This window comes from Epibacterium ulvae (genome assembly GCF_018678075.1).
Classification (GTDB): domain Bacteria; phylum Pseudomonadota; class Alphaproteobacteria; order Rhodobacterales; family Rhodobacteraceae; genus Epibacterium; species Epibacterium ulvae_A.
Map to the genome: position 1 here is coordinate 1 of NZ_JAHHIR010000013.1, position 114449 is coordinate 114449.

At 57.6% G+C, this 114449-nt stretch carries 108 protein-coding genes, 1 tRNA gene and 4 pseudogenes (1 of these 113 running past the window's edge); 66 read left to right on the plus strand and 47 right to left on the minus strand.

Annotated elements, in window-relative coordinates:
- Positions 1-346: 346 nt before the first annotated feature.
- Complete coding sequence (locus KMP13_RS02760; RefSeq protein ID WP_215264034.1) at positions 347-1825, minus strand: DUF6880 family protein; 1479 nt, start codon at positions 1823-1825, stop codon at positions 347-349.
- A gap of 705 nt (positions 1826-2530) precedes the next feature.
- Here KMP13_RS02760 and KMP13_RS02765 point away from each other — a divergent pair.
- From KMP13_RS02765 to KMP13_RS02785, 5 genes and pseudogenes are all read left to right on the plus strand, one after another.
- Positions 2531-2893 (plus strand): hypothetical protein, encoded by a 363-nt coding sequence (locus KMP13_RS02765; protein WP_215264035.1) that lies wholly within the window; start codon positions 2531-2533, stop codon positions 2891-2893.
- Positions 2894-2999: 106 nt separating this feature from the next.
- Positions 3000-3569 (plus strand): hypothetical protein, encoded by a 570-nt coding sequence (locus tag KMP13_RS02770; protein ID WP_215264036.1) that lies wholly within the window; start codon positions 3000-3002, stop codon positions 3567-3569.
- A 45-nt stretch (positions 3570-3614) separates the two neighbouring features.
- Positions 3615-4150, plus strand: a pseudogene (locus KMP13_RS02775) (IS3 family transposase); the annotation flags it as partial.
- Between the two features lie 124 nt (positions 4151-4274).
- Positions 4275-5365 (plus strand): IS3 family transposase gene (locus tag KMP13_RS02780; RefSeq protein WP_353055673.1). Its coding sequence is split into 2 segments (ribosomal slippage): positions 4275-4479 and positions 4479-5365, totalling 1092 coding nucleotides; the frame shifts between segments, so codons are not numbered across the junction.
- A 571-nt stretch (positions 5366-5936) separates the two neighbouring features.
- Positions 5937-6239: a transposase gene (locus KMP13_RS02785; RefSeq protein ID WP_435370333.1), complete on the plus strand. Its 303-nt coding sequence runs from the start codon at positions 5937-5939 to the stop codon at positions 6237-6239.
- Here KMP13_RS02785 and KMP13_RS02790 read toward each other — a convergent pair.
- Together KMP13_RS02790 and KMP13_RS02795 are read right to left on the minus strand one after the other, a co-directional pair.
- Positions 6129-6374: pseudogene (locus KMP13_RS02790) on the minus strand (DUF2312 domain-containing protein); the annotation flags it as partial. The gene KMP13_RS02785 and the pseudogene KMP13_RS02790 overlap by 111 nt on opposite strands.
- 101 nt (positions 6375-6475) lie before the next feature.
- Complete coding sequence (locus KMP13_RS02795) at positions 6476-6646, minus strand: DUF2312 domain-containing protein (protein WP_435370334.1); 171 nt, start codon at positions 6644-6646, stop codon at positions 6476-6478.
- Between the two features lie 214 nt (positions 6647-6860).
- Between KMP13_RS02795 and KMP13_RS02800 the strand changes: the two genes are divergently transcribed.
- On the plus strand, positions 6861-7076 hold the full coding sequence (locus tag KMP13_RS02800; protein ID WP_215264038.1) for a hypothetical protein: 216 nt from the start codon (positions 6861-6863) through the stop codon (positions 7074-7076).
- 51 nt (positions 7077-7127) lie between these two features.
- On the opposite strand, the gene KMP13_RS02805 is transcribed toward KMP13_RS02800, so the two are convergent.
- Positions 7128-7343: a hypothetical protein gene (locus tag KMP13_RS02805; protein ID WP_215264039.1), complete on the minus strand. Its 216-nt coding sequence runs from the start codon at positions 7341-7343 to the stop codon at positions 7128-7130.
- 245 nt (positions 7344-7588) lie between these two features.
- Here KMP13_RS02805 and KMP13_RS02810 point away from each other — a divergent pair, with 245 nt between their 5' ends.
- The 4 genes and pseudogenes from KMP13_RS02810 (at position 7589) to KMP13_RS02825 (ending at position 9775) form a co-directional block, all read left to right on the plus strand.
- Entirely contained in the window at positions 7589-8452 is an 864-nt protein-coding gene (locus tag KMP13_RS02810; protein WP_215264040.1) for an MBL fold metallo-hydrolase, read from the plus strand.
- Positions 8453-8479: 27 nt separating this feature from the next.
- Positions 8480-8914, plus strand: coding sequence for a YeeE/YedE family protein (locus tag KMP13_RS02815; RefSeq protein WP_215264041.1), 435 nt, complete (start codon positions 8480-8482; stop codon positions 8912-8914).
- Positions 8911-9345, plus strand: a pseudogene (locus KMP13_RS02820) (DUF6691 family protein). The gene KMP13_RS02815 and the pseudogene KMP13_RS02820 overlap by 4 nt, the downstream one beginning before the upstream one ends.
- 10 nt (positions 9346-9355) lie before the next feature.
- Entirely contained in the window at positions 9356-9775 is a 420-nt protein-coding gene (locus KMP13_RS02825; protein ID WP_215264042.1) for a TIGR01244 family sulfur transferase, read from the plus strand.
- 155 nt (positions 9776-9930) lie between these two features.
- Here the strand turns inward: KMP13_RS02825 and KMP13_RS02830 are convergent, their stop codons facing one another.
- The 5 genes from KMP13_RS02830 to KMP13_RS02850 form a co-directional block, all read right to left on the minus strand.
- Positions 9931-11175, minus strand: coding sequence for a flagellar motor switch protein FliM (locus tag KMP13_RS02830; protein WP_215264043.1), 1245 nt, complete (start codon positions 11173-11175; stop codon positions 9931-9933).
- An 81-nt stretch (positions 11176-11256) separates the two neighbouring features.
- Positions 11257-13935 (minus strand): sensor histidine kinase, encoded by a 2679-nt coding sequence (locus tag KMP13_RS02835; RefSeq protein WP_215264044.1) that lies wholly within the window; start codon positions 13933-13935, stop codon positions 11257-11259.
- Positions 13935-14279 carry a hypothetical protein gene (locus tag KMP13_RS02840; RefSeq protein WP_251363656.1) on the minus strand — a complete coding sequence of 115 codons (345 nt, stop codon included), beginning with the start codon at positions 14277-14279 and terminating at the stop codon, positions 13935-13937. The genes KMP13_RS02835 and KMP13_RS02840 overlap by 1 nt, the downstream gene beginning before the upstream one ends.
- Positions 14255-14635, minus strand: a complete 381-nt coding sequence (locus KMP13_RS02845; RefSeq protein ID WP_215264045.1) for a response regulator transcription factor — start codon at positions 14633-14635, stop codon at positions 14255-14257. The genes KMP13_RS02840 and KMP13_RS02845 overlap by 25 nt, the downstream gene beginning before the upstream one ends.
- A 91-nt stretch (positions 14636-14726) precedes the next feature.
- Entirely contained in the window at positions 14727-16025 is a 1299-nt protein-coding gene (locus KMP13_RS02850; RefSeq protein ID WP_215264046.1) for a helix-turn-helix transcriptional regulator, read from the minus strand.
- A 227-nt stretch (positions 16026-16252) separates the two neighbouring features.
- Here KMP13_RS02850 and KMP13_RS02855 point away from each other — a divergent pair, with 227 nt between their 5' ends.
- The 9 genes from KMP13_RS02855 to aat all read left to right on the plus strand — a co-directional run bounded on the left by KMP13_RS02855 (position 16253) and on the right by aat (position 24867).
- Positions 16253-17599, plus strand: a complete 1347-nt coding sequence (locus KMP13_RS02855) for a substrate-binding protein (protein WP_215264047.1) — start codon at positions 16253-16255, stop codon at positions 17597-17599.
- 145 nt (positions 17600-17744) lie between these two features.
- A complete protein-coding gene (locus tag KMP13_RS02860) occupies positions 17745-18767 on the plus strand; it encodes a branched-chain amino acid ABC transporter permease (protein WP_215264048.1) in 1023 nt (340 codons plus the stop codon).
- 4 nt (positions 18768-18771) lie between these two features.
- Positions 18772-19974 carry a branched-chain amino acid ABC transporter permease gene (locus KMP13_RS02865; RefSeq protein WP_215264049.1) on the plus strand — a complete coding sequence of 401 codons (1203 nt, stop codon included), beginning with the start codon at positions 18772-18774 and terminating at the stop codon, positions 19972-19974.
- A gap of 12 nt (positions 19975-19986) precedes the next feature.
- Positions 19987-20742 (plus strand): ABC transporter ATP-binding protein, encoded by a 756-nt coding sequence (locus KMP13_RS02870; RefSeq protein ID WP_215264050.1) that lies wholly within the window; start codon positions 19987-19989, stop codon positions 20740-20742.
- A 15-nt stretch (positions 20743-20757) separates the two neighbouring features.
- A complete protein-coding gene (locus KMP13_RS02875; protein ID WP_215264051.1) occupies positions 20758-21513 on the plus strand; it encodes an ABC transporter ATP-binding protein in 756 nt (251 codons plus the stop codon).
- A gap of 122 nt (positions 21514-21635) precedes the next feature.
- Positions 21636-22172, plus strand: a complete 537-nt coding sequence (locus tag KMP13_RS02880) for a PAS and helix-turn-helix domain-containing protein (RefSeq protein WP_215264052.1) — start codon at positions 21636-21638, stop codon at positions 22170-22172.
- A gap of 146 nt (positions 22173-22318) precedes the next feature.
- Positions 22319-22810 carry an acetyl-CoA carboxylase biotin carboxyl carrier protein gene (accB, locus tag KMP13_RS02885; RefSeq protein WP_215264053.1) on the plus strand — a complete coding sequence of 164 codons (492 nt, stop codon included), beginning with the start codon at positions 22319-22321 and terminating at the stop codon, positions 22808-22810.
- Between the two features lie 9 nt (positions 22811-22819).
- Positions 22820-24169: an acetyl-CoA carboxylase biotin carboxylase subunit gene (accC, locus tag KMP13_RS02890; RefSeq protein WP_215264054.1), complete on the plus strand. Its 1350-nt coding sequence runs from the start codon at positions 22820-22822 to the stop codon at positions 24167-24169.
- 65 nt (positions 24170-24234) lie between these two features.
- Complete coding sequence (gene aat, locus KMP13_RS02895) at positions 24235-24867, plus strand: leucyl/phenylalanyl-tRNA--protein transferase (RefSeq protein WP_215264055.1); 633 nt, start codon at positions 24235-24237, stop codon at positions 24865-24867.
- On the opposite strand, the gene KMP13_RS02900 is transcribed toward aat, so the two are convergent.
- Genes KMP13_RS02900 through KMP13_RS02910 form a run of 3 tightly spaced genes read right to left on the minus strand, consistent with a single transcriptional unit; the run spans position 24831 to position 26052 of the window.
- On the minus strand, positions 24831-25160 hold the full coding sequence (locus KMP13_RS02900) for a DUF2155 domain-containing protein (protein ID WP_215264192.1): 330 nt from the start codon (positions 25158-25160) through the stop codon (positions 24831-24833). The two genes, aat and KMP13_RS02900, sit on opposite strands and share 37 nt — an antisense overlap.
- Before the next feature lie 38 nt (positions 25161-25198).
- The gene (mlaD, locus tag KMP13_RS02905; RefSeq protein WP_215264056.1) at positions 25199-25648 is read right to left on the minus strand and encodes an outer membrane lipid asymmetry maintenance protein MlaD; all 450 of its coding nucleotides are present in this window, start codon (positions 25646-25648) and stop codon (positions 25199-25201) included.
- Positions 25649-25665: 17 nt separating this feature from the next.
- Entirely contained in the window at positions 25666-26052 is a 387-nt protein-coding gene (locus KMP13_RS02910; protein WP_215264057.1) for an NADH:ubiquinone oxidoreductase subunit NDUFA12, read from the minus strand.
- A gap of 294 nt (positions 26053-26346) precedes the next feature.
- Here KMP13_RS02910 and KMP13_RS02915 point away from each other — a divergent pair, with 294 nt between their 5' ends.
- Positions 26347-27078 carry a DUF4760 domain-containing protein gene (locus tag KMP13_RS02915; RefSeq protein ID WP_215264058.1) on the plus strand — a complete coding sequence of 244 codons (732 nt, stop codon included), beginning with the start codon at positions 26347-26349 and terminating at the stop codon, positions 27076-27078.
- Here the strand turns inward: KMP13_RS02915 and KMP13_RS02920 are convergent.
- From KMP13_RS02920 to KMP13_RS02930, 3 genes are all read right to left on the minus strand, one after another.
- Entirely contained in the window at positions 27052-27417 is a 366-nt protein-coding gene (locus tag KMP13_RS02920) for a RidA family protein (protein ID WP_215264059.1), read from the minus strand. The two genes, KMP13_RS02915 and KMP13_RS02920, sit on opposite strands and share 27 nt — an antisense overlap.
- A 141-nt stretch (positions 27418-27558) precedes the next feature.
- The gene (clpX, locus tag KMP13_RS02925; protein WP_215264060.1) at positions 27559-28827 is read right to left on the minus strand and encodes an ATP-dependent Clp protease ATP-binding subunit ClpX; all 1269 of its coding nucleotides are present in this window, start codon (positions 28825-28827) and stop codon (positions 27559-27561) included.
- 154 nt (positions 28828-28981) lie between these two features.
- Positions 28982-29617 carry an ATP-dependent Clp protease proteolytic subunit gene (locus tag KMP13_RS02930; protein ID WP_215264061.1) on the minus strand — a complete coding sequence of 212 codons (636 nt, stop codon included), beginning with the start codon at positions 29615-29617 and terminating at the stop codon, positions 28982-28984.
- 268 nt (positions 29618-29885) lie between these two features.
- On the opposite strand from KMP13_RS02930, the gene KMP13_RS02935 reads away from it, so the two are divergent.
- From KMP13_RS02935 to mdoH, 8 genes are all read left to right on the plus strand, one after another.
- Positions 29886-30893 (plus strand): GlxA family transcriptional regulator, encoded by a 1008-nt coding sequence (locus KMP13_RS02935; protein WP_215264062.1) that lies wholly within the window; start codon positions 29886-29888, stop codon positions 30891-30893.
- 92 nt (positions 30894-30985) lie between these two features.
- On the plus strand, positions 30986-31471 hold the full coding sequence (locus KMP13_RS02940; RefSeq protein ID WP_215264063.1) for a DUF302 domain-containing protein: 486 nt from the start codon (positions 30986-30988) through the stop codon (positions 31469-31471).
- A 98-nt stretch (positions 31472-31569) separates the two neighbouring features.
- Positions 31570-33183: a thiamine pyrophosphate-binding protein gene (locus KMP13_RS02945; protein ID WP_215264064.1), complete on the plus strand. Its 1614-nt coding sequence runs from the start codon at positions 31570-31572 to the stop codon at positions 33181-33183.
- Entirely contained in the window at positions 33170-34384 is a 1215-nt protein-coding gene (locus KMP13_RS02950) for a CaiB/BaiF CoA transferase family protein (RefSeq protein WP_215264065.1), read from the plus strand. Before KMP13_RS02945 ends, KMP13_RS02950 begins: the two co-directional genes overlap by 14 nt.
- Before the next feature lie 241 nt (positions 34385-34625).
- The gene (locus KMP13_RS02955; protein ID WP_215264066.1) at positions 34626-35990 is read left to right on the plus strand and encodes a tetratricopeptide repeat protein; all 1365 of its coding nucleotides are present in this window, start codon (positions 34626-34628) and stop codon (positions 35988-35990) included.
- Positions 35991-36023: 33 nt separating this feature from the next.
- Complete coding sequence (locus KMP13_RS02960) at positions 36024-37283, plus strand: OpgC family protein (RefSeq protein ID WP_215264067.1); 1260 nt, start codon at positions 36024-36026, stop codon at positions 37281-37283.
- Positions 37280-38794, plus strand: coding sequence for a glucan biosynthesis protein (locus tag KMP13_RS02965; RefSeq protein WP_215264068.1), 1515 nt, complete (start codon positions 37280-37282; stop codon positions 38792-38794). The genes KMP13_RS02960 and KMP13_RS02965 overlap by 4 nt, the downstream gene beginning before the upstream one ends.
- Positions 38791-40662 carry a glucans biosynthesis glucosyltransferase MdoH gene (gene mdoH / locus KMP13_RS02970; protein ID WP_215264069.1) on the plus strand — a complete coding sequence of 624 codons (1872 nt, stop codon included), beginning with the start codon at positions 38791-38793 and terminating at the stop codon, positions 40660-40662. Before KMP13_RS02965 ends, mdoH begins: the two co-directional genes overlap by 4 nt.
- Before the next feature lie 39 nt (positions 40663-40701).
- On the opposite strand, the gene KMP13_RS02975 is transcribed toward mdoH, so the two are convergent.
- Together KMP13_RS02975 and KMP13_RS02980 are read right to left on the minus strand one after the other, a co-directional pair.
- Positions 40702-41577 (minus strand): alpha/beta hydrolase family esterase, encoded by an 876-nt coding sequence (locus KMP13_RS02975; protein WP_251363657.1) that lies wholly within the window; start codon positions 41575-41577, stop codon positions 40702-40704.
- Entirely contained in the window at positions 41535-42008 is a 474-nt protein-coding gene (locus tag KMP13_RS02980) for a rhodanese-like domain-containing protein (protein ID WP_353055674.1), read from the minus strand. The genes KMP13_RS02975 and KMP13_RS02980 overlap by 43 nt, the downstream gene beginning before the upstream one ends.
- A gap of 278 nt (positions 42009-42286) precedes the next feature.
- Between KMP13_RS02980 and KMP13_RS02985 the strand changes: the two genes are divergently transcribed.
- The 8 genes from KMP13_RS02985 to KMP13_RS03020 all read left to right on the plus strand — a co-directional run bounded on the left by KMP13_RS02985 (position 42287) and on the right by KMP13_RS03020 (position 50199).
- Positions 42287-45142, plus strand: a complete 2856-nt coding sequence (locus KMP13_RS02985; RefSeq protein ID WP_215264071.1) for a monovalent cation/H+ antiporter subunit A — start codon at positions 42287-42289, stop codon at positions 45140-45142.
- Between the two features lie 3 nt (positions 45143-45145).
- Entirely contained in the window at positions 45146-45496 is a 351-nt protein-coding gene (locus tag KMP13_RS02990) for a Na+/H+ antiporter subunit C (protein ID WP_215264072.1), read from the plus strand.
- The gene (locus KMP13_RS02995; protein WP_215264073.1) at positions 45493-47019 is read left to right on the plus strand and encodes a monovalent cation/H+ antiporter subunit D; all 1527 of its coding nucleotides are present in this window, start codon (positions 45493-45495) and stop codon (positions 47017-47019) included. The genes KMP13_RS02990 and KMP13_RS02995 overlap by 4 nt, the downstream gene beginning before the upstream one ends.
- The gene (locus KMP13_RS03000) at positions 47016-47513 is read left to right on the plus strand and encodes a Na+/H+ antiporter subunit E (RefSeq protein ID WP_215264074.1); all 498 of its coding nucleotides are present in this window, start codon (positions 47016-47018) and stop codon (positions 47511-47513) included. Before KMP13_RS02995 ends, KMP13_RS03000 begins: the two co-directional genes overlap by 4 nt.
- Positions 47510-47779: a K+/H+ antiporter subunit F gene (locus KMP13_RS03005; protein ID WP_215264075.1), complete on the plus strand. Its 270-nt coding sequence runs from the start codon at positions 47510-47512 to the stop codon at positions 47777-47779. The genes KMP13_RS03000 and KMP13_RS03005 overlap by 4 nt, the downstream gene beginning before the upstream one ends.
- A 10-nt stretch (positions 47780-47789) precedes the next feature.
- Positions 47790-48158 (plus strand): Na+/H+ antiporter subunit G, encoded by a 369-nt coding sequence (locus KMP13_RS03010; RefSeq protein ID WP_215264076.1) that lies wholly within the window; start codon positions 47790-47792, stop codon positions 48156-48158.
- 28 nt (positions 48159-48186) lie between these two features.
- Positions 48187-49326: an FAD-dependent oxidoreductase gene (locus KMP13_RS03015; RefSeq protein ID WP_215264077.1), complete on the plus strand. Its 1140-nt coding sequence runs from the start codon at positions 48187-48189 to the stop codon at positions 49324-49326.
- A 393-nt stretch (positions 49327-49719) separates the two neighbouring features.
- Positions 49720-50199, plus strand: a complete 480-nt coding sequence (locus KMP13_RS03020) for a MarR family winged helix-turn-helix transcriptional regulator (protein ID WP_215264078.1) — start codon at positions 49720-49722, stop codon at positions 50197-50199.
- A 34-nt stretch (positions 50200-50233) separates the two neighbouring features.
- Here KMP13_RS03020 and KMP13_RS03025 read toward each other — a convergent pair whose 3' ends face one another.
- From KMP13_RS03025 to KMP13_RS03035, 3 genes are all read right to left on the minus strand, one after another.
- Positions 50234-50971 (minus strand): SOS response-associated peptidase, encoded by a 738-nt coding sequence (locus KMP13_RS03025; protein WP_215264079.1) that lies wholly within the window; start codon positions 50969-50971, stop codon positions 50234-50236.
- A 3-nt stretch (positions 50972-50974) separates the two neighbouring features.
- Positions 50975-51283, minus strand: a complete 309-nt coding sequence (locus KMP13_RS03030; RefSeq protein ID WP_215264080.1) for a DUF1992 domain-containing protein — start codon at positions 51281-51283, stop codon at positions 50975-50977.
- Positions 51284-51365: 82 nt separating this feature from the next.
- Positions 51366-52946, minus strand: coding sequence for a bifunctional metallophosphatase/5'-nucleotidase (locus KMP13_RS03035; protein WP_215264194.1), 1581 nt, complete (start codon positions 52944-52946; stop codon positions 51366-51368).
- 265 nt (positions 52947-53211) lie between these two features.
- On the opposite strand from KMP13_RS03035, the gene KMP13_RS03040 reads away from it, so the two are divergent.
- Genes KMP13_RS03040 through arsC form a run of 3 tightly spaced genes read left to right on the plus strand, consistent with a single transcriptional unit; the run spans position 53212 to position 54963 of the window.
- Positions 53212-53550, plus strand: a complete 339-nt coding sequence (locus KMP13_RS03040; protein ID WP_215264081.1) for a DUF952 domain-containing protein — start codon at positions 53212-53214, stop codon at positions 53548-53550.
- 16 nt (positions 53551-53566) lie between these two features.
- Positions 53567-54625 carry a quinone-dependent dihydroorotate dehydrogenase gene (locus KMP13_RS03045; RefSeq protein ID WP_215264082.1) on the plus strand — a complete coding sequence of 353 codons (1059 nt, stop codon included), beginning with the start codon at positions 53567-53569 and terminating at the stop codon, positions 54623-54625.
- Positions 54622-54963, plus strand: coding sequence for an arsenate reductase (glutaredoxin) (arsC, locus tag KMP13_RS03050; protein WP_215264083.1), 342 nt, complete (start codon positions 54622-54624; stop codon positions 54961-54963). The genes KMP13_RS03045 and arsC overlap by 4 nt, the downstream gene beginning before the upstream one ends.
- Positions 54964-54966: 3 nt before the next feature.
- Here the strand turns inward: arsC and KMP13_RS03055 are convergent, their stop codons facing one another.
- The 3 genes from KMP13_RS03055 to KMP13_RS03065 are packed head-to-tail and all read right to left on the minus strand — an operon-like array spanning position 54967 to position 57242.
- Positions 54967-56292 carry an MATE family efflux transporter gene (locus tag KMP13_RS03055; RefSeq protein WP_215264084.1) on the minus strand — a complete coding sequence of 442 codons (1326 nt, stop codon included), beginning with the start codon at positions 56290-56292 and terminating at the stop codon, positions 54967-54969.
- Between the two features lie 6 nt (positions 56293-56298).
- Positions 56299-56811, minus strand: coding sequence for a PaaI family thioesterase (locus KMP13_RS03060; RefSeq protein ID WP_215264085.1), 513 nt, complete (start codon positions 56809-56811; stop codon positions 56299-56301).
- Complete coding sequence (locus KMP13_RS03065) at positions 56808-57242, minus strand: PaaI family thioesterase (protein WP_215264086.1); 435 nt, start codon at positions 57240-57242, stop codon at positions 56808-56810. The genes KMP13_RS03060 and KMP13_RS03065 overlap by 4 nt, the downstream gene beginning before the upstream one ends.
- A gap of 113 nt (positions 57243-57355) precedes the next feature.
- Here KMP13_RS03065 and KMP13_RS03070 point away from each other — a divergent pair, with 113 nt between their 5' ends.
- The 8 genes from KMP13_RS03070 to KMP13_RS03105 all read left to right on the plus strand — a co-directional run bounded on the left by KMP13_RS03070 (position 57356) and on the right by KMP13_RS03105 (position 65257).
- A complete protein-coding gene (locus KMP13_RS03070) occupies positions 57356-57727 on the plus strand; it encodes a MerR family transcriptional regulator (RefSeq protein ID WP_215264087.1) in 372 nt (123 codons plus the stop codon).
- 213 nt (positions 57728-57940) lie between these two features.
- Positions 57941-58339 (plus strand): MerR family transcriptional regulator, encoded by a 399-nt coding sequence (locus KMP13_RS03075; RefSeq protein ID WP_215264088.1) that lies wholly within the window; start codon positions 57941-57943, stop codon positions 58337-58339.
- A gap of 33 nt (positions 58340-58372) precedes the next feature.
- Positions 58373-60154, plus strand: a complete 1782-nt coding sequence (locus KMP13_RS03080) for an acyl-CoA dehydrogenase C-terminal domain-containing protein (RefSeq protein ID WP_215264089.1) — start codon at positions 58373-58375, stop codon at positions 60152-60154.
- 50 nt (positions 60155-60204) lie between these two features.
- Positions 60205-60417, plus strand: coding sequence for a hypothetical protein (locus KMP13_RS03085; protein ID WP_215264090.1), 213 nt, complete (start codon positions 60205-60207; stop codon positions 60415-60417).
- 288 nt (positions 60418-60705) lie between these two features.
- Positions 60706-61338 (plus strand): glutathione S-transferase family protein, encoded by a 633-nt coding sequence (locus KMP13_RS03090; RefSeq protein ID WP_215264091.1) that lies wholly within the window; start codon positions 60706-60708, stop codon positions 61336-61338.
- A gap of 27 nt (positions 61339-61365) precedes the next feature.
- Positions 61366-62577, plus strand: a complete 1212-nt coding sequence (locus tag KMP13_RS03095; protein WP_215264092.1) for an acetyl-CoA C-acetyltransferase — start codon at positions 61366-61368, stop codon at positions 62575-62577.
- Positions 62577-63062, plus strand: coding sequence for a cupin domain-containing protein (locus KMP13_RS03100; protein ID WP_215264093.1), 486 nt, complete (start codon positions 62577-62579; stop codon positions 63060-63062). The genes KMP13_RS03095 and KMP13_RS03100 overlap by 1 nt, the downstream gene beginning before the upstream one ends.
- The gene (locus KMP13_RS03105) at positions 63059-65257 is read left to right on the plus strand and encodes a 3-hydroxyacyl-CoA dehydrogenase NAD-binding domain-containing protein (protein WP_215264094.1); all 2199 of its coding nucleotides are present in this window, start codon (positions 63059-63061) and stop codon (positions 65255-65257) included. The genes KMP13_RS03100 and KMP13_RS03105 overlap by 4 nt, the downstream gene beginning before the upstream one ends.
- 192 nt (positions 65258-65449) lie before the next feature.
- Here KMP13_RS03105 and KMP13_RS03110 read toward each other — a convergent pair whose 3' ends face one another.
- Both KMP13_RS03110 and KMP13_RS03115 read right to left on the minus strand, forming a co-directional pair.
- Positions 65450-66136: a Hint domain-containing protein gene (locus tag KMP13_RS03110; RefSeq protein WP_215264095.1), complete on the minus strand. Its 687-nt coding sequence runs from the start codon at positions 66134-66136 to the stop codon at positions 65450-65452.
- 144 nt (positions 66137-66280) lie between these two features.
- Complete coding sequence (locus KMP13_RS03115) at positions 66281-66949, minus strand: sulfotransferase family 2 domain-containing protein (protein ID WP_215264096.1); 669 nt, start codon at positions 66947-66949, stop codon at positions 66281-66283.
- A 147-nt stretch (positions 66950-67096) separates the two neighbouring features.
- Here KMP13_RS03115 and KMP13_RS03120 point away from each other — a divergent pair, with 147 nt between their 5' ends.
- Positions 67097-68107 carry a hypothetical protein gene (locus tag KMP13_RS03120; protein WP_215264097.1) on the plus strand — a complete coding sequence of 337 codons (1011 nt, stop codon included), beginning with the start codon at positions 67097-67099 and terminating at the stop codon, positions 68105-68107.
- Between the two features lie 60 nt (positions 68108-68167).
- On the opposite strand, the gene KMP13_RS03125 is transcribed toward KMP13_RS03120, so the two are convergent.
- The 5 genes from KMP13_RS03125 to KMP13_RS03145 form a co-directional block, all read right to left on the minus strand.
- Positions 68168-69460 carry an SPOR domain-containing protein gene (locus KMP13_RS03125; RefSeq protein ID WP_215264098.1) on the minus strand — a complete coding sequence of 431 codons (1293 nt, stop codon included), beginning with the start codon at positions 69458-69460 and terminating at the stop codon, positions 68168-68170.
- Between the two features lie 128 nt (positions 69461-69588).
- Positions 69589-70221 (minus strand): uracil phosphoribosyltransferase, encoded by a 633-nt coding sequence (gene upp / locus KMP13_RS03130; protein ID WP_215264099.1) that lies wholly within the window; start codon positions 70219-70221, stop codon positions 69589-69591.
- 77 nt (positions 70222-70298) lie between these two features.
- Complete coding sequence (locus KMP13_RS03135; RefSeq protein ID WP_215264100.1) at positions 70299-71510, minus strand: phosphopentomutase; 1212 nt, start codon at positions 71508-71510, stop codon at positions 70299-70301.
- Positions 71510-72811 (minus strand): thymidine phosphorylase, encoded by a 1302-nt coding sequence (locus tag KMP13_RS03140; RefSeq protein WP_215264101.1) that lies wholly within the window; start codon positions 72809-72811, stop codon positions 71510-71512. The genes KMP13_RS03135 and KMP13_RS03140 overlap by 1 nt, the downstream gene beginning before the upstream one ends.
- A gap of 2 nt (positions 72812-72813) precedes the next feature.
- On the minus strand, positions 72814-73221 hold the full coding sequence (locus tag KMP13_RS03145) for a cytidine deaminase (RefSeq protein WP_215264102.1): 408 nt from the start codon (positions 73219-73221) through the stop codon (positions 72814-72816).
- 312 nt (positions 73222-73533) lie between these two features.
- Between KMP13_RS03145 and KMP13_RS03150 the strand changes: the two genes are divergently transcribed.
- Positions 73534-75804: an NADP-dependent malic enzyme gene (locus tag KMP13_RS03150; protein WP_215264103.1), complete on the plus strand. Its 2271-nt coding sequence runs from the start codon at positions 73534-73536 to the stop codon at positions 75802-75804.
- Positions 75805-75811: 7 nt separating this feature from the next.
- On the opposite strand, the gene KMP13_RS03155 is transcribed toward KMP13_RS03150, so the two are convergent.
- Positions 75812-76363, minus strand: a complete 552-nt coding sequence (locus KMP13_RS03155; RefSeq protein ID WP_215264104.1) for a YceI family protein — start codon at positions 76361-76363, stop codon at positions 75812-75814.
- A 391-nt stretch (positions 76364-76754) separates the two neighbouring features.
- Between KMP13_RS03155 and prpE the strand changes: the two genes are divergently transcribed.
- Positions 76755-78647, plus strand: coding sequence for a propionate-CoA ligase PrpE (prpE, locus tag KMP13_RS03160; RefSeq protein WP_215264105.1), 1893 nt, complete (start codon positions 76755-76757; stop codon positions 78645-78647).
- Positions 78648-78806: 159 nt separating this feature from the next.
- Positions 78807-80240: an amidase family protein gene (locus KMP13_RS03165; protein WP_215264106.1), complete on the plus strand. Its 1434-nt coding sequence runs from the start codon at positions 78807-78809 to the stop codon at positions 80238-80240.
- A gap of 20 nt (positions 80241-80260) precedes the next feature.
- On the opposite strand, the gene KMP13_RS03170 is transcribed toward KMP13_RS03165, so the two are convergent.
- From KMP13_RS03170 to KMP13_RS03185, 4 genes are all read right to left on the minus strand, one after another.
- Positions 80261-81310, minus strand: a complete 1050-nt coding sequence (locus tag KMP13_RS03170) for a quaternary amine ABC transporter ATP-binding protein (RefSeq protein ID WP_215264107.1) — start codon at positions 81308-81310, stop codon at positions 80261-80263.
- Positions 81311-81321: 11 nt separating this feature from the next.
- Positions 81322-82350, minus strand: coding sequence for an ABC transporter permease (locus tag KMP13_RS03175; protein ID WP_215264108.1), 1029 nt, complete (start codon positions 82348-82350; stop codon positions 81322-81324).
- A 74-nt stretch (positions 82351-82424) separates the two neighbouring features.
- Positions 82425-83390 carry an ABC transporter substrate-binding protein gene (locus KMP13_RS03180; RefSeq protein ID WP_215264109.1) on the minus strand — a complete coding sequence of 322 codons (966 nt, stop codon included), beginning with the start codon at positions 83388-83390 and terminating at the stop codon, positions 82425-82427.
- A gap of 362 nt (positions 83391-83752) precedes the next feature.
- Positions 83753-84508 (minus strand): NAD kinase, encoded by a 756-nt coding sequence (locus KMP13_RS03185; RefSeq protein WP_215264110.1) that lies wholly within the window; start codon positions 84506-84508, stop codon positions 83753-83755.
- Between the two features lie 187 nt (positions 84509-84695).
- Here KMP13_RS03185 and glyA point away from each other — a divergent pair, with 187 nt between their 5' ends.
- A complete protein-coding gene (gene glyA / locus KMP13_RS03190) occupies positions 84696-85988 on the plus strand; it encodes a serine hydroxymethyltransferase (protein ID WP_215264111.1) in 1293 nt (430 codons plus the stop codon).
- A 338-nt stretch (positions 85989-86326) separates the two neighbouring features.
- On the opposite strand, the gene KMP13_RS03195 is transcribed toward glyA, so the two are convergent.
- Entirely contained in the window at positions 86327-86692 is a 366-nt protein-coding gene (locus tag KMP13_RS03195) for a hypothetical protein (protein WP_215264112.1), read from the minus strand.
- A 132-nt stretch (positions 86693-86824) separates the two neighbouring features.
- Between KMP13_RS03195 and KMP13_RS03200 the strand changes: the two genes are divergently transcribed.
- From KMP13_RS03200 to KMP13_RS03210, 3 genes and pseudogenes are all read left to right on the plus strand, one after another.
- Positions 86825-87586 (plus strand): alpha/beta fold hydrolase, encoded by a 762-nt coding sequence (locus tag KMP13_RS03200; protein ID WP_215264113.1) that lies wholly within the window; start codon positions 86825-86827, stop codon positions 87584-87586.
- A gap of 52 nt (positions 87587-87638) precedes the next feature.
- Positions 87639-88544, plus strand: a complete 906-nt coding sequence (locus tag KMP13_RS03205) for an alpha/beta hydrolase family esterase (protein ID WP_353055675.1) — start codon at positions 87639-87641, stop codon at positions 88542-88544.
- Positions 88545-88847: 303 nt separating this feature from the next.
- Positions 88848-89248 (plus strand): annotated as a pseudogene (locus tag KMP13_RS03210) (IS66 family transposase zinc-finger binding domain-containing protein); the annotation flags it as partial.
- On the opposite strand, the gene KMP13_RS03215 reads toward KMP13_RS03210, so the two are convergent.
- Genes KMP13_RS03215 through KMP13_RS03220 form a run of 3 tightly spaced genes read right to left on the minus strand, consistent with a single transcriptional unit; the run spans position 89237 to position 95621 of the window.
- Positions 89237-90391 (minus strand): sialate O-acetylesterase, encoded by a 1155-nt coding sequence (locus KMP13_RS03215; RefSeq protein WP_215264114.1) that lies wholly within the window; start codon positions 90389-90391, stop codon positions 89237-89239. The pseudogene KMP13_RS03210 and the gene KMP13_RS03215 overlap by 12 nt on opposite strands.
- On the minus strand, positions 90391-90651 hold the full coding sequence (locus KMP13_RS21055) for a spike base protein, RCAP_Rcc01079 family (RefSeq protein ID WP_251363658.1): 261 nt from the start codon (positions 90649-90651) through the stop codon (positions 90391-90393). Before KMP13_RS21055 ends, KMP13_RS03215 begins: the two co-directional genes overlap by 1 nt.
- 26 nt (positions 90652-90677) lie before the next feature.
- The gene (locus tag KMP13_RS03220) at positions 90678-95621 is read right to left on the minus strand and encodes an LPD38 domain-containing protein (RefSeq protein ID WP_215264115.1); all 4944 of its coding nucleotides are present in this window, start codon (positions 95619-95621) and stop codon (positions 90678-90680) included.
- Between the two features lie 302 nt (positions 95622-95923).
- On the opposite strand from KMP13_RS03220, the gene KMP13_RS03225 reads away from it, so the two are divergent.
- From KMP13_RS03225 to KMP13_RS03235, 3 genes are read left to right on the plus strand one after another with little or no spacing between them, the layout of a single operon-like run.
- Positions 95924-96070: a hypothetical protein gene (locus tag KMP13_RS03225; RefSeq protein ID WP_215264116.1), complete on the plus strand. Its 147-nt coding sequence runs from the start codon at positions 95924-95926 to the stop codon at positions 96068-96070.
- Positions 96067-96630 carry a hypothetical protein gene (locus KMP13_RS03230; RefSeq protein ID WP_215264117.1) on the plus strand — a complete coding sequence of 188 codons (564 nt, stop codon included), beginning with the start codon at positions 96067-96069 and terminating at the stop codon, positions 96628-96630. The genes KMP13_RS03225 and KMP13_RS03230 overlap by 4 nt, the downstream gene beginning before the upstream one ends.
- An 8-nt stretch (positions 96631-96638) precedes the next feature.
- Positions 96639-97109 carry a hypothetical protein gene (locus KMP13_RS03235; RefSeq protein ID WP_215264118.1) on the plus strand — a complete coding sequence of 157 codons (471 nt, stop codon included), beginning with the start codon at positions 96639-96641 and terminating at the stop codon, positions 97107-97109.
- Positions 97110-97197: 88 nt separating this feature from the next.
- Here KMP13_RS03235 and KMP13_RS03240 read toward each other — a convergent pair.
- The 3 genes from KMP13_RS03240 to KMP13_RS03250 all read right to left on the minus strand — a co-directional run bounded on the left by KMP13_RS03240 (position 97198) and on the right by KMP13_RS03250 (position 98508).
- Positions 97198-97282 (minus strand) — tRNA-Leu (locus KMP13_RS03240).
- A gap of 143 nt (positions 97283-97425) precedes the next feature.
- Positions 97426-97983 carry a tetratricopeptide repeat protein gene (locus KMP13_RS03245; RefSeq protein ID WP_215264119.1) on the minus strand — a complete coding sequence of 186 codons (558 nt, stop codon included), beginning with the start codon at positions 97981-97983 and terminating at the stop codon, positions 97426-97428.
- Between the two features lie 54 nt (positions 97984-98037).
- Positions 98038-98508 carry an Lrp/AsnC family transcriptional regulator gene (locus KMP13_RS03250; RefSeq protein WP_215264120.1) on the minus strand — a complete coding sequence of 157 codons (471 nt, stop codon included), beginning with the start codon at positions 98506-98508 and terminating at the stop codon, positions 98038-98040.
- Positions 98509-98629: 121 nt separating this feature from the next.
- Here KMP13_RS03250 and putA point away from each other — a divergent pair, with 121 nt between their 5' ends.
- Both putA and KMP13_RS03260 read left to right on the plus strand, forming a co-directional pair.
- A complete protein-coding gene (putA, locus tag KMP13_RS03255; RefSeq protein WP_215264121.1) occupies positions 98630-102037 on the plus strand; it encodes a bifunctional proline dehydrogenase/L-glutamate gamma-semialdehyde dehydrogenase PutA in 3408 nt (1135 codons plus the stop codon).
- A gap of 59 nt (positions 102038-102096) precedes the next feature.
- A complete protein-coding gene (locus KMP13_RS03260) occupies positions 102097-102876 on the plus strand; it encodes a rhomboid family intramembrane serine protease (protein ID WP_215264122.1) in 780 nt (259 codons plus the stop codon).
- A gap of 136 nt (positions 102877-103012) precedes the next feature.
- Here KMP13_RS03260 and KMP13_RS03265 read toward each other — a convergent pair whose 3' ends face one another.
- The gene (locus tag KMP13_RS03265; RefSeq protein ID WP_215264123.1) at positions 103013-103798 is read right to left on the minus strand and encodes an inositol monophosphatase family protein; all 786 of its coding nucleotides are present in this window, start codon (positions 103796-103798) and stop codon (positions 103013-103015) included.
- A 109-nt stretch (positions 103799-103907) separates the two neighbouring features.
- A complete protein-coding gene (locus KMP13_RS03270; protein WP_215264124.1) occupies positions 103908-104810 on the minus strand; it encodes a LysR family transcriptional regulator in 903 nt (300 codons plus the stop codon).
- Between the two features lie 280 nt (positions 104811-105090).
- Here KMP13_RS03270 and metF point away from each other — a divergent pair, with 280 nt between their 5' ends.
- On the plus strand, positions 105091-105960 hold the full coding sequence (gene metF / locus KMP13_RS03275) for a methylenetetrahydrofolate reductase [NAD(P)H] (protein WP_215264125.1): 870 nt from the start codon (positions 105091-105093) through the stop codon (positions 105958-105960).
- Between the two features lie 89 nt (positions 105961-106049).
- On the opposite strand, the gene KMP13_RS03280 is transcribed toward metF, so the two are convergent.
- The 3 genes from KMP13_RS03280 to KMP13_RS03290 all read right to left on the minus strand — a co-directional run bounded on the left by KMP13_RS03280 (position 106050) and on the right by KMP13_RS03290 (position 109406).
- Positions 106050-106880 (minus strand): isocitrate lyase/PEP mutase family protein, encoded by an 831-nt coding sequence (locus KMP13_RS03280; RefSeq protein WP_215264126.1) that lies wholly within the window; start codon positions 106878-106880, stop codon positions 106050-106052.
- Between the two features lie 60 nt (positions 106881-106940).
- Positions 106941-108017, minus strand: coding sequence for a DUF2235 domain-containing protein (locus KMP13_RS03285; RefSeq protein WP_215264127.1), 1077 nt, complete (start codon positions 108015-108017; stop codon positions 106941-106943).
- A gap of 240 nt (positions 108018-108257) precedes the next feature.
- The gene (locus KMP13_RS03290) at positions 108258-109406 is read right to left on the minus strand and encodes a type III PLP-dependent enzyme (protein WP_215264128.1); all 1149 of its coding nucleotides are present in this window, start codon (positions 109404-109406) and stop codon (positions 108258-108260) included.
- 105 nt (positions 109407-109511) lie between these two features.
- Between KMP13_RS03290 and KMP13_RS03295 the strand changes: the two genes are divergently transcribed.
- From KMP13_RS03295 to KMP13_RS03315, 5 genes are all read left to right on the plus strand, one after another.
- Positions 109512-109949, plus strand: a complete 438-nt coding sequence (locus KMP13_RS03295) for an Lrp/AsnC family transcriptional regulator (protein ID WP_215264129.1) — start codon at positions 109512-109514, stop codon at positions 109947-109949.
- A gap of 239 nt (positions 109950-110188) precedes the next feature.
- Entirely contained in the window at positions 110189-113347 is a 3159-nt protein-coding gene (locus tag KMP13_RS03300) for a valine--tRNA ligase (protein WP_215264130.1), read from the plus strand.
- Between the two features lie 173 nt (positions 113348-113520).
- The gene (locus tag KMP13_RS03305) at positions 113521-113814 is read left to right on the plus strand and encodes a DUF1330 domain-containing protein (RefSeq protein WP_215264131.1); all 294 of its coding nucleotides are present in this window, start codon (positions 113521-113523) and stop codon (positions 113812-113814) included.
- Between the two features lie 37 nt (positions 113815-113851).
- Complete coding sequence (locus tag KMP13_RS03310) at positions 113852-114313, plus strand: TerB family tellurite resistance protein (protein WP_215264196.1); 462 nt, start codon at positions 113852-113854, stop codon at positions 114311-114313.
- On the plus strand, positions 114310-114449 hold the 5' portion of the coding sequence (locus tag KMP13_RS03315; protein ID WP_251363659.1) for a TerB family tellurite resistance protein. It continues 313 nt past the right edge of the window; 140 of the gene's 453 nt are visible here — the first part of the coding sequence; it begins with the start codon at positions 114310-114312; its stop codon lies beyond the right edge, outside the window. The genes KMP13_RS03310 and KMP13_RS03315 overlap by 4 nt, the downstream gene beginning before the upstream one ends.

Genomic DNA, 114449 nt, shown 5'->3' on the forward strand with positions numbered 1-114449 from the left:
ATCGACCGGATATGGGCCTTTTACGCTTTATCGCCCATCCCATGGATGCGCATGTCTTCGATCATCCGCTCACGCAGCGGGGTTGTCTTCTCATGTGTCATGGAAACTCTCCTGTCCGTTGATTGAGAAGGCTCAATCGTCAGACAGGTTCGCTAGATCTCAAAATCCACACCGCCAAAGTCAGCGCACAACAACCGCAGCAAGCGCCATTGCCGCGCCAGCGGCTTCGTCCTGGCCGCATACTACCAATTCGGTAGTTGCTTGATTTCGCGCCCGCAGCGAACGGCAGCAAAGACGGGCCGCACTGCAGCGGTTTTTTGGTACGGAGAATGGCCGATAAGGGCCGTTACCTATCATCTTTGATCCACACAGGGCGACGCGCCCCACTCGTTTGTGGCGTTTTCGGTTCGCCGTCCCCGACGCGCGCCCAGAATCCTGATTTGCGAGGATGGGTTTTCTTGAGCTTGGCAAGATAGGTTGCGTGGTCGGTCATTGTGCCGGGGCGCATGGCGTCCGCCTCTTGGGCCAATAGGGTCAGTTTCCCCAGATATTTTGCGCCGTGCCCATAGGCCTTGGATCGTGCGCGGTCGAGGATGCTGTCCAGAAGGGCCCGGTAGAGGATTGTCGCCGCCAAGGGATGATCGTGTTCCAGCAGGTCCGCGATTTTTGGCAGGTTGTGCCAATCCCCCCCGTCCCAGCGGTGCGGTTGCGTCGTGATCAGCTTTGCCGCCAAATCAAGTCGTGGCCAATCAAGGAAGAATTGCAGCGCCTCCTCGGGTTTTGCCTTTTCCAACGCAAATGCATGAGCACGGTCTTCGGCCTCGATATCCTCAAAATCCGGTAGCAGTTTCAAATACTGCCGCAGGATGTCGGCGGGCAGGCGTGCCTCAAAACAGCGCCAACGCAGAGCCTGCGCCGCCGAACTGTCGCCGGTGGCGTCCAAGATGCGCGCTTCCAGGCTGACGCGTTCTGGTGCCAGGCCATCATCGGTTTCGCCAAAAGTGCGCCGCCCGGGCTTGCGCACCCATTCCAGCGCTTCGGCGGTGCGCCCAGCCTCCAGAAGCTGCGCCGTGATCGCCAATGTATCTTGCATATGTGGCTTTTTCTTGAGCTCCAGCGCGATGAGCAGATCGAGATCCCCCCGCGCCGAGGCGAGGATCTGGCGCATCCCGGCCCATTGCGAGGTCATGGAGTAAAACCAGCCATCCGATTTGCGCGCTGCGTCTTCGGTCTGCCGTTCGGCGATGGCGTCTTTCAGATCGCCGTCCCAACGCGCCAGAGTGTCTTGCGGCAGATGCGGCGCTACGGCCTCGGTCACGTCAGCGAGATAGCCATGCGTGCTTTCGCCAAGGGCGGTCATTATCTTCTCCGGCAGCGCGTTGGCCTCAGGCACCGGCAGGCTGGCGACCAAATCGCCGGTTGCGTGGATCGCCTGATAATAGACGTCCTGAACGCAACCGGAAGAATCGTCGACTCGTTCGAACACCTGTTCATGGGTGGCGATGAAGCGCAGCAACCGGTCTATGGCCAGCGCCGGGGCGGCAGGTCCAAGCTCGGATGTGATCGTATCGGTCAGGCTGCGCAGATCGTCGGCAAAAGCGCGGGCCTTGTCCCATTCGATAAAGCTCTTTGCCCGCGCCAGCCCGGACAGCCGTCGGTCGATCAGTTTGGCAATGGCTTCGGGGCCGGACTTCCCGGCCAGCGCCGCTTTGACTTGCCGCCGGAACCCAGCATTGCGCTCGGCCTCTTCCAGCACCAGCTGCGCGAGTTTGTCTGTGCCGAGATTTTTCAGCTTGTCAGTAGGGAGGGCAGGTTTGCGGGCCATGGGCAGGTCTCGGTTGGAAACAGTTGCCCCAATAAATGCCTCGGTCAGGTTCGGGGGGCAAGCATTGGGTCTCTGATTGAACAAGCGCTGCGACTATTACGCGATTTCCCACGTGATTGACTTCCCGGCCTCACAGGTGCCGCGAATGGCTGGTCTGGTGAAACTGCATTGCAGCATTGGCGCCACCGGCGAGCGGCAGGAATGGGCCGTTCTTGCTCAGCCCAAATGGCCGCCGAGGCGGGAATCTCGGTGAGAGTGAGCGGCAAAGCCAAAGAAAAACATCCGGCAGTTTGCTGGGCATACGCACTTGAAAGCTTCGCCCCATAACGGTCCTTGATAGAAGACGGAAATGAGCCGTTAATGTCACAGACACGAAGTGCGGTGCGCATTCCATCAACGCCCAACATCGCGTCCATTTTATCGACGACATGTGGTCCACGTCACTACAGCAGCCGGTAGCTGCATCGTGCATTCCTCTTTGACTGCTAGAAGGACCCGCGAAACATAGCTTTGGCCAGAAACGCGTAGACCACAAATATCGAAGCGTTTTTGGCCAAAGCGGAAATTCAAAGAATAACGGAGACGGGCGGAGAGCGGGGATTCGCTGCGCTCAGCGCCAAGGTCTGAAATGCGGAAAACTACTCTTGATTACATTCAGAGAACAATTCTTGATAAACTTGATCCCAAATACAAAGCGAAAAAAATATGGACCAGTCCAACTACATTTTGAGTTTAACAACAGCAGCCCTGAAAGCTGAAAACATTGGTGCTGGTAAGTGCTTTCTCTGTGGGACGGAACCTTCCTCAGGTGTCGGCGAACATGTCATCCCAAAGTGGCTGCAAAGAAGGCATGATTTGTTTAATGAGAAACTCACGCTTCTAAACGGCACTCGTTTTTTCTATAGGGGCCTGACCATAACAGCATGCTCTCATTGCAACAATTCCGTTCTTAAATCGACAGAAGATTTTGTATCACGGATGGTTCCAAAAGACATAGAACGCTGGGCACCAGAACATAGCTTTGAGGTCGGGCGTTGGATGTCCAAAATTTTCTTGGAATCCTTATAAAAGGATCGGCTTTACCCTTAAACCAACGCCAATCTGATCAAGGTAAAATAGTCCCACTGAACTATTTTGACGAGCTATTTTTAATGCACTTGCTCGTTCAGTTTTGGTGAAAAAAATAACATTCAACTGCCTACACACAATACATCCCTTCACACTATATGTATATCAAGTTGATGAAGACCCTGAGTATGGAGATTTTGACATATCTACGAATGTACTCGGAAAATCTATTTGTGTTCGCTTTGGTGGTCTAGGATTCGCTTTTGTCGCTGACGGCGGCCTTCAACATCATTCTGGTGATTTGGACCCGTTTGATCTCGCTTTCAAAAAATTACATCCAATTCAATTCAGTGAAATTGTCGCTAGAATTCACTACAAAGCAGCATTGCGAGACGCCACACACAGTTACATACAAAACGAAGATCTTGAAAGCTTTACGTTCACGCAAACTTCGGTGTCGCCGTACTCGAACACGACATTACCAGGCGGAGCGATGCAGGTTTTTAAAACTTGGAGTAACCGCGAGCTAACACAAGCATTATTGACCTACAGAGTACCCGGAGCCGAGCGATTAATAGATGATAACGGTTCGGCAGTCTTCACAAGATTGGTAGACGAGAACGGCAATATCATCCAATTGTCGGCAAAGGCTTCAAAAGATGGGCAAGGTACTTAGTGCTCGACCGTGACATTCGCAGCGCGCACCATTGAGCCTCCCCCAAAGAAGTGGCCCCGCCTTCGTCGGGCTGTCTCGGATCTGACATTGGACAAGTTGATCCTGTCAGAGGCCGCACGGGGAAACTTCTGAGCCCCTCGCGTCGCCGCGCCTGTATCAACCTGGTTCGCAGCCAAATGAAGGTTTCTGAGCGTCGAGTTTGCCGTGTCCTTGGCCAGCACCGCTCCACGCAAAGGCGTGTACCGGTTGGTCGTGCTGATGAAGATCGCCTGATCGTGGACATGATCGAGCAGACACGGCAGTACGGTCGATATGGCTCTCGCCGGGTCGCGGCCTTGCTGAGAGACGCTGGCTGGCAAGTGAATGACAAACGTGTCGAACGCCTGTGGCGACTTGAGGGGCTTAAAGTGCCAATGAAGCAACCTAAAAAGGGGCGGCTGTGGCTCAATGATGGATCCTGTGTCCGGCTGCGTCCTGAGTATCGCAACCATGTCTGGTCGTTCGACGTCGTGCATCACCGGACAGACGATGGCAGGGCATTCAGGACGCTGAATATCCTGGACGAACACAGCCGGGAATGCCCCCTCTCGGCGATGCAGGCATTGGACCTGTCACGGTTTGATGTCGCTCCTTTGATAGCACTTACTGCACCAAAGGAGATGAACTATGGGACTGAAACGGACGGACTAATTCCGGCAAGATGCGGTGCGTTTAGCACTGACGAGCGGGCTAACGCGTAAGCAGGTGGCGGATGATATTGGTGTCGGGATGTCGACGCTGAACAAATGGATCACCCAGCATCGAGACACGGACGTGGTGTCACAAGAGGATTTAGACCTCGCCAAAGAGAATGACCGGCTTCGGCGTGAGATCAAGCTCCTCAAGGAGGAGAGGGATATTCTAAAAAAGGCCACCCAGTTCTTCGCGGGCCTAAAGCAATGAGATTTAGGTTTATAGAAGAACACAGAGCCAGCTTTCCAGCCACTCGCTTGTGCGACGTTGTCGGCGCCAGTGCGCGCGGTTTACGTGCCTTCCGAAGTCGTCCAGCCAGTCGCAAACAACGGTTTGATCTGGTTGCGCTGGCTCATATCAAAGAACAGTCGCGCCTCAGCCTGGGCAGCTATGGCAGACCACGCATGACCGAAGAGCTGAAGGAGATCGGCTTGGATGTGGGCCATCGTCGAGTTGGCCGTCTGATGCGGCAGAACGGCATATCCGTTGTGCGAATGCGCAAACACAAGGTCACAACCGATAGCGATCACAAGTTCAACATTGCGTCCAATCTGTTGGATCGTGACTTCATGGCAGATGCGCCAAACCAGAAATGGGCGGGTGACATCAGCTATGTTTGGACCCGTGAAGGTTGGTTGTATCTCTCTGTGATCCTGGATCTGCATTCTCGACAGGTGATCGGATGGGCCGTGAGCAATCGCATGAAACGCGATCTGGCAATCCGGACTTTGAAGATGGCCATAGCCTTCCATGCGCCTCCAAGAGGCTGCATCCATCACACGGACCGTGGCAGCCAATACTGTTCTCACGACTATCAGAAACTTCTGCGCCAGCATGGCTTCAAGGTGTCGATGGGCGGCAAAGGAAATTTCTATGATAATGCCGCCGTTGAGACCTTCTTCAAATCCATAAAGGCCGAACTGATCTGGCGGCGGTCATGGGAAACGCGGCGGCAGGCCGAGATGGCAATCTTCGAATACGTAAACGGCTTCTACAATCCGCTCCGTCGGCACTCAGCACTGGACTGGAAAAGCCCTGTCGCATTCGAACGGAAAGCGGCTTAAACGAGCACTTGGGGAGGCACTAAAGCGCGACAGGTCCACATCCTACCTACTGGTGTCATGACATAGGAGATCAACCATGGCTAACGTAATGCTCGCTGCTCGTCGCTCTGCCACAGCAACCTTTGATACTGTAGCTCATACCGCAGACGCTGTGTCTGCTGGTGCTATCGCAGTCTCTCACCTTGCACCACTCCCCTGATCGCGCCGGATGGCCAAGCGGCGAACAAGCTAACGTTTGGGCTGATATTCATGTGTTTGCAGACGGCACACCAATAAGCGCCTATCTGCGGGCCTGCCGAGATTGGGCAATCGAGGAAGCAGGTTCAGAGCAGGAGGTGTGGGCGGTTGGATACGCATACGCAGTAAGGCAATTGAAATAAGACGACACCGATAAGGAACTGGCGCGTGGAATAATAACCGCCTGTGCCGCCGCCCTCATCGGCAACGCCCCATAACCCCCAGTATTTCACTCTACCAAGCAGGACTGTCGAGACCGCTGTTTAGAACTTGACCTGCGCCGCTAAAACTCCTCCAGATTTGTGTAGAGTCCGCCCAACAAAAGGACGGACAAATGAAGGCGCGATTTACGGACGAACAGATCATTGCGATGATCAAGGAGCAGGAAGCTGGCGACAAGACCGCTGATGTGTGTCGGCGGCACGGGATCAGTTCGGCGACGTTCTATAAATACAAATCGAAGTATGGCGGCATGGAGCCGTCTAACGCGAAGCGGTCCCTCTTTGAATTAAGCCATGCCAAGCGCTTCTTTATACATCTCAAGGACAGCTTCCTCTTCCGCAATGTCGTCTTTGTCCCTTTTGCGCAGTCTAATAAGGGTGCGAACTACCTTTACGTCGTAGCCACGTCCTTTTAGTTCTGAGAATACCTCTTTTTGCTGTTCGGCGAGGTCGGACTTCTCCTGATCAAGTCTCTCAATGCGCTCGACGAACTGGCGGAGTTCGCTGGCGGTTACCTTGTACGAGTCAGTTGCTTCTTCGTAATCACTCATCGTTACCTCATTTGTATTCTTGGGATGGACTGGCCCTGTGGAACACACAATATAATACAGTGTTTCCCTCTAAGCCATTGTTTACTAACTCACACAACAAATTAGTGGTGGTATTGGTAGCCACGCGCCTTGGCCTCCGCCATGATTTCTTTTTGTTGTTCGGCGATCGACTTCTTTTCTTCGTCCAAACGCTCAAACTGTTCAATGAACTGACGCAGCTCACCTGCGGTTACACGATAGCTTTCGCTCTTTTCGTCTTCTGTGATATCCATAACGGCTCCATGCGCATCCTGCTCGGTGCATGTGCTTTGAGAATTGATTTGCCATTGGATACAAGTCTGAACTCTCTGCTGCAAGACTGGATAAAGCCGCAGCGGTTCAAGCGGCGCGATCCCTTGCGCAGGATGACCCGTTGCACTTGCGCACAAGACGCCTTATGGCTCGGCGGCGCGATTTTCCCTGCCCCACTGTGAAGGAGCCCACAATATGGAATATATGGTCTGGATCGGTGCCGCCGTGTCATTGGCAGGTTTGCTGGGACTCTTATGGTGCATTGCAAAAGTCGCGCTGGCAAAACGAAAGAACCTCAGCGACGAAGAGCTTCGCGCCGAGGTTCAAAAAGTCATTCCGTACAATCTGGGTGCATTGCTGCTGTCAGTGCTTGGTTTGATCCTTGTCATGGTCGGTCTATTTCTGTCGTAACGGCTTTGGTTCAAAGCCATCGCGCCTGAAAGACCGACAACAATAGCCCGGCTAAATCGGCATATTGTCGAACATCCGTTCAGCAGCCTGTTCTTCCAGCTGCACGTCCAGACGTCGTAAGCGTGATGGTATTTCGGATCCGCTTTGCCGGATATCCCGCAGCACCTCTCGCAATTTTGGCTGGTAACTCAATCGACCCGTGGGTGGCGTAGCCAGAATCTGTTCTTCCAACTGAGCCGCATAGGTCAGTAGTTCAGTTTTAGTCATGATGTGTCCTCCCTACACTCATGTCGCCTCCATAATACCCAACAAATTCCAAATTCAAAGTTTTCAATTTGATCCGCGAATTTGTGAGCCCTGTGGTTGAGTAAAACATGGAAACATGACAGCGGCACAACCAAAAGTTGCTCTCTTTACCAAATTTTTTTGGTTTGAATGTCGATTCATAGGCATTCACCTTGCGCCGTATTCGTGTTTTAATATATTTAAATCCGCAAATGCAGGAGATGCGTATGCCCCCTTTGGTCAAGGCGTTCTTTGACAATGCCACAAATACAGTCTCTTACGTGGTCAGTGATCAGACAGGGTCCCACTGCGCCATCATCGACTCGGTTTTGGACTATGATCCGGCGGCGGGACGCACCCGTACGGACTCGGCAGACCGCATCATCGACTGGATCAACGGTCAGGGATTGTGCGTTGATTGGATCCTCGAAAGCCATGTCCACGCGGATCACCTCTCTGCGGCGCCCCATTTGCAAGAAGAACTCGGCGGGAAAATTGGCATCGGACGTCAGATCACCGTTGTTCAGGACACATTTGGCAAGATCTTCAATGAGGGATGCGCGTTTCAGCGCGACGGTAGCCAGTTTGACCAATTGTTTGGGGAAGGCGACACCTTTCGCGTTGGTGACCTGCGCGGATCCGTGCTGCATACGCCCGGACACACGCCTGCATGTTTGACCTATGTGATCGGCGACGCGGCCTTTGTCGGGGATACGTTGTTCATGCCTGATTTCGGCACGGCACGATGTGACTTTCCCGGTGGAAGTTCCAAGGTCCTGTTCAACTCCATACAGAAAATCCTCACCCTGCCCGATACCACTCGTATTTTTGTGGGCCACGACTACAAAGCGCCGGGTCGCGATGAATACGCGTGGGAAACCACCGTCGCCGAGCAAAAAGCGCTGAACGTGCATGTCGGCGCAGGCAAATGCGTTGAGGAGTTTGTGCAGATGCGCGACCGCCGCGATGCCGCCCTTGGCACGCCGCGCCTGATCCTACCATCCCTACAGGTCAATATGCGTGCGGGCCACATGCCAGAGCCAGAGGCGGATGGCGCCGTCTATCTGAAAGTACCGGTAAACAAGCTTTAAAATCGCGAAAGACGCAGGAGCAGTGAGATGCAACAGGATTGGATATGGGGCCTGCTTGGCGGCGGGCTGATTGGTTTGGGCGGCGCGCTGTTGTTGCTGGGAAATGGGCGCATCATGGGGGCCAGCGGCATTCTGGGTGGCCTTATCGCCCGCCACAGTGACCGGGCGTTGCAATTGGAACGTCTGATTTTTGTGGCGGCGGTCATTGGGGTTCCGTTTTTCCTGCATCACATCGTCCAGATCCCGGTCGAGACGACTGTGACCCAGAACCTCCCCTTGCTGCTAACAGCCGGGGTCCTGGTAGGGATCGGAACGCGCGTGGCAAACGGGTGCACCTCTGGCCACGGGGTCTGCGGCATTTCGCGCCTGTCGGTGCGCGGGATCACGGCCACCGTCCTTTATATTGGTGCAGGCGCGCTGACCGTTTCAGTGATGCGGCATTTGTTTGGAGCCCTGTCATGATCCGGTTTATTGTCGCAGCCCTGTCCGGCGGGATGTTTGGTGCGGGATTGTTTTTGTCCGGGATGACCAACCCTGCGAAAGTTCAGGGTTTTCTGGACTTCTCCGCCGCCTGGGATCCCACGTTGATCTTTGTCATGAGCGGCGCGCTTGTCCCGATGGCTTTGGCTTGGCGGCTGGCACAGAACCGCGCACCGCTGGTCGCGGGCGCCTTCCCTGCCCCGCCCGCCGCGCACGTAGACCCATAACTGATCACCGGCTCGGTCCTCTTTGGGATTGGCTGGGGATTAGTCGGCCTATGTCCGGGGCCAGCCATCGCATCGATCAGCTATCAGGGGGCAAGTGGCGCAATTTTCTTGCTCGCGATGATTTGTGGCATGCAACTGTCGCCAATGGTGGCAATCCAACTGGACCGAGCCATGGCAAAAGCGTAAAGAAGATCACATGGACCTACGCAAGCTCACACCCCGTTATTCGGTTTCGCCGCAAATCGCGGTCGAAGATGTTCCCGCCATTGTAGACGCCGGGTTCAAAACCGTCATCTGCAACCGCCCTGATGAGGAGGTTCCCCCAAGCCATCAGGCGCAAGCGCTGCAAGCGGCTGTAGAAGCGGCCGGTTTGAAGTTCGAAATACTGCCCCTGACCCATCAGACAATGACACCGGAAAACGTTGGCACCCAGCGTGCGATGTATGAAAACAATCCCGGTCCCGTCCTGGCCTATTGCGCATCTGGCACCCGGTGTTCGGTGATCTGGGCCTTGGGCCAAGTATCCGACCTTGGCGTGGACGCTGTTCTGAGCACTGCTGCCGAAGCCGGTTACGATCTGTCAAACCTGCGGCCCGCACTGGAAACGCTTGTCTAATTGAGCTGACATTCGATTTTAAAGCACGCTCCATTTCTTGCGAAGTGGGGCGTTTGTTTTTGTGAAGATGGGTTACTTTCGCCACGGACGGCGTGGGGCATTTTCCAGCCAACCGCTGTGCAACGCGATTAAGCCCGCCCGACATCAGTTGTGAGTTAGGTGTCGTCGCCCAGACCTGCGAGCTCAGAAATCTCTGCAGCGGCAGTATCCGGGTTGAAATCACCAAGGTCGCCGCCAAGCGGTGGAAGCTCACCCAGATCGCCGCCCAAATCGTCAGCGAGATCGCCGAGCGGCGGCAGATCACCACCGAGACCGGGCAGATCACCGCCCGCATCAAAACCGCCAAGGCCTCCGTCCAGGCCACCACCAAGATCACCGCCAAATCCGCCAAGCCCACTTGGGTCATCCAGGCCTTCACCTGCGATTTCCAGATCAATCGTCGGAGGCTCCATCGTGCCTGGCGCGGGACCAACTGCGGATCCGAAGCCATCAGCGTTGCCAAGATCGTCGCCAGGCTTGGTCCCCGGTGCGACCAGGCGAATAGCGCGGGAGCCATTGATCTGACCCAAGCGGCCTTGGGCAATGTTCTGGCCACCGATTGTCAGCAGATGCGTTTCATATAGGAAGGCGTGATCAAGCGGGATACTGTCGCCGATTTTCAGCGATGCGAATTCATTGAGCGGCACTTTTACACGACACAAAACCGCGCTCAGCTCGGCGCGTAGCGAGTGCATATTGGCACCAAGAGAGCGTCCAACAACCGGCTCGTCAGAATCGGTCTCGACCTTGGGTTCAGGAAGGACCAAGACCAACTCACCTTGCATCATCCCACCTGCCAGATCGACGGTGACACGGATCACGCGATAGTCGCTTCCTTCAAGGCCAAGCACAAGGTTGCGCACATTGTCGATTTGCGCCCCGAATTTGTAGCCCGCGAATGTCTTGCTGTCGCCTTCGCCATCAAGGAGAGCGGTGACTTTTTCAAACGTCCGCTCCAGGAATTCAGCCATCATCGCGGCATCGGTGGGGGTGTAATTGCGCCCGTCCGAGCCCAGCCCCAGCACCTGCCCCATGGTCTGCTGCTGGATGAGGGCCGTTACAAGCGCCGCGTCAAGCGAGGCCGCGCCAACCCGGCCATTGGGACCATCCAGAACAATCAACAGATCGCGATCCGACAAATGTCCAGTCAGGTCTTCGGGCACGGCATTTGCCTGACGGGCTGCGATCACCCCCAAAGGCAGCTCACACAGATCCGCAGCCGCCCGCGCAAGCGATCGGCGCAAAGCCTTCAAGGTCAAAGAGCTGCCAAGCGTCTTTGTCCCTTCTTTTGTCGCTGCTAGCTTCTTGGCGAGTACATTGATCAAATCGCCAGAAGGATCTGCTTTGTTTGAATTAGCCATCGAAATCAGCCTGCACCCGTTCGTGCCCCTTTTGATTAATGTTTAAAGCGAGGTGGTTACTAAGGTCTTTACAAGACGCAACTATTCACCCGTTTCGATTGCAATTGGCAGGGATACGCGAAAAGCCGCCCCGCCCTTGTCACGCAGGTAAACGATATCGCCGCCGAGACGTTCCATAATCTCGCGACAAATGGCCAATCCCAACCCCGCACCACCTGCTTTTTCGGGGCTAACCCTCGAGAATTTCTCAAAAATCGTCTGTTGGTGCTCGGCGGGAATACCACTGCCATTATCGACAAAATCAACGTAAACACCGGTGCCGTATTTTTGCACACGGATGATCAATCTCGGTTTAACAGCGTCACAATACTTCTGCGCATTTGCGATCAGATTGATGAAAACCTGCGCGAGTCGGTCGAGATCTGATGCAACCAGAACCACCTCAGGCGTTGCGTCGCGCACCACGTTCATGGGCTGTTCTGCTCCCGTCAATGCGGTGGAGACCGCACGATCCAGAATGTCCGCGAGATCGCCCGTTTCATGGTTCAACGACACTTGCCCGTTCTCCAGAACGCTCAGATCCAGAAGATCATCCAGCAATCGGGTCAAGCGCCGTGCTTCATCATGAATGATCCCGGCGAAGCGTTTTTTATCGGGTTCTGGCATCTGCTCAGCATCACGCAAAATCTCGGAAAAGGCGCGGATTGAGGTCATCGGTGTGCGCAGCTCGTGACTGACTTGGCTGAGGAAGGAATCTTTTTGGGCCGAGATCTGTGTCAGCTTTTCGTTTGAATCCCGGAGCTTGCGCGCCGTGTCTTCCAGTTTGGCCGATTGCAATTCCAGTCGGCTTGAATACTCCAGCATCTGCGCGGTCTCATCCGCAACCGCCATCAGATCCTCAACCGAGACGGAGGATCCGCCGACAATCTGCCCGATCATCGCATGAGACGCGGCGGCACCGATGGAGCCGCTCAGCTCCCGTTCGAGACGTTCCAGAAAGCTGGGCGTCGGCTCAGGCAATGTGCCACGATCCCCCTGACGCAGGCGTTCCTTGTCGAAAAACGCTTGGGCTTCGCGCGCACCAAGGATACGCTGTGACATAACCATCAGGTCCTCGGACTGGGCGACAGAACCGCTCCAACCTCGCGGTCCGGCGGAATGTTCAAAGACATGCACAAACTGCGCGCCCTGCAGCCGCTCCAACGGGCTGGGAAAGCCCACAAGGGACACGGCGCAGAACACCAATGTGTTGAAACTTAGCGACCAAAAGACTGCGTGGACCATCGGGTCGATCCCATCCAGACCAAACATCGCATGCGGCCGCAACCAGTCGATCCTCCAGGGGCCAAATTCCATGACGCTATCGCTGAGCAGACCTGGCCCAAGTGCCGGCAACAACATGCAATAGAGCCAGATGGCAAATCCGACCGCAATCCCGGCCAAGGCCCCATTGCGGGTGGCACCGCGCCAGAACAGGCCGCCGACCAGTGCGGGCAGGATCTGGGAAATCCCGGCAAAGGCCACCAAACCAATGGTCGCCAAGGCGGTGCCTCCGCCCGTCAGACGATAATACAGATAGCCAAGCGCCATGATCACGCCGATGCAAAGCCGTCGCGAATACAGAACCACATTGCGCACATCACCCGAGACCGAGGCGCCGCGTAACTGCTGATGCAGCCAGATCGGCATGACGATGTGGTTTGACACCATCGTCGACAGCGCCATCGCCGCCACGATCACCATGGACGTCGCGGAAGAAAACCCGCCCAGGAACGACAGCATCGCCAGGTTCTCCTGTCCAAGGCTCAACGGGATGGCCAGAACGAACAGATCCGGATTGGTGCTTTCGGGCATGATCTGCAGGCCAATGGCCGCGATAGGCAGGACAAAGAGCGACATCAGCATCAAATACAGCGGAAAGGCCCAAGAGGCGGTGCGCAGGTGGCGTTCATCCTCATTCTCGACCACCATGACCTGAAACATCCGCGGCAAACAGACAAAGGCGGCGGCGGATAGGAAGATCAACGTGCTCCACCGCCCGGAATCCACCCGCCAGCTGCCAATCGGCGAGCTGTCGATCTTATCAAGCGTCGGACCAACCCCACCGCCAATCCCCCAGACGACAAAGATGCCAACTGCCAGCAGCGCCACCAGTTTGACAATCGCCTCCAGAGCGACGGCGGTGACCACGCCATGGTGGCGTTCATTCGCGTTCAGATTGCGGGTCCCAAACAAGATGGCAAAGGCTGCAAGCCCAACCGCCACACCAAAAACAGTATTGGTGTCACTGAACCGGCTATCGGGATCGGCCTCGGCAAAGATGGCAAAAGACAGCGTGATCGACTGCAGTTGCAGCGCGATATAGGGCGTAACACTGATCACGGCGAGCACCGTGACGCCAATCGCCAGCGCGTGTGATTTCCCGTAACGCGCTGATACCAAATCGGCAATCGAGGTGATGCGCTGACTGCGCCCGACCCGCACCAGTTTGCGCAAGCCCCACCACCAACCGACCATGACAAGCGTTGGCCCCAGATAGATGGTGATAAACTCCAATCCCGACCGCGCCGCATTGCCAACCGCGCCGTAAAACGTCCAGGCCGTGCAATAGATCGACAAGGACAGCGTGTAGATCAGCGGAGAGCGCATCCAACGGGCGCTTTTGCCGCGTGCGGCCAGGTGATCGGCGACAAAAGCGACAAAGAATAACAGGGCCACATAGGACAAACAGACAAGGACCAGCGTATTCAGGGACCCCATCAGTGTCCCTCGCGATCATCCGTTGGTGCATAGGGCGCGTCAATCCAGTGATAGGCCCACCGACGCACCGCCATTCCAAACACGAGAGCCAGCAGAATCAACCCAACCCAAGTGGTAAACACGTAGATTAGGACCGCCGACATGGACCACGTCGGCGCGTCCGTTCCGCTCGGCGACCACATCAATGGCAGCATGAGCAAGAGCGCGCCAAACACTGGCAACATGCGCGACAGATCCATCAGGCGCCGCCGCCGATAGGTGCGCCGATCCACAAAGGAGCTTTTGATCTCCCCCTCGCGTTCTGCCCCGTCAGAGGCGATTATCGTTGTTCGGCTTGCGCACATAGGTCTCGTACAGCGGTCAGAACCTCTGCATTGGAAAAGGGTTTGGTCATAAACCGAGTCACGCCAGCTTTTTCCGCCATTTCACGGTCTTTCAACTGGCCGCGCGCGGTCAGCATCAAAACGGGCAAATCTTCGAGCCCGTCCAGATCGCGCACTTCACGCACCACGTCCAGACCGCTCTTGCCCGGCAACATCAGATCCAGGATCACGATGTTGGGCTTTGAATTGTGAATGAAATCCGTCGCCGAGGCCCCATCCGCGTGCGATTCAACTGTCCAGCCGTCCCGTTGCAACAAGAAACGGATCGCTTCGGTTATATTTGGTTCGTCTTCGATCAGAACAACATGCCTGCTCATCAGCAGAAAATCCTCCCCTGCACCGCCTCCCAGACGTGTCCGTCACGGTGCTTTTCACAACCAGTACAATAGGCTGGTCCATTACATACTGTCAAAACCCATCCTTCAGGATTGTCGGCTCGCGGCGCGCCTCACACGCGTCACGCGTACATACACGACAACTCACACCTACCGGAATAACACCTTCCACATCATCCGTCAGCGGAAAGATCAACATAGCGGCTCGAACCATCGGATCCGAGCCAAAGCCCGCAGGACCTGCGTGCCATCCGTACGCGTAGCATAGATACCGCTGCGCGCCACGTCCCTGCTGCTGAATGACGCGGCGCAAAGGGATATGAGGCTGGCTCAGGGCTTGATACAGCGGCCACAACGGACAGGCCGCGCCATATTGCGGAATGGAGAAACTGCCGGTTGGCCGTCTGAGCAATGTGGCCCCCGAGGCATCGCAGACCACACATCCAACATCGCTGCCCAGATCTTCTTCGGTCATCATCGCAAGCCGGTGCATGACCTGTTCCAGCCGAACTTCGAACCTGGCCGCGAGCGCGCCCGGATCGGTCCCAACCTCGGCGATCGCCTGCATCAACGGGGCAAACGGCAGCGCGCGCAGATTGCGCACGTAATGTTCCAGCACCCGTGTGGCGATATCCTTGGCCGCGTCGCTTTTGAGCTGATCGGCAGCTGCCACCATAGAACGCGGGGTCTCGGTTTCCTGTTCCAGCGCAGGAAAGTGAAAGCCATGGTCCGCCAAAAACCGGTCCACCTCATCCTGGGGCATCCCCTGATTGTCGGCGACCGTGTTTTCCTCATCCAGAAAGGACACCAGAGCCCGGCTGCTGTCGGCCAATCGCTGGGCATCTTGGTTGAGGTTCTGGTGAAACCGATCCAGCCACTCGGACTCCAGGTCGTCGTTTTCAGCCAGGATCTCCGCCGTGGACCGGATCGCCGCCGCCGTCGACAACATCTCGTGGAGCGACGCCGCCAGTTGCGGATCATGTGTCAGCCGGTCTGACAGAACCTCAACCGTGCGCTCCAATGCGCCAATGCGGCGATGGGAGGCGGCCAGAACTTCGGCCCATCCGGGAAAACGGCCAGCGAATTCTTCGGTCTTGTCCAGCTCGGCCACCGGGGCTGCGCCTTCTGATCCCGCCTCCCGCAGGGCGCTCAGCAATGTTTCCTCCGCCCCTTCGGTCAGCATCGACGGCTCGACCTCCAGAGCCTGGGCGATACTGACCAGAAGTTTGCCGCCGATTCTGCGACGATTGTGCTCGATCAAATTCAGATAAGAGGCCGAGATCCCGACTTGACGGGCAAGATCCGCCTGGCGCAAACCATGCACAAGGCGCCGTTCCCGGATTCGACTCCCGGTCAGCATGTGACGCGCCATTTTGCTCCTCCCAGACAAAATTAGTAATATCAAACACTTTCTGCACTGCCGCATAAGTTAATTTACAGTATGCAACGATTCACTGTTCATTTGTTTACATAATAATCCTTTCAGGCAAAGGTTTTATTGCGAAATTTTACAGCACCCCCGCATAGTTAATTTGCACAAAAAGTGCGGGTCAACGTGGAAGTGAGGAGCTGCGTCGGCCATTTTCTGGGAGGAAAAACATGGACAAATCAAATCTATCGCGCCGCGGCGTGCTGAAGTCTGGTGCCCTAACGAGCGCTGGGTTGGCGGTGCCGACCATCTTTACAGCACAATCTGCAGCGGCGTTCACCAATGAACCCACTGGCGGCTCTGTGACCTTGGGCTTTAACGTACCCCAAACAGGTCCCTATGCCGATGAAGGTGCAGACGAACTGCGCGCCTATCAGCTGGCTGTTGAACACATCAACGGGTCAGGCGACGGTGGCATGATGAACACCTTCAGCTCCAAAGCGCTGCAAGGTAACGGCATCCTTGGTAAGGAAGTCAAATACGTTACCGGCGACACCCAAACCAAATCAGACGCCGCCCGCGCATCGGCCAAGTCGATGATCGAAAAAGACGGCGCGGTTATGATCACCGGAGGGTCGTCCTCGGGTGTGGCCATCGCGGTTCAAGGTCTGTGCCAGGAAGCTGGCGTGATCTTTATGGCCGGTCTGACCCATTCTAACGACACCACGGGTAAAGACAAAAAAGCCAATGGGTTCCGCCACTTCTTTAACGCATATATGTCCGGCGCAGCCCTGGCACCAGTGTTGAAGAGCCTTTATGGCGACGACCGCCGGGCCTATCACCTGACGGCGGATTACACTTGGGGCTGGACCCAGGAAGAGTCGATCAAAGCCGCCACCGAGGCCTTGGGCTGGGAGACTGTGAACACGGTCAAAACCCCGCTGGCTGCGACCGACTTCTCGTCCTATATCGCACCGGTTCTGAACTCTGGCGCCGATGTTCTGGTTCTGAACCACTACGGCGGCAATATGGTGAACTCGCTCACCAACGCGGTTCAGTTCGGGCTGCGTGAGAAGCAAGTGAACGGAAAGAACTTTGAGATCGTTGTGCCGCTCTACTCGCGTCTGATGGCAAAAGGTGCCGGTGAAAACGTAAAAGGCATCCACGGTTCCACCAACTGGCACTGGTCCCTGCAAGACGAAGGCAGCCAGGCCTTTGTCCGCTCCTTTGGTACCAAATACGGCTTCCCGCCCAGCCAGGCGGCGCATACCGTTTACTGCCAGACCCTGCTTTATGCCGATGCGGTTGAGCGCGCGGGCTCTTTCAACCCATGTGCGGTTGCGGGAGCCCTGGAAGGGTTTGAATTCGACGGTCTGGGCAACGGAAAGACCCTGTACCGTGCCGACGATCACCAGTGTTTCAAAGACGTTCTGGTTGTGCGCGGCAAGGAAAACCCGACCTCTGAATTCGATCTTCTGGAAGTGGTCGAAGTCACGCCAGCAGCCCAGGTCACCTATGGCGTCGATCACCCGATGTTCGCAGGCGGCGCTTTGGGCAGCTGTAACCCAGGCGCATAACACCCGCGCCTTGGACCGGACGGGAGCGCCCCCTCGCTCTCGTCCATCTCATCACAATCAGACCGCGAACCGCGACCGGGTCCCACTCTCCGGCGACGGAACCTCTGTTCCCGCAAACCCGTTCTGACCAAAAAGGTAAAGGACGATGGACGCACTCCTACTGCAAATTCTAAACGGGCTCGACAAGGGCTCGGCCTATGCGCTGATCGCGCTGGGTTTGACACTTATCTTCGGCACGCTTGGCGTTGTGAACTTTGCCCATGGCGCATTGTTCATGATCGGCGCCTTTGTCGCCGTGACCGTTCAACGGGTCCTCAGCCTCAGCTATGAGACGGTAGACCCCAGCCAAAAAGACTTTTTGGGCAATCCGCTCAAAGTCAAAACCCCATATGTCGAAAGCTGGTTTGGACCCGAGACCGGCGGCATGATCATCGACTGGTCAGTGCCGATTGCGATCGTTTTTGCCATTCCGATCATGGTCTCCGTGGGCTTCATCATGGAACGCGGGCTAATCAAGTATTTCTACAAACGCCCCCATGCGGATCAGATCCTGGTGACCTTTGGCCTGGCGATCGTGCTGCAAGAGGTTGTCAAATACTTCTACGGCGCAAACCCGATCCAGACACCTGCGCCTGATGCCTTGAACGGCGTGGCCAATGTCGGCGCGGCCTTTGGCATGGATATTGTCTACCCGGTCTGGCGCATCGTCTATTTCTTCTTCTCGGTCACCATCATTGCGGCCATCTTCAGCTTTCTGCGCTTCACCACCTTTGGCATGGTTGTCCGGGCCGGCATGGCAGACCGCGAGACCGTGGGGCTGCTCGGCATCAATATCGACCGCCGCTTTACGATCATGTTTGGTGTCGCCGCCGCTGTCGCAGGTCTGGCCGGTGTCATGTACACGCCGATCAACCCGCCGAACTATCACATGGGCATGGACTTTCTGGTGCTCAGCTTTGTGGTTGTTGTTGTGGGCGGCATGGGTTCGCTGCCCGGCGCGGTCTTGGCCGGTTTCCTGTTGGGCATTTTGGAAAGCTTTGCCTCAACAACCTGGGCGACGACCACCCTGCCCGGCATCAATCAGATCATCATTTACCTTGTCGCCATTGTCGTTTTGCTGACGCGCCCACGTGGGTTGATGGGGCTCAAAGGCGTGATGGAGGACTAAGATCATGTTTGGACTAGATAAACGCGACACTGGTGTCTTGATCATTGTCACCCTATTGGCGCTGTTTGCGCCCATCATCCTGAACCCGTTTCCAACAGATTCGGCCATGGCACAGTTCAACGCTGGCTATCCGGATCTGATGCAGAAGTTTGTGATTTTTGGCATCTTTGCCATTGGCTTCAACATCCTGTTTGGCCTGACCGGATACTTGTCCTTTGGCCATGCGGCGTTTCTTGGCATCGGCTCCTACTCCTGTGTCTGGATGTTCAAGCTGCTGGGCTACAACGTCATCCCCGGCATTGTCCTGTCGATCCTGATCTCGGGGCTGTTTGCGCTGTTGATCGGTTTTGTCAGCCTGCGCCGTTCGGGCATCTATTTCTCGATCCTGACGCTGGCCTTTGCACAGATGTGTTTCGCGCTGGCCTATTCGGTGCTGTCAAACCCACGGTTCAACCTGACCAATGGTGAGACAGGCCTGCAGGTTTACGCCAACGACCCGCAATGGTTCCACCGCGACGGGCTGCCGGATCTGCCGCATCTGTTCGGCCTGTCCATGCGGGCGACGCAAAAGATCCAGGTCGGCGCGTGGGAGTTCCAGCTGAACGCAGGCTATTACATGTGTGCGATTGTCATGCTGATCTGCTTTTACCTGGCGATCCGCATCTTCCGCTCGCCTTTTGGGATGATGCTGCGGGCGGTGAAATCCAACCAGCAACGCATGAACTACACTGGCCTGAATTCGCGCCCTTACACGCTGGCGGCCTTTGTGATCTCGGGCATGTATGCGGGTCTGGCGGGGGGCTTGCTCTCTGCGGTCGACCCTCTGGCTGGTGCGGAGCGGATGCAATGGACGGCCTCGGGTGAGGTTGTTTTGATGACCATCCTTGGTGGTGCGGGGACGTTGATTGGTCCGGTTCTTGGGGCTGGCTTCATCAAATACTTTGAAAACATCTTCTCCAAGATCAACGACAATGTGCTGCACAGCTGGTTCGCGTTTCTACCAGACGGGCTCGAAGACTTTATGGTCTTCATCATCCACCCCTTCATCGGCAAAGGCTGGCACCTGACCTTAGGCATCTTGTTCATGCTGGTGGTCATCTATCTGCCAGGCGGTTTGGTCGAAGGTGGTCAGCGTGTGCTTGGTTGGTTCCGCAAGCGCAGCGCCAAACCAGACGCCAAAGCTGGCAAAACCGAACCTGCGGAATAAGGAGACGGGCGTATGGGAATTCTCGAAGTCAAAAACGTAGGCAAACGCTTTGGTGGCTTGCAGGCGCTCTCGGATGTGAACCTCTCGGTCAAGGAAAACACGGTTCACGCCATCATCGGCCCCAACGGGGCCGGTAAATCCACCCTGCTGAACTGCCTGGTTGGCAAGCTGATCCCGGACACGGGATCGGTGATGTTTGACGGGCAATCGGTTCTGGGCCGTGCGCCTTATGAGATCAACCAGATGGGCATCAGCCGCGTCTTCCAAACGCCTGAAATCTTTGGAGATCTGACGGTTATGGAAAACATGATGATCCCTTGCTTCGCCAAACGCGACGGTGCGTTCATGTTGAATGCCATGCCGATGGTCACCAACCAGAAAGAGGTTCTGGAGCGCGCCGAACACATGCTGGAAGAGATGAATATGGCCGAAAAACGCCATATGCAATCGGCCTCGCTGTCACGCGGCGACAAGCGGCGGTTGGAGATAGGCATGTGTCTCAGCCAGGAGCCGCGTTTGTTGCTGCTGGATGAACCGACGGCCGGCATGGCGCGGGCGGATACCAACAATACCATCGACCTGCTGAAAGAGATCGCAGCAGAGCGTGACATCACCATCGCCATTATCGAACACGACATGCATGTTGTCTTTTCGCTTGCCAATCGGATCACGGTTCTGGCGCAGGGCACCCCATTGGTTGAAGACGATCCAGAAAACATTCGCGGCAACCCAAAGGTACGCGAAGCGTATCTGGGTGAGACGGCGTAAGGGAAGGAAACCGAGATGAACGTCAAACCCGACTTTTCCAAAAACGCAAATCAGGCCACCACCGCGCCGGCCTTTCTGTCGGTCTGGGACATGCATGCCTACTACGGCGAAAGCTATATCGTGCAGGGCATTAACTTTAACGTCCACGAGGGTGAAATCCTTGCGCTTTTGGGTCGCAACGGGGCGGGCAAAACTTCCACCTTGCGCTCGATCGCGCGCACCGGCTCGCCGATGGTGACCCAGGGTGAGATTTGGCTGGATCACAAACCGCTGCATCTGATGGAATCCTACGAGGCCGCGACCGCGGGTCTGGGATTGGTCCCCGAAGACCGCCGCATCATTGCTGGCCTCACCGTGGAAGAAAACCTGCAGCTGGCCCAAATCGCACCGCCCATCGGTTGGTCGCTGGAACGTCTGTATGAGCTGTTTCCCCGCCTTGGAGAGCGGCGCAAACAAGAAGGCATCACCTTGTCCGGCGGCGAGCAACAGATGCTGGCGATTGCTCGGGCGCTGGCGCGCGACATCAAGGTTCTGTTGCTGGATGAACCCTACGAAGGGCTGGCCCCGGTGATTGTGGATGAGATCGAAAAGACCCTTGTCCATATCAAGGAACAGGGCATGACCACGATCATCGTCGAACAAAATGCGGTGCGCGCGCTAGAACTGGCGGATCGCGCGGTCATTTTGGACACCGGAGGAATCGTTTTTGACGGCACCGCCGCTGAAGTTCTGGAAAATCATGAATTGCGGGCTGAGTATCTCGCCATCTAACTGCAACCTCTCCGCTCCTAGACACCGCATTGCGAGAGATTGCTGGCCGCCCTTCCCCGAGGGCGGCCTTTTTTTGAGGTAAATCCCTTTTCACAACACGCTGTTTATGCGCATAAATCCGTATGAATGAATTTGCCTTTGACCACGCCCCCGTTGGCCTCGCGGTTCTGGAAGATCGGGTTATCAAAACCTGCAATCTCCAGTTCGCGCAAACCTTTTGCGGTGATACGGCAGAGTTTCTGGACCGTACAATCGCAGAGCTCTACCCAAGCCAGGAAGATTTCCAGCGGGTGGGAAATGTGTTGCAACATCTGGATGCGCCCGAGGGCAGCTATACAGATGAACGCATCATGCGCCGACTGAACGGTGAACTGTTCTGGTGTCGTGTGCGTGGACGCTCGACCTCGCCCACACAGCCCTTTGCCGCCGGTGTCTGGTCCTTTGTCGATATCTCACAGGACCGTCCTGTGGTCAGCCTGACCCCGCGCGAGCGCGAAGTGGCCATTTTGACTTGTCACGGGCTGTCGGCCAAGGAAATCGGCAAGGAACTCGATCTGTCCTATCGCACGATCGAGACTCATCGCGCCCATCTGTTGGCAAAATTTGGCGCCCGCAAACTTCCCGAATTGGTGGCGAAACTCTCTGGCATGCCCCTTTAACGCGCAAGATGTTGCAATCTTCCCAAAGGATAGCCATTTATCACAACACTCAAGAGTGCTTTCCATAGGGCAAAGCTTGCCTTATAACCGCCCTGATTTCCAACCCGCCCCGCATGGCGGGCCTGTCGGAACCGGCTGAGGACAAAATGACAAACAAAAATCATGAAGCAGACGTAGCATTCATCAAGGCACTGGCCGAACTGCTGCGGGACAACGATCTGACTGAACTGCAAGTGAAACGGGATTATGGTGAAGACGACAGCCTGAATGTGCGCGTATCGCGCCAGATGGCCGTAGCAGCACAGGTTCAAATGCCTGTCGCCGCAGCACCTGCACCATTTGCAGCCGCGGCCCCCGCCGCAGCAGCGCTTGCAGCAGACGCCAGCGAAGATCCCGCCAGCCACCCTGGTGCGGTAACCTCGCCAATGGTTGGCACAGTATATTTGCAAGCAGAACCCGGCGCGCCTGCGTTCGCCAAAGTCGGTGACAAAGTGAGCGAAGGCGACACCTTGCTGATCGTCGAAGCGATGAAGACCATGAACCACATCCCGGCGCCCAAAGCAGGCACCGTGAAGCGCATCCTGGTCGAAGACGGCGCGGCCGTCGAATTCGGGTCTCCGCTGGTCATCGTCGAGTAAGGGTGGCCCATGTTTGACAAAATCCTAATTGCCAACCGGGGGGAGATCGCGCTGCGCGTGATCCGTGCCTGCCGGGAAATGGGCATCAAGTCGGTTGCGGTGCATTCCACAGCTGATTCCGACGCCATGCACGTGCGCATGGCAGATGAATCGGTCTGTATCGGCCCACCGTCCGGCGCACAAAGCTATCTGTCGATCCCTGCGATCATCTCGGCCTGTGAAATCACCGGCGCCCAGGCGATCCACCCGGGCTATGGCTTCCTGTCGGAAAACGCGAATTTTGTGCAGATCGTCGAAGACCACGGGCTGAAATTCATTGGCCCCTCGGCCAAACACATCAGTCAGATGGGCGACAAGATCACCGCTAAAGACACCGCACACGCCTTGGGTATCCCTTGCGTTCCGGGGTCACCGGGCGGCGTCCCAGATGTTGCAACTGCCAAGAAGGTTGCAGCGGACATGGGATATCCCGTGATCATCAAGGCCACCGCAGGTGGCGGCGGACGCGGCATGAAAGTTGCCGCAACAGCTGCAGATCTCGAAGTTGCCTTTTCTACCGCACGGTCTGAGGCAAAAGCCGCCTTTGGGAATGACGAAGTCTATATGGAGAAATACCTCCAAAAGCCGCGTCACATCGAGATCCAGGTCTTTGGCGATGGCCAAGGCAACGGCGTCCATTTGGGTGAGCGGGACTGCTCACTGCAGCGCCGTCACCAGAAGGTCTTTGAAGAGGCCCCCGGCCCCTGCATCACGCCCCAAGAGCGCGCCAAGATCGGGAAAACCTGTGCCGATGCGATTGCCAAGATGGGCTATGCCGGCGCGGGTACCGTTGAATTCCTCTATGAGGATGGTGAGTTCTATTTCATCGAGATGAACACCCGTCTGCAGGTGGAGCACCCGGTGACCGAGGCGATCTTTGGTGTGGACCTTGTGCGCGAACAGATCCGCGTTGCGGCAGGTCATCCCCTGTCTTTTGCGCAGGACGATCTGGAGATCAACGGTCACTCCATCGAAGTGCGCATCAACGCCGAGCGTCTGCCGAATTTTGCTCCCTGCCCGGGCAAGATCACGGCCTTCCACGCGCCCGGTGGTTTGGGCGTGCGGATGGACTCGGCGCTGTATGATGGCTATTCGATCCCACCGTATTACGACAGTCTGATTGGCAAGCTGATCGTGCATGGCCGCGACCGTCAGGAGGCGATTGCCCGCCTGCACCGCGCCTTGGGTGAGCTGATTGTGGACGGCGTCGACACCACGGTGCCGCTGTTTCATGCGCTGCTGCAAGAGCCCGACATCCATTCCGGTGAGTATAACATTCACTGGCTGGAACGTTGGCTGGAAACAAACCTACAAGCCTGATAGGTTGAGGGTTCAAGCGAGGCGCGCTCCGGCGCGCCTTTTTTGTCTTTGGACTTTGCATTCATATGGAACTTACCGCAGAGCTTTTGCTGCACGCCTATTCCATCGGAATTTTCCCGATGGCCGACGACCGCGACGATCCCGAAGTCTTTTGGGTCGATCCCAAACGCCGTGGTGTGCTGCCGCTTGACCAGTTCCGTATCTCTCGATCCCTGGCCCGCACGATCAAACGCGCGCGGTTTCAGATCAGCTACAACCAGGATTTTGCAGGCGTCGTCGACGGGTGCGCTGACCGGCCCCAGACCTGGATCAATGACGAAATTCACGAGCGCTACGTAGAGCTGCATGACTATGGCCACGCCCATTCCATCGAGGTCTGGGAGGGCGACCAGCTGGTTGGTGGTTCTTATGGGGTCTCTCTTGGCGGAGCGTTCTTTGGCGAAAGCATGTTCTCGCGGCGGACAGACGCCAGCAAGGTCGCCCTCGCCTATCTCACATCACATCTGACGGCTTGTGGATTTACCCTGTGCGATACGCAGTTCATTACCCCGCATCTGGCGTCATTGGGCGCGATTGAAATATCACGCGCAGCCTATCAGAGCCGTTTGAAAGATGCGTTAGAGGTCGACGCGGACTTTACCGCACGGGCGCTGCCGACGGCTCAGGAGATCTTGCAGCGCAGGACCCAGACGTCATAGCGATTGTGATCCAGCGCGCTCAGCGCCGGGCTTGAGGCGATCATCCATCCCTGAAAGAAATCGACCCCATCCTGCGGGTTGCGGATCCGCAAATAGGCGTAGGCCTCACCGGTTGGGTTATCAACCGGATAGCGGCAATCACTGACGGTGACCATCAACCCTTGGGTCTTGGCACTGCCGCCAACCGGCACTTCCACATCTTCAACGCGGCCATTGACCTTGTCCAGGCTACGCAGAACCGCGCCTGCACCGGATGCAGCAGCAACGTTTTGCGCCTGTACGGCCCCGGCCATAACAACGGCCGTCAAAGCAAATGCAAAGCTGCGAACGATCAAGATCCATCCCCGCCGGAGACGAATTTCAGCAACAGCGAAATCAGGCTAACCGAACCTTGGGTGTCCAAGATCTCATCGCCAGGCTCAAGGCCAAATGGCGAACCGCCCGGTACGATCTCAACAAAGTTGCCGCCCAACAGGCCTTCGGATGCGATCACAGCCGCGCTGTCGTCGGGGATCTCAACACCGTTGCTGATGCTGATTGTTGTATCCGCGCGAAAGGTTTCAGCGTTCAAGCCAACCTCGGTCACGGTGCCGACTTTGACGCCCGCCAGACGCACATCGGTGCCGACATTCACCCCCTCGATCGAGCGGAAGGAGGCCGACAGCGGATAGTCAGAGCCGCCGCGCGACAGGCCCGCTGCTTGGCTTGCGAAAATCGCAAAGCCAATCGCCGCAGCCAAAACAACGCCGCCTACGACGACTTCGGTAGGATTTTGAGACATGCTGTGCCGCCTTTGGCTTATTCAGGAACCCAAGCGTCGTAGTCGCTGCGCGCCTTGGGCTCACCACCGGCACGGATCGAACCGGACGGCGCATAGGCCAAAGCGGTGCCGGTCAGGTTTTCCTGATGGGGTTGTTCCCAGGACTTGTGCTTGAGCGGCTTTTCGCTGGGCACTTCGTTATAGGTGCGATGCAACCAGCCGTGCCAGTCGGCGCTGACACGCGACGCTTCGGCTTCGCCGTTGAACATCACCCAACGCTTGCTGTCATCGGCATTGCGATAGAATGTGTTGCCCTGCTCGTCTTCACCCACTTTGGTACCATTGCGGCGTGTGTAAAGAACGGTATTGAGGGTGGCACCATTCCACCAGGTGACAGCTTGCAAAAGAGTGTTCAGGATTCCCATGGGTCGCCTCCGCATAATCCGCTTTTGATATGACCTAAAATCGCGGTAAGGTCCAGATGCAGAACGAGCCTAACCAACAATCTGGCGCAATCTTGCAGCGCGCTGCCTTAATCCCATATTAAGAGCATCGCCGCAGACTGCGGGACATCGCAGAAAACTTCTGTTTTGCGGCGCTATCGTGTATGGTTCGACTAGATCATAAGGAGAGATGACTATGACCTTGGAAGGTTTTGGCAACGGGTAACCCCCGCCCTCTTTTAAATAATACCTTTTAAACAAGAGATTACGCACCCAATGGATAGGGTTATATCAGGGCTTCTGATCATTGGAGCCTTGGGGTTTCTGGTACTTCTGATTCTCGTCTCCGCAGGTTTTGCCACATTCTTGCTCACCGGAGAGTTTCGGGCCTTGCTGACGCTGATCCCCGACCAGCCGGATGGTGAATTTCGCATCCTAGTCAGCCTGTTTGGCATCGCAGCCTCAGCATTGACTGCAGTTGGCGGTATTCTTTTTGCGGTATTTTCCTACTTTCGAAATGCAAGACGGGCAGAAGCAGCGCAACGCAAACAGCATACGATCAATATCCTGTTCCAAAGCCGCCTGTCTGAGTATTTCCAGAAAACCAATAGCCTGCGCAAAGAGATCTTCCCGACGGATCAGGATATCTTCCTTGATGACTGGAAAGCCGCGCGTTCTGGGACCGACAAACCCCGCGAAGGGGCCGAGGCTCTGCAACAGTTGTTGAACTACTATGAATTTCTGGCGGTGGGCATTGCGCAAGGGGATCTGGACAAGGATCTGCTGCACAAGTCCATTCGCGGCATCATGTGCAATCTGGTCGATGATGCGCGCTATATGATCGCTGAATTGCGCGAGAATGACCCCAATACATTGGACTATCTCGCGCAGTTGTATGAGGAATGGCGGGTCGAAAAGCTGAACTACGCTGGCGCCCTGTCCGAACGCGCCATTCCCACATCGTCAGAATTGGCAGAGGCTTTAGCCCGCAGGCGCCAACGCAGTTAGCTCGATCTCGATCCGGAATTTCGGGTCAATCAGATTGCTTTCGATCATGGTCGCCGCAGGCGGGTTCGCGCCAAAGGTCTCCGCAAGGATCGGAAAACACGGTTCAAACTCTGCCGCATCCGGCAGGTAATAGTTCACCCGCACCGCGTCAGCAAAACTGGCACCGGCTTTTTCAAGTGCCGCACCAATGGTCTCCAACGCGGCTTTACACTGCGCAACAACGTCGTCACCGGCCCCGACAGTGCCCGCAACATGCACAAAGCCGCCTGCGACAACCGCGCGGCAATAGCCAACCTTGGCTTCAAACTCTCCACCCGAGGAAATGCGTTTGATGGTCATGATCTCATCCTTTTTGAATTCGGTGGAATTAATCCCCAAACCAGAGCTGCGCCGCAAGCCAGAAACATGCGCAGGACCCGGAAAAAGAAAAGGCCGCGGTCATCGCTGACCCCGGCCTTGTTCGTTCATCTGGTTGGACAATCAGCCTGCGCTGGCAGGTTCCTTGTCACCTTCGGCGTGGATCATCAGCGGCTGTTTCTCGGAATTGACCGCCTCATCGTTCACGACGACTTTTTCAACACTGTCCATACCCGGCAGGTCAAACATTGTGTCCAGCAGGATGTCTTCCAGGATGGAGCGCAGACCACGTGCACCGGTCTTTCGTTCGATCGCTCTTGCAGCAATCGCCTTGAGCGCTTCGTCGGTAAAGTCCAGCTCGGTCTCTTCGAGTTCGAACAAGCGTTGGTACTGTTTGACCAGCGCGTTCTTGGGCTTGGTCAGGATGGTCACCAGCGCGTCTTCGTCCAGATCTTCAAGCGTTGCTAGAACTGGCAGACGACCGACAAATTCCGGGATCAGACCAAATTTCAACAGATCTTCGGGCTCCAGCTCTTTGAAAAGATCGCCAACACCGCGGTCATCATTGTTGCGAACGTCGGCACCAAAACCCATCGCAGAGCCTTTGCCACGTTGCGCGATAATCTTGTCCAGACCGGCAAAAGCGCCGCCGCAGATGAACAGGATGTTGGTGGTATCCACTTGCAGGAATTCCTGCTGTGGGTGCTTACGACCGCCCTGTGGTGGCACGCTGGCAACGGTGCCTTCCATCAGTTTCAACAGCGCCTGCTGCACACCTTCGCCGGAAACATCACGCGTGATCGACGGGTTTTCCGACTTGCGGGTAATTTTGTCGACTTCGTCAATATAGACGATGCCGCGCTGCGCGCGTTCGACGTTGTATTCCGAGGACTGCAACAGCTTGAGGATGATGTTTTCAACGTCTTCACCCACATAACCGGCTTCGGTCAGCGTGGTGGCATCCGCCATGGTGAAGGGCACATCCAGGATGCGCGCCAAGGTCTGCGCCAGCAGGGTTTTACCGCAACCGGTTGGGCCGATCAAAAGGATGTTTGATTTCGCCAGCTCGATATCACCGCCCGCCTTCTGGGCGTGATTAAGACGTTTGTAGTGGTTGTGAACAGCAACGGACAACACGCGCTTGGCGGTCGCCTGGCCGATGACGTAATCATCCAGCACGTTGCAGATATCCTGCGGAGTAGGCACCCCATCGGAGGCTTTCAGCCCCGACGCTTTGGTCTCCTCGCGGATAATATCCATGCACAACTCGACGCATTCATCACAGATGAACACTGTTGGGCCTGCGATCAGCTTACGCACCTCGTGCTGGCTCTTTCCGCAGAAGCTACAGTACAGGGTGTTCTTGCTGTCACCGCCTGAGTTCGTTGCCATGTTCTACCTTTCAGTACGCTTGGCTATGATAGTCACCCTAGCCGTATGCCGGGGGGACCCTCGCCATGTGGCAGCTTAGGACAGGTCCCAAGCGGCCACAATCAATAAAAACTGTGCATCAGCGCGGGGCTGCACACATTCGCGACAAAGGGCTTTATTCGCTCGCCTCTTCATCACCTTTTGCGCGGTTTTCGACGATTTCGTCGATCAAACCGAATTCTTTTGCGTCTTCAGGCGACATGAAATTGTCGCGCTCAAGCGCATCCACAATCGTGTCATAGTCACGACCGGTATGTTTTACGTAAATTTCATTCAGGCGCTTTTTCAGCTTCAGCGTCTCTTCGGCGTGAATCATGATGTCGGTCGCCTGCCCCTGGAAGCCGCCGGAAGGCTGGTGCACCATCACGCGGGAGTTTGGCAGCGAGAAGCGCATGCCAGCCTCACCTGCGGTCAGCAACAGCGACCCCATAGAGGCCGCCTGGCCAATCACCAGCGTCGACACTTTTGGTTTGATGTACTGCATGGTGTCATAGATTGACAGGCCAGAGGTCACAACGCCGCCGGGGCTGTTGATATACATGGAGATTTCCTTGGACGGGTTCTCCGCCTCAAGGTGCAGCAGCTGCGCCACGATCAGCGAGCTCATCCCGTCATGGACCGGGCCATTCAGGAAGATAATACGCTCTTTCAACAAGCGCGAGAAAATGTCATAGGCCCGTTCGCCCCGGCTGGTCTGCTCGACGACCATCGGCACAAGGGTATTCATATATGTTTCGCGGGGATCATTCATTGGGACCTGCCTTCAGTTCACTTGTAAGCGCCATCATAGACGCGCGGTGGTTACTTGAGTCTTAGTGTCGCCCAAATACTGCCGCAAGAGGCACCGGTTGATTTTAATTGCACAAATGGCGCAATCGCCACCACGAGGGCGCTTCGTCGGTTTCAAAAACGCCTATGTCGCAAACTTAACATCAAAAACCTGAAACGATGCTAGAACCGTCTGGATACGCCCCTCTCGCCGCGCCGAACATGGACCCGGCACGAGACAGGACACAGCCATGACCCAAGACAACTTCGTGCCACGGGCTTCCTCGGCGCATTTTGATATTCGCTATGACGGACAACCCCAGGATTTCTATTTCCTGGTCCTGCCGCGCAGCATGATGTTGGGGGTCGCTGCTGCAATTGAACCCTTGCGGGTGGCCAACCAAGTAACCGGTAAAGAGCTATTTAGGTGGTTTATTCTGACCGAAGACGGCACCCCGGTGCGCTGTTCCAACGGGATGCTGGTCACCCCGGATATGGCGCTGACCGACTGCCCCGAGGGGGCGTTGACCTTTGTCAGTGCCGGCGGCGAGCCACAGCTTGCGGCGGGCGAAAAGTCCCTCGCCTGGATCCGACGTGCCGCGCGGTTTGGTCGCCCCTTGGGCAGTATCAACACCGGCGCCTTTGCCCTAGCCCAGGCCGGGGTTTTAAAGGGGCTGACATTCACCCTGCATTGGGAGGATCAGCCCGCATTTCTTGAGGAATTTCCAAACCTCACGCCCTCTTCAAACATATTTGAGATCACACCCAAACTGATCTCTTGCGGTGGCGGTCACGCGGCCACCGATATGATTCTCACCCTGATCGAGGAACGCCACGGCGAACAGCTGGCCATTGTCTGTGCCGATATGTGTCTGCACATGCGCTCACGGCGCGGCAGCGAGCCACAGCGATCCAACTTTGCGGTCGCCGTGGGCAGTCGCAACCAACGCCTGCTGAGCGCGCTGCAAATGATGCAGAACGCTATCGAAACCCCGCTGAGCATTCATGAGATCTGCGACCGGCTGGACATCTCCCGCCGCCAATTGGAACGGCTGTTCACCCGCTATCTGGATCAAAGCCCGATGCAGGTCTATTTCGATATGCGCCTACACCACGCCTATGGGCTGATGAACGAGACCTCGCTGTCGGTGACCGAGATTGCGCTGGCCTCCGGGTTCAACAGCGCCACGCATTTTTCCCGCCAGTTCAAACGCCGTTTTGGCGCTAGCCCGCATTTCTTCCGCAAAGGCTGGTCCTAGACCGCCCGTTCATGCGGCCACGGGAATGTGACAACTCTTACAGTGTAAAACAGGTAGAATTTGCGCAAAATTGTTTGCACAAAGGATGTCCCATGTTTGGCCGCTTACCTCGATTTGTCCGTATTCTGCCAACCTTGATGTTCTTACCCTTCGCCGCTGTTGCCGCAGATTTGTCCGACCAGCCGGGTTGGGCAGTGCACGCCACCGACAAACCCTATGCAGACTTGATCTTAGATCTCTCCGCCGCGGTCAAAGCCAATGGGCTGATTGTGGTGACACAGGCCGGACCCACCAAAGCGGCGGCTGCACGCGGCATAACCATCCCCGGCAATCGGGTGATCGGCGTGTTCAACAATGACTACGCCGTGCGGGTCCTGAACCTGTCGACCGCAGCCATGATCGAGGCCCCGATCCGATTCTACGTCACCGAAGAGCCAGACGGCAGCGCCACGCTCTCTTACAAAACGCCAAGCTTTGTTTTTGCACCTTATGTGCAAACAGGCGGCACTGCATTGCAAGAAATCGCCGATGAGCTCACACATCGGTTTGACGAAATCGCTGAAATCGCAATACGTTAAACTAAATGTAACGGTTCTCACACTGACGTGAGACCCCTTGCACGAACTGTGCCTGGCAGCAATCTGGGCGCAATACTCGAAATGTCAGGATAGACCCGATGACCACGACCCTACGCGCGGCAGATGTGCTTGCCCGTCGCCTTTTTGATGCCGGGTGCCGTCATGCTTTTGGCATGCCAGGCGGCGAAGTTCTCACCCTTGTTGATGCGCTGGAAAAGGCCGGGATTACCTTCCATCTGGCCAAGCACGAAAACTGCGCCGGCTTTATGGGCGAGGCCGTGCATCACGCCGATGGCGCTCCGGCCATTCTGGTGGCGACATTGGGGCCTGGCGCGTTGAACGGGATCAATGTGGTCGCCAATGCGCATCAGGACCGCGTGCCGATGCTGGTTCTGACGGGCTGTGTGGACGCCGCCGAGGAGCAGACCTACACCCATCAGGTGCTCGACCAACAATCGGTGTTCCGTCCCATCACCAAAGCCACTTTCCGTCTGGACGCTGAGGCTGCTGAGGTAATCGCCGACAAAGCCGTCTCAATCGCAATGGAAGCGCGCCAGGGACCGGTCCATCTCGATATTCCCATTACGGTCGCCAACACGCCGGCCACCGAACGCGGCATCCGCCGCGCGCCTGCAGGAGCCACTGCCGCCACGGGCGAGACATTGGCGCAGGCGCATGGCTGGTTGGCCGAAGCGCGGCGCCCCTTGGCAATCCTCGGTGTTGACGCCATGCATGAAGGTGCCGGTGACGCGCTCAAAGCCTTTGTTGAGGCGCACAACATCCCCTTCATCACCACCTACAAGGCCAAAGGCCTGATTGATGAGGATCACCCACTGTGCCTTGGCGGTGCAGGTCTGTCGCCGCTCGCTGACAAACACCTGATGCCTCTGATCGAGGACGCCGATCTGATCCTGTCGCTTGGCTACGACCCGATCGAGATGCGCACCGGCTGGCGGGATGCCTGGGATGTGGCCCAAACCCGCGTGCTGGAAATTGGTGCTGAGCCGAACACGCATTACATGCACCACTCCGGGATCTCGATCACCGCGCCGCTGGCTCCCACGCTTGCAGCGCTGTCGGACGGGCAAACCCCCAAAGACACCTGGACCAATGGGGCATTCAAAACCGCCAAAGACGGTCTGGCCAAAGCTTTCCCCACCGATGAGGACTGGGGCCCGGCTGGTGTGATCGCAGAAACCCGCGCTGTGATGCCTGCCAACACGCTGGCTTCCGCCGACAGCGGTGCCCATCGGATCTTGCTCAGCCAGATGTGGACTTGCCATGAGCCACGCGCCTTGATCCAATCCTCCGGCCTGTGCACCATGGGCTGCGCCGTGCCGATGGCAATCGGGCGGAAATTGGCACAGCCAGACCGCCCCGTTGTCAGCTTTTCAGGCGATGCAGGTTTCTTGATGGTCGCAGGCGAGCTGGCCACGGCTGCGGAATTCAAACTGGCCCCGATTTTCCTGGTGTTTGTCGATGCCTCCCTGGCCCTGATCGAGTTGAAGCAACGTCAACGTCAACTGACCAACACCGGCGTAGATTTTGCCCATCATGATTATGCCGCCATGGGGCGCGCTTTTGGCGGTAATGGCTATACTGTGACCAATCGCGCAGAATTACGCGCCGCACTTACCGAGGCGCAAGACTCTGATAAGTTTACAGTGATAGCTGCCGTTATTGAACGCGGAGGTTATGATGGTCGGATCTAATATGTTGCCACACGGAGCCCTAAAAGGGGTCAAGGTTCTGGACCTGTCTCGCATTTTGGCAGGCCCGACCTGCACCCAGCTTTTGGGTGATCTCGGCGCCGATGTGATCAAGGTGGAGAACCCCAAATCCGGCGGTGATGACACCCGCCAATGGGGCCCGCCCTATGTCACAGATGCCCACGGCAACCCCACGGATCTGTCCGCCTATTTCATGTGTGCGAACCGGAACAAACGCTCCGTCGCCATCGATATCGCCACGGCCGAGGGTCAGGCCCAGATCCGCACACTCGCGGCTGAGGCCGACATCGTGATCGAGAATTTCAAACCTGGCGGATTGGCGAAATATGACTTGGATTACAACAGCCTAAAGGGTGATCTTCCCAGCCTCGTCTATTGTTCCATTTCGGGTTATGGCCAGACCGGCCCCAACGCATCCAAACCCGGATATGACCTGATGGCGCAAGGCTATGGCGGTATTATGTCGGTCACCGGAGAGCCAGACGGCGCCCCCATGAAGGTCGGCGTTGGCATCGCTGATGTGATGTGCGGCATGTATGCCTGTATCGGCATCCTGTCGGCGCTGCGCCACCGCGATCTGACGGGCGAAGGCCAATGGGTTGAGCTTGCCCTGGTGGACAGTCAAATCGCATGGCTGATCAACGAAGGCGTCAATTATCTAACCTCCGGCACCCTGCCCGAACGGCGCGGCAACGGGCACCCGAACATCAAACCCTATGGCGTATATGAGACCTCGGACGGCCATGTGATCCTGGCGGTGGGCAACGACAGCCAGTTCGAACGCTGCGCGGCCTTCTTTGGTCTGGCGGACCTGTCCTCTGATCCGCTGTTTGCGACAAACCCCGCTCGCCTGGAACATCGTGAGGCGTTGGATGAAATCCTGATCCCGGCGATCAAAACCAAAACCACGGCTGAGGTGATCGCAGGTCTAGAGGCGCTCAAAGTACCCGCAGGACCGGTGCAGACTCTGGGTCAGGTTTTTGCCTCTGACCAGGTTGCAGCACGCGACATGCGCATCACCATGGACAGTGCGGCAGGACCGGTGGATCTGATCGGGAATCCCCTCAAATTTTCCCGTACCCCCGTCACCTATCGCCACGCTCCACCCCATTGTGGGCAGGAAACGGCCGAAATTTTGGACGGTACACCCGGCTTCTTAGACCCGGAAAATCCGCAGGAATGAGACACTTTTTGCCAAGTGTTACAAAAATCGGCTGGACCCTGCGTGGCCACTGTAAGGATTGCTACATAAGCATCCGATTTTCGCGGATTTTTGCCGCAATTCCAGGGCCTGTGGGCAAGTTTTCACAGAAAGCACACACAGGCCTTCACCAAAGCGAGAGCAGCCGTCGCCCGGTGGGCCGGCTTCCTCTACTCTTCATTTAACAGAGACGCTGTTTTTAGATTGCAAGGATAACGAACCCATGACGCAAGACATCTTCGGACAAGAGACCAGCCTTTCTTCTGCTGACGCTCTGAAGGAATGGAATGCTGCACAGCTGGGTGTGCTTGCGCACGCGGCGAATACGGCCGATCACCTTGGAGCCGTTTTGAACAGCGCACCTGAATTTGCCGTGGGTCACGCGTTGAAAGGTCTCGCGATCTTGATGCTGGGCCGCTCTGAGCTGAACCAGATGGCCGCGGATGCTTTGCAAGTCGCCAAAAGCTTTTACGAAGGCGCCCTACCCCGTGAACGCAAATATGTCGACGCGCTGGAAGCCTGGGTCAATGGCCGCCCGACGCAATCCATCAACATCGTCGAAACAATTTTGGATGCACACCCTTGCGATACGCTGGCGATGAAACTCAGCCACGGCATCCGCTTTATCATGGGCGACAATCACGGCATGCGCACATCCGTGGAACGCGTGATGTCGGCCTATGCGCCGGAACACCCGGGCCGTGGCTACCTGCTGGGCTGTCACTCCTTTGCGCTGGAAGAGACCGGATCATACGAGAAGGCCGAGAACACCGGCCGTCAGGCGCTGTGGATGGCACCGGATGATGCCTGGGGTCTGCACTCGGTTGCGCACGTGCATGAGATGACCGGCAACGCCAAAGTCGGTCTCGACTGGCTGGCCGGGCGCGAAGAAGCCTGGGCCCATTGCAACAACTTTCGCTACCACGTCTGGTGGCACAAGGCGCTGATGCATTTGGACCTGGGTCAGATGGATCAGGCGATCAACCTTTACGATACTGAAATCCGCAAAGACAAAACGGACGACTATCGCGACATCTCCAATGCGACCTCCTTGCTGATGCGTCTGGAACTGGAAGGTGTCCAGGTCGGCAATCGCTGGGATGAGCTGTCAGAGTTCTGCGCCAATCGCACCGAAGACGGCAGCCTGATCTTTGCTGATCTGCACTATTTGCTGGCGCTTGCTGGCCGCGACCGTCAGGCCGAGACCAAGCGAATGGTTGCCCGAATTCACGCAGATGGGCAAAAACGCGCTACAGATGCACAAGAACGCATGGGCATTCCGGGTGCGACCGCTGCACTGGGCCTTGAAGCCTTTGGCGAAGGCGATTATGGCAAGGCTTTCAATCACCTGAGTTCTGCACGCGACACGATGCAGCTCGCAGGTGGCAGCCATGCGCAACGGGATGTTTTTGAACGTATGACAATCGATTCAGGCCTGCGTGCAGGTGCATTTGACGCGGTTGAAGCGATCCTGGATGACCGACGCTCCAAACGCGCAGGCGGTGAAGACAACTATGCCATGGCACGGCGAGCGCTGATCTCAGAAGCCCGCAGCGCCAATACTGACCACAGCGTACCGGCTGAATAACCGGTACCTATAGTAACGAATTTGACCAAAAAAATGGCTACAATAACGCCCATGCCCACAGCGCATCCGGTTCCGGATGCGGCGAACAGCCGGATGGCTCCGCAAAACACGGTACAACGTCAGCGCGACCCGCGTTTGGACTTTTACCGCGGAATTGCCATGTTCATCATTCTAATCGCCCACGTGCCCGGCAACCGTTGGACCGGCTGGATCCCTGCCCGATTTGGGTTCTCGGACGCGACTGAAATCTTTGTCTTCTGCTCCGGCATGGCCTCGGCCATTGCGTTTGGCGGATCTTTTGCCCGCAAGGGCTGGTGGCTGGGCACCGCGCGCGTGGCGTTTCGCTGCTGGCAGGTTTTCTGGGCCCATATCGGCCTGTTCTTCTTTATCGCGATGTCGATGGCGGCGCTGGATCTGTTTGGCGGATTTGAAAAAAGCTACATCGCCTCGCTCAACCTGGCCCCTTTCTTTAACGACCCTGCTCCGCAGCTGGTGGGATTGTTTACCCTGTCTTATATACCGAACTACTTTGACATCTTGCCGATGTATCTGGTGGTTCTGGCACTGTTGCCGGTGCTGATGGGTCTGGAAAAGATCAGCCTGTGGGCGGTTGGCGCATTTTGCGTCGCGCTGTGGCTGATTGCGAACCCATATATGATCGGCCTTGGCCCGGATGGAGTTGGTCTGTCTGCGGAACCCTGGTCGGACCGCGAATGGTTCTTTAACCCCTTTGGCTGGCAGTTGTTGTTCTTTACTGGATTTGCGTTCATGCGCGGCTGGCTGCCCAAGCCGCCGGTCACCAAAGCGCTGATCACCTTCTGCGCCGTCTTTCTGATCCTCGCCATGCCGTTTGGATCGTGGAAGGTCTTCACCTGGGTGCAGGCCGCGAACCAAGATCTGGGCGAAATCATCCGCCCCACCTGGAATTGGACCGCACAGTGGCGTGAAAAGACCGACTTTGGCCTGTTGCGCTATATGCACTTCCTGGCGCTGGCCTATCTGGGTTGGGTGATCGCCGGTGAAGGCGGGCAGAACCTGATCGCACGTGGCCAGTCCACAGCTGCGCGGGTCTGGTCCTTCTTCCTCGGCATCATCACCAAAGTGGGCCAGCAATCGCTTGCGGTCTTTGTCTTCTCCATGGCGCTTGCCCGTTTGATAGGCTTTGCGCTGGATCAGACCGGCCGCGCCGTTGTTACAACCGCTTTTGCGAACCTTGTGGGGTTTGTTTTAATCATTGGCTGCGCTTATGGCGCGGCGTGGTTCAAATCCCAACCGTGGAGACAAAAGAAATGAGCAGTCTGACGCGTCGCTCCTTCTTGTCCGTCGCTCTGGCAAGCACATCTGCGTTGACCTTTCCCCATGTGTCGATGGCAGATGTCACCTCGCCCTTTTCGTTTCAGGGGCTGGTCGAACGTGCTCGTGAGTTGGCGACTAAGTCTTACCGACCGCGTCCAAAAGTTCCCCAAGACTGGTTAAACCTGTCCTATGATGAATATCAAACCATCTGGTTCCGAGGCAAAGACGCGCTGTGGTCCAACACCGACCGCAGTTACAACGTCGACTACTTCCTGCCGGGGCTCTATTTTCCGCGTGCCGTACAAATCCATACGATTGTCGATGGTCAGGCGCAGCATCAACCCTTTGACTATTCGCTGTTTGACAAAACCGACAAAGCGCCAGAGCTCAGCCAGGAGGGCGATCTGGGCTATTCTGGCTTTCGTCTGCGCACCGAACTGTCGGAGCCAGGCGAAAAGCGTGAGTTCTGCGTTTTCCAAGGCGCCAGCTATTTCCGCGCGATTGGTGCTACCAATGATTATGGCTTGTCGGCTCGTGGTCTTGCGCTGAAAACAGGCGATCCCGAAGGTGAAGAATTCCCTGATTTTGTCGAATTCTGGCTGGAAGCGCCATCCGCTGGTCAAAAGAACATCGTGGTCTATGCGCTGTTGGATTCGCCTTCTGTAACGGGTGCCTACCGGTTCAACATCGTTCCCGGCACCGCCTGTGTTATGGATGTGGAAGCACGCCTGTTTGCCCGCGATGAGCTGCCCCATGTGGGGATAGGCCCGCTGACATCGATGTTCCTGTTTGACGCCACCAACCGAAGCCGGTTTGATGATTTCCGCCCGGCGGTGCACGACAGTGACGGCTTGCTCATCGAAAACGGCAATGGTGAAGTTCTGTGGCGTCCGCTTGCAAACCCGGCCAAGTTGCAGATCTCATCCTTTGTGGATGAGAACCCACGTGGGTTTGGCCTGATGCAACGGGCGCGCAAATTCTCGGATTTTGCCGATCTTGAGGCCAATTACCACAAACGCCCCTGCCTATGGGTCGAGCCCAAAGGGGACTGGGGCAAAGGGGCCGTGACCCTGGTTGAGATCCCGGCCGACAAAGAGATCTACGACAATATCGTCGCCTATTGGCGTCCGCGCGAAGCCTATGCACCTGGCACTGAAATTGATCTTTCCTATCGCCTGTCCTGGGGACAGGAACCCGACATGCAGCTGCCTCGCGCCATTGATACCGCCGCAGGGGCGCGTATTTTCGGCGAGCAAGGCCGCATCATGACCATTGATTTCGAGGCAAGCCCGCTGTTTGTCGATGGCCCCGATGCATTGGACATTTTCATCTCGTCTCCCCATGTGGAAACGAGCGAAGGCGTGCTGCAAAAGAACCCTGAAACCGGTGGGCTGCGCCTTGCGTTCTCCTTTGATCCCGGTGAACGCGACCACGTCGAACTGCGCGCACAGCTGCGCAAAGACGGGCAACCCGCTACAGAAGTTTGGCTATATCGGTGGACCACATGACCCAAGATCGCCTTTTGCCACCCGACCAACCGCTCGACATGCCCGAGCAGGACTTTGCCGCGCCATTTCGCGACGACCAGGCCCCCGATACGGTGCCAGAGCAACAGGCGGCGCTGTGGCGCATCCTGAGCTTTTCGCCCGCAATGATCATGACCGCCGCGCTTGGCTGGGTGATGATGGGCTGGTTCACCGATGGCGGTGTGACCGTGCTGGAAGGCATCTTGCTGACGCTGATCATTTTCAACTTCTTCTGGATCAGCTTCTCGGTCTCAACTGTTCTGCTCGGCCTCTACTCACTCGCGCGCCGCAGTGTTGTCCGCCTGCGCGGTCCGGTCCCGGCGCAAAAGGTTGCGCTGTTGGTGCCGGTCTATAATGAGATCCCCTGGTATGTTCTGGGCAATGCCCAATCCATGCTGGAAGAGCTGAACGCCCAAGGCAGCAGCCACGATTATGCGATGTTCATCCTGTCGGACACACGCGACGATGAAATCGCCGATCAGGAACGCCGTAGTGTCGAAGCGCTACAGGCCATGCTGCCGGCGTCCATGCCACTGTATTACCGCCGTCGCGCCGACAATGTGGGCCGCAAGGTTGGCAATATCGCCGATTGGGTCCGCCGTTGGGGTGGGGCTTACGACGCGATGCTGGTTCTGGATGCCGACAGCCTGATGACCGGGCGCGCCATTGCACAACTGACCAGCGCCTTGGCCCGTGACCCAAGCGCAGGCCTGATCCAAAGCTTTCCGCAACTCATTGGCGCGCAATCGGTATTTGGCCGCATGCAGCAGTTCGCCAATACTGTGTACGGTCTGGCGCTTGCCGAAGGTCTGGCACGTTGGGCCGGTCACGAGGGCAATTATTGGGGCCACAATGCGATCATCCGCACCCGCGCCTTTGCCGCTTGTGCGGGTCTTCCGTCCCTGCGCAGTCTGACAGGCAAAGAAAGCCTGATCATGAGCCACGACTTTGTCGAGGCAGGTCTGCTACGTCGCGCCGGGTGGAGCGTTCAGTTCCTGCCCCGGATCAAAGGCTCCTATGAGGAAACGCCCCAGACCTTGATCGACCACATCCAACGGGATCGTCGCTGGTGTCAGGGCAACATGCAGCACATCAACCTGCTGAACGCCCGTGGTTTTCGCGCGATCTCTCGCTTCCATCTGTTCCACGGCGCAGTCGGTTATCTGATGGCCCCAATCTGGTTCGCGCTTTTGGTAATCTGGGCTATTATTGGGCGCGGCGAAGAGGCCTCGGTCCTGACTTATTTCTCCGAGGCCAACCCAACCATGCCGTCCTGGCCGGATATGAGCGAGCCGCGCCATGTGTTGGTGATCTTGCTGATATACGCGATGCTGCTTGCCCCCAAACTGTTGGCTTCGATCGCCCTGCCGCTCAGCGGAAAGAAGTTTGCAGAATATGGCGGTGCCGGACAGTTCCTGTTGTCGGTCACGTCCGAGATCATCTTGGCGATCCTGTATGCTCCGATCCTGATGGTGCAACAGATGATCGCGGTGTTCCGCACCCTGCTCGGTGTTCAACGTGGCTGGGCTCCGCAGGCCCGGGACGGCGGCCAATACAGCTGGCGCACCATTGCCATTTGCCACGCGCTGGAAACTGTCAGCGGCGCGGCGCTTTGGGTTGGCATTCTGGCCGGTATGGTGTCGATCTGGCTGCTGCCGATTGCGCTGTCACTGGTGCTGGCCATTCCGCTGTCGGCCCTGTCCGGCATGCCGATCCGCGAGCGGATTGGGCGTTGGATGGGCACCCATGATCACTTCAAGGAACCCCAGATCACGCAGGCCGCGCGGGCGTACCGCACGCAAATGCGCCAGTTCCTGGAAAACCAGTCACAGGCAACTGCAGCCGAGTAACCGGCAAAAGCCCAGCGATGTGAGACGCGAGAACCCAGCCTATTGGCTGGGTTCTGCTTTTTCAAACCAGGTTGTAACCGCTTCGGCCCAGCCGCTGGGGACTGAGTGACCGCCTGGATGGATGGTAAAGGTGATCTCGGCTCCTGCGCCACAATCCCAAAGCCGCAGTAGATTGTCACCATTGGTCCAGGCTCGGCTGGGTGCATGAGTTTCACAACCCAACGCGTCGCGCCAGACCTCCAGCCCGGCATAAATATCACCCTGCTGCCACGTGCCGCTACGCAGGTAACGCCCTTCCAGGGGAACAACACTGTCTGTCCAGCCATGAGTGTGATGCAGACGAATGGGCCCTTCGCAGGACGCAGGCTGCGGACGCCAAAACCCGCCCGCGACCGGCGCATAGGCCGCAAATGTATCAGGCGCTTCGCACGCGAGATAGTTCACCATAAAGGCACCGGCAGAAAAGCCCGCCATAACCGTCTGTTGCGGATCGATATTGAAGCGCGTGGACGCGTCGTCCAGAAGTTCCTTGAAATAGGCCACTTCATCACGCCCTTCCCAACCCGGATAGAAGCTCCACGACGGCCCGCGATTGGCAGAGCGTGGCACCCCGTTGGGAGCAATCACCGCATAGCCGCGCGCGGTCAAAGCGTCGACCATGCCGATGTTCTTCAACACGCGTTCACCGGTGCCGCCCGCTCCATGCAGGAACACAATTGCCGGACCTGCTGTTGCAGCGTCATCGGGCAGAATGATTTCGTAGGTGCCCGAGCTGACTTCGCAAGACGCCTCATCCGCGCCGCAGGCGGCATATGCGCCATTGGCAATCACAGTGCTGGCTGCAACGGCCACCGCGCCCCAAACGCCGGTGTTCAGCCCTGCCATTCCTTCACCGGTAGATTTGTTCTGATCCATCCTGGTCCTGCCTTTGATCCAAGCATGCCCTCGGGCACATCAATTATGTTTGTAAATCCTGCTTCACTTAACCGAAGCGTCATCCGCGCCGACCGCACGCCGCGCGCGCAAATCAGCGCCACGGCTGCGTCCTTGTCTGAACCAACAATCTGCGTCAGCACATCGGTGAAATCTTCGCGCCGCATATCGATTTGATGCCCACCTTCCGGCACGCCGGAGGCCCGCCATTCGCGTGGTGTGCGAATATCCACCAAAGTGATCTCGCCGCGCAGGGCCAGATCATGTGCCTCAGATACGCTCAACTTGCCGTTCTTATGGGTGGGTGGTGTCAGGTATTGCCACCGCGCCACGCCAAGGGCTGCAACCACAACGCCCGCACCGATCAAAAACCGCCGCCGGTTGATACTGGGCGCCTGTTTATCACTGCTCACTTTGGTCCCCCCTGTGCCATTGGACACCTGGTCAATGATTGAAACTAAAATCGAAACTAGCATCGCCCCTTTGAAAAAACAGCATGCGCAGGCTTGAATTGCCGCATTTCACAATCAAGTTCACGTCATCGCCCGCTTTGCCAGCCTGCTGTGTTAGCGATCAACCTGAACACAGCATCAAGTTAATTTATCGGATGCGTCCTGAAAGGCTGGAACCGGGGATAAAAAAAGCTTAGTCAAGCGTGACTTTTTCTAATGCCATCCAGGAGATCTGCCACGTGTCCCTGTTTCTGATAGCGGCCCTTCCCTTTTTGGGAGCGGTCTTTCCCGCACTCTTGATCCGCGCCGGACGAAATGCTTCGGCCTCATCTGCGGGTTTGACCACGCTTTTGGCGTTCATCGGATTGATGTTGCACGCACCCGCCATTTTGCGCGGGGACGTGATCACAGCCAAATTCGACTGGATGCCCGGTCTTGGGCTGAATGCCAATTTCTTCCTTGACGGTCTTGGCTTTATGTTTGCCGGCCTCATTCTGGGTATTGGCCTTTTGATCATAGTCTACGCGCGGTTCTACCTGTCGCGTCAAGACCCAATGGGGCAGTTCTATACCTTTCTTCTGTTGTTTCAGGGCGCGATGGTTGGCATCGTTACCTCAGACAACATCCTGCTTTTGCTGGTTTTCTGGGAACTCACCTCGCTAAGCTCGTTCCTGTTGATCGGCTATTGGAAGCACCTGCCCGAGGGACGCCAAGGCGCGCGTATGGCCCTGACCGTGACCGGTATGGGTGGTCTGGCGATGATCGGTGGCATGCTGATCCTGGGAAATATTGTCGGCTCTTACGATCTGACGGTGATCTTGCAAAACAAGGAGGCCATTCAGACCTCACCACTGTATCTGCCTGCGCTGTTGTTGATCTTGGCCGGGTGTTTCACCAAATCCGCACAGTTCCCGTTCCACTTCTGGTTGCCCCATGCGATGGCCGCGCCGACGCCGGTTTCGGCCTATCTGCACTCTGCGACTATGGTAAAGGCAGGCATCTTCCTGATGGCACGCATGTGGCCGGTTTTGTCGGGCACACCTGAATGGTTCTATATCGTCTCTACCGCTGGTCTGGTGACCATGGTTATGGGCGCCGTGATCGCCCTGTTCAAAGACGATCTCAAAGCGTTGTTGGCGTTCTCGACCGTCTCCCACCTTGGGTTGATCACCATGCTGCTGGGCTTTGGCACCAAGGTTGCCGCGGTCGCCGCGATTTTCCACATTATCAACCACGCGACATTCAAGGCCGCGCTGTTTATGTCCGCCGGGATCGTCGATCACGAGGCCCATACACGCGACATCAAACGCCTGGGCGGTCTGCGCCACCTGATGCCGGTGACCTTTACCATTGCGGTGATTGCGTCGCTGTCGATGGCTGGCATCCCGCCGCTGAACGGGTTCCTGTCCAAGGAGCTGATGCTGGAAGAGGCAGCGCATACCTATTGGCTGGGCAATCCCTATATTGTGCCGGGCCTTGCGGTTCTGGCTTCGCTGTTCTCAGCCGCCTATAGCTTCCGTTACATCGGCCATGTGTTCCTGGGCCCCAAGCGCGATGACTATCCCGGTCACCCCCATGACCCCGGATTTGGCATGTGGCTGTCACCGGCGTTTCTAGTGGTGCTGGTCATTCTGATCGGTCTGTTCTCTGGCCAAATTGCTGAGCCGCTGGTTCAAGTGGTTGCAGACGCCGTCACCCAACAACATCCCCATGTGCATCTGAAGCTTTGGCACGGTGTGACCCCGGCGCTTTATATGTCGATGGTGGCTGTTGGTGGTGGCTTGGTGGCGCTGCTGGCGCATAAGAAACTGGAATCGATCTGGAACGCGCTGCCGCGTCCTGAGGCCAAGGTGATCTTTGACCAAGTGATCGCAGCCGCCAGCCAGCTGGCCGAGCGTGTGACTGTTGGTCTGCACAATGGGTCGATCACGCGTTACGCGCTGATCATGATCGTCTTTTCCACCGGCGTCAGCTATGTGGCGTTCCAAACCGGCACCCTGCCTGAGGCCACGCGTCAGGTGCAAGCCGTGGGGCCCTTGCCCTTGTTGGGGTGGTTCTCACTGATCGTGGCGACCGGGTTCATTCTGTATCACCATCACAACCGTCTGCTGGCGCTGGTCCTGATCGGCGTCGTGGGTCTGGTAGTGTCCATGGCCTTCAACTACTTATCGGCACCTGACCTTGCGCTGACGCAGATCTCGGTTGAAGTTGTCACTATCATCCTGATGCTGCTGGCGTTGAACTTCCTGCCCAAGGAAACACCCAAGGAAACGCCCGTCAAAACCAAGATCCGCGATGGGGCGATTGCATCGGTTGCAGGCCTTGGCATAGGCGGGCTGATCTATGCGCTGATGACCCGCGATTTCGCGGCAGACACCATCTCAGGCTATCACCTCGCCAATTCCTACAAAGGCGGCGGTGGCACCAATGTGGTGAACGTGATCCTGGTGGATTTCCGAGGGTTCGACACCTTTGGTGAGATCATCGTTTTGGGCATTGCAGCCATGGTTATCTTTGCCCTGACCGAAGCAGTTTTGGGCACCAAAGTCCGCGCCTATCTGCTGAACCGGAAACCGGATCTGCCACAAGACGGTGACCCGCACCCGCTGATGATGGTTGTCGCCACCCGTGTGATTATGCCGCTGGCGTTGCTGGTTGCGGCCTATATTTTCTTCCGTGGGCACAACCTGCCGGGCGGTGGCTTTATTGCCGGTCTGATCGCCGCGATTGCGATCATCATGCAATACATGGCCTCCGGCTTTGGCTGGGCCACAGAACGTCAACGCATGTTCTACCACGGTATCATTGGCGCAGGCGTGTTGATCGCCGCCGCCACAGGCATGGGCGCCTGGTTCAACGACCTGCCCTTCCTGACATCTGCATTTGGGTACATCCATTGGGAGCCGCTGGAGGAGTTCGAATGGGCCACCGCCGCCCTGTTTGACCTTGGTGTTTTCCTGGCTGTTGTGGGCGCGGTGCTTCTGGCACTGGAAAGCCTTGCACGTTTTGCGTGGCAGCCCGACACCACCAGCGAACACGCCATGGAAATCAACCCCGCTCGCGATGACGAGCCCAAGATCAAGAGTGAGGTTTAATCGATGGAGCTTCTTGTTGCATCTGCTGTTGGCGTTCTGACCGCGGCGGGTATCTATCTGATCCTGCGCCGTCGCACCTTCCCGGTCATCCTTGGCCTGTCGCTGCTGTCCTATGCGGTCAACGTGTTCCTGTTTGCCACGGGCCGACTGCTGGTTGGCGCACCGCCGATCCTGAACAAATATGAAGAGGTCGCCTATACCGATCCATTGCCCCAGGCGCTGGTTCTGACCGCGATCGTGATCTCATTTGGGATGACGGCCGTGGTGGTGATGATTGCGCTTGGCGCGTATCTGTCGTCCAAGACCGATGACATCAATATGGACGATGCCGCCGAGGCAGGAGAAGACGCATGAACCATTTGCTGATTGCACCCGTTGTGCTGCCTGCGGTGGTGGCACCTTTGATTGCGATGGTGACCCGTCACCATATTGACCTGACACGCATCTTTTCCCTCGCAGCCTCTGTGGCGCTGGTGATTTTGACCCTTGTTCTGGGCGTTCAGGCGATGGATGGCTCGGTTCAAGTCTATGAGCTTGGCAATTGGAAAGCGCCCTTTGGTATCGTTCTGGTGCTGGACCGCCTGTCAGCGATGATGTGTATCCTGACCGCCATTCTGGCCCTGATCATCAACCTTTATGCGGTTGGCACAGGCTGGGACAAACGCGGCAGCAACTTCCATTCGCTGTTTCAATTCCAACTGATGGGTATCCAAGGTGCCTTTCTGACCGGCGATGCCTTCAACCTGTTTGTCTTCTTTGAGGTTCTTCTGATCGCCTCCTATGGTCTGACCATTCACGCAGGCGGCGCACGACGTTTTCGCGCCGGTGTGCAATATGTGGTCTACAACCTCCTGGGCTCCAGCCTGTTCTTGTTTGCGCTTGGTACCATCTATGCGGTGACCGGCACGCTGAACATGGCCGATCTCGCCGTCAAAGTTGCCGAGCTTTCGCCTGATAACACCGCTCTGCTGCGGGTCGGAGCGATTATGCTGCTGTTGGTCTTCTGTATCAAAGCCGCGCTTCTGCCGCTGCACTTCTGGCTGCCAGCATCTTATGCTGAGGCCCCTGCCCCGGTTGCTGCGCTCTTTGCGATCATGACCAAGGTTGGTGCCTATGCGATCCTGCGGTTCTTTACCCTGATCTTTGGCCCCGAGGTGCAAGCCACCACTGGCCTCGCCGGGGACTGGTTGCTGCCTGCCGCGCTCTTTACCCTTGCGGCTGGTGCAATTGGCGTTCTGGGTGCGCGGGACCTTGGCCGAGTGATTGCCTATGGTGCGATTACCTCCATGGGGACCTTGTTGATCGCGGTCTCGTTGTTCACACCCGAGGCCGCTGCTGCCGCGCTTTATTACACGGTCCATTCGACCTTTGCAGCAGCACTGTTGTTCCTGGTCACCGATATGGTGGTGGAACGGCGCGGAGCGGAGGTGACGCCCAAGGCTCCGATGGCGCAAAACGGCTTGATCGCCGCGCTGTTCTTTGTCGGGGCCATCGCCCTGGCCGGCATGCCGCCGATCTCTGGCTTCATTGGCAAGCTGTTGGTGATGGACGCCGCGCGCGGACATGAGATGGTCTGGACCATCTGGGCGGTGATCCTTGTGGGCTCGCTGGTCACAATCCTCGGCCTCGCCCGCGCGGGCACCATCATTTTCTGGAAGTCCTATGACGCCACCACCGAGGTGCCAGAGACCGATGAAGACACCGCAGAGGCGACGCCCACTGCAAGCCTGCCGTTTGTCGCAACCTTTGGTCTGGTTGTTGGTCTGGTCCTGCTGACGGTCTTTGCTGGCCCAATGAGCAACTATGCCACCGCCACCGCCGAACAGTTGTTCACGCCAAGCATCTATATTGAAAACGTATTGGGGGACACGAAATGAAGCTCCTGCGCCGCGCCCTCCCGCATCCGCTGTTGACGCTGTTGTTGACCGGCACCTGGTTGTTGCTGGTCAATGGCTGGTCGCTGAACTCGCTGGTCTTTGGCTTCCTGCTGGGCTGGTTGATCCCCTTTGTCACCGCCGCTTATTGGCCCGACCAACCCAAGATGCGCGCCCCGTTCAAGATCCTCGCCTATATCGGTGTGGTGATCTGGGACATCATCGTTGCAAACTTTGTTGTCGCAAAAATCGTGCTGTTCAAATCGAACACGGATCGCAAACCGGCCTGGGTTACCGTCCCGCTGGACCTGCGCACGCCTGAGGCCATTACAGTTCTGGCAGGCACTATCACCCTGACTCCCGGCACGGTATCTGCGGATGTGTCCGACCACGGCCACGCGCTGTTGATCCACTGCCTGGACGCAGACGACCCAGACGCGATCCGGGATGAGATCAAAACCCGCTATGAGGCCCGCCTGAAGGAGATTTTCGAATGATGATCTTTGCCATCTACTTCGCATTCGCCTGTTTCGGTGCGGCTGTTTTGATGAACCTTTGGAAGGTCGTCTTTGCCGATCAAGTCGCAGACCGGATCCTTGCGTTGGACACGATGTTCATCAATGCCATCGTCTTGATGGTGCTATATGGCATCGCCAACGGGACCGAGATCTACTTTGAAGCTGCCATGATCATCGCCATGCTTGGCTTTGTCTCAACCGTGGCCTACGCGCGCTTTATCCTGCGCGGCAATATTATCGAGTGAGGGCAGAACCATGGATATGATCCTCGAAATCGCAGTCAGCTTCTTTCTGGTCACCGGCGGGATTTTTGGCATCGTCGGCTCGTTTGGACTGTTGAAACTGAACGACCCGATGTCCCGTCTGCATGCACCGACCAAGGCGACAACTTTGGGTATTGGCGGCGTGTTGATCGCCTCGATCCTGCATGCCATCCTCGCCGAAAATCATGGTTCCGTGCATGAAATCATGATCATCTTGTTCCTCTTTGTTACCGCCCCCATCACGGCAAATTTCATTGCGAAGGTGCATATCCACCGCCATGAAACGCCTGAGAGCCTGCCAGGCGCAGGTGAGGATACATGTTGGGCGACCCACGCCATTGCCGACAAGGACGAGGGCTGACCAACCTACAAGGCATGAGGCACCGCATATGACGTCCCCCCACGACCACGGAAAATCCAAACATGCGGTTCTAATCGGCGGGGGGCATGCCCATGCGCTGGTGCTCAAATCCTGGGGGATGAACCCGGTGGCGGACACGCAGTTGACCGTCATCAACCCGGGCAAAACCGCGCCCTATTCCGGCATGTTGCCAGGGTTTGTTGCCGGGCACTACACCCGCGACGCCTTGGACATCGATCTGGAACAGCTGGCCCGGTTCGCAGGGGCTCGTCTGGTTGTTGGCCACGCAACGGGCATCGATCTGGCGCGCAAATCCATCCGGATCTCAGGCCAGCCTGACGTGGGTTATGATGTGACCTCTATCGATATTGGTATCACATCCGATATGCCCGTTTTGCCGGGCTTTGCTGCACACGCCATCCCCGCCAAACCCCTGGGCTCGTTTGCTGCGAAATGGCACGCGTTTCGCGATAGTGACGGCTACGCCCATATCGCGGTGATCGGTGGCGGTGTCGCGGGTGCTGAGCTTATTATGGCGATGTCTCATGCGTTGCAGACACGTGGCCGGATGGGCAGCGCGACACTGATCGACAGCGCAGAGGCCCTGTCTGCCATTCCACCCAAAGCCGCCAAGATCGTGCGTCAAAAGATGACAGATCTCGGCGTCACGGTGATTGAAAATACCGGTATTTCAGAGGTTTGCGCCGATGATATCCTGCTGTCGGACGGGCAATCGATCCGGTCAGATTTCACTACAGGCGCGGCCGGTGCGCGGCCCTATGAATGGGTTCAAGACACCGGGCTTGCGCTGACCGGTGGGTTTATCGACGTGGACGAATTCTTGCGCACCTCGGACAAGGCCGTCTTTGCCACTGGCGACTGCGCCCATCTTGTCGCCTCTCCCCGTCCAAAAGCGGGCGTCTACGCGGTGCGCCAAGCGCCGGTTCTACTGCAGAATTTGCGGGCTGCCCTGACAGATGATGCGCTGCACCCTTACAAGGCGCAAAAGGACTATCTGAAACTGATCTCCCTTGGCGGCAAGTCGGCCATGGGTGAGAAGTTTGGCCTTCCTTTTGCGGGGTCCCTGATTTGGAAATGGAAGAACCATATCGATCAGAGCTTTATGGCGCAGTTTCGCGACTTACCTCCGGCTAGCTCCACCGATTGACCGTCGCCAAGGACTGACGCTGGTTCACTTTTTACGTTCACGACATATTTGATGCATCTCTTCGCGTGCCACGCGACCGAGGGCCGATTGGCATGCGCTACCACCTACAGGTCGCGTTACTGATCTCCATCGCCCTTTGCAGGACTCCTACACGCCCTTCCTCGCAACTCAGCGCGGCAGCCTTTTGGGGATTTGTGCGAAGTTCAGCCAATTTTCGGTTGGCCAACACCATTTTCAGGGTGTGACCGGGGCCAAATAGGCAAAAAACAGCCTTTTTTTGGATAAATTTTAAAAACAAACTTGCCTCTGCTTTTGAATAGAAAGTATCGGTAAAGAAGCCAAATGGTTAACACAGAACAAAAACTACCAGTGGTTATGACAGGAAATGAATACATGACCTCTCCAAAATCGGAGATGTACGCCCTACCGTCCCATCTCATCCGCCGCCTGAATCAGATTTGCGTGGCGCAATTTTCTGCGGCCATGGCGGATGCGAACCTCAATCTCACACCTGTCCAGTATTCTGTCCTTTGGGCGGTGCAGGATTTCCCCGGCGTTGACCAAGCATCGGTGGCCAAGCAAATCGGCTATGACCGTGCGACCCTGGGCAAGGTGGTGGACCGTCTGGAACAAAAAGGCCTGCTGCGTCGCGAGATCAGCCAGAACGACCGCCGCGCGCGTGAGATCTATTTGACCAAAGACGGCAAAACCCTGTTGGACCTGGCCCATCCGGTCGTTCTGGCGAGCCAGGATAAAATGCTGCCGGGAATCAGCGCTGAGGAACATGCGGCCTTTCTCGACCTGATGTTGCGGATCTCCGAAGCCGCCAACCAAGAGACAACGGCGCCGACATTGTCGCCGATGGAGCCTTGACCCGGACCACCGACTCAGTAGCCCAAACGATCCGCTAGAACAAATGCCCCTGTGGATCGTCGTGCGGGTTTTCTGTCCGGGCCCGGTCGTCGCGACCATCGATAACATCATCGGTATCATCAAATGGCTCGATCAGGTCCATGCCTGCCGCGGGACTAGAATTCACGCGCGGATGCACCCGGTGGAACCGCAACAGGTCCTCATCGCCCGGCACCATCAATTTGGCAGCCCCCGCCCCGTCTTGGCCCAACCATTTGCTCCAATGAGACGGATCCAAAATCAACGGCATACGGTGGTGGAGGTTTTGGATGGTATCGCTCGCCTCAGTTGTGACAATGGCGCAGGTCGGCTGATGGTCGTGCCCCCAGTCCTGCCATACCCCGGCGAAGGCAATGGCTGCATCGTCTGTTCGCGTGAAATACCACGGCAGACGATTGCCCGCCGGATCCTTGGTCCATTCGTAGAACCCATCCGCCGGGATCAGACAGCGTCTTGTGCGGCAAGCCTCAGAAAACGCGGGCTTTTGCGCCAATGTCTCCGCGCGCGCATTGATCAGCAGTGGACCGTCGGTTTCGCTTTTGTACCAATGCGGCAAAAACCCCCAGCGCATGGAGACCAGCTGCCGGCCAACATCAATCGACCGGATTGTCGCGATTTGATTGGTGGGGCAGACGTTATAGTTTGGCACTTGTGGCAGGTTGTTGGCAGGCTGCGCTGCAAACAATTGCGCCATCGCATCCGGGGGGAGAGTTACGGCAAATCGACCACACATGGATTACCGCAAATGCGCTTTGCGCGTCAGGTCGATGCGGGCTTCCATCATCGACATCTCTTTTAGAATGTCCTGACGCTTGGTGCGATCCCCGGTGTCGCGCAGCTCACTGCGCAACCGTTCCAATGTCCGCGTCAAAGAGACAAATTCCGGCACGCCGCCGCTCTCTTTGACCAATCGATTGACCAGATCGTTTTCGGGGTCGTCGCTCTTGGGCAAGGGTTTGCCCGCGCCTTCCAGATTGTCGAATTCACCGTCTGCCTGCGCAGCAGCGATCTTTTGATTGATGAGGTCGATCAGTGGATGGTCCATTGGCGAAATGTGCCAGAAACACCGCCAAAGAAAAAGCCCCGCCGCATCGATTGTGCAACGGGGCCAGATTTTCAAACAGCGCCTACTTTTTGCTTATACGACCATCAGTGTAGGGGACATACGGTCCGACCTTGGCCAGATATTCCGCCGTGACATCCGCCAGATCGGGGCCAAAGTCATAGGCTTTTTCTGCGTCCACAAACATTCTATAGCCGTCGCCACCGCCCCGCACATAGTTGTTGGACACCATGCCGTACATCTTGGCAGTGTCAATCGGCACCCACGCCTCACCTTCCTGAACCAGGACCTCGGAAATACGCCCTTCGCCCGCAGCAACTGCGGGATCCCAGGTGAATTTCAGACCGGCAACCTGTGGGAAGCGACCTTTGACTTCTTCGACCTGGCTCACACCGTTTTCAAGCGCATCGATAACCGCCTGACCCGAGACTTCGAATGTCGACAAGGTGTTCTGGAACGGCAGAACGCTGAGGACTTCGCCCATGGTGACTTGGCCTGCATCAATGGAGGCCCGCAAGCCGCCGCCGTTCTGGATGGCGATCTGAATGCCCTGGTCCTTGACCCGGTCCAGCATCGCATCGGCGACAAGGTTGCCCATGGCGCATTCACCGGTTCGGCAGATGTCACGCGAGCCTTCCACAACTTCGGAGGTTTCGGCGACGATGCGTTGTTTCAACTCCTCGATCGGGGCGCCCATCTCGGACACGCGTGCCGCTATTGCGGCATCCGGCGTGACAGAAGCATCCAGCAGGATCGGCTCACCCGAGGCTACAGTGACGTGGCCCGCATCATCAAAGGTGACATTCAATTCACCGACATATTTGGAATAGGCATAGGCCTGAACCACCGGCACGTCGCCAACCATGGTCGGATAGGCACCCGCCGCACCGTCGCTGGTGTTGGACAGCAGGGTATGGGAGTGGCCGCCAACAACCAGATCAAGGCCGGGAACAGCCGCCGCAATCTCAAGGTCCTTGGCCAGGCCGACATGGGTCAGCGCGATGATCTTGTCGATACCTTCGGCTTCCAATGCCGCGACATCGGCTTTCAGGCTTTCGATCTCATCCTGGAAAATCACGTTGGGTCCGGGCGACGACGTATCAACAGTATCGGTGGCCAGAACCGAAATCACGGCAACTTTCTCGCCGCCAACTTCCAGCACAACATGGTTGGCGACTTTGTCGGTTAGGCTGGCTTCTGCAGACAGATCCAGATTGCCCGAGATCACCGGAAAAGACACCGCATCGATGAAATGAGACAGGCCTTCGGGGCCGTCATCAAACTCGTGGTTGCCCACCGCCATCACGTCATAGCCGATGGCCTCCATGAACTCGGCTTCGGCCGCACCTTTGTAGGTGGTGTAAAACAGCGAGCCCTGGAACGGGTCGCCCGCATCCATCACCAACACGTTTTTGTCGGCCAACTCTGCGCGTTTGGCGTCGATCATGGTCTTGATCCGGGCCACCCCGCCAAAACACTTGCCTTCGGCCTCATCTTCACCGCCACAGGTCGAGTCATATTTGTTGATCGACTCGATACGGCTGTGAATGTCGTTGGTGTGCAAGATCGTCAGATTAAACTCAGCGGCGGCCATGCCGGACGTCAGCGCCAATGCGGCGGCACTGGTCAGGAAACGAGACATCATCATATGTGAACTCCCTGTTCTATGTGTTTCTAGCGATGATACTAGATCCGAGGTATCCTCTGCCAAAGGGGAAATCGCGACAAGAAGACCCTGCGCAATTTCTGGCCATTTGGTCAAAAACCCTCACAACTGACCGGAACCTGTGCGTTTCTAGCAAGGCTTCCGTGGCGTCACGCAGCCGTTTTTTACGGGTTTTATCGCGACAAAAAACCATCATCGCGCGCCAAGTCTTGACCCGCAGGCAGCAGCGGTGCATCAAACGCCCATGCTGATTTACAAGATTTTCCGCCAAGACGAGTGGGAGGCCCTCGAAGCCACCGGGGAAACCCGTGGCGCGCCAATAGATCTGGCCGACGGCTTTGTCCATTTTTCCACCGCCGCACAAGCGGCTGAGACGGCCGCAAAGCATTTTGCAGGCGAAAGAGGGCTGTGGATTTTGGCCCTTGATGCCGAGGCTCTGGGCGATGCGCTGAAATGGGAAGTGTCACGGGGCGGTGCCCTGTTTCCACACCTTTATCGCAATTTGCAGATGACCGATGTCACGTGGAGCAAGCCTTTGCCCATCGTGGACGGCGTGCACCAGTTTCCTGCTGAGATGACCTGAGGATCGACACCCGCCTATGAAACTGACCGAAAAGCTGGCGCTTGCGGCGCTGCATCGTATGGACCCCGAAGCGGCCCATGGCCTGTCGATCAACGCGCTGAAATCCGGTCTCGCCCCGACGCCCGGCCCGGTCAGCACCCCGCGTCTGCGTACCACGGTCGCGGGCCTTGATCTGCCCAACCCGGTTGGTCTGGCGGCAGGGTTTGACAAAAATGCCGAAGCCTTGGCCCCGCTCAGCCAGGCTGGGTTTGGCTTTATCGAGGTCGGCGCCGCCACGCCGCGCGCACAGCCCGGCAATCCAAAACCGCGCCTGTTTCGCCTGACCGAGGATAAAGCCGCCATCAACCGGTTCGGCTTTAACAACGAAGGGATGGAGGCCATTGGTGCGCGCCTCGCCAAACGTCCCACTGACGCCGTAATCGGCCTGAACCTTGGTGCCAACAAAGACAGTACCGACCGCGCGGCCGATTTTGCCAAAGTCCTGCAACATTGCGGCGCGCATCTTGATTTTGCGACGGTCAACGTCTCCTCCCCCAACACCGAGAAACTACGCGACCTGCAAGGCAAAGCCGCGCTGAGCGCGCTGTTGAACGGGGTGATCGACGTGCGCGATGGGTTGCAGCGCCGAGTGCCTGTCTTCCTCAAAATCGCGCCCGATCTGACCTTGGACGAGCTGGATGATATCGCAGCCGTCGCGACTGAGACCGGGATCGACGCGGTGATTACCACCAATACGACCCTGTCTCGTGACGGGCTGCAAAGCCCCCATCGCGATCAGGCCGGGGGGCTGTCCGGTGCGCCGCTGTTTGAAAAATCGACCCAAGTTTTGGCGCAGCTGTCCAGCCGACTGGACGGCGCCACGCCTTTGATCGGCGTGGGGGGGATCAGCACCGCCGAGCAGGCCTATGCCAAGATCTGCGCCGGGGCGTCCGCCGTGCAGTTTTACACCGCGATGGTTTACGGCGGGCTGAGCCTTGCGGGTGAGATCGCCAAAGGCTTAGATGCCCTGCTTGCGCGGGATGGGTTTGACACGGTCGCCGATGCGGTTGGCAGCAAACGAGGGGACTGGCTGTGATCACCTATTGGCACAATCCGCGCTGTTCCAAATCACGGGCTGGCCTTGCGTTCTTTGAAGCGCGCGGCGTGGCGGTTGATACGCGTCTCTATCAAAAGGACGCGCCGTCGCTGGCAGAGCTGAAACAGGTGCATCAGTTGCTTGGCGTTCCAGCGTTGCAGATAATGCGCAGCAAGGACGCCGCCTTCAAAGAGCTTGGTCTGACCAAAGACATGGGCGACGACCGCTTGCTGGCCGCCATGGCCGAGCACCCTGCCCTGATCGAACGCCCGATCGCCTTTACCGAGACTGTCGCGCGGATTGGCCGCCCGACCGAGGCGCTGGCAGATCTGCTGTAACGCTCAAGCCCCGGCGCGCGCTTCCAGCGCCGGGTAGCGCATCCCCAGCGTGATGCCGCGCGCAACGAATGAGATCAAAAGTGCGATCCAAAGCCCGTGATTGCCCTGCGTTGGCAACAAGGCCAGCACTGCAATCACATAGACCCCGGTGCTGAGGATCATCATATTGCGCATATCGCGCGAGGCGGTGGCCCCGATAAAAATCCCGTCCAGCATCCAACTGGCCCAGCCCAAAATCGGTGCCGCCACGATATAGGGCAGAAAGACGCGCGCCGCCTCACGCACGTCCGGCGCGGTGGTCATCCAGTTGATAAACACACCGCCCCACAGGGCAAATGACAGTGCCATCAGTGCAACAACAATCATCCCCCAAAAACTGGTGATCCTCGCACTGCGGCGCAGCTCTTGGCGTTTTTGCGCGCCCAGGGCTTGGCCCACCAATGTTTCGGCTGCAAAGGCAAAACCATCCATCCCATATGCAGTCACAAACATCAGCTGGATCAGAATTTGGTTGGCGGCCAGCATCACATCCCCCTGCCGCGCCGCCAGAAAGGTGAAGGAGGTAAAGACCGCCTGCAACAACAGCGACCGGATCAGAATGTCGCTGTTCACCATCGCCATATGTTTAAGCCGCAGCGGATCCATAACCCGCCCCCAGTTGCGCCAGCGCGGTGAGGCAAAGGCATCGCGACACAGCCACAGGCCAACCGCAAATCCTGACCATTCCGCAATAAAGGTGGCATAGGCCACTCCATCCACACCCCAGCCCAGCCCGAGCACAAACCAGATGTCCAGCACCATATTCAGCAGGTTCATCACCACCTGGATCGCAAAGAACGCATAGGTGCGCTCTTGGGCGATCAACCAACCTGACAGGCCGTAGATGGCAATCATCGCAGGCGCGGACCATATGCGAATGCCAAGGTAGCTGCGCGCCAGCTCACTGGCCTCAGACGATGGTCCTGCAAGATGCAGAGCAAAGGAAAAGAGCGGCGCTTGCAACAGCACAAACGCAGCCCCTGCCCCCAGGCCGATCAACAAACAGCGCGTCAAAATCGCGGTTACTTCGTCGTGGTCACTGCGGCCAATCTCCTGGCTGGCCAGCCCCACGGTTCCCATGCGCAGAAAACCAAACATCCAATAAAGCGAGGTCAGTATGATCGACCCAACTGCAACCGCGCCGAGCGATGCAGCCTCCCCCAACTGCCCCACCACGCCAGTGTCCACAACCCCAAGCAACGGGACAGTGGCGTTGGACAGTACCACCGGCAGCGCGATTTTGAGAACACGGCGGTGGGTGACGGGCTGCGTGGCGGTGGGTACGGTCATATATGTCTACTCGCGGTCTGAGGAGGACATCAGAAAATGTCCGGTGGCTTGGGCCAAAAGCTTGTCTTTGTTGTCCTGCCAGGCCTCCACATGGACCGAGGCAAAGCGCCGCCCCGACCGCCAGACCCGTGCCCGTGCATAGGCATCACGTGGCAGGCCCGATCGCAGATAGTCCACGCTGAAATCAATCGTTTTAGGTTGGCGCGGCAAGTCACCGTCTGCCATCGCTTCGGGATCCAGTGAGCCGTTTTCGATCCCCTCCCACAGGACGGTCCAATGCAAGGTCACCATCGCGGTCATTTCCAGAAAGGCCGCCGTCGCCCCGCCGTGAAGTGCCGGCAACATCGGATTGCCAACCAGCTTCTCATCAAAATTGAGCTGCGCTGTCAGCTCATCCCCGCGCCGATCAAAGGTGATGCCCAGGAACTGAATGTAGGGCACCGATTTGACCAACGCGTTCAGGGCCGCGTCGCGGCGTTGTTTGACCTGTTGAATGGGTTCTGGCCGGGGACGGTTCATGATGTGGCCTCCGTTTTGTGTTCCACGGTAAAGGCCCCGGTGGCGGTGGCAACCGGGCGGCTGCGATCTTCGTCCATCGCAACCGCCCGCACAAAGGCCACATTGCGCGTCATCTGATGGCAGGTGGCCTCGGCCAAAATGGTCTGTCCCGGTGAGGCACTGCGCATGTAGTCGATCCGCAAATCAATCGTCGCAGTCGAAAAGGGCTCATCCGGATGCGCCAGAACCGCCATGCCGCAACAGGTGTCCATCAACGCAGACACCGCCCCCCCATGCACCACGCGGGTCTTCGGGTCGCCGATCAATTTTTCATCGTAAGGCATTAGAATCGCAGCCTCTCCCCCACTGCAAGAGACTATCTCCATGCCCAGCGCACGGGAATGCGGCAACGCCAGCAGAAACTCTTGTGCACGTTTGAGTTCATCAATCATCGACCGCTCCCAAGTGGTACATATGCATTTTCTTATTTATGGTTCTAAAGAACTAGCTCGGTTGTTGCACTTGCAAAAATACAGTCCTAGGTTACCCGCAAGGGAGAGAGCGAATGGCCAGTGACGAATTGTCATTCAAGGAGATGTGCGCAGCCTACGATGTGACGCCGCGCACGTTACGATACTATGAATACATAGAGCTGTTACAGCCGCGTCGGGAGGGGCGCAGCCGGTTCTACGGCGCCAAGGAGCGCGCGCGGATGACGTTGATCCTGCGCGGGCGCAAGTTCGGCTTTCAGTTGGAAGAGATCCGCCAGTGGCTGATGATCTATGAAAACGAAGGCACTCAGGCGCAGCTAAAGGCCTTCTTGGAGATGGCAGATCGCCAGCTCGCGGAATTGGCAAAACAGCGCGAACAGATCGACATTGCCTTGGCCGAACTGACCGAGCTGCGCAGCACCACTGTGGATCTCATTGACGACTGATCGCGTTTACACGGGCGCAGCTAGGCATCGGAACCTCGGGTGCCTAGCTGCGTGATTTTCCCCTTAAATCTTTCAACCCAACGTCACAATTGAAAGTGACGTGACGTATGAGTTACGTAAACGTCAAGAAATACCATTAGTGTAATCAACATATCCTGCGCGCCGGGTGCACCCTTCGGCCGTTTAGGACAAGACAACAAGGACCGCCTTTGTATGAGTGACGACACTTTGACCATCCGCGAAATGTGCGACGCTTTTGACGTCACACCCCGTACATTGCGGTTCTATGAGGCCAAAGAGCTCCTCTTCCCGATCCGCGACGGCCAACGTCGCCTGTTCACCAAACGCGACCGGGCCCGGCTCAAGCTTATTCTGCGCGGCAAGCGTTTTGGCTTTAGCCTGGAAGAGATCCGCCAGCTGTTGGACCTCTATCATGCGGATGACCAACAATTGGTGCAGCTGACCCGCACCTATGAGGTCGCCTGTGAACGTCTGGCCGATATGGAACGCCAGCGCGACGAATTGAACACCGCCATAGACGAGCTCAAAGACCAATTGCGATGGGGCGAAAAAATGATTGCCTCAATGAAGACGCAAGCCACCGGTACCTAAGGTTACTTATCCCTGTTTCAACGGAGACCCCCTATGCCCCGTTACACTGCCCCGACCAAAGACGTGCAATTTCTGCTGCATGAGGTGCTAAACGTCTCAGACAGCGATGTTCCGGGATATAGCGATCTGGAGCCAGAGTTTACGGGCGCGGTCTTGGAAGAAGCTGGCAAGATCGCCTCACAGGTTCTGCAGCCGCTGAATTCCGTTGGCGATCAGGAAGGCTGCCGGTTTGAAAACGGTGTGGTTACAACCCCCGCAGGGTTCAAGCAGGCCTTTGAACAGATGAAAGACGGCGGCTGGCCCGGTCTGGACATGCCCGAAGCCTTCGGCGGCCAGAACATGCCCTCGGTCCTTGGCACTGCAGTGGGTGAGTTCTTCTCGGGCGCCAATCAGGCGTTCACCATGTACCAAGGTCTGACCCATGGCGCGGCTTCCGCAATCCTGGCCCATGGCACTGACGCGCAAAAAGCCACCTACCTGCCCAAGATGGTCGCCTGTGACTGGACCGGTACCATGAACCTGACAGAACCGCACTGTGGTACCGATCTGGGCCTGATGCGCACCAAAGCCGAACCACAGGAGGACGGCAGCTACAAGATCACCGGGCAAAAGATCTTCATCTCTGCCGGGGATCATGATCTGGCAGAGAACGTGATCCACCTGGTGCTGGCAAAGATTCCCGGTGGGCCGGACGGGATCAAGGGCGTGTCGCTCTTTATCGTCCCCAAGATCATGACGGATGAGGACGGCACGCTGGGCGCGCGCAATGGGGTCTCTGTCGGCAAGATCGAAGAGAAGATGGGCATCCACGGCAATTCCACCTGTGTGATGGATTATGAAGGGGCCACGGGCTTCCTGCTCGGTGCGGAACACAAAGGCATGCGTTCCATGTTCACCATGATGAACGAAGCGCGCCTTGGTGTCGCTATGCAAGGTCTCGCCCAGGCGGAAGCCGCATATCAAAACGCCGTGGACTACGCCAAGGACCGCCTGCAGGGCCGCGATGTAACAGGGGCGAAAAACCCGGACGGCCCGGCTGATCCTTTGATTGTCCACCCGGACATTCGCCGCAACCTGATGGACCAGAAGAGCTTTGTCGAAGGTGCACGCGCTTTCATGCTGTGGGGCGCCTCCCTGATTGACCGGTCGCATCGGAGCCATGACGCGCAGGCAGAGGGGCTGATCTCACTGATGACCCCCGTGCTCAAAGGGTTCTTGACCGACAAGGGCTACGACATGACCGTCCAGGCGCAACAGATCTATGGCGGTCATGGCTATATCGAGGAGTGGGGCATGTCCCAATACACCCGCGATGCCCGTATCACCATGATCTATGAGGGCGCCAACGGCGTACAGGCGCTGGATCTAGTAGGGCGCAAACTGGCACAAAATGGCGGCAAACACGTCATGGGTTTCTTTGAGATGGTGAAAACCTTCTGCAAAGAAGCCGACGAGACCTCGGATACGTTCAAAGCCCAATTTGTCGACCCGCTGAAAGCCGCCTCCAAGAATCTACAGGCTGCAGGCATGTACTTCATGCAAAACGGAATGAAGAACCCCAACCACGCATTGGCTGGCTCCTATGACTTCATGCATCTCTTTGGACATGTGTGTTTGGGGCTCATGTGGGCACGCATGGCGCAATCCGCCGAAAACGCCCTGTCATCGGGGACCGGGGACGCCACGTTCTATGAGACCAAACTGACAACTGCACGCTATTACATGACACGACAACTGCCAGCCACGGCGCTGCACCTGGCACGCATTCAATCGGGCGCGGACACCGTTATGGCGCTAGACGCTGACCTGTTCTGAGGTCACGTTGCCGCTGAGTGCGCCCCCGTGGCAAGACGAAGGACACTGAAATGCCAAAACGCTTCCGCCTCACCCGCCGCTTCCCGGTTTCCATGACCGAGGACGGCTACCGTCGCCTGCGCAAATTTGCACAAGACTCCGGTCTGGATGAAGGCGAAGCGCTGTCCTTCCTGTTTGAGAATTTTGACAGCGTCACCAATCACGACAACCTCACGCACCGGATGCGCATTTTTAATGCCGAGTTGGAGGATCGCAAAAGGTGAACCGGACGCAATATTCATCAACCCTCCCTACAGGTTGCTCCTACAGGAGCCTCCGGCGGAAGTATTTAGAAAAAGATGAAAAGGCCGCGCGCCCAATCCCAAGCCTTCGCCAAATGAAAGGACGCGCTTTTCACCTTTTACGGTCATCGGCTCTTCAGCCTGTACCGCCAGATCATATTCGTGCCATCTTGGTAAAGTAACTCTAAATGCTTTCATCTTTTTACAAATACTTCACGGGGGTGCGGGGGTGTGAAACCCCCGCACGACGGATAAAAAGGACGCAATCCTATGACCATGAAACTCTACTGCTTTGGCGAAAGCGGCAATTCCTACAAAGCTGCGCTGGGTTTGGAACTCGCAGGCTTTGACTGGGAGCCAGTCTTCGTTGATTTCTTCAACGGAGAAACCCGCACTGACGCGTTCCGCAAGATCAGCATTCAAGGCGAAGCGCCTGTACTAGTGGACGGTGACCTGACCCTCAGCCAATCCGGTGTCATTCAACAGTATATCACCGACAAGACCGGCAAATTCGCGGGCAAGCCGGACGAGAAATACGACGTTCTGCGCTGGGTCCTGTGGGACAATCACAAACTGTCGAGCCAAGCCGGCATGACACGGTTCCTGATGAATTTCCTACCCGAGGAGAAACGCCCTCAACAGGTCATCGAGTTCACCCAAGGGCGCCTCAAGGCCGCATACACAACCTTGAATATGCACCTGGAAGGGCGCGACTGGATTGTGGGCGATGATGTCTCCAACGCGGACCTCAGCTGCTGCAGCTATTTGTACTACCCTGAACCCTTTGGCTTTGACCGGACGGAGTGGCCGCATATCGACGCTTGGTTGACCCGGTTGAGCGAACTGCCCGGCTGGAAACACCCTTATGATCTGATGCCCGGCAACCCTTCTGACCGCGCATAACTTCAAATCACGCTTGAGGAGAGCATGATGACAGACGCCTATATCTATGACGCGCTGCGCACACCACGCGGCAAAGGGCGCAAGGATGGATCCCTTCATGAGGTTTCTGCCCTGCGCCTGTCCGCCCTCACCCTAAACGCCCTCAAATCCCGCAACGGGTTGGACGGCCATGTGGTTGAGGATGTGATCTGGGGCAATGTGACCCAAGTCATGGAACAAGGCGGCTGTCTTGCCCGGTCTGCGGTTCTGGCATCCGATCTGGATGAACGCATTCCGGGCCTCTCCATCAACCGTTTCTGTGCATCTGGCCTGGAGGCGGTCAACCTTGCCGCCAATCAGGTCAAAGGCGGCGCGGGTCAGGCCTATATCGCGGGCGGTGTCGAAATGATGGGCCGGGTGCCTATGGGATCCGACGGGGCGGCTATTGCGGTGGATCCCAGCCTCGCGATGGAGAGCTACTTTGTACCACAGGGTATCTCGGCCGATATCATCGCCACCGAATACGGTTTCACGCGTGAAGATGCCGATACATTGGCGGTCGAATCCCAGCGGCGCGCAGCCAAAGCCTGGACGGATGACCGCTTTGCGCATTCCGTCATTCCCGTCACCGACCAAAACGGGCTGACCATTCTAGACCGCGACGAATACATGCGCCCCGGCACCGATATGGATGCTCTGGCGAAACTGAACCCCGCTTTTCAGATGATGGGCGAACAGATGCCGGGCTTTGACAAGGTCGCGATGCTGAAATACCCGCATCTGGAAAAGATCAACCATATCCACCATGCGGGCAATTCATCCGGCATCGTTGATGGGGCCGCAGCCCTGTTGATCGGCAACAAAGAATTTGGCGAAGCGCACGGGCTGACACCGCGTGCGCGCATCAAGGCAACCGCCAAGATCGGCACCGACCCCACCATCATGCTGACCGGCCCGGTGCCGGTGACCGAGAAGATCCTCGCCGATACCGGCATGGCAATCAGCGACATTGATCTGTTTGAAGTCAACGAGGCCTTTGCCAGCGTTGTGCTGCGGTTCCAGCAGGCGTTTCAGGTGGATCCTGGCGTCGTCAACGTCAACGGTGGCTCCATCGCGATGGGCCATCCATTGGGTGCAACCGGCGCGATCATCATCGGCACATTGTTGGATGAGCTGGAACGGCGGGACAAGGAATGTGGTCTGGCCACCCTCTGCATTGCCTCAGGCATGGGTGCCGCAACGATAATTGAGAGGGTCTGATGCCAAAACTTGATCTTTCTAAAATCGACATTCGTGGTGGCTCTGGCTATCCCGGCAAACTCTCAGACCCGGTCAAAGGGCGGACGTCGCAGCGATTGGGTGATGCAGGTGGGCTAACCCAATTTGGGGCCAACCTTGTCCATCTGGATCCGGGTGCGGCGTCCTCCTTGCGTCATTACCATATGAAGCAGGATGAGTTTGTCATGGTCACATCCGGGGTCTGCACGCTGGTGGATGACGACGGCGCGCATGAAATGTTGCCCGGTGATTGCGCGACCTTTCCGGCGGGCGATGAAAACGGCCACCACTTGGTGAACACGTCCGACGCGCCGGCCAGTTTCCTGGTTATTGGCACCCGAACCGAGACTGAGGTCGCTTGTTACAGCGATGTCGACATGATGGTTACAGTCGAAAACGATGACTACTCATTCACCCGGCAAGACGGCAGCCCCCTGACCAAAGAGCAGACAGGAGAAGACACATGAGCGACTTTACCTATGCTGTCGACGGGGATGGCCTTGCGATCATCACATGGGACGCCGCTGATAAATCCATGAACGTGCTGACGCGCGAAGCCTTTGCCCTGGTTGAGGAATTCATTGACCGCGCGCTTGCCGATGATGCCGTAAAAGGCGTCGTGATCACCTCGGGCAAAAAAGATTTTGCCGGTGGCATGGATCTGAACGTTCTGGCCCGCATCCGCGAGGAAAGCGGCGACAATCCGGCGCAAGGATTGTTTGATTTCACCATGGAAGGGCATCGGATCCTGCGCAAATTGGAACGCGCCGGGATGGAGCCCAAGACCAACAAGGGCGGCAAACCCGTGGCCTGTGCGATCAATGGCACCTGTGCCGGCATAGGGACCGAGATCGCGCTGGCCTGCCACCACCGCGTCATGACCACCAACCCCAAGGCCAAAATCGGCCTGCCCGAAATAATGGTTGGTCTCTTCCCCGGCGGTGGCGGCACCACGCGCTATGTGCGGATGGTCGGCGCGGTGGCCTCGGCCCCGGTGCTGCTGGAAGGCAAGATGTTGGAGCCCAAGAATGCCAAAGGCGCAAGCCTGGTTGATGCGCTGGCCGAAGATCCTTTGGCTGCGGCCAAAGACTGGGTGCTGAACGCCGCACACGGCGACATCATCAAACCTTGGGATGTCAAAGGCTACAAAATGCCCGGCGGTGCCCCCTATCACCCGGCCGGTTTCATGAACTTTGTCGGCGCCTCCGCCATGGTCAATGGCACCACACAGGGCGCTTTTCCTGCGGCCAAGGCTTTGTTGTCGGCGATCTATGAAGGCGCGCTGGTTGATTTCGACACCGCGCTCAAGATCGAGGCGCGTTGGTTCACCCATGTATTGATGAACCCCTCATCCTCGGCCATGATCCGGTCGCTGTTTTTGAACAAGCAGGCGCTGGAAAAAGGTGCGGTGCGTCCCGCCGGCATCGACGATCAATCCGTCAAACGCGTCGGCGTTCTGGGCGCAGGCATGATGGGGGCTGGCATCGCGCTGGTCTCCGCCCAAGCCGGGATCGAGGTTGTGCTGATCGACCGCGACCAAGACGCCGCCGACCGTGGCAAATCCTACGCCGCCGACTACGCCGACAAAGGCGTCAAACGCGGTAAAACCACCCCCGACCAAAGGGCGGCGATGCTGGCGCAGATCACGGCAACCACCGATCTGGAGGCGCTGCAGGGATGTGATCTGATCATTGAAGCGGTGTTTGAAGATCCCAAGATCAAGGCCGAGATGACCCAAAAGGTCGAGGCGATCGTACCTGACGACTGCATCTTTGCCTCCAACACCTCGACCTTGCCGATTTCCGAACTGGCCAAGGCCTCGAGCCGCGCGGATCAGTTTATCGGCATCCACTTCTTCTCTCCAGTTGAGAAAATGATGTTGGTTGAGATCATCAAAGGCGGCGAGACCGGCGATCGCGCCGTGGCCAAAGCGCTGGACTACGTGCGCCAAATCCGCAAGACGCCGATTGTGGTGAACGACGCGCGGTTCTTCTACGCCAACCGCTGTATCCTGCCCTATATCAACGAAGGCCTGCGGATGATCACCGAGGGGGTCTCTCCGGTTTTGATCGACAATGCCGCGCGTCAGCTGGGCTTTCCGGTGGGGCCTGTGCAGTTGACGGATGAGACATCGATCGAGCTTGGCGCGAAAATCGCACGTGCGACCAAGGCTGCGATGGGCGATGCCTATCCCGAAAGCCCGGCGGATGATCTGATTTTCTGGATGGAAGGTCAGGGCCGATTGGGTCGTAAGGCAGGTCAAGGCTTCTTTGACTATGATGCCAAGGGGAAACGGGTTGCCTACTGGACTGGTCTGGCCGCAGAATACCCCCTGGCGGATGAGCAACCCGATCTGATCGAGGTGCAAGAACGGTTGATGTTTGCTCAGGTTCTGGAGGCTGTGCGTGCCTTGGAAGAAGGTGTTCTGCTCGACATTCGTGAAGGCGACGTGGGTGCGATCCTGGGCTGGGGGTTTGCGCCCTGGTCTGGCGGGCCCTTGTCCTGGCTCGACATTATCGGCACGCCTTATGCCGCCGAGCGCTGCATGGAGCTGTCCGAAACCTATGGCCCCCGCTTCACCTGCCCTGCCCTGTTGCAGGAAATGGCAGAAAAGGGGCAGAGCTTTTACGCCCGGTTCGACCCCCAACGCACCGCCGCCTAAACTACATCGAGACATAACAACGCCGCGCCGTTTTAGGGCGTGGTGTTTTTGTTTGATGAATGCGCGGTTTCAAAATGCAAAGCAGCGGCTTAGCGTTGTTATCCCGCTAAATCCGCTGCGTTGAAGGTCAAAGACTGCTCGGTCTTGCCTGGACCAGATCCATGTCTGGCTTGAAAAATTCCTTAGCGCTGCTTAGCGCAGATCCAGTGGATCATAGAGATCGGGCGCGACGTGAAACGGCACGTTCTCTGTTGTCTTTTCATCCGCGTCGATCATGTCGATGACAAGCGCACGCGCGTCGCCCACCGACAGAACATTGTAGATCTCTGTTTGCGGGTTCATCGCATAGTCGAGCAGATCGCGGCTGCTCGGGCAGTATCCCATTGCGCCGGCTTCGACATAGACGACCTCATCCTGGGCGAAACGCGGCACGATCAGCTCCATCCGCGCACCAGGTGGCACGCGCGTGATGCCGCGAAAGCCATTCAACGTGCAAGCCGGGACAACCGCAAACGGGTCGCCAAACTGACGCTCGATTACATCGCTTTCGACCAGGATCCCCTGGTCCGGCATCACCCACATTGGCGAGCGGTTGAACAGCGCATCGGTGGGGATAAAGACCGGCGCGCGCAGTGCTGAGATCGCTCCGTCTCCGGTCACCAAAGTCTCACGATGAAGTTCGGTAATGGGCTGCATGCCATGGTCAAACGTCAAGACCTGATCGCCAACGGCCAACGCCTCAACCGTGCGCCAACCAAGATTCGACGCAACATGGGTGCCAGCCAACAGCCCGCCGGTTCCGGTGCTCACCATGCGCACCCGCTCCGTAAGGCGGCGCCCCGGTTTAAAGTCTTTGCGATTTAACAGCCATTCCAGCATTCTGCCGTACTCCAACCCAAGTGGGGACATGCCCCGCGGCGAAATTGGTGAAAAAACGGACCACAACCCACTGAAAATGTGTGATTTAATCAACCTGCACTTCCAAAGATCCGGTTCGGATTTTCTACCCTTTCGACCCAGTTCCTAGGACTGTGTTAATGGTAAATCGTTAAAAGAGTATTCAAATCGCGTGATTTCGACAGCGGATATCTGGCGCACGATCTCCACGGTTTCATCCGTGTAATAGCCGCGCCAATCCCGCAGTCGCGCGCTTTGATTGCTGTGCGGCAGGGACAGTTCAAACCCCAAATGTTCAAACAAGGGCTGCGCATCCTGGGCAAAATACTCGACCCGAATATAAAGATCGCAACGCTCCACCCCGTCCGAACCTGTCATGTATCGCGGTGCCGGATTTTCACGCAGCGCAGTTTGGATCAAAGGGTGCCGCAGAAAAGCGGCAAAATCCAACTGCTGTGCCAAGGTGACGGCGGCGTGGACAAATGTCTGGGTTTGCAGCCAATGGTAATAGCTCACCATTCGGTCCCAAGGGTTGCGCACCAAGGTAAAGGCGAACAGGCTGTTCATCTCATCCTCGGCGATCAAACCTTCCAGATCGCTGCGCATGGAATGCTTCCACAGACGGCCACGGGTTGAGACATCGTTCAAACGTCGCCGCCGTTTGCGCGCCTTGGGCGTGTCGCCCAACATCATGTCATCGGCCATCGCCCGCCCCTCCAGCGCCAGCGCAAGAGATGTGCCGCCGGTTTTCGGGATGTGAACAAACAGATATCGACGGCCACGAGACAGGATCATGGATCACACGCTAGGCGATCTCAAATGCATGTAAAAGGCGTCTTGGCCAGAAAACCCGTGCTTTGCAGGGCTTTAAAGGATCAATCGCATTTGCCGCACTGCGCAAGGTTGTGCTATCTTGTGGCAACAATAAAGCAGGCAAACGCCATGACGGCACTCAAGGAATTTGAACGGCTCGAAGCAGCCGGGTTGTGGCGCGCCACACCCGAGGCCCAGCGACGCGATGTGATCATCTCCATCGGGGATGCGACGTTGACCATCACCGATCTTCAGGACCGGCCGTTGGCCCATTGGTCGCTGGCTGCGATCCACCGTCTTAATCCGGGACAGTTCCCGGCAATCTTCCACCCTGACGGCGATCCCGCGGAGACGTTGGAAGTTGCCGAGGATGAGGTCACCATGCTGGAGGCCATCCAAAAGGTGCAACACGCCATCGACCGCGCCCGCCCGCGCCCCGGTCGGCTGCGCCTGCTGGGCACGCTTGGGATCACCGCTGCTGTTCTGTCGGCGGCGACGCTGTGGTTGCCGAGTGCCTTGCAGCACCATGCCATATCCGTTGTGTCCGAGATCAATCGCAAGGCCATTGGACAGGCCTTGTTGGGGCGCATTGAACGACTGTCGGGTCAGGCCTGTGTAACACCAAAAACCGCGCCTTTGCTAGCGAAACTGGCGGTGCGCACCAATGCCCGCCAGATTGTGGTATTGCGCGAGGGCGTCAGCACTAGTCTGGCGCTGCCGGGTGGAACGTTTCTGTTGAACAGCAGCTTCTTTGAGGATTTTGAAGACCCCGCAGTTGCGGCAGGGGCTGTCCTGGTTGAACGCGCGCGCAGCCGGGTTGAAGATCCCTTGATGGCGCTGCTCGCGGCAGGCGGCCTTCCGGCGACGTTTCAGCTTTTGACCACCGGCCAGCTGCAGCAAGAGACCTTGGATGACTATGCAGAGATTGCGCTGACACAGCCGCGCCCCGAAGTGACGGATCAGGCTGTGCTGGCGGAATTTGCCCAGAACGCCATCCCCTCCTCACCCTATGCCTATGCGCTGGATATCACAGGGGAGACCACCATTGGCCTGATTGAGGCCGACCCTCTGGCCAACCGTGAACTGGAACCCCTGCTGAGCGATCAGGAATGGGTGCAATTGCAAAACGTCTGCGGGTAACGCGCGCCAATAAAAAAGGACCCGCTTGGCACGGGCCCTTCTGAAACGAATTGGCTTTGATTACTTGCTCAAACGCGCGCGTGTGAAACCGGCGTTTTGCACCGTGGACAAGGCAGCATGGGCTGCACTGTCACCGTGGAACGGTCCGGCAAGCACCACTTTGTAGTTCTGCCCTTGGCGTGTCATCCGCCCCAAGCGCACCGGCAACCCCTGCGCGGTCAAACGTTGCGCCGCAATATCCGCATCTGCCGCATCGGAAAACACACCTGCACGCACGTATCGCGGAGACGCCGCCAGTTGCGCGCTTTGATCCGCTGAAAGAAACCCCAGCTGCGCATTGGTCTGCTGCGCACGTTTTTCTACTGTGACGGTTGGCGGTGTTGGAACCGGCACCAATTTGCGCGGCAAAGTCTCGGTCCAGATTTGCGCGGTGCGCTGATCCCCGGCCAGGGTCCGTTGCCCCCGGTTCGGGTTCAGGCGCGGTGCGCTGCTGGGGACGCGTACAAACCCCTCGGGCACCACATGCGATGTCACCGAACGCGGGATCAGATCCTGCTCGCCGCGTTTGGGGTTCAAACGCCCATCCTGCCAGACAGTGCGGTATCCGGGCGGGGTTTCAACGCCTTTTGCCAATTGACGGTCAGAATATAGATGCGCGGGCAAGACCCGTGTGTCAGGCGGCAATTGCAGGGACGACTGCGGGCCAAAAGTGACCGGAGACTGGTCTTGTGGCCCACAGCGCACGCCTGTGGAGTTGGTATATTGCCGACTGATTTCCGACAGACCTGCGCAGGTTCCTGCCGCTGTTGTCGGTGACGTCGGCTGCGGGGCAACCACAACTGGTGCAGGTACAGCCCGTTGCACCCGGCGCACCGTTTGCGGTTTGGGTTGCGGCGCAGGCGCGGCACGGGCTGGGACAGGTGCCGCACGGCGTGGTTTTTGCTGAGCCACGACCTTTGGGGGTTGCACAACCGGAGCTGGGCGCGCCGCTGCAGGGGGTGTCGCGGCAGCGGTCGCGCCTGGCTGGTCAGCAGCGGGCAATGTGATTAACTCAGGTCCAGACGCAGAGGTCGCGGCCTGACGCGCCGGAGCCGTCGTGCCTGCGACATTCGTCGGTTGAAACCCACAGAGCTGACGGCGATTGCGCTCAACACGCGGCACCCAGTTTACCTGACCATCGATACCAGCGCGAATATAAACGCAGCCTCGGCTGTCGACAAATTGCCGTCCCTGATAGGAGTTCGGCGGCACCTCGGACGGCGGGCTAGCGCTGCGAAATTGCTGCGCACTTGCGCCGTGACTGCTGATTGTCCCTGCAATTATGGCGAGAGCAATAATTCTTGTTAGTTTCATGCCAATGCCCCACTAGATATGGGGACAGAATGCCTGAAAAGCGAATCTGAGTAAAGATCACATTGATGAAATTGTGGCAGGATTGGGGCAACAGCGCCGCCCCGAATACTCGCGGCAGGCCGTTCGGACTATTTGGTGCCAAACATCCGGTCACCAGCATCACCCAGGCCCGGCATGATGTAACCCTTTTCGTTCAGCTCCCGATCCAAGGAAGCCGTGACGATGGAAACATCTGGATGCGCCTCTTTCATGCGGGCCACGCCTTCGGGGGCTGCAAGCAGGCAGAGAAAGCGAATATCCGTCGCACCCGCTTCTTTCAACAGATCGATCGCCGCGACCGAGGAATTGCCCGTGGCCAACATCGGATCCACAGCAATGACCATACGATCATTCAATGACTCGGGCGCTTTGAAATAATACTGCACCGGCTTCAGGGTCTCTTCATCGCGGTAGAGGCCCACAAAGCCCACCCGCGCAGACGGCACCAGCTCCAGCACCCCATCCAGCATGCCGTTGCCTGCGCGCAGGATCGACACCAGCGCCAGTTTCTTACCGGCAAGGATTGGGGCTTCCATATCTTCCATCGGGGTCTCAACCGGCGTGGTGGTCAGCGGCAGATCGCGCGTGACCTCATAGGCCAGCAACTGGGTAATTTCCCGCAGCAGACGTCGAAATTCCGCCGTTGAGGTGCCCTTGTCCCGCATAAGCGTCAGCTTGTGCTGTACCAACGGGTGATCCACAACTGTCAGATGCTCGGCCATAGTTTTCAGCTCCCCTCAAATCTTCCAGCTCCATAGCCGGATGCGCCCGTGATGGACAAGTTATTTTTACCGGACGGTCAAATAAAGCTCTGCCCGTCGCAGCGATTTTCCACACCCAGATGATCGGCCAATGAAGCGGCGACATCAACAAACCGGCACTGGCCAATTTCACCGGATCCGGCACCTGCCACCAAAATGGGCACTTGTTCGCGGGTGTGGTCGGTTCCCGGCCAGGTCGGATCATTGCCGTGATCCGCCGTCAGAATCATCATGTCACCAGGACGCAAAGCCTTAAGAACTGCGCCAATCTCCTGGTCGAACCATTCAAGCGCGCGGGCATAGCCCGAGACATCGCGACGATGCCCATATAGGCTGTCGAACTCGACAAAATTTGCCACCGTCAGGCTGCCATCAGCAGCGGTTTCGACCCGGTGCAACAGATATGTCATCAAGGCCGCATCATCGCCTTTGTCTAGCGTATCAATGCCCTGCATGCTGAAGATATCGCCGATCTTGCCAACGCCGTGCACCTGACGCCCGGCTTCATGCACCCAATCCAGAACCGTGGGCTGGGGCGGGCGCACCGCATAATCGCGCCGATTTCCGGTGCGTTTAAACCCGGATATAGCGTCACCGACAAAGGGGCGCGCGATGACGCGGCCAACACGCATCTGATGCAACTGCGGCGCGATCGCCTCGCACAGGGTCAACAGCCGGTCGAGGCCGAAATGCTGTTCATGAGCGGCAATCTGAAAAACGCTGTCGGCGGAGGTATAACAAATCGGCCAGCCGGTTTTGATATGGGCTGCGCCTTCCTTGGCCAGGATCGCGGTGCCCGAGGCATGACAATTGCCCAGCGTGCCGCCCGCACCTGCAATTGTTGCGACGTCCGCCATCAGATCTGCGGGAAAACACTCAGGCTGGTCGGGAAACACATGCCAGGCCCAGGGAACCCGCACGCCGGCAAGCTCCCAATGGCCGGTTGGGGTGTCTTTACCAGGGCTTTCCTCAGCAGCGGTGCCCCAGCGACCTTGGGGCGTCTCAATCAGTCCCGGAAATGGCACGGATGACGCCGCGCGCAGCGCTTGCCCCAGTCCCAAACGTGTCAGGTTGGGCAACACCAGAGGGCCACTGCGCCCCTCCTCTGCCCGCCCCGCGGCGCAGGCCTGCGCGATATGGGCCAGGGTATTTGCCCCCAGATCTGGCAGATCCCGGTTGAAAAAAGCGCCCGAATCCGGGGCCCCACCAATCCCCACGGAATCCATAACCACAAGAAAGGCGCGCGCCATTATCCGACCCTTTCATAGACCAACGGCGGCACAGGCGGCGCGGTGTCTGCGACGGTGATCGCCGCAAGCACACTTTGCGCCGCGACCGCGCCCGCAGTTTGCGTGGCCGCGTGAACCACAGCCAATGGTGCACCGCTCTCGACAGGTTGGCCCAAACGCACGAGGTCGGACAGGCCGACAGAGGGATCAATATCGTCGCTTTCCACCAATCGCCCGCCGCCCAAACGGACCACCGCATGCCCCAGGGCTTCGCCGTCTATTGCGGCGACAAAACCGCTGCGCGGCGCGGGCACCGGAATTTCTACGGGAGCCTTGGGCAGATAGCTCTGCCAGCGGGCGCCAAAGTCATCCGGCGCGCCCATCTCAACCAGCATCGCCACAAAACGATCAAGCGCTTCACCACGATCAATCGCGGCGCGCAGGGTGTCCTGTCCAGCCTCCTCGCTTGGGGCCAGACTACAATCCGCCAACAAACGCCCGCCCAAAATGGTCGCGATTTCGACCAACGGCCCGCCTGCACCAGACAGGGCGCGCATCGTCTCAGCAATTTCAAGCGCATTGCCCAGGGATCGAGCAAGCGGTTGATTCATATCGGTAATCATTGCCGTACAGGCACATCCCGCAGCTTGCGCAGTCTGGGTCAAGGCTGCTGCCAAGGCGCGCGCCTCACCGGGGGATTTCATAAACGCGCCGGACCCGACTTTGACATCCAGGATCAAGGCATCGGGGCTGGCGGCAAGCTTTTTGGACAGGATCGACGCGGTGATCAAATCCAGACTTTCCACCGTGCCGGTGACATCGCGGATCGCATAAAGACGTTTGTCCGCAGGCGCGATCGCTGCCGAGGCCCCGACAATGGCGCATCCGGTCTTGGCCACGATCGCCTTTAACCGGGTTTCATTCACTTGGGTTGAAACACCCGGGATAGCCTCCAACTTGTCCAAGGTGCCACCCGTATGGCCCAGCCCGCGCCCGGAAATCATCGGCACATAGGCCCCACAGGCGGCCAAGGCCGGGGCCAGGACCAAGGACACGCAATCGCCAACGCCGCCGGTGGAGTGTTTGTCCAGAACCGGCCCATCCAGATCCCAGTGGAACACATCGCCGGTGTCGCGCATGGCAAGCGTCAACGCAGAGCGGGCCGCCGTGTCCAGCCCTCGCCAACAGACCGCCATAGCAAAAGCACCCGCTTGCGCGTCGCTTACACTGCTATCGGCGAGGCCCTGCGCAAACCAGTTGAGGCTTTTCTCATCCGGCATTTTGCCCTGGCGAAGATCCGCGATGATCGCGCGCGCCTCCATGGTCAGTCCTGATCCAAGAAATCAGCGTCAAAGGATCCGGGTAGCAAATCGCCCACCGTCGTCTCACTTGTCACGCCATCCATTGTGGCCAGCGTGATCTTTGCATCGCCTTTGGCAAATTCAGCCAACTTTTGACGGCAGCCGCCGCATGGAGGCACCGGCGCGGGGCAGTCAGCGATCACAAAGGCCTCGACCAATTCGGTCTCACCCGCGGCAACCATCGCCGCGATTGCGCCTGCCTCGGCGCAGGTGCCTTCGGGATAGGCCGCATTTTCCACGTTGCAACCCGCATAGATCACACCCGAGGCGGATCGCACCGCCGCGCCAACTTTGAACTTTGAATACGGGGCATAGGCATTTTCGCGTACGGCCTGCGCTGCGGCTTTCAAGGTATCTGCCGATGAACTCATGCTGCTTCCTTCCACATCTACCGCAGATCCCCACGGCAAAGGTCTTTTTTGATCAATTGGTCAGTTTTTATATGTGCCTTCAAAACCCAGTCTGCGCAAGTCGGTCCGAAGCGCAAGGGGCTCGTGGCGTGACCGTATGGACAATTGCGCGCCACGCAGCCCCCGATGCAGTTATCGCTAACGTCCCAACTGCACCGCTGGACACGTCAATTTCAGCCAACAAAGAAGCGCAAAATTATTCCTATCGGGTCAAAACCGGTTCCCAGACAGGGGCCTATAGTTTAATGTTAAACTAAGTTTGGGAGAGCTGTTATGTCCGATACAAAGACCCTGCGCGAAGACGCGTTGCATTACCATGAATACCCGCGCCCCGGTAAGCTGGAGATCCGCGCCACCAAACCGATGGAAAACGGCCGCGATCTGGCGCGCGCCTACTCACCTGGTGTTGCAGAGGCCTGCGTTGAAATCGCCAAGGATCCCACCGCCGCCGCCAAATACACCGCACGCGGCAACCTGGTGGCCGTCGTCACCAATGGCTCGGCCGTTTTGGGCCTCGGCAATATCGGCGCGCTGGCGTCAAAACCGGTGATGGAAGGCAAGGCCGTCCTGTTCAAGAAATTCGCCAGCATCGACTGTTTCGACATCGAGGTGAACGAAACGGACCCCGAGAAACTGGCCGATATCGTCTGCGCGTTGGAGCCGACCTTTGGCGCCATCAACCTGGAAGACATCAAGGCGCCCGATTGTTTTATCGTCGAAAAACTATGTCGCGAGCGGATGAATATTCCGGTCTTTCACGACGACCAGCACGGCACGGCCATTGTTGTTGGCGCGGCGGCCACCAATGCGCTCAAGGTTGCGGGCAAGTCGTTTGAGGACATCAAAGTCGTCTCAACCGGTGGCGGCGCTGCCGGGATCGCCTGTCTCAATATGCTGCTGACCCTTGGGGTAAAGCGCGAGAATGTCTGGCTCTGCGATATCGAAGGGCTGGTCTATGAGGGTCGCGAAAAAGACATGACCCCGCAAAAGGCGGAGTATGCACAAGGCACAACAGCGGCGTCGCTGGCGGATGTGATTGATGGTGCGGATCTGTTCCTCGGCCTCTCTGGTCCGGGCGTTTTGAAGCCAGAAATGGTTGCAAAAATGGCTAACCGGCCGATCATCTTTGCACTGGCCAATCCCACGCCCGAGATCATGCCCGAAGAGGCGCGCGCGGTAAAACCAGATGCGATCATCGCCACCGGGCGCAGCGATTTCCCCAATCAGGTCAACAACGTCCTGTGCTTCCCCTTTATCTTCCGCGGCGCGCTGGATGTGGGCGCCACCGAGATCAACGAAGAGATGAAGGTCGCCTGTGTAGAAGGCATCGCCGAATTGGCGCGCGCCACCACCAGTGCCGAGGCCGCCGCCGCCTATAAGGGCGAGCAGCTGACCTTTGGCGCGGATTACCTGATCCCCAAACCCTTTGACCCGCGTCTGTCCGAGGTTGTCGCCAAAGCCGTGGCCAAGGCCGCGATGGAGACCGGCGTTGCAACACGCCCCATGGATCTGGAGAATTACCGCGACCAGCTGAATGCCGGTGTGTTTAAATCCGCCATGCTGATGCGCCCGGTGTTCCAGGCCGCCGCCACCGCCAGCCGTCGCATTGTTTTTGCCGAAGGCGAAGACGAGCGTGTGCTGCGCGCAGCCCAAGCGATCCTAGAAGAGACAACTGAACGTCCGATCCTGATTGGCCGTCCCGATGTGATCAACCAACGCTGCGAGCGCCTGGGCCTGTCGATCCGCCCGGACCGCGAGTTTGAACTTGTGAACCCGGAAAACGACCCACGCTATCGCGACTATTGGGGCACGTATCACGAGCTGATGGCCCGCAAAGGCGGCACCCCCGATCTGGCCCGTGCGATCATGCGCACCAACACCACCGCGATCGGCTCTGTCATGGTGCATCGCGGCGATGCCGACAGTCTGATTTGCGGCACCTTTGGCGAGTATCGCTGGCACCTGAATTATGTGACCCAGGTTCTGGGCAATGAGACATACCAGCCCGATGGTGCCCTGTCCCTGATGATCCTTGAGGATGGGCCCTTGTTCCTGGCCGATACCCACGTCTGGTCCCTGCCCACCCCCGAACAGCTGGCCAGTGTCGCCATTGGTGCGGCCCGTCATGCGCGCCGTTTCGGGGTCGAGCCCAAGATCGCCTTTTGCTCACAGTCGCAATTCGGCAACCAGGGTATTGGGTCCGGCGCTCGTCTGCGTGAGGCCATCACCCTGCTCGATGGAATGGACACCGATTTCGAGTATGAGGGCGAGATGAACATCGACGCCGCCCTTGATGCCGATTTGCGGGACCGTCTATTGCCCGGCAACCGGCTGACCGGCGCTGCAAATGTTCTGATCTTTGGTCATGCAGATGCGGCCTCTGGCGTGCGCAATATCCTCAAGACCAAGGGCAACGGTCTGGCCGTCGGCCCCATCCTGATGGGCATGGGTAACCGGGCACATATCGTGACCCCATCCGTCACCGCGCGCGGTCTGTTGAATATGGCTGCCATCGCCGGCACCCCTGTGGCGCACTACGGCTAATACAAACTCACTCTCTGCGGATCCGCGCCAGGATCCGCAGCTTGATCTTGGGCCCGACCAGATTGGCATAACCGCCCGCCCCAAACGCATGGCGGTCCAGCTCGCCCGTCAACAAGATGCTCAACCGGTCCAGATCCGCAACTGCACTGCCCCTTTGGCGAAACAGCTGCGCATCCATCACGATCTCTTGCGTCACGCCTTTGACTGTCAGATCACCGCGCAGCTGCGCCTTGTGCACCGTTCCCGAAATATCACGCGCGACAAAGCGGATGTCGCCGTGACGGGCCACATCCAGAACCTGCGCGCTTTTCATCGCTTCGGTGGCAAACAAGAACCCAGCCCGCGCCTGACGGGCATTCAACGTGACCTCAATCTCACTGTTTTCTATGTGATTGAGGTCGATGTCCAAACTGGCCGACGAAACCGGCATCTGCCCCATCGTGGCGCGTCCATCCAAGTAATAGGTGAACCCCACTTCGCTTGCATCGCGCTCTAGCAGATAAAGCTGCGGCGCAGCCAGCAGCGCGCTGCTGCCGGACAGAAGGATGGCTGCACACAAGGATAGTCTCTTTATATAGGGCACTCGAACGCTCCACTTGATTTGGCTTCCTCCCAAGACATAGGGCAACGGGGTTCAGCCGCCGCTCATGTCGTATCACGTTCGCTTGAAGCGTGTATCAGACGGACGCGGTTGCTGCGGTTGCTGCCTCACAACACGCATTGCGAGAATTGCCGCGATGTTTTGCAAACTGGGACACGGTTAACCTGAGGATTTGCAGACTTCGCGACTTTGCAAAATTATTCCGACTGAATTTGTAAACTCTGCACAATAGGCGCGAAATCCCGTTCCAAATGCGTCAATTCGTTTACAAAACTTACGCATATCCCCCGCGTATGCTTGCCAGTTTGCAAACTCGTCGCCTACGCAAGAGTGAGGGAGGACATTTACCATGGGTTATCGCGATATTTATTCCACCTGGCAGGCCGATCCAGAGGCCTTTTGGATGGACGCCGCTAAGGGGATCGACTGGGTCACCGCGCCAAACACAGCGCTCACGGACACGGGAGACGGGCTCTATGAATGGTTTGCAGATGCCACAGTAAACACTTGCTGGAACGCCGTCGACCGCCATGTCGAGGCGGGGCGCGGAGAGCAGACCGCCATTATTTATGACAGCCCTATCACCCACACCAAACGCGAGATCTCATATGTGGAACTGCGCAACCGGGTGGCCACGCTGGCCGGTGCCTTGCGTGCAAAAGGTGTCGAAAAAGGTGACCGAGTCATTATCTATATGCCGATGATCCCCGAAGCGCTTGAGGCTATGTTGGCCTGTGCCCGCCTTGGCGCGGTGCATTCCGTGGTCTTTGGTGGTTTTGCCGCAAATGAGCTGGCGGTGCGGATTGATGATGCCACCCCCAAGGCGATTATCGCCGCCTCCTGCGGAATGGAGCCGGGGCGCGTTGTCCACTACAAACCACTGCTGGACAGTGCCATTGAACTGGCCGCCCACAAACCGGACTTCTGCGTTGTCTTCCAACGTGAACAAGAGGTCGCGCAGCTGATGGAAGGGCGCGACTACAATTGGCACGGCTTCCAATACGGTGTGGAACCGGCCGAATGTGTCCCGGTTGAGGGCAACCACCCGGCCTATATCCTGTATACCTCTGGCACAACCGGCGCGCCCAAGGGTGTGATCCGCCACACCGCCGGCCAGTTGGTCGCGCTGAACTGGTCGATGAAGAACATCTATAACGTCGCGCCCGGCGATGTGTTCTGGGCCGCCTCTGATGTGGGGTGGGTCGTGGGGCATTCCTATATCTGTTACGGCCCGCTGATCCACGGCAACACCACCATCGTGTTCGAAGGCAAGCCGGTCGGCACCCCCGATGCAGGCACCTTCTGGCGGGTGATCGAAGAACATAACGTCACCAGCTTCTTCACCGCCCCCACCGCCTTTCGCGCGGTCAAGCGTGAGGACCCGACGGGGGACTGCATCACCAAATACGATCTCTCCTGCCTCAAACAGGTCTATCTGGCCGGGGAACGCGCCGATCCCGATACCATTATCTGGGCGCAGCAGCATTTGAATGTCCCCGTTGTGGATCACTGGTGGCAGACCGAAACCGGTTGGGCCATCGCTGCCAACCCGCTTGGCATCGAAGAGTTGCCTACCAAGCTCGGCTCCCCTGCCGTGCCGATGCCAGGCTATCACGTCGAAATCCTGGACAATGCGGGACAGCCGGTGCCCGCAGGCACGCTTGGCGCGATTGCGATCAAACTGCCCCTGCCACCAGGAACGTTGCCCACGTTGTGGAACGCCGAAGACCGGTTCCGGAAAAGCTACCTGACCACCTTCCCCGGCTATTACGAGACGGGCGATGCCGGCATGATTGACGAGGACGGCTATATCTCGATCATGGCGCGCACCGATGATGTGATCAATGTTGCGGGCCACCGTCTGTCGACCGGAGGTATGGAAGAGGTTCTGGCAGGCCATCCAGATGTTGCCGAATGCGCGGTGATTGGCGTGACCGACGCGCTCAAAGGGCAGCTGCCCATCGGGTTTTTGTGCCTGAATGCTGGCTGCGCGCGCGATCACAGCGACATCACCCAGGAAGTGGTCAAACGGGTGCGTGAAAAGATCGGCCCGGTTGCGGCCTTCAAACGCGCGGTGGTGGTCGAACGCCTGCCCAAGACACGCTCTGGCAAGATCCTGCGTGGCACCATGGTGAACATCGCCGATGGCATGCCGTTCAAAATGCCCGCAACCATTGATGACCCGGCAATCCTGGACGAGATCAAGACGGCGCTGCAAACCTTGGGATATGCGCCAGATTAACGGTTTTACTGGCGCTTTTCGCAGGCTGCCAATTGCCTGTTAACCCCTCATTAACCCATGCCTCTTTTTAGCGCGTCGCGGATTTCTTCCGCGGCGTCTCTTCGCGTTTTACTTGCAACCTTAAGCATGCGTTCTAGTCTCCGAAGGAGGAGAGAACACATGAAAAATCAAGAGACCTGGCGCTTGGACGCCAGCGGGTTAACTGTGTTGACCCGCACAGGAGCAGTGACCGCAGAAAAGATCACATCCGACGCGTTGGCGCGGTTGGATGCGGTCAACCCGAACCTCAACGCCGTGGTGGAAACCCTACGGGACGAGGCGTTGGAAACCGCCCAGGCGCTGGACAAGACACGCGCTGACGGCGCGCCCTGTGGCCCGCTGCACGGCGTGCCGGTCACGATCAAGATCAATGTGGACCAAAAGGGATGCGCCACCTCGAACGGGGTTGTCGCGCTCAAAGACTTGATCGCCCCCGAGGATGCTCCTGTGGTGGCGAACCTGAAAAAAGCGGGCGCCGTCATCATCGGGCGCACCAATACGTCCGAGTTTTCCTTTCGCGCCGATACCGACAATCCGCTGTTTGGCCGTACACAAAATCCCTGGGGTGCGCATCTCTCCGCCGGCGGCTCTTCCGGTGGGGCTGGCGCGGCCGTGATGGCAGGGATCGGCACGTTGGCACATGGCAATGACATTGGCGGCTCTTTGCGGTTTCCGGCAGCAGCCACCGGTGCTGTGACGTTGAAACCGGGGCTGGGACGTGTGCCCGCCTGGAACCCGAGCCAAAGTGGCGAGCGTGGGCTGCTCGCACAAAGCATGTCTGTTCAAGGATTGCTGACACGGTCTGCGCGCGATCTGGATCTGTCGATGCCATCGTTGATTGCCGCAGATGCGCGCGACCCGCTGCACAGCCCCGCGCCGTGGCAGGGTAAACCGATCGACGGGCCCATCCGGGTGGCTATGACCCGTGAGACATATGGCTATGACCTGCACCCGGATGTGGATGCCGCCCTAGAAGCCGCCCAAGACGCTTTGGTTGAGGCAGGCTACCGTGTCGAAGAGGTTGAAACACCCAGCGTGTTCGAAGCCGGGCGCATCGGGTATCGCGCCTTGCTGGGGGAAGTCAAAACGCTGATGGGGCGCGACATCACCGATATGGGGTCCGAGACCATCCGCAACGTTTTCGCCAGCTACTATCAGGAGTTCTCCCCCCTGTGCGGCACCGATCTGTTGCGGGTGATGTCGGAACGCAGCCGCTTTATGCGGGATTGGAACCAATTTCTGGCGCGGTATCCGCTGGTTCTGTCGCCCTTCATGTTCCGCCCCTTCTTTGCGCCGGGCCGCGATACCGAAGGGCACGACGGGGTGCAGGAGGTTCTGGGCGAAGCGATCTATTCTTATGCGATGAATTTTCTCGGCCTGCCTGCGGTCTGCCTGCCGGCGCGGCTGGCAACGGGACCTGCAGGGCCCCAGCCGATCAACGTGCAAATCATCGCGCAGCGGTGGCGCGAAGATCTGGCCGTTTCGGCCGCCCAAGCGATCGAGGATCGTTTGGGGCAGATGTGTCATCCCCTGTGGGAGATAATGGAGGGCTAAGCCGCCCTCCACCGTTTCAATTACAGCGTGCGTTTGCCTTCGGAGGCGCGGGTCGGCACCAGCGCCTGCATCAGTCGCCCCATATGCAAAACGCCAACCGGCGCGCCGCTTCCATTGGTCACCCGATAAGAGGCATCGGTTTTCCCGCCGCTCAGCGCAATGACCTGCTCCAACGTGGTTTCCTGGTCGATCTCATCCGAGATCGCCTCATCTGTGTTGGGCTCCATGATGGAGCGTACCCGCAGAACCCGCGCCCGGTTGATGTCAGAGATGAAGTCCACGATATAGTCATCTTCGGGCTGCAACAGAATATGCTGTGGCTCCCCCTGCTGGATCACTTTACCGTCCTTCAAGATCACCAGATGGTCCGCCAGTTTCAGCGCCTCATCCAGGTCATGGCTGATAAAGACGATGGTCTTGGCCAGCTCCTTTTGCAGCTCCAACAACAGGTTCTGCATGTCGGTCCGGATCAGCGGATCCAGCGCCGAGAACGCCTCGTCCATCAACATGATCGGCGCATTTGACGTCAGCGCGCGGGCGATGCCCACACGTTGCTGCATGCCACCGGACAGTTGATGGGGATAGCGGTCCTCGAAGCCGGCCAGACCAACCCGCTCCAGCCATTTGATGGCATCCGCGCGATAGGATTTGGCCTCCTCCCCGCGCACAATCGGGGCCAGGGCGACATTTTCCAGAACGGTCCGGTGCGGCAACAGAGCGAAGTGCTGAAACACCATCGACATCTGCGTGCGCCGCATCTCGCGCAGGGCAGTATCATCCAGCTCCAGCACATTGTCGCCCTGAACCAGAACCTCTCCCGCTGTGGGGTCAATCAACCGATTCACGTGACGGATCAGGGTGGATTTACCAGAGCCCGAAAGCCCCATGATCACCGTGATCTCACCCTGTTTCATATCGACGTTGATGTCCTGCAGGCCCAACACGTGACCGTGTTTTTCCAACAGCTCATCCTTGCCCATGCCGGCATAGACATGGTCCATCATTGTCTCAGGCTCAGCGCCAAAGATCTTGTACAGCTTGCGGATCGAAATCATCACATCGTTGGTCATCATCGCCCTCCTTAGTGATTCTGCGCCGCATTAGCGCGGGCAACGGCGGTTTTTGTGACACGGTCCAGCATAACGGCCAGCACTACGATACCGAGCCCAGCCACAAGGCCAACACCCAATTCCAGGTTACGAATGCCGCGCAGCACCAGAACGCCAAGACCCGGCGCGGAGACCAGCGATGCAATCACAACCATTGCAAGGCTCATCATGATGGTCTGGTTAATACCAGCCATGATGTTGGGCAATGCGAGCGGGATCTGCACCTGAAACAGCTTCTGGCGCGGGGTCATGCCAAAGGCCTGCGCGGCCTCCATCACCTCTTTGTCGACCAGACGAATGCCAAGATCGGTCAAGCGCACCACCGGCACAATCGCATATAGGATGATCGCAATGCCATACAGCTTGCTCTCGGTGACGCTGAACAGGAAAATAAGCGGGATCAGATAGACAAATGTCGGCAGCGTTTGCAGCATGTCCAACACCGGCAACATGATCCGTTGCAATCGGTCTGATCGCGACATGGCGATGCCAATTGGGACCCCCAACAGCACACATATCGCCGCACAGACAAAGATGATGGCGAGGGTTTCAACCGCGTAGGAATAGTGGTCGATAAACGCCAGCGCGCCAAGCGACGCGGCAACAAATCCGACCAGCTTCATCGACTTGGTGACATAGAAGGTCAGCAAGAACAAAAGCGGCATGATGACGAACCAGGGGGCCGACTGGGCCACATAAAGCGCGCCGTCCAACATCCAGCTGAGCGGTTGCGTGATCGGATCAAGCACAAAGCGCAGTGCATCCTTGATGGCCAGAAACCCCTCTTCGAGCCCTTTGGTCAGCTCTCGCGATTTCGGAAAGTTCGAGCAGGCCTCGTTCAAAACATCCATGGACGGAAACGGAAGATCCCAAACGGATGTCTCCTTGGCTCCGCCGCCCTGGGCCAAAAGATCCGCCATTGAAAGTGGCGCGGCACTGCTGCCAGCTTCACACCAATCCCGAAGGCCCAGCGTGTCGAAAAGAAAGTCATAGCTCGCCATAATCTGTCCTTTGCGTATGACCCAAAATAACAAACGCCCGCGCGTACTGGCGGGCGTTCGTCGTTTTAGCCGAATTAGTTGAGGATTTGCGACAGGTTGGCTTTTGCGTCGTCGCTCAACCAGCTGGCCCAGACCGACTTGTTGTTGATCAGGTAATTCACAGCCGCTTCTTCTGCAGAGGCGTTGTTGTCATCCTGCCAAGCCAGAATGCCGGACATCTCTTCTGCGGTGAAGGAGATGTTGGACATCAAAGTCGCCACTTCGGGTTGCGACTCCTCGAACTCTTGCGTGACAACCGTCCAAACGGGCGACGGCGGGAAATCGGACACTTCAGGTGCATCCCGATCTGCGGTCTGGTTGCGGTGATGTGCTTCGGGATCGATGGGGCCAATTTCGATCCGGGTCATGTTGTATTTGCCCATGATCTTGGTCGGGGACCAGTAGTAGCCAAACCAGGGCTCACCCGCCTCATAGGCCGATGCCAACGAGGCCGCCAACGTTTCGCCTGAACCGTGACCAAAGATTTCGATGCCTGCGTCCTCAACACCAACCGCGCGGGTTAGGTTGTCATTCAGGATCCGGCAGCCCCAACCGTCGGGGCAGTTGTTGAAGCGACCGCCGACCAAGGCGGGATTGGCCAAAACGCCTTCGATTGTGGTCAGCTCAGGATGCGCTTCGGCCAGATAGGTCGGGATCCACCAACCTTCAACACCACCGGGGCTCAGAACTTCGGTCAGCTCTTTGACACGACCGGCTTCGCGCAGCTTGACGTAAGCCTCACCACCGCCATTGATCCACATCTCGGTCACAATGTCAGGCTCGCCGTTTTCGGACAGCGAGGTCACAGCCGGAACGGTATCAGACGGCACGCGGGTGACATCACAGCCGTAGCCATGGGTCATCAGAAACGTTGAAATCTCGGTGACGATAGAAGCAGAAGCCCAGTTCATCTCGGTGATGGAGACTTCACCACAATCGCTGGCCATGGCAAAACCTGGCAGAACAAGCGCACATGCGGTCGCTGCAATTTTGTATTTCATCTTTATTCCCTATCTTTTCTATTTATTGACAAACCGACAAATTAATCCCAAATCGAAACTCACATTTTTCCGCGTTTCCCTCAGGTTAACCGATCATCTTTTTGTGGCACTAGATGCCAGAACACATATTCACGTTTCGTCAACCTGATACGCAGCGTCGAGAGCATAATCCCCAAACGCCGCAAACAGACTATGCTGGTCGCTTTTGTACAACATCTATCGCCGAGCACAACTAAGTCACGAATGTTGTCATTGAACAAAAACGACACCGCTATCCAAATGCAGCCCCGTAGAAATGTGAACAATCGATTTGTTGGCCGAAACTTGTAGTGGGTTTTGCGGCGTTTGGCGTGAGACTTGCGTCAGGCGAACTGCTCAGAAATCAGTCGTTCTTCCAAACCATGGCCGTGATCGAACAAAATTCGGTGGGTTACCTCTTGCTCGGTTCTGATTTCAACCCAGTCCACATCGACAAATGATTCTGAATCGGCATGCGCCATCACCGGGCGTTTGTCCGCTTCCTGAACCTCAAATCTGACGCAGGCCTCGCTGGGCAGCAGCGCACCGCGCCACCGGCGGGGGCGAAAGGCTGCAATCGGTGTCAGCGCCAATACATCGGCACCAATTGGCAGGATCGGCCCATGGGCCGAGTAATTGTATGCGGTCGATCCAGCCGGTGTGGCAACCAAGGCCCCATCGCAGACCAGTACCTCAAGCCGCTGGCGACCATCGACCAGGATCTTCAGCTTGGCCGCTTGCGGTCCGGAGCGCAGCAAAGAGACCTCATTGATGGCCAGCGCGAGATGTTCTTCCCCGTTGCGGCTCATCGCGCGCATGGACAGTGGGCGGACAATCTCTTCTTCTGCGGCTTCCAAACGATCGATCAATCCGCTTTCATTATATTCATTCATCAAGAAGCCGATGGTGCCTCGGTTCATACCGTATACCGGCACCTCAAGGTCGAGCATCTCTTGCAGAGTTTCCAACATGAAACCATCGCCCCCAAGGGAGACAACCACATCGGCATCTTCGGGGCGGGAATCACCGTAGCGACCGATCAATGCGGCCCGCGCGGTTTGCGCCACCGGGGCGCGACTGGCCAAAAAGGCAATTTTCACAGGATCGACCTCTGTTTCCGGTGTTACGCGTTTGGTTCCAAAACAATCACAGCTTTTCCCGAATGACCAGACATAGACCAGCGAAGTCGCTGGGAAATCCTAAAATGTCGCTTTACATTCTTCACATCCCGTGATGTTTCCTATAGGAAATTTTTCACCTTTCACCCTCCAGCCTGACGGAGCGAGCATGACCACGACCCGTGATCCCGGTTTCTTCACCCAATCCCTGTCCGAGCGCGACCCTGAACTCTTTGAATCCATCACAAACGAGCTGGGCCGCCAGCGTGATGAGATCGAATTGATCGCATCGGAAAACATCGTCTCTGCCGCTGTTATGGAAGCGCAAGGCTCTGTCTTGACCAACAAATACGCCGAGGGCTATCCTGGCCGTCGCTATTACGGCGGCTGCCAACATGTCGATGTTGCCGAAAATCTGGCAATCGACCGCGCCAAAGAACTGTTTGGCTGCGAATTCGCCAATGTTCAGCCGAATTCCGGTTCGCAAGCCAACCAAGGCGCGTTCCAGGCGATGATCCAACCCGGCGATACCATCCTGGGTATGAACCTGGCCTCCGGCGGTCACCTGACCCACGGTGCCGCCCCGAACCAGTCGGGCAAATGGTTCAACGCGGTGCAATACGGCGTGCGCAAGCAAGACAACCTGATCGATTATGATGAGATCCAGGAGCTGGCGACCGAGCACCAGCCAAAACTAATCATCGCCGGTGGTTCCGCCATCCCGCGTCAGATCGATTTCGCCAAGTTCCGTGAAATCGCAGACAGTGTTGGCGCGTTCCTGATGGTCGACATGGCGCATTTCGCGGGTCTGGTTGCCGCCGGTGAACACCCCTCGCCTTTCCCTTACGCGGATATTGCGACCACCACGACCCATAAAACCCTGCGTGGCCCACGTGGCGGCATGATCCTGACCAACAACCCGGATCTGGCGAAAAAGATCAACTCTGCCATCTTCCCCGGCATCCAAGGTGGCCCGCTGATGCATGTCATCGCTGGTAAAGCCGTAGCCTTTGGCGAAGCGCTGAAGCCTGAGTTCAAGACCTACCAAAAGCAAGTCCGCGCCAATGCAGTTGCGCTGGCGGATGAGCTGATGAAAGGTGGCCTGGACATCGTCACCGGCGGTACCGACACCCACGTGATGCTGGTGGATCTGCGCCCCAAGAAAGTCACCGGCAATATCGTCGACAAAGCCTTGGGCCGCGCGCATATCACCACCAACAAAAACGGCATCCCGTTTGACCCGGAAAAGCCCACCGTAACCTCGGGCATCCGTCTGGGCACACCGGCAGGCACCACCCGTGGTTTTGGTGAGGAAGAATTCCGCGAGATCGCCCGCTTGATTGTCGAAGTTGTTGATGGTCTGGCCGCAAACGGCGACGACGGAAACACAGAAGTCGAAGCGGAAGTTCGCGCCAAAGTCGCCGACCTCTGCAGTCGCTTCCCGCTGTACCCGAACCACTAAAGTTCGCAGAACCACGAAAATTCAACCGCCGCCCTTCTCTTAGGGCGGCGGTTTTCTGTTGGCATGTCTCACTTTGTCTTTTGTAGGATCTGGAGGGCCAGAAAACAGGCACTCCCGCGCCCTGACCTCGCATCAAAGATGCGATGCCACAGGCCTTGGGCATCGCATCGCGTCCCTACGGGCCACGATGCGGTCCGGGCACATGCCAAACTTATCTTCTAGAAATGCTATGTCAAAGGAACGCCGCCTGCACCGCGCAATAGCGCGGTGCCACGCCCAACGCTTTGGGGGTTTTCTTTGAAAACGTTCAAAGGGGCGGGAGCGCCTGTGGTCGGCTTTCAGACGAACCCGCGCAAACGCAGGACAGTAATCAACAGCACTGCAACGGCCAGAACCGCAAATCCCATGCTGCCCAGCACATCCAGTACCCGTCCTCGACGTCGGTCTGCGACATTGATGTTTTTCAAATGCCCGCGCACTTCTTTGGCGGCCTTGCGCAAGGGTGCCTGGTCCACGGTCATCTGCAACTTTGGATGCGCCAGCAACGGCAGCGCCGCAGCAAGTTTCAACCCCTGCCGATAGATCCTGCGCGGCAACTGGCGGCGACGCTTTTTCAACACGGTTTCAAGATCGCCGCGCCCACCCTCTCGGCTGCGTAACAAGCCATGAAGCTCTTCAATCTCTGCAACCAAATCCTGCGCCATGTGGGAGTGCCCTGCTTCGCCCAAATCTTGGCGCACCCTATCAGCAGCTCCTGCGCGCTTCAATCGCGGCCACCGGGAAAACGCCGGTGAAAAACACTGGCTCCTGTTTCAAATCAAAGCTATCACGCCCTTATGCTGAACACGATCTCTCATGGAACCGCCACCGACCTCCCTCCTTTGTTGATTGTGCACGGGCTTTATGGCTCGGCCCGCAATTGGGGGGTGATTGCCAAACGCCTGTCTGACACCCGGCAAGTCATTGCGGTGGATCAGCGCAACCATGGCTTCAGCCCCTGGACGGACACCCACAGCTATCCAGAACTCGCCGATGATCTGGCCGAGGTGGTTGATGCCCACGGTGGCCAGATGGATGTGATCGGCCATTCCATGGGGGGCAAGGCCGCGATGACCCTGGCGCTGACACATCCCGGTAAAGTCCGCCGCCTTCTTGTCGCCGATATCGCGCCCGTGGCGTATACCCACAGCCAGATCCAATTTATCAAAGCCATGCGCACCGTCGATCTTGCCAATCTGGAACGCCGCTCGCAGGCCGAGGAACAGCTTTCTGCCGCTGGCGTCGACCCAGCGCTGCAAAGCTTTTTCACCCAGTCGCTGGATGTCGCCAACAAACGCTGGCGGTTGAACCTCGACACGCTGGAAGATCAGATGCCGCTGGTGCTGTCCTTTCCCCAAGAGATCCGCGGCCAGTGGGACGGGCCTGCCCTGTTTCTTGCGGGCGCAACCTCAGACTATGTGCAGCGTGAACACCGCCCCCGGATCAAATCGCTGTTTCCAGAGGCAAAATTCGCCAAAATACCCGGCGCTGGCCATTGGCTGCACGCAGAAAAACCGCGCGAGTTTGAGGCGGCGGCGCGCGCGTTTCTCAACGCCTGACGCGCCCCAGACGCCAACTGACATATTTTCCCACAGAAAGGTGAATTGACCTGTGACCCCCTCGCGCGGGACAACCCACGTGATCTTCGCCGTGTCGGACATCCAGTCGAGGCCGGTCGTATTTGAAGGGGAACAGGTTCTTTTGGTCACAAAAATTTTCGCATGTGCAGCGTTTGCAACGCTTGCGTTCACCAGTCAATCCATCGCTTGCGGAGCGCAGACCGACTGCAAAATCGGCGACCGTCATTACCGCATCCACATGCCGGCCGGGCACGATGCCTCTCACCCCCTCGGCGCGATCATTTTCACCCATGGCTACAAAGGCACGGCCAAAGGCGCGATGAACAATTCCAATCTGACCCAACTGGCGGATGATTTGGGCGTGGCGCTGATTGCCACCAAATCTGCCAAGGATGATTGGTCGATCCCCGGCGCGCCCTCCAGCGTCACCGACCCCGATGTGGATGAGCTGGCCTACTATGATACGGTTTTGGCCGATGTCACCGCGAAATTCCCCGTCGACCCAGACCAACTGATGCTCACCGGTTTTTCGGCAGGCGCCATGATGGTGTGGAACCTCGCCTGTCACCGCAGTGAGAAATTCGCAGGCTTCGTGCCGATGTCGGGCACATTCTGGCAGCCGGAACCGCTGACTTGCGACACTCCGCCCGCCAACGTCATCCACATTCACGGCACCACTGACAAGATTGTCCCCTTGGAAGGGCGCAAGGTTTTGGACACCCACCAGGGCAGTGTCTCGGACGTGTTAGAGATGTACGGCCGCTACGGTGCGTTTTCCGACACCGGCAAAGCGTCTCTGGGCGAACTGGCCTGTGACACGCAGGCGAACGCGGCTGGTGATATCTTGAACTACTGCACCTTTGACGGCGGTCATACTTTCAAGGCGGAGTATCTGAAATCTGCCTGGGATCTACTGGCCACAACCGGCAAGCTCTGACGCGTCAGGTTACATCCAACCCAACGGCGGTCTAGGCTCTGTCGTTGGATATTTGGCTGGTTCTGAATTCACAGTAAGCGGTGTTTCCGCCCCACGCTTACGGCATATCGCCTGATCTGCGTTTCAGAGTCCTCATTGTTTTTGGGGGAATTTCTCGATGGGAGCTATAAGCGCGTTTCTGGCGAATGTACCTCGGCGTTCGGACGGCAAGCGGAAGTGGCCGACGGATCAGAAGGCGCGGATTGTGGCGGAGACATTGCTGAACTGAGGGCGATCATCCGCGCGCAGTGGCATCAGAATGCGCGGCTCGAAGCTCTGGTTGCGTCGTTGAAGAAAGCTCTCTTTGGTGCCAAGTCCGAGAAGATCGACACTGCCCAATACGAGCTGGAACTCGAAGACATCGAGACCGCCATCGCGCAGGTGGAAGCCGATGAACGCACAGCACCCATGCGGTCTCCAAAACCTCGCCAAACCAATCGCGGATCATTGCCCAAACATCTGGAGCGGGTGGAAGTGGTCATTGAACCCGAGCCATCCTGCGCCTGCGGAACTGAGCGTCATGTCATTGGCGAAGATGTCAGCGAACGGCTGGATATCATCCCCGCCCAGTTCCGCGTGATTGTCACCTGTCGCCCCAAATACGCTTGTCGATCCTGCGAGGCGGGATTGCCCAAGCTCCTGCAGCGCACACATCATTGCGGGCGGCGTGCCACCCGCACAGCCGGACCATCATAGGTGGACAAGCCGCGATATAGGCCGACATAACGATCTGGACGATTTGTCAGGCGGTCTATCCAATCCACCCAGGCGTTTGGAGCGGTAGTGCGAGCGTCGGCCACCGCAACAGCAGGCGCCATCCTGGCCCCAAGTAGGCGACACCCGCTGTTGCTGTAGTGAATGTCTTCCAGCTCGTGCTGATGCCCCTCGACACCGTCCACAAAAGCGACGTTTGGAAGTTCCTGTGCCAGTTGTGCGTTGATACCGGTGATCTTCTCGCGATTTGGGATGCCGAAATATGTCCACTGTGGCGGACCACCAAATGACACCCAAGGCGCATCCGGATACCCCCACGCCTCGCGAATTCCGGTGACACATCGACGGGTTGCGTCTAGAAGCATCGCATAGTCCGCTTCGTCTGCATCGTTTTCGTTCAGAGGATGGCCAAGGAATATTGGCGGCAAAACCGTCCGATCAGGGAACGTGTCCGCAATGGCCGCATCTGTCGCGTTCTTCCAGTTTCCCGAAACGTGGGCGTTGTACAATGCGCCAAATCCTTGGCTGTCCGGCCCATTGCCGCCAATGTCCCACGCGGGGTCTGTTCCGTCCGGATGCCACGGTCCCTGCCCGTCAATGGTTCCGCCGCGCGAAATGCCTCGACCGCCAACGGCCGTCGGAACAAGGACATAGATCACGTCATTTGTGTCCGCATCCGCCAGTGCTTTTGCAAAGCTGATGGCGGGGGTGGTTGCTTTAAAGCTCTCGCCACCCGGTCGCGGGATACCCAAGGTATGATCAAGATCACGAAGCTGCCCGTTTGCCGGATCCAGCCAGCGCAGGCGGGCATCGTCATCTTCAGCAGTCAGAACGGCATTTGGCCCGTCGTCGGGGCCAATATCATTGGACGCACCCAAGATGACAATCGGCCGACTGTAGCCGTTTGTCGCGGCAGGGGCATCGATCGCCCCAACAGTGACCGTGCCATCATTGTTACGGGCCGTAGGGAGCGCAGCGACAGCCTCAAGGGATTGCAGGGTGACCGTGCCGTCCTGGTTGCGCAAAAGGCGGGTGATCGCGGCGAGAGGACGCAAAAGCAGAATATTCGCGATGCTGAGCGCCAAACCTAACATCAGAGCCACCCAACAACGGTCGCTGTCGTGCCCGAGGCCTCGACACTGACCGGCGAGAAAAGAAGCGTTTCGCCAGCGACCACAGTGTAAGAAAGGACGGTCCCTCTTTCGTCACGAAGCGCCAAGGTGCCCGCGGAGGTCACGCGCAGGACCCGAGGGCGGATGGGGAGAGCAACCCCGTCGGCTGGTGTGATTTCAAAGTGTCTGAAAGCAGGGCTATCAAGATCGCGTTTTCGATCCGCAAACGGGTCATACACCATTGGGTTTTCCTTTTTGATGGACGGGCTTATTCGGCCTGAGATCCGAGTTTGTTGATGAACTTTCGATTGAACCTCAGGGCCACTTGGCCTTCTCTGCGTGCCCAATCATCGCGCTGTGCCTTGGTTGCTGAGCCACCGGCTGCACGTTTTTCCTGCCGGATTTTGCGGAGCTGTTTGTCCGCAAGTTTCAGATCCCCGGACAGGGACGCCATCTCGCGCATATCGTCGCTGACACGATCGCCGGTGTCTTGCTCGACTTTGATGCCTTCCACAGCCTCAAGAACTTCTGTCCTGAAACGGTAATACCGGTCGCGGTCTATCCAAACACCCGTTCCAGTGTGGACACTGCGCGCAACCGGTATCCGGTGGCTCTCCGTAATGTCGAATTCGCCGCTCAGCAGCTTTGAGGTAGTGTCCGAAACACGCCCGGCAAAACGGCCGGCGCCGCCTGTAGCGAACGCCATGATGTGATCGATGTATTCCGGAGATATGTCGATAGCTCCCGACTGGGCACGGTTCCCTCCAGTTGCCCGGTTCAAGCCTTCAGCCACAAATTTCCCCAGATCCGTGACCGAAGCGTAATGCTTGTAAGCATCTGGCCCATAATCGTTGAAAGGGTTCTCCGGACGGATAGGGCGCCCCAACCAATCGCGGTTCGTCGCGGTTTCAATCAGTGTATCCGTTGCCATCGGAGACAAGAATTTCACTGCGCTGAGGCCCGCATTGTCTGACTGGTCAACAGCAATCGGAGAGAAAGCAGAGAAAACGGCTGAGAAAACGTCACCGAACGCTTCACCTGGCTCTTTGACGCCCCGCCGCACCTTCCCGATCTGTTTTCCAAGATACGGAAACACGTTGTAACCATAGGGCATTGGGATCGTCGCCGCGTCACCGCCGCTGGCCATGATCACAAAGTTCATCTCCAGCTTCCAATCCGCGATCTTGTCATACGCAAGCTCGCCGTCATCATCCTCTTCGGAGAGGCCAGCATTGATTGCGTCTTCAAAGACGCCATAAGCCACGAGGCCTGCAGCGTATTTGGCCATGCGTCGGCTGGTCATCGCCCGGATCAGAACCTGCGAACCCTGCACAGCTGCGTTGAAGAACGGATAGATCGCGTTGAGGTTTGCACCCGCCGTGCCGCGGCGATTGAAGTTCACGGTCAGGTTCTTTGATAGGCTCGCAGCCTTCGATTTTGACCAGCCGTTTTTTCTGGCTTCCACGTAGGCCGCCAATCTGATCGCGTTATCAACCGACAGGTTCAATCTTTCCACACCAGACAGGAGGCTATTGTCTCGCGTCGAGAACAGCGCCGATGGAGAAGTGGCTACCTTGAGCGCGCGCGCGGCTTTGTTGCCGCTGGCAAGCCGTACACGACGCGCCAGATCATCTTTCCCGGCTTCGGGTTGGTCAAGCTGCCAGAAGGAGACCTTCCCCCCGGCTTCCTCAAACTCTTTGTACCATTTGGTCCATTCGGTATCGGTTTTGTTGCCCTGCCCTTGGTAGACCGCAACAAATGCCTTTCGCCAATCGCGCACCATCGCCTTTGCGATCCGGTTGCGATCTTCCTTCCCGAAATTGCGGATGTTGATCTGCGCGGCTTGAATATCTCGGAACGCATTGCGCACCACGAATTCAGGATCAAGCATCGTGTTCACAGCCGAGAAGTAGCGTGAGACCGAAGACATAACGCGCATGATCACGTTCATCTGGTCAGCGCCGATCGTTCCGGCCGCACGCGCCAGTCGCTCATCACGGAACATGATGCGACGCTCTTTACCGTCGATTTTCACGGCGAGTTCGTTTGGCTCCAGCCGTTGCGCCGCCGGACCTACCGCGCGTTCCTCTACCCGACCGGTCGCCTTGTTGAAATACCGCTTCATTTCCACCTGGCGCACGGACCACAGGTTTGCGCTTTCGTGCTGAGACACCAGATCAAAGAGAGATTTGCCCACACGGTTCTTTTCCGCGCGCACAGACACCTCCTGTGCCTGTGTGATTGCGGCAATCAGAGGATTGAACGCCTCGCTCTTACGGCCCAGAGCTTGGCGGCTCTCAGGGCCTCGTGTGGAATATCGGCCGCCTACCCCTTCGGTTTCGAGCATTGCGTCATAGTGATCTGTTTCCGCGAAGCCTTTTAAAGGCACATAGGCTTTGTATTGGGCACGCCACACAGCTGCATCGCTGGCCTTCATCAGGCCCGCATCAACACGTAGATCAAGCGTTCTCTCGCTCAGCTGGTCGATCAGATCGCCAATTTCTTGGTACGTCGCCGCATGAGGTCCGTTTTTCACGTCATCAAGGATCTTTTTTGCATCTGCTGTAGACATGCCAGAACCGCCGTCTGGCAGCTGATCGTTGATAGATGCGATGTAAGCGTTTCTTTCTTCGGCGTGGCGCGCTGTCAGCAACTGTCCGACAGTATCAACCGTGACCTTTCCCTTGCTGTCTGCGAGCAAAGAGATGATCGGTTTCGCGAAGTCCTCATCCACTTCGAAGAGATGGCGCCCCACCTTCCCGCTGAAGGTCTCTTCCGCAAGATATGGCTGCATTCCTTCCGGCAGCGGGCGGCCGGTGGCGCGCTCGATCGCTTCCTGCGCCCTGAGGACAGGCAAGAACCGGTCCTGAAAAATGATCCGTGCCCGGTCAATCTTGTCATGGGCAGCAGCCGCGCCGCCGGACAATCTTCCCCAGACGCCATTGCCGCCTTTGGCGAGTTCGTCCCAAACGGAGCGATCGGGGATGTGCAGGGGCTGTGGTTGCCCGAACAAACCCTGCACCGGTTTCTGGATCCGGATCTGGCGTTGATACTTGGTCTCGCCGGGTCTGCTGCCCTCGTCAGCGCGCGCGCCCACTTCGCCATTATCCACTGCCGTGAAGATGTCCTCAGGTTTGGTGACGCCTGCTCCGGTCAAGGCCTCCTTCAACGCCCGGAAGAACCGTTTTATCTTTGAGAATGATTTTGGCGCATCTGGCACATTCTTACGGTCCGAGGCGAAGTCGGCGAAAGCCTCAGCTATGGCCTCTTCCACCTGTGCATCCCGATCGAGATCTGGATAGCGCTCTTCGATGTCGTATTTCTTGATCCATTCTTGGTCAGCGCGCTTGGTGAGCGAATTCCACTCGCTATCTTTGAAAAGGCCGCGCGCGCGCAGCACATGAATGGCCTCGTGATTGACCGTGTGCAAACCATCAAGAGATTTGCCAATGAGAATTGAAATTTCCCCATCTTTTCCGATGGTTGTGGAGCCTTGCTCGTCAAGATCTTTGTCCAGTGATAGATCCACGTCTCGGATTACCAGCTGATCCAGGCGCGATCGAAGATTGTCCACGACATCTTGGAGCTTTTCTTGATCCAGTTTTGACGGTCGTGAATTGAATTCTTCAACACTTCTGGCTACATTAAGGATGTCCTCGGCGGAGAGGATGTCCGGCAGTTCCTTACCATCAGTTTTGAGAGCTGACGCCACCCACGTAGCCGCCGAGGAGCCATCCTCCAAAAACTCAACCGCCTCGATCGTGTAGAGTGGATTCTGCTTTTGATCCGAAACCGTCTCTTTCACGGTCAATTTCGCCATTGACGCTCCACCATCAGGCTTGTCTAGGCGCGCGAAGAACCTGTGTATCCCTTTGATTGAGGGTTCACCTTTGGCGTCGTCTTTTACCCAACCATGAATCGAGTTTTCGAACAAAGCGTCGATATTGGCGACAGCAAGGGAATGGGAAGGGGCGCTCTCAGACTGGTTCACAGCTTTCGAACTGAGCATCTTATCCAGAGCATTGCGTGAGACGACAGCTGAAATACCACTGTCTCGGTTGATGATTTCGTTGCCTTGAAATTCGCGGACCGCTGCCCTGGCCTCAGAAAAGGATGATGCTGGCCTGCGCGCTGGAGCATGACCCCGCGCAACTGCCGACGCCTGTTTGAGCGTCTTCGCAGGTGCCACATCCAAATTCAGCTGCGATTGATCATCAAAGAGCGGGCCAGCATCTTCTTGCTCCACCGCTGTGCTAATACGGCTTTGTTGTTGGCGCGCCGAAATGGAACGCGCCTCATCGGCTGAGCGTGCCTCTGCGCTCCGCTCTACGCTTTGTTCCGCGCCTGGAACAATGGATTGCTGCCCAGCGTCAGTGTCTTCAAATTGGAAACCTTGAGAACTTAGTTCTCCTGATGAACTTGGGCTCGCTTCGCCGACATCAGAGAATTGATCTTCTGCATTTGCCGTTTGGCTTCCGCCCTCTGATCCGGGGAGCTGTTCGGTGACATTTCGATCTGCCGGAACCGCTTGAACAGGTTCACTGCTTCGTGCTGTTTCGGCGTTTCCGGATTGTTCAACCAGTCCAGATTGCTCGGCGAATTCGGGTTCTGCATTGTTTTCAACACTCCTGTGGATCTGCCACCAGATCGCATCTTCAACACTACCGCCAGCTTCATCCAAACGGCTGATCAGCTCTTGGCGCTCGGCTTGCGAAAACGTCTCGGCCAGTCCAGTTTCAGACAATGTGCCATTAACGCTGGACACGACAATACCATACCTTTCATCGGGCGTGGAAATATCTTCTTCCGGGCGTGCGATGAATGCGGTGGCGCCATGCTGTGCGGTTAAGTCGATCGGGTCGGGGTCGGGTTCAGAACTGCGGAAACGCTCTTCCGCTTCTCGGGCATCTTGCGCAATCTGCAATTCAGCTTGTTGCCCAACGCGCAAGGGGGCTCCTCGCACCTCAGATTCCAGCGCATCAATGATCGCGTCACGGTTCAGGTAACCGTTTCCATCTTCGCCCAGGGCATACCGGTATTCTCCGAATTCCGCAGCGGGCAGGTTGTCCAAATCTCGAACGCCGCTGGTTGAGAACAATCCGGGGGCCGACCTGGGCGTGATGCCCCGTGCGCGCAGCTCCTCCCCGATGGGAGACGCGGGTTGTATCTTGATCCCGCGACCTTTCAGCTCATTGGCAATCGGGCGGCTCAATAGTTTTGGCCTGGACTGTTGCTTTGGACGCGACTGGACCTCAACTGGTGCTTCAATGCCAAGGCGCGTTTCGATTTCTGACGCGCTATCCAAAATCGCGGTGCGCGCTTCATCGGACAGCTGAATGGATTGATCTTCGGCGCGCGCGCGCAGGCGACGGGCAGTGGTAATCTCAACTTCTCGATCGAAGTCCGCCTGAGCCTGCTGAGGGTCGGGTAGTCAAAAGCTTGCATCGAAGGCTGGGTCGTATCCATCTCCTTCATCCCTCACCGTTGCAACATCGATCAAATGGAGAGAGCGGAATGAACGACCTTTCCAACATCCTTTACTTTGTTTTTTTCGGCTTCCTCGCGGCCTTCGCTTACGGCCCTTACCGCGTGGGCCAGAAATTCGGAAAATTTGCAGCTGGTTTTCATTACGAAGCCCAAATCGAACGGACCAAACAATGACCACCATCGACATCAGCACAGCCGCGATCGAGGTGGAGGCACAGCGCTTGGAGTACATCAACTTCGACAAGGCATGCCCGCAAGCAACGCTTCTGCGCGCACTGGCCCAAGACCGGGACATGGCATTGGTAGAGGCCCATCAGGCGAAATGCCGTGAGCACGTCCTGAAGGACAACACGGGCGAGTGCCGGCGCCTGAGAAGGGGGCTGAATGCAGCTGGCCTGCGGATCAAACAGCTGGATGAAAAACTTGCTGATGCCCTGGTGGAAGCCGCTATGGCCCACCGGTGCTCCTTTGCGACCGCCGGACAAGCAATCCGTGAAGCGCTCGGCACCCTACCCAAATCTCTGGAGATCGAAACCGAACAATCCGTGCTCACGCTTGAGGAGATTGAACAGGTGATCACAGAGGTTTGCGGGGCTGATATCTGGAATCTTTGGCTGTCCTCATGCGGTTTGAATTCCTGCTGCGCGGTGTTGATGTCTATGGGCAATGGGTGGACGCGGAAGGCTCAGAAGGTGGGATCCGCCGAGGTGGTCGGATTTGGACCACCGGACTGACCTGGAACATGATCGACCCTGATGTGTCGCGGCTGACCAAGCTTATCAACAAGACCCGCGAAAGCCTTCCCGAGCCTTACATCTTTGATTTAACCCGAGCGCCCCACATCCGCGATCGGCTTCTTGAATGCCCAGTAGAGCTTAGGCGCGGCCCGATCTTCGTGCCCTTCAAAGGCAGTCCGGTCATGCAGGGCGGCCAGTTTATTTTCAGGAAACCGCGCAAAGGCCTGATCCCGCACCTGGACGGTTACTATTCGAGGAAGTTCAAAGAGGTGGTGCGTCATCTGGAGCTTCCAGAAGATTTGCGAATTAGCGACATGCGCTCCGGAGGAATTACCGAGGCACAGTCAATTGCTGATCCCAAGAGCCTACAGCACGCTGCCCAGCACACCCGCATGAGCACCACCGACATCTACACACGTGACCGCTCGGCAGCGGCGAACAACGTGATTGAATTGCGAGCCAACAGCCGTTTCTAAGGTTCGTGTACCCTGACGTGTACCCTATGTGTACCCTAGTGGAAAAAGACGAGATCGAGATTTTGAGGAAAACGCTTTATTTTCAAGTTGGTACCCGCGGCCGGACTCGAACCGGCACGGCACAAGGCCTGGAGATTTTAAGTCTCCTGTGTCTACCATTCCACCACGCGGGCGCGCCTGGGAAAGCAAGCCTTCCTGGCGTCTAAGGCATTGATCTAACGGCAGCAGTGGTTTGGCACAACCGTAAAATTGTAAAACTTCGTTGGAAGCGCTTCTCGTACGGAAACGTGCGTGGCACCCCGCCAACCCCCTGATTTCAAAGGTCGACACCATCCGCAGCCAAAGGGCCACCCGGGGATAACAAGCCGCGTTCTGGCAGCCAGGGATTGAGCTTGAGCGCCTGTTTCAAAGCCGTGCGGGCGTCATCGCGACGTTGCAACGCTACCAGCGACAAGGCGCGACCGCTCAACGCGGCCACATGGCGCGGTGAAATCTCCAGTACCTTTTCCAGATCGACCAAGGCGGATGCGTAGTCTTGCTGCAGGAAATAGACAAAAGCCCGCTGGTTATAGCCTTCGGCATAGTCCGGGCAATATGCGATCAACCGATCAAAATCCTGCAACGCGCCCAGAAAATCATAGGCCGCCCGTCGCTCCATGCCGCGATCCAGGATCTCTTGCGATTGCTCATCTGGCGCGTCGGCCCAATACTGCCACATCTCATATGTGAGCATTTGCGCCTCGGTCTCGGATTTGGCGCTTTGAACCGCTTCGATCAAATCTTCCAAGGCAACGGTGTGATCCGGAGACGCAGGACACAGCGCCCAGGTCATGGTTGGCAGCAACACGGCCGGTATAAAAAACAGACATCGCATGCACCAATGCTGACTCAAAAATCGAGTTTTACAAAATATCTTTTTCGTGTGACCTCAGATGGGCTGGGGTCCGGCCTGTTCTTTGACCGCTTGCATCGCCACATAAGTCGAGGTCGATGAAACATGTGGCAACGCAGAAATTTTCTCCCCCAGAACCGCGCGGTAATCGGACATCGATCGCGTCCGCACCTTCAGCAGATAGTCGAAATGCGAGGCCATCATATGGGCCTGCTCGATCTCAGGCAGTTTTGCGACAGCAGCATTAAACGCCCCCAGCGCGGTTTCGCGGGTATCGCTCAGCTTCACCTCAACAAAGGCGACGTGATCAAGGCCCAAGCGAATGGGATCCAACATGACCCGATATCCGGTGATGATCCCTTCGGCCTCCAGACGTTTGACGCGTGCCTGGGTCGGGGTTTTTGTCAGACCAATCCGACGCGCCAAATCTGCAACCGAAATCCGTCCGTCCTCCCCCAAAACGGTGATAATTTGTCGATCATAACGATCCAAAGTTGATTGGGCCATTTGAACCTCATCATCATATTAATTTGGTCTATTCATCTGCGTTATACAAAAAATTAGACGAACAGACCAGCCAAAAACCAGCATACTGAATAAAATACCTATTCAATATTGGAGATCTCTCATGGCCACACAACAGCGACTGCGCGATTTGATTGATCAAGAAACCTATGCGGATCAATCCGCGAAACGCGACGCCTTGGTCGCACAAGTCGCGCTGTCCCTTGCGGATCGCGAAAGCATCGTCACCCGCGCCGCAGCATTGGTGCGCGACATCCGCGGCCACTCTACCCCCGGTCTGATGGAGGTGTTTTTGGCCGAATATGGTCTATCGACGGACGAAGGGATTGCCCTGATGTGTCTGGCCGAGGCTTTGTTGCGGGTTCCCGATGCAGACACGATTGATGCGCTGATCGAGGATAAGATCGCGCCTTCAGACTGGGGCAAACATTTGGGGCACTCCACCTCCTCTCTGGTGAATGCCTCCACCTGGGCCCTGATGTTGACGGGTCGGGTTCTGGATGAAGACGGCGCCCCCATTGGTGCGTTGCGCGGGGCCATCAAACGTCTGGGCGAGCCGGTGATCCGCACCGCTGTCAGCCGCGCGATGAAAGAAATGGGGCGTCAATTTGTATTGGGCGAAACCATTGAAAGCGCCATGAAACGCGGCAGCGCGATGGAGGCCAAGGGATATACCTACTCCTATGACATGCTAGGCGAAGCCGCCCGGACCGAAGCCGACGCCGCGCGGTATCACCTGTCCTATTCCAAAGCGATCTCGGCCATCGCCGCCGCCTGCACCAGCGCGGATATGCGTGAAAACCCCGGCATCTCGGTCAAACTTTCGGCGCTACATCCCCGCTATGAGCTGGCGCAGGAACAATCCGTCATGGAACAGCTGGTGCCGCGTCTGAAATCTCTCGCGCTCCTGGCGAAATCCGCCAACATGGGGCTGAACATCGACGCCGAAGAGGCCGACCGCCTGTCGCTCTCGCTCGAAGTGGTCGAGGCGGCGATTGCGGATCCCGCATTGGCGGGCTGGGATGGCTTTGGCATGGTGATCCAGGCCTACGGCCCCCGTGCGGGCGCGGCCATCGATGCCTTTTATGCCATGGCGCAGAAATACGACCGCAAATTCACCCTGCGTCTGGTCAAAGGCGCTTATTGGGACACCGAGGTCAAACAGGCCCAGGTCGAAGGGATCGACGGCTTCCCGGTCTTCACCTCCAAGGCGCTGACAGATGTGTCCTATATCGCCAACGCGCGCAAATTGCTGGGCATGACAGATCGGATTTATCCGCAGTTCGCCACCCACAACGCCCATACAGTCTCGGCCATTGTGCATATGGCTGCGCCGGATCAACCGTTTGAATTCCAACGCCTGCACGGCATGGGCGAGACGCTTCACCAGATGGTTCTGGACCAGAACAAAACGCGCTGCCGGATCTATGCGCCGGTGGGCGCTCATCGTGACCTTCTTGCCTATTTGGTCCGGCGCCTGTTGGAAAACGGTGCGAACTCTTCCTTTGTGAACCAGATCGTCGACGAAGATGTGCCGCCAGAAGTCGTGGTTGCCGACCCGTTTGCAGCCATCGCGGACGTCACGCCGCCGATGCCAACCGGCCCCAATCTGTTCCAGCCTGAACGCCCGAACTCCATGGGGTTTGACATGGGCCACGCGCCGACACTCGCCCGGATCGAGGCCGCGCGCGCACCTTTTGCCAACCATCAGTGGACCGTCGTGCCCCTCATGGCGGTTGAGGCCCCAGAAGGCGACACCCAAACAGTCACCAACCCGGCCGACCAATCGATCATTGGCCATGTGACAAATGTCACGCCTGAGACGGCCGAAAAAGCCGTCGCCGCCGCCGCACCTTGGACGGCGTCGCCGACTGAGCGCGCCCAAGTTTTGATGCGCGCCGCTGACCTCTATGAGGAGAACTTTGGCGAGTTCTTCGCCATTCTGGCCCGCGAAGCTGGCAAAAGCCAACAAGACGCTGTGGCCGAACTGCGCGAGGCGGTGGATTTCCTGCGCTATTACGCCGCCAACATCCCCGCCGCAGACCCCGCCGGTGTGTTCACCTGTATTTCGCCGTGGAACTTCCCGCTGGCGATCTTTACCGGCCAGATTTCAGCGGCCCTTGCAACCGGCAACGCCGTGATTGCCAAACCGGCCGATCAAACCCCGATCGTCGCCGCGCGGGCTGTGGAGCTGCTGCATCAGGCGGGCGTGCCGCGCGCTGTGCTGCAATTTACGCCCGGATCTGGCCGCAAGATCGGCGGGACCCTCACCGGCGATCCCCGCGTCAGCGGCGTCGCCTTTACCGGATCCACCGCGACCGCCCTGCGGATCCGCTCGGTGATGGCCGACAGCTGCCGCCCCGGCGCGCCGTTGATTGCCGAAACCGGAGGTCTGAATGCAATGATCGTGGACTCCACCGCCCTGCCTGAACAAGCGGTGCAATCCATCATCGAAAGCGCTTTTCAGTCGGCAGGGCAGCGCTGTTCGGCTTTGCGTTGTCTTTATGTCCAGGACGACATCGCGGATACTGTGTTGACGATGTTACAAGGCGCGATGGACTGTCTGACCATTGGCGATCCCTGGCATCTGTCGACGGACTGCGGCCCGGTGATTGACGCCGGCGCGCAGGCCTCGATCAATGCCCATATCGCGACCGCCCGCGCTGAGGGGCGCGTTCTAAAGGAACTCACTGCGCCCGATAACGGCACCTATGTCGCACCCACTTTGATTGAAATCTCGGGCATCGCCGACCTCAAAGAAGAGATCTTTGGCCCGGTTCTGCATGTCGCGCGCTTCAAGTCCCATCAGATCGACGCCGTGATCGACGCCATCAATGCTACCGGCTATGGGCTGACCTTTGGCCTGCACACACGCATCGATGACCGAGTGCAGCATGTCTGTGACCGGGTCCACGCGGGCAACATCTATGTGAACCGCAACCAGATCGGCGCAATTGTCGGCAGTCAACCCTTTGGCGGCGAAGGACTGTCTGGCACCGGCCCCAAAGCAGGCGGCCCGCTCTATATGTCGCGCTTCTGTGCGCCCGACCGCCAGGAAGGTGACGGCCACTGGTCCAGCGTCATGTCCACATTGCCGCCCTGCCCGGACACAGGCGCGGACGCGCGCACCCTCTCCCTGCCCGGCCCGACCGGTGAGTCAAACCGCCTGACCACCGCACCACGCTTGCCGCTGTTGTGTGCAGGCCCCGGACCTGACACAGCCCGCGCTCAGGCCGAGGCGGTGCGCTCGTTGGGTGGGCGCGCGATTGAAGCCACCGGAGAGGTCGACACCTCCCTCCTCAACAGCGACACACCGATTTCGGGTGTTCTGTGGTGGGGCGACGAAGGACAGGCCCGCCAGATCGAACAGACCCTGGCAGCCCGCCCCGGCCCCATCATCCCGCTGATCCCCGGCAAACCTGACCTGGCGCGTGTCATGGCAGAGCGCCATGTCTGTGTTGATACAACAGCCGCAGGCGGCAATGCCGCGCTCCTTGGCGGCCAAGGCTAAGGCGAAGATTAAACCCCTTTCCCCTTGACGCTGGGCCGCAACAGGCCCAGCGTTTTCACATGTTTCCGCTAAGAGATCACAACCCGTCCGGGCGCACGCCACATGTGACCTACGGTCTGATGGCCGCCAATATCATCGCGTTTTTCTGGTATTCTGCGAACTTCGCCGAGGGGGCAGCACTGGCGCAGTTTTATGATGCCTTTGCCGTTGTCCCGTTGGAGATCAGCCAGGGCGAGGGCTATGGAACACTTGTGACATCAATGTTCGCCCATGCTGGACTGATGCATCTGGCGGGCAATATGCTGTTCCTATGGATCTTTGGCGACAACATCGAAGACGAAATGGGGCCTGTGACCTATTTCCTGTTTTACCTGGCCTGTGGCGTCGCAGCGGCGCTGGCACAGGTGGCGGCGGACCCGCAATCCCGGATCCCCACGGTCGGCGCATCTGGCGCAATTGCCGGTGTTATGGGGGCCTACCTGCTGCTCTATCCCAAAGCCAAAGTGGACGTATTGCTGATCCTGATCATCTTCTTCCGGATCTTCTCAATCCCGGCGTTTTGGGTCCTTGGCACATGGTTTGCGCTACAGTTCTTTGGCGGCTTTACCACACGTGCCGATGATGGCGGCGTCGCCTATTGGGCGCATGCGGGCGGCTTTGTCGCCGGTCTGCTCCTCTGCCTGCCCCTTTGGACAAAACGTGGCGGCCCCCGGTTTTGGACACGCACGGACGGCCACCCGCCGCATCCGGAAACACGTTACAGCTACAGTCAAAACCGCATGCCCAAAGTCCCCCGTCGCCAGCCACCCCCGCGCAATCCCGGCTCCTGGGGCAAGTAGCCTGCGCCACTTTCATCTTTTCAAAAATACTTCCGCCGGAGGCTCCCGCCGGCGATCCACACGCACATCCCACGAAAAACGCGCCCACCTTTTGGCAGACGCGTCATGAAACGATAGTATTCGGTGATCGCGTGGATTAGCCGCGGATCGTCTTGGCAAAGGTGTCAAAGATCTGCTCGTTGCCGCAGATGATTGTGCCGCTGTCCAGGATCTTGTCTTCGGCGTCCAGAGCTTGGGCAAAACCACCAGCTTCTTTGACGATGATGATACCCGCAGCCAGATCCCATGCGTTCAAGCGACGTTCCCAGTAGCCCTCGTAACGGCCAGCCGCCACATAGGCCATGTCCAACGCGGCAGAACCCCAGCGGCGCACACCAGCACAGGCAGGTGCAATCTGCGCCAGATCCTGAATGGTTTCAGGCAGATCGCTGCGGCCACCAAACGGAATGCCGGTGGCAAAAATCGACTCGATCATACGGTGACGCGCGGACACACGGATCCGGGTGTCATTCATCCAGGCGCCTTCACCTTTTTCGGCGAAATACATCTCATCCTTGGCGGCGTCATAGATCACACCGGCAACAACCGTGCCCTTGTGTTCCAGCGCGATGGAAATCGACCAATGGGGCAGACCGTGCAGGAAGTTGGTGGTGCCATCAAGCGGATCAACAATCCAGCGACGGGTCGGATCCTGGCCTGGTTCTTCGCCACCTTCTTCGGCCAACCAGCCATAGGTCGGGCGCGCGCCCATCAACTCTTCTTTGAGGACCGCTTCGGCCGCAATATCGGCGCGGCTGACAAAGTCCCCTGCCCCTTTTGTGGAGACTTGCAGGTTTTCCACCTCGCGGAAGTCTTTCACCAGAGAACGGGCAGCCTTGCGGGCGGCCTTGATCATCACATTGAGGTTTGCGCTACCAATCATTGTACGGGCTATCCTTGGACGGGGAGATGTCGGTCAAAGCGTGCCTATACGCGCCCAAGACCCATTTGCCAAGGGGGCAGAACCTGTCAGCCCTTGCATTCCCTGCAGATCAGACCTGCAATTTGCGCGCTTCGGTTTTGGCCAGCCGGACCAGCTCCTGAACATAGGGTTTGTCTTCATCCTCGGTACGGATTGCTGCGTACAAGCGCCGGGTGATCCCGCTGCCCGTCAGCGGCCGCGTGACATAGTCGGAATTGTACTTCACCTCGCGTACAACCCAATCCGGCAGCACCGATATCCCGCGATTTGATGCCACCAACAACAAGATCACCGCTGTCAGCTCCACCTGCCGCACGGCGCTCGGTTCCACACCGGCCGGGATCAACAGCTGGCTGAACACATCAAGGCGGGTCTTATCCACCGGATAGGTGATCAGCGTCTGGCCAACAAAATCCTCCGCCTCGACAAAGGGTTTTTCTGCCAACGGGTGCTGGCTGGAGGCTACAAACACCGCCTTGTAATCAAACAGCTCAATAAAGGTCACACCGGCGATGTCTTCCGGGTCGGATGAGACGACCAGATCCACCTCTTCCTTTTGCAAGGCCGGTAGCGCATCAAAGGCAAGACCCGGACGGATGTCCACGTCCACATCGCCCCAGTTTTTGCGAAACCCCTCAAGCACCGGAAACAGCCATTCAAAACAGGCGTGGCATTCAATTGCGATATGCATGCGACCGGTATTGCCACTGCGCAGGGCAGAAAACTCGGCCTGGGTGGCCTCTACCTGTGGCAGGATCTGATTTGCCAACCGCAACAGGCGCAGCCCCGCCGCCGACAGCTTCAACGGTTTGGAACGGCGCAAGAACAGCTCAACCCCGGTTTGGTCTTCCAAGCCTTTGATCTGATGGCTCAGCGCGCTTTGCGTGATGTTCAGCTGATCCGCCGCGCGCGCCAGCCCGCCTGCTTCGTGAATCGCCTTGATGGTGCGCAAGTGGCGAAATTCGATATGCATGGGTCCTATTTCCAGATGATGTTGAACATTTTATGAGAACTGCGGCTGTTGCGCAGGGTCGACAAAATCCACGACCAGCGTAAAAACCGCCCTATTCGACGCAAAAACACGCGCGATAACAGCGTCTTGAGTGAAAATTAAACAGTCTCCTAGCGACACTGCGGCACCCATTCGCGACACAAAACTCATATCCAGCTCATGTTATTCTTGAGGATAATGAATTTGTCTCACAAAGCGGGCTGTGCAACAAGGGACGAAATCGTCAAAAGGACTTATGAAAATGAGCGCACCTGAAATCTCTTTTGAGTTCTTCCCGCCTAAATCGCTGGAAGGCTCTTTCCGTCTTTGGGATACAGTTCAGGTGCTGGCCCCCATGTCGCCGCGCTTTGTTTCTGTGACCTATGGCGCGGGCGGGACCACCCGTGAATTGACGCGCGATGCGGTGGCGACATTGCATAAATCCTCTGGCCTGAACGTGGCCGCGCATCTGACCTGTGTGAATGCATCCCGGGCCGAGACGCTGGAAATCGCCGACCAGTTTGCCGAAGCCGGCGTGAAAGAGATCGTGGCCCTGCGCGGCGATCCGCCAAAAGGTGCCGGTGCGTTCACGCCCCATGCGGACGGCTTTGCCAACTCGGTCGAATTGATCGAGGCGCTGGCAGAGGCCGGTAAATTCGATATCCGCGTTGGGGCCTATCCGGACCCGCACCCCGAGGCGCCGAATGCGCAAGCGGATGTGGAGTGGCTGAAGCGCAAGATCGACGCTGGTGCCGACGAAGCGCTGACCCAGTTCTTCTTTGAGGCTGAGACATTCTTCCGATTCCGCGACGCCTGCCAAAAGGCGGGAATCGACGGTGACAAGCTGACACCGGGTATCTTGCCGATCGAAAACTGGAAAGGCGCGCGCAATTTTGCCAAGCGCTGTGGTACCCAAATCCCGGCTTGGGTCGATGATGCTTTTACCAAAGCGGCGCGCGATGATCGCGAGGATCTGCTAGCCACCGCGATCTGCACCGAGCTGTGCTCTGAATTGCTGGACGGCGGCGTCAAGCGTCTGCACTTTTACACGCTGAACCGCCCTGAGCTGACCCGCGATGTCTGCCACGCGCTGGGTGTTCAGCCAAAAGTATCGCTGGAAAACGTCGCCTGATCCAGGCGGTCAAAAAACAACACAAAAAGCCTGCAGTCGCGGGCCTTTTTGCTTTCGATCTCCACATTGCAGGACCATATGCGCGGCAATTATCGCTGACCTGGGCGCATCAACAGGCGCACATCGGCGTCGGCGACCGCGTCGCACGCGTAACTGAATGTTCCCTGTTGTAAAACTTCATCCGCCGCGCGCATCAACGCACCCAGGGCGGCCCGTGCAAAAGATCCTCCGACGCTGACACGCGCCACGCCGACCTCCGCCAGATCTGCCACATGATGTGCCGGTCCAGACAGGCCCATCACAACATTCACCGGCCGATCCACTTCTGCACAAAGCGTACGTATGTCGTTAAGGTCAGTGAGGCCAGGAGCAAACAGGACATCCGCCCCGACTTCAGAAAAACGCTGCAAGCGGGAGATCGTATCTTTCAGATCGGAATTGCCGCACAGGAAATTTTCTGCACGTGCCGTGAGTAGAAATGAGTGATCACGCGCGGCCTCAACGGCGGCAGCGACCCGGTCGACTGCCTGGTCAATCGCATAAAGTGGCGCATCCGTATTTCCAGTTGCATCCTCAATCGATCCCCCCACCAAACCGACCTTGCATGCGGCATGAATGGTTGCAGCACAGGCGTCAGGCGTCGCACCAAACCCGTCCTCAAGATCCCCGGAGACAGGCAGATCCGTCGCAGCCACAATCTCACCTGCATTGGCCAAGATCTCTTCACGCGAAAGGGCCGCGCTGGAATCTTGTCTGCCCTTTGAAAAGGCATAACCCGCACTGGTCGTCGCCAACGCAGAAAATCCCGCGTGTGCTAATATGCGCGCAGACCCCGCGTCCCACGCATTTGCCACAACAAAAGGGTGCCCCGGAACATGGAGGTCTTGAAAGCTCTGAAACTTCTTGAGTTGATCCATCATGCCATCCTGCAGTTGCCACAGGCTAGCACAGGTACTAACTGGAACAAAACGGAAACTTTCTTATCGTGCAGAGCGGCGAAACATAGCGGCCCAATCGGTGCTCTTCTCACCGGCCAGCCCCCGGACCGAACTGTGCAGGCGTTCCTTGGCACAGGCTCCAACGTGGCGACGTCCCCGCAGAACAAAAATTTTCCCCCAGCCCCGCCACGTCCCAACCGACGGCGCGCTGGCATCCGCTGAAAACCGCATGCGCCAATCACGCGGCAGCGGCAGGTCGCAATCCTCGGCCCGTTCCAACATCCAGATCAGCGACAGATTGGCCAAAGGGCGCGCGGTCTCAAACCCGCCAAGATGCCCGCCGACATCGCCATGTGAGCCCCGGAACCAGACCTGCTCCATGTGACCCTGCCAGCCTTCGGGGCAGTCCCACAAAACCGGAGAGAACACCTGTCGCGTTTCATCCAGCGCCAGTGCCTGAAAGCCGTTTTTCACGTGATGACCCAACGCGTGGTTGTGAAAGGAATGCTGGTTCTCGGCCCAACGCCACAAGAGTGGTAGCCGTAGCCCCAGCGCCTTGACCGTGTCCCAGACGCCCACCATCTCAATCTCAACGTTATGATGGCAAAAAGCGTCGCGGAAGGATTTCGAAAACTCGGTATCACCGTCCTTGCGATAGTGGCGATAGGCGGTGCGGATATTGCGCACCGTGGCCTGTTCAGCCTTGAGCAGCCCCACCTGATCAATGACCCCAGCCAGGGAGCGCACCGCATATGCGCCACGGGAATAGCCAAACAGGTAGATCCGATCCCCGGGCCGATAGCGCGACGCCAGATAGCCATAGGCGCGCCGGATTTGCCGGTTGATCCCGCGTCCCATCATCACGTCGGGTGCGCTTTTCCAACCGTTCCACTGGATGCCGGATTCATAGAACACATTGATCCGACCGGCGTTTTCCTGACACAGACGAAACAGACGACCCGCATGAGATTCAAACCCCTCATCCAGGGTCGACATGGTTCCGTCCAGAATAATCACATGAGCTTGGGGGCCGCGTTGTTTCACTTCGGCTGAATGCTCGGACAACAAAGGCCGTCCTAGCCAGGCTAATACTTTATTCTGCAGCCGTCTGAAAACCATCCTTTACCACTTCCAATCATACCCGAAACGGGTCTGCGGCAGCGGGATCAGGATGTACGTCTCCTCAGGCCAAGCTGCCCCGCAGCCTGTATTCATAAAGTATAGCGTAAAATTCCCATTCTTCGTATCAGCTTTGCTCACGAATGCGGCAGGAGCGCGGCATTGACCTTAAATCATACGCATATGGCCCGTCTCTTTAGAATTGCGCAGAAGTCTTACGATTGCGTAACGCAGGCGTTCTTAGGCCTGCGCGTGCTTCAGAGCGAGGACCGTGATCACCTCAGACACACCATAGCCGTTAAAGGCGGTGGTCATCGCCAGTGAATAGGCGCCAAGCCCCGGAAACAGCACGAAATCGCCGATTGCGCTGTCGTTTGGCAGCGGCAGACCATCCGGTAGGCGGTCCAGACTGTCACAGGTGGGACCAAAGACCACGCGCGGCGCGGGATCTGCGGCGCGCCATGTGCCGTCAGCGGCCACAACATGCACACGTTCCGGCAGACCCATGTCGCGGATATCAACCAACCCGCCATAGATCCCGTCGTTCAAGAACACGGTCCCGCCATCCGGGCGCATCCCCTTGATCCCCGCCGACAGGGTAAAGGCCTCGGACACCATCGCGCGTCCCGGCTCGCAGATCAAGTGCGGGGCATCGTCGCCAAAGGCGCGGGTGGCGGCAGCTTCTATGGCGGCAAAGACCGCTTCAAGATCCGGCGCACCGCCCGTCCGGTGGGCTGCAAAACCGCCACCCACATTCAGGCGCCCAACGGAAACCCCGGACCGTTCAACCAGATCACGTGCCGCGTGGATATATTCCACCCAGGCCGCCGCATCCTCACACTGAGTGCCCGGATGAAAGCTGAGCGCCGGTGTCCAACCTTCGCGTGCAACGCGTTGCAACAGATCCACGGCCTCATCCGGGGAGGCTCCGAATTTACTGCCAAAATCATAGGCCGCCCCCGCCACAGGCAAGGCAAAGCGCACCGCGATCTCACATGATTTGGGCACATCACGCAATTTGTCCAATTCGCTGTGACAATCCACCGACCAGCTGTCGACCGCGTGGGCAATACCAGCCGCCACTTCCACCGCAGAACGCACCGGGTTGTTGTAGTGCATTGCAGCCGTGTCACTGGCAGCCCGCACCGCCGCCATCTCAGCCGGAGAGGCCACGTCAAACCCGCTCACCCCGGCGGCAACCAAATTGGACAGAACCGCAGGATGGGTATTCGCCTTGACCGCATAGGTCACAAGCCCGCCGAACCCTTCCAGAAACCGCTGCGCCGTCGCGTGCAACACAGAAGGCGCAAAGAACAGCACCGGGTGGTCTGGGGCAATGCGCGCTAAGTACGTCTCGGGATCACGCCAAAGCGCAGGGATATTTTGCATGGGAGGCCTCATCCTGTTTTCCCTAGGATCGCCAATCCACGCATCGATTTCACGGGCAGCTTCGCGTATAACGACGTAAAGATTCGTCAAACTGTCAGGTCAAATATGAAAATCGACGCGATTGATCAAAAACTGCTGGCGCTGCTGCGCGACAATGCCCGCCAATCGGTGACCGACCTTTCCCGCCAGTTGGATCTGGCGCGCACCACGGTGCAGGCGCGGATCGAACGGATGGAGGCCTCGGGCGCGATTGCGGGCTATACGCTGCGTGCCTCGGCTTTGATGCGTGCGCCGCTTCAGGCCACCGTCCTGATTACGGTTGAACCACGCGCCGCACCCGGCGTTCTGTCCCGGCTCAAATCTTTGCCGGGGGTGCAGATCGTTCACACAACATCTGGCCGGTTCGACCTTTTGGCGCAAGTTGAGGCGCAGACAACCCAAGAGCTGGACGAAACAATTGACCATATCGCCGGCGCCCGTGGCGTACATGCGTCCGAAAGCCTGATCCACCTGTCGACAAAACTGGACCGTCTGGGCCACTAACCGACGAAATCCGCGCGAAATTGCAATCCGTTACAAGGTTTTCTTAACCAAGTTTCGCCACCCTATCCGCCACTACCCCACCCCCCACATCAAAGCCGCCCGGTCCGGTCCAGAAGCGCTAGGCGCAGCCAGACCGGGCGCACGATCTGCCACATCTCCACAATCCCGGCTTTCCCTTTGGGTCCCATTTCGATATGGGACTGAACAACCCGAAAAAGATGTGATGCAGGACAGATTTCATGGCGATGGAAAAAGCATTTAACGCGGCCGAAGCTGAAGGTCGTTTGTTCGAAGCCTGGGAAAAGGCCGGCTGCTTCAAAGCAGGCGCAAATGCCAAGCCCGAGGCATCAACCTACTGCATCATGATCCCACCCCCAAATGTGACAGGCGTTCTGCACATGGGCCATGCGTTCAACAACACGCTGCAGGATATTCTGATCCGCTGGAAACGCATGCAGGGCTTTGACACGCTTTGGCAGCCCGGCACCGACCACGCAGGCATTGCAACCCAGATGGTTGTTGAGCGTGAGCTTGCCAAGAACCAGGAGCCCTCGCGCGCCGAACTCGGCCGTGAGAAGTTCCTGGAAAAGGTCTGGGCCTGGAAAGAACACTCTGGCGGCACCATCATCAACCAGCTCAAACGTCTGGGCTCGTCCTGTGATTTCGACCGCACCGCCTTTACCATGGCAGGGGCTGCAGGCGACACGCGCACCGGCCACGAGAATTCGTCGAACTTCCACGATGCCGTCATCAAAGTCTTTGTTGAGATGTACAACAAAGGCCTGATCTATCGCGGCAAACGTCTGGTGAACTGGGACCCGCATTTTGAAACCGCGATTTCCGACCTTGAGGTCGAGAATATCGAGGTCGCCGGCCACATGTGGCACTTCAAATACCCGCTGGCGGGTGGTGCCACTTATACCTACGTCGAAAAAGACGAAGACGGCAATGTCACGTTGGAAGAGACGCGCGACTATATCTCCATCGCGACCACCCGTCCCGAGACCATGCTGGGCGACGGCGCCGTTGCGGTGCACCCCTCGGACGAACGGTACGCGCCCATCGTCGGCAAACTGGTCGAGATCCCGGTCGGCCCCAAGGAACACCGCCGCCTGATCCCGATCATCACCGATGAATACCCGGACAAAGACTTTGGCTCTGGCGCGGTGAAAATCACCGGCGCGCATGATTTCAACGACTACCAGGTCGCCAAACGCGGCGGCATCCCGATGTACCGTCTGATGGACACCAAAGGCGCGATGCGGGCCGATGGCGCGCCCTATGCAGATGAGACCGCCAAAGCGCAGGCCCACGCCAAAGGCGCAGAATTCACCGAAGGCGAGATCGACGCCATCAACCTCGTCCCTGAAAACTTGCGCGGTCTGGACCGGTTCGAGGCGCGCAAAGCCGTTGTCGACCAGATCACCGCTGAAGGTCTTGCGGTGATGCAGACCCGAACCATAACGGTGAAGGACGAAGAAGGTAACGAAGCCGAGGTTTCACAGACCATCCCAATGGTCGAGAACAAACCGATCATGCAGCCCTTTGGCGACCGCTCCAAGGTTGTGATCGAACCAATGCTGACCGACCAATGGTTCGTGGACGCCGAGAAAGTTGTTGGCCCGGCGCTGGATGCAGTGAAAGACGGCACCGTCAAAATCCTGCCCGAGAGCGGTGAGAAGACCTATTACCACTGGCTGGAAAACATCGAGCCCTGGTGTATCTCCCGTCAGCTCTGGTGGGGCCACCAGATCCCGGTTTGGTATGGGCCCAAATTAGATGATGAACACCTCGAAAAAATCGTAGAAGAACAGCGTGCCAGCGAGACATCTGATGAAACCTATTGGTGGCGTCTAGATAATGCTATGGCATTTTGCGCTCCGAATGAAACCGCAGTCATCAATGCAGCAAAGGCATACTATGGTGACCGTTTCGAAATCAGCACTCATCAGGATTCTGGTAGTGTTGGTGCCAATCATCCCAGACTCCATACGCAGATCGATCTGAACCAGCCAGGAAGTGATCTAACCAAAGATGACAAACTGTGGGTTACACTAGTTCGCGACCCCGATGTGCTCGACACATGGTTCTCCTCCGGCCTCTGGCCCATCGGAACGCTCGGCTGGCCCGAATGGGGTGCGGACACCTCGAAATACTTCCCGACCTCGACGCTGATCACCGGGCAGGACATCCTGTTCTTCTGGGTGGCTCGCATGATGATGATGCAGCTCGCGGTCGTGGATGAGATCCCATTCGACACCGTCTACCTGCATGGCCTGGTGCGTGACGCCAAGGGCAAGAAGATGTCGAAATCTACCGGCAATGTGGTCGACCCGCTGGAGATCATTGACGAATACGGCGCCGATGCGCTGCGGTTCACCAATGCGTCGATGGCCTCCCTTGGTGGGGTGCTGAAACTCGACATGAAGCGGATCGAGGGCTATCGGAACTTTGTCACCAAACTGTGGCAGGCGTCCTCCTATGGTGACAGCCAGATCGATGCCTTTAGCGCGGAACGTGGCGCACAGCCGCCTTCGGCCACGCTGCCCCTCAACCGCTGGATCATTGGTGAAATCGCAAAGGTCCGCGAAGAGGTCGACTCCGCGTTCGAGGCCTTCCGGTTCAATGACGCGGCCAACGGGCTCTATGCGTTCTTCTGGAACACTTTCTGCGCGCGCTACCTGGAGTTTACCAAGCCGATCTTTTTTGGCGATGACCAAGCCGCCAAGGATGAGACACAGGCCGTTTACGCTTGGGCCATCGACCAGGCGCTGATCCTGATGCATCCGATCATGCCCTTTGTCACCGAAGAGATCTGGAACGTGACCGAGGGACGCGGGTTTGAAACTGGCGAGGCCGCCAAAATGCTCGCCCATGCAGACTGGCCCACCTACACCGCTGCCGATCTGGTGGATACAGAGGCCGAAGCGGAGATGAGCTGGGTGATCGCGGTCATCGACAATGTGCGCTCAGCGCGGGCCGAAGTGAACGTGCCGGCCGGATCCAAAGTGCCGATGGTAGTGACGCAGATCGACGCCCAGGGTCAGGCCTATTGGGATCGCAACGAGGCGCTGATCAAACGCTTTGCCCGCATCGACAGTCTGACGGCCGTGGATGAAACGCCAAAAGGCTGTATCGCGATCGCAGCCCCCGGCGCGTCCTTTGGGCTGCCGCTTGCGGACATCATCGACGTGGCCAAAGAAAAAGCCCGGCTTGAGAAAAACCTCGGCAAGCTCGCCAAAGAACTGGGTGGTCTGCGTGGACGGTTGAAAAACCCGAAATTCGCAGCCTCTGCCCCACCCGAAGTGGTCGCCGAGGCCCGCGAAAACCTGGCCGCCCGCGAAGAGGAAGAGGCCAAGATTTCCGAAGCACTGGCGCGCATCTCCGAAATCGCCTGATTTCGCGTGACAACATCATGAAAACGCCTGCCCCATAGGGTGGGTGTTTTTACTCTCATTTTCCGTCGCGCTGCCCCCCCCCCGTAAATCTGCGGGGAAAAAAGCCTACATTCTTATCATTGCCTTTGTCCGCATTCTGGGCCAGCCTGCATTTCACAAAGGAGAGAGCTCAAATGCCAAAAGGGTACTGGATCGCCCATGTGGACGTCGACGATATGGAGCGCTACAAATCCTATGTCGCCGCAAATGCCGCCCCTTTTGCTGAGTATGGCGCGCGTTTTCTCGTGCGTGGCGGGCAAAAAGAAGTCCGCGAAGGCCACATGCGCAGCCGCTCGGTTGTGATTGAATTCAAAGACTACGAGACCGCCAAAGCCTGTTACGACTCGGTGTCTTATCAAGACGCCAAGGCCTTGCGCGATCCGGTTTCGACCGGTGACATGGAAATCATCGAAGGGTACGACGGCTGACCGCAGCCGCTGACATGAGGGCGCATAACCCATGCCAATGTTGAAAAAACTGTTCCAGGCCTTCCGACCCGAAGCCCAGACCGACTTGCCGGACCCAGACGCGGAACTCGCGCTTGGGGCGTTGCTGGTGCGGGTGGCCCAGGGTGATCGCGCCTATCAGGTGGAAGAGATCAGCCTGATCGACCGTATTCTGGCGCGTCTGTATCAACACAACGCGATCGAGGCCGCCAAGGTCCGCGCGACCTGTGAAAAGCTGCACACCGCTGCGCCAGACACCGACACCTTTGGCCGCCTGATCCGCGAGACAACCGGATTGGAAGACCGGCTATCGGCGCTGGATGCCCTGTGGGAGGTGGTTCTGGCCGACGGGATTGAGCGCAAAGGCGAAGTTGAGATTGTAAATGACGCTTGCCAGGCCATGGGCCTATCGATCAAGGACAACACCCGCGCTCGTGCCCGCGCACGGGCAAAACTATTTCCGGAAGACGTTTTACAATGATATTTCGCGACCTCTTGAATGTGCTTCTTGACCCTGCGCCGCAACCGCTCAGCGATGGTGACGCACGTATGGCGCTGACCGCGCTGTTGGTACGGATTGCGCGCGCCGATCACAATTATGCCGAGGTCGAGAAGGA

Bases quoted from the DNA above. Each gene is read 5' to 3' on its own strand.
- clpX (WP_215264060.1), bottom strand. From the start codon at position 28,827: ATGGCAACGAACTCAGGCGGTGACAGCAAGAACACCCTGTACTGTAGC.
- prpE (WP_215264105.1), top strand. From the start codon at position 76,755: ATGGGTTATCGCGATATTTATTCCACCTGGCAGGCCGATCCAGAGGCC.
- KMP13_RS02845 (WP_215264045.1), bottom strand. From the start codon at position 14,635: ATGAGCAGGCATGTTGTTCTGATCGAAGACGAACCAAATATAACCGAA.
- KMP13_RS03010 (WP_215264076.1), top strand. From the start codon at position 47,790: ATGGATATGATCCTCGAAATCGCAGTCAGCTTCTTTCTGGTCACCGGC.
- KMP13_RS03200 (WP_215264113.1), top strand. From the start codon at position 86,825: ATGCTGAACACGATCTCTCATGGAACCGCCACCGACCTCCCTCCTTTG.
- KMP13_RS02965 (WP_215264068.1), top strand. From the start codon at position 37,280: ATGAGCAGTCTGACGCGTCGCTCCTTCTTGTCCGTCGCTCTGGCAAGC.
- KMP13_RS02855 (WP_215264047.1), top strand. From the start codon at position 16,253: ATGGACAAATCAAATCTATCGCGCCGCGGCGTGCTGAAGTCTGGTGCC.
- KMP13_RS03070 (WP_215264087.1), top strand. From the start codon at position 57,356: ATGGCCAGTGACGAATTGTCATTCAAGGAGATGTGCGCAGCCTACGAT.
- KMP13_RS03040 (WP_215264081.1), top strand. From the start codon at position 53,212: ATGCTGATTTACAAGATTTTCCGCCAAGACGAGTGGGAGGCCCTCGAA.
- KMP13_RS02955 (WP_215264066.1), top strand. From the start codon at position 34,626: ATGACGCAAGACATCTTCGGACAAGAGACCAGCCTTTCTTCTGCTGAC.
- KMP13_RS03020 (WP_215264078.1), top strand. From the start codon at position 49,720: ATGACCTCTCCAAAATCGGAGATGTACGCCCTACCGTCCCATCTCATC.
- KMP13_RS03265 (WP_215264123.1), bottom strand. From the start codon at position 103,798: ATGATTGGTAGCGCAAACCTCAATGTGATGATCAAGGCCGCCCGCAAG.
- KMP13_RS03215 (WP_215264114.1), bottom strand. From the start codon at position 90,391: ATGTTAGGTTTGGCGCTCAGCATCGCGAATATTCTGCTTTTGCGTCCT.
- KMP13_RS03120 (WP_215264097.1), top strand. From the start codon at position 67,097: ATGACGGCACTCAAGGAATTTGAACGGCTCGAAGCAGCCGGGTTGTGG.
- KMP13_RS03175 (WP_215264108.1), bottom strand. From the start codon at position 82,350: ATGGCGAGCTATGACTTTCTTTTCGACACGCTGGGCCTTCGGGATTGG.
- metF (WP_215264125.1), top strand. From the start codon at position 105,091: ATGAGCGCACCTGAAATCTCTTTTGAGTTCTTCCCGCCTAAATCGCTG.
- KMP13_RS03035 (WP_215264194.1), bottom strand. From the start codon at position 52,946: ATGATGTCTCGTTTCCTGACCAGTGCCGCCGCATTGGCGCTGACGTCC.
- KMP13_RS03055 (WP_215264084.1), bottom strand. From the start codon at position 56,292: ATGACCGTACCCACCGCCACGCAGCCCGTCACCCACCGCCGTGTTCTC.
- KMP13_RS03025 (WP_215264079.1), bottom strand. From the start codon at position 50,971: ATGTGTGGTCGATTTGCCGTAACTCTCCCCCCGGATGCGATGGCGCAA.
- KMP13_RS03090 (WP_215264091.1), top strand. From the start codon at position 60,706: ATGACCATGAAACTCTACTGCTTTGGCGAAAGCGGCAATTCCTACAAA.
- KMP13_RS03000 (WP_215264074.1), top strand. From the start codon at position 47,016: ATGAAGCTCCTGCGCCGCGCCCTCCCGCATCCGCTGTTGACGCTGTTG.
- KMP13_RS02815 (WP_215264041.1), top strand. From the start codon at position 8,480: ATGCAACAGGATTGGATATGGGGCCTGCTTGGCGGCGGGCTGATTGGT.
- KMP13_RS03005 (WP_215264075.1), top strand. From the start codon at position 47,510: ATGATGATCTTTGCCATCTACTTCGCATTCGCCTGTTTCGGTGCGGCT.
- KMP13_RS03285 (WP_215264127.1), bottom strand. From the start codon at position 108,017: ATGGTTTTCAGACGGCTGCAGAATAAAGTATTAGCCTGGCTAGGACGG.
- mlaD (WP_215264056.1), bottom strand. From the start codon at position 25,648: ATGTCTCAAAATCCTACCGAAGTCGTCGTAGGCGGCGTTGTTTTGGCT.
- KMP13_RS02950 (WP_215264065.1), top strand. From the start codon at position 33,170: ATGGTCGGATCTAATATGTTGCCACACGGAGCCCTAAAAGGGGTCAAG.
- KMP13_RS03015 (WP_215264077.1), top strand. From the start codon at position 48,187: ATGACGTCCCCCCACGACCACGGAAAATCCAAACATGCGGTTCTAATC.
- KMP13_RS21055 (WP_251363658.1), bottom strand. From the start codon at position 90,651: ATGGTGTATGACCCGTTTGCGGATCGAAAACGCGATCTTGATAGCCCT.
- KMP13_RS03270 (WP_215264124.1), bottom strand. From the start codon at position 104,810: ATGCATATCGAATTTCGCCACTTGCGCACCATCAAGGCGATTCACGAA.
- KMP13_RS03075 (WP_215264088.1), top strand. From the start codon at position 57,941: ATGAGTGACGACACTTTGACCATCCGCGAAATGTGCGACGCTTTTGAC.
- KMP13_RS03280 (WP_215264126.1), bottom strand. From the start codon at position 106,880: ATGATGGATCAACTCAAGAAGTTTCAGAGCTTTCAAGACCTCCATGTT.
- KMP13_RS02975 (WP_251363657.1), bottom strand. From the start codon at position 41,577: ATGGATCAGAACAAATCTACCGGTGAAGGAATGGCAGGGCTGAACACC.
- KMP13_RS02900 (WP_215264192.1), bottom strand. From the start codon at position 25,160: ATGGCCGGGGCCGTACAGGCGCAAAACGTTGCTGCTGCATCCGGTGCA.
- glyA (WP_215264111.1), top strand. From the start codon at position 84,696: ATGACCACGACCCGTGATCCCGGTTTCTTCACCCAATCCCTGTCCGAG.
- KMP13_RS02920 (WP_215264059.1), bottom strand. From the start codon at position 27,417: ATGACCATCAAACGCATTTCCTCGGGTGGAGAGTTTGAAGCCAAGGTT.
- accC (WP_215264054.1), top strand. From the start codon at position 22,820: ATGTTTGACAAAATCCTAATTGCCAACCGGGGGGAGATCGCGCTGCGC.
- KMP13_RS03230 (WP_215264117.1), top strand. From the start codon at position 96,067: ATGACCACCATCGACATCAGCACAGCCGCGATCGAGGTGGAGGCACAG.
- KMP13_RS02835 (WP_215264044.1), bottom strand. From the start codon at position 13,935: ATGGGGTCCCTGAATACGCTGGTCCTTGTCTGTTTGTCCTATGTGGCC.
- KMP13_RS03250 (WP_215264120.1), bottom strand. From the start codon at position 98,508: ATGGCCCAATCAACTTTGGATCGTTATGATCGACAAATTATCACCGTT.
- putA (WP_215264121.1), top strand. From the start codon at position 98,630: ATGGCCACACAACAGCGACTGCGCGATTTGATTGATCAAGAAACCTAT.
- KMP13_RS03170 (WP_215264107.1), bottom strand. From the start codon at position 81,310: ATGACCAACGATGTGATGATTTCGATCCGCAAGCTGTACAAGATCTTT.
- KMP13_RS02795 (WP_435370334.1), bottom strand. From the start codon at position 6,646: ATGGATATCACAGAAGACGAAAAGAGCGAAAGCTATCGTGTAACCGCA.
- KMP13_RS02810 (WP_215264040.1), top strand. From the start codon at position 7,589: ATGCCCCCTTTGGTCAAGGCGTTCTTTGACAATGCCACAAATACAGTC.
- KMP13_RS02945 (WP_215264064.1), top strand. From the start codon at position 31,570: ATGACCACGACCCTACGCGCGGCAGATGTGCTTGCCCGTCGCCTTTTT.
- KMP13_RS03030 (WP_215264080.1), bottom strand. From the start codon at position 51,283: ATGGACCATCCACTGATCGACCTCATCAATCAAAAGATCGCTGCTGCG.
- KMP13_RS03295 (WP_215264129.1), top strand. From the start codon at position 109,512: ATGAAAATCGACGCGATTGATCAAAAACTGCTGGCGCTGCTGCGCGAC.
- KMP13_RS03145 (WP_215264102.1), bottom strand. From the start codon at position 73,221: ATGAGTTCATCGGCAGATACCTTGAAAGCCGCAGCGCAGGCCGTACGC.
- KMP13_RS02765 (WP_215264035.1), top strand. From the start codon at position 2,531: ATGGACCAGTCCAACTACATTTTGAGTTTAACAACAGCAGCCCTGAAA.
- accB (WP_215264053.1), top strand. From the start codon at position 22,319: ATGACAAACAAAAATCATGAAGCAGACGTAGCATTCATCAAGGCACTG.
- KMP13_RS03150 (WP_215264103.1), top strand. From the start codon at position 73,534: ATGTCCGATACAAAGACCCTGCGCGAAGACGCGTTGCATTACCATGAA.
- KMP13_RS02990 (WP_215264072.1), top strand. From the start codon at position 45,146: ATGGAGCTTCTTGTTGCATCTGCTGTTGGCGTTCTGACCGCGGCGGGT.
- KMP13_RS02830 (WP_215264043.1), bottom strand. From the start codon at position 11,175: ATGGCTAATTCAAACAAAGCAGATCCTTCTGGCGATTTGATCAATGTA.
- KMP13_RS03115 (WP_215264096.1), bottom strand. From the start codon at position 66,949: ATGATCCTGTCTCGTGGCCGTCGATATCTGTTTGTTCACATCCCGAAA.
- KMP13_RS02910 (WP_215264057.1), bottom strand. From the start codon at position 26,052: ATGGGAATCCTGAACACTCTTTTGCAAGCTGTCACCTGGTGGAATGGT.
- KMP13_RS02870 (WP_215264050.1), top strand. From the start codon at position 19,987: ATGGGAATTCTCGAAGTCAAAAACGTAGGCAAACGCTTTGGTGGCTTG.
- KMP13_RS03110 (WP_215264095.1), bottom strand. From the start codon at position 66,136: ATGCTGGAATGGCTGTTAAATCGCAAAGACTTTAAACCGGGGCGCCGC.
- KMP13_RS03305 (WP_215264131.1), top strand. From the start codon at position 113,521: ATGCCAAAAGGGTACTGGATCGCCCATGTGGACGTCGACGATATGGAG.
- KMP13_RS02800 (WP_215264038.1), top strand. From the start codon at position 6,861: ATGGAATATATGGTCTGGATCGGTGCCGCCGTGTCATTGGCAGGTTTG.
- KMP13_RS03225 (WP_215264116.1), top strand. From the start codon at position 95,924: ATGAACGACCTTTCCAACATCCTTTACTTTGTTTTTTTCGGCTTCCTC.
- KMP13_RS02875 (WP_215264051.1), top strand. From the start codon at position 20,758: ATGAACGTCAAACCCGACTTTTCCAAAAACGCAAATCAGGCCACCACC.
- KMP13_RS02785 (WP_435370333.1), top strand. From the start codon at position 5,937: ATGAAGGCGCGATTTACGGACGAACAGATCATTGCGATGATCAAGGAG.
- KMP13_RS03135 (WP_215264100.1), bottom strand. From the start codon at position 71,510: ATGGCGCGCGCCTTTCTTGTGGTTATGGATTCCGTGGGGATTGGTGGG.
- KMP13_RS02860 (WP_215264048.1), top strand. From the start codon at position 17,745: ATGGACGCACTCCTACTGCAAATTCTAAACGGGCTCGACAAGGGCTCG.
- KMP13_RS02850 (WP_215264046.1), bottom strand. From the start codon at position 16,025: ATGGCGCGTCACATGCTGACCGGGAGTCGAATCCGGGAACGGCGCCTT.
- KMP13_RS03260 (WP_215264122.1), top strand. From the start codon at position 102,097: ATGTTTCCGCTAAGAGATCACAACCCGTCCGGGCGCACGCCACATGTG.
- KMP13_RS03245 (WP_215264119.1), bottom strand. From the start codon at position 97,983: ATGCGATGTCTGTTTTTTATACCGGCCGTGTTGCTGCCAACCATGACC.
- KMP13_RS03310 (WP_215264196.1), top strand. From the start codon at position 113,852: ATGTTGAAAAAACTGTTCCAGGCCTTCCGACCCGAAGCCCAGACCGAC.
- KMP13_RS03300 (WP_215264130.1), top strand. From the start codon at position 110,189: ATGGCGATGGAAAAAGCATTTAACGCGGCCGAAGCTGAAGGTCGTTTG.
- KMP13_RS02940 (WP_215264063.1), top strand. From the start codon at position 30,986: ATGTTTGGCCGCTTACCTCGATTTGTCCGTATTCTGCCAACCTTGATG.
- KMP13_RS02805 (WP_215264039.1), bottom strand. From the start codon at position 7,343: ATGACTAAAACTGAACTACTGACCTATGCGGCTCAGTTGGAAGAACAG.
- mdoH (WP_215264069.1), top strand. From the start codon at position 38,791: ATGACCCAAGATCGCCTTTTGCCACCCGACCAACCGCTCGACATGCCC.
- KMP13_RS03180 (WP_215264109.1), bottom strand. From the start codon at position 83,390: ATGAAATACAAAATTGCAGCGACCGCATGTGCGCTTGTTCTGCCAGGT.
- KMP13_RS03045 (WP_215264082.1), top strand. From the start codon at position 53,567: ATGAAACTGACCGAAAAGCTGGCGCTTGCGGCGCTGCATCGTATGGAC.
- KMP13_RS03100 (WP_215264093.1), top strand. From the start codon at position 62,577: ATGCCAAAACTTGATCTTTCTAAAATCGACATTCGTGGTGGCTCTGGC.
- KMP13_RS02840 (WP_251363656.1), bottom strand. From the start codon at position 14,279: ATGTGCGCAAGCCGAACAACGATAATCGCCTCTGACGGGGCAGAACGC.
- KMP13_RS02880 (WP_215264052.1), top strand. From the start codon at position 21,636: ATGAATGAATTTGCCTTTGACCACGCCCCCGTTGGCCTCGCGGTTCTG.
- KMP13_RS03105 (WP_215264094.1), top strand. From the start codon at position 63,059: ATGAGCGACTTTACCTATGCTGTCGACGGGGATGGCCTTGCGATCATC.
- KMP13_RS03080 (WP_215264089.1), top strand. From the start codon at position 58,373: ATGCCCCGTTACACTGCCCCGACCAAAGACGTGCAATTTCTGCTGCAT.
- KMP13_RS03065 (WP_215264086.1), bottom strand. From the start codon at position 57,242: ATGATTGATGAACTCAAACGTGCACAAGAGTTTCTGCTGGCGTTGCCG.
- KMP13_RS03060 (WP_215264085.1), bottom strand. From the start codon at position 56,811: ATGAACCGTCCCCGGCCAGAACCCATTCAACAGGTCAAACAACGCCGC.
- KMP13_RS03095 (WP_215264092.1), top strand. From the start codon at position 61,366: ATGACAGACGCCTATATCTATGACGCGCTGCGCACACCACGCGGCAAA.
- KMP13_RS02960 (WP_215264067.1), top strand. From the start codon at position 36,024: ATGGCTACAATAACGCCCATGCCCACAGCGCATCCGGTTCCGGATGCG.
- aat (WP_215264055.1), top strand. From the start codon at position 24,235: ATGGAACTTACCGCAGAGCTTTTGCTGCACGCCTATTCCATCGGAATT.
- KMP13_RS03165 (WP_215264106.1), top strand. From the start codon at position 78,807: ATGAAAAATCAAGAGACCTGGCGCTTGGACGCCAGCGGGTTAACTGTG.
- KMP13_RS03235 (WP_215264118.1), top strand. From the start codon at position 96,639: ATGATCGACCCTGATGTGTCGCGGCTGACCAAGCTTATCAACAAGACC.
- KMP13_RS02995 (WP_215264073.1), top strand. From the start codon at position 45,493: ATGAACCATTTGCTGATTGCACCCGTTGTGCTGCCTGCGGTGGTGGCA.
- KMP13_RS03290 (WP_215264128.1), bottom strand. From the start codon at position 109,406: ATGCAAAATATCCCTGCGCTTTGGCGTGATCCCGAGACGTACTTAGCG.
- KMP13_RS02935 (WP_215264062.1), top strand. From the start codon at position 29,886: ATGACCCAAGACAACTTCGTGCCACGGGCTTCCTCGGCGCATTTTGAT.
- KMP13_RS02825 (WP_215264042.1), top strand. From the start codon at position 9,356: ATGGACCTACGCAAGCTCACACCCCGTTATTCGGTTTCGCCGCAAATC.
- KMP13_RS02865 (WP_215264049.1), top strand. From the start codon at position 18,772: ATGTTTGGACTAGATAAACGCGACACTGGTGTCTTGATCATTGTCACC.
- KMP13_RS03195 (WP_215264112.1), bottom strand. From the start codon at position 86,692: ATGGCGCAGGATTTGGTTGCAGAGATTGAAGAGCTTCATGGCTTGTTA.
- upp (WP_215264099.1), bottom strand. From the start codon at position 70,221: ATGGCCGAGCATCTGACAGTTGTGGATCACCCGTTGGTACAGCACAAG.
- KMP13_RS03085 (WP_215264090.1), top strand. From the start codon at position 60,205: ATGCCAAAACGCTTCCGCCTCACCCGCCGCTTCCCGGTTTCCATGACC.
- KMP13_RS02760 (WP_215264034.1), bottom strand. From the start codon at position 1,825: ATGGCCCGCAAACCTGCCCTCCCTACTGACAAGCTGAAAAATCTCGGC.
- KMP13_RS03125 (WP_215264098.1), bottom strand. From the start codon at position 69,460: ATGAAACTAACAAGAATTATTGCTCTCGCCATAATTGCAGGGACAATC.
- KMP13_RS02930 (WP_215264061.1), bottom strand. From the start codon at position 29,617: ATGAATGATCCCCGCGAAACATATATGAATACCCTTGTGCCGATGGTC.
- KMP13_RS02915 (WP_215264058.1), top strand. From the start codon at position 26,347: ATGGATAGGGTTATATCAGGGCTTCTGATCATTGGAGCCTTGGGGTTT.
- KMP13_RS03140 (WP_215264101.1), bottom strand. From the start codon at position 72,811: ATGGAGGCGCGCGCGATCATCGCGGATCTTCGCCAGGGCAAAATGCCG.